The organism is Paenibacillus sp. GQ49 (genome assembly GCF_059759055.1).
The window spans coordinates 230,687-332,703 of sequence record NZ_JCAXEL010000006.1 but is presented as its reverse complement, the minus strand read 5'-3'; the positions used below and the strand labels follow the sequence as shown (position 1 = coordinate 332,703).

General features: G+C 44.7%; 89 protein-coding genes and 3 pseudogenes (1 of these 92 cut by a window edge). 25 read left to right on the top strand and 67 right to left on the bottom strand.

Translation table 11 applies throughout. The features are described 5' to 3' along the window. The 35 genes and pseudogenes from AC6CIF_RS14305 to AC6CIF_RS14135 form a co-directional block, all read right to left on the bottom strand. Positions 1-450, bottom strand: a pseudogene (locus AC6CIF_RS14305) (HNH endonuclease); the annotation flags it as partial. Between the two features lie 2,858 nt (positions 451-3,308). Then, a pseudogene (locus tag AC6CIF_RS14300) lies at positions 3,309-3,743 on the bottom strand (DUF4280 domain-containing protein). Between the two features lie 15 nt (positions 3,744-3,758). Beyond that, entirely contained in the window at positions 3,759-4,274 is a 516-nt protein-coding gene (locus tag AC6CIF_RS14295; protein WP_133385607.1) for a hypothetical protein, read from the bottom strand. Then, on the bottom strand, positions 4,274-5,380 hold the full coding sequence (locus AC6CIF_RS14290; RefSeq protein ID WP_498200131.1) for a pentapeptide repeat-containing protein: 1,107 nt from the start codon (positions 5,378-5,380) through the stop codon (positions 4,274-4,276). Before AC6CIF_RS14290 ends, AC6CIF_RS14295 begins: the two co-directional genes overlap by 1 nt. Before the next feature lie 38 nt (positions 5,381-5,418). Next, the gene (locus AC6CIF_RS14285) at positions 5,419-5,625 is read right to left on the bottom strand and encodes a hypothetical protein (RefSeq protein ID WP_498200130.1); all 207 of its coding nucleotides are present in this window, start codon (positions 5,623-5,625) and stop codon (positions 5,419-5,421) included. A gap of 38 nt (positions 5,626-5,663) precedes the next feature. After that, on the bottom strand, positions 5,664-6,392 hold the full coding sequence (locus tag AC6CIF_RS14280; protein ID WP_498200129.1) for a phage baseplate assembly protein V: 729 nt from the start codon (positions 6,390-6,392) through the stop codon (positions 5,664-5,666). Positions 6,393-6,470: 78 nt separating this feature from the next. Continuing rightward, positions 6,471-6,836 (bottom strand): hypothetical protein, encoded by a 366-nt coding sequence (locus tag AC6CIF_RS14275; RefSeq protein WP_498200128.1) that lies wholly within the window; start codon positions 6,834-6,836, stop codon positions 6,471-6,473. 151 nt (positions 6,837-6,987) lie between these two features. Then, entirely contained in the window at positions 6,988-7,467 is a 480-nt protein-coding gene (locus AC6CIF_RS14270; protein ID WP_498200127.1) for an antitoxin YezG family protein, read from the bottom strand. A gap of 7 nt (positions 7,468-7,474) precedes the next feature. Beyond that, entirely contained in the window at positions 7,475-7,702 is a 228-nt protein-coding gene (locus AC6CIF_RS14265; protein ID WP_498200143.1) for a DNA/RNA non-specific endonuclease, read from the bottom strand. A 29-nt stretch (positions 7,703-7,731) separates the two neighbouring features. Beyond that, positions 7,732-9,534 carry a hypothetical protein gene (locus tag AC6CIF_RS14260; RefSeq protein ID WP_498200126.1) on the bottom strand — a complete coding sequence of 601 codons (1,803 nt, stop codon included), beginning with the start codon at positions 9,532-9,534 and terminating at the stop codon, positions 7,732-7,734. A gap of 159 nt (positions 9,535-9,693) precedes the next feature. Continuing rightward, positions 9,694-10,377 (bottom strand): Imm3 family immunity protein, encoded by a 684-nt coding sequence (locus tag AC6CIF_RS14255; RefSeq protein ID WP_498200125.1) that lies wholly within the window; start codon positions 10,375-10,377, stop codon positions 9,694-9,696. A gap of 24 nt (positions 10,378-10,401) precedes the next feature. Next, positions 10,402-10,836 carry a deaminase domain-containing protein gene (locus AC6CIF_RS14250; protein WP_498200142.1) on the bottom strand — a complete coding sequence of 145 codons (435 nt, stop codon included), beginning with the start codon at positions 10,834-10,836 and terminating at the stop codon, positions 10,402-10,404. Between the two features lie 634 nt (positions 10,837-11,470). After that, on the bottom strand, positions 11,471-11,806 hold the full coding sequence (locus AC6CIF_RS14245) for an SMI1/KNR4 family protein (protein ID WP_498200124.1): 336 nt from the start codon (positions 11,804-11,806) through the stop codon (positions 11,471-11,473). A gap of 339 nt (positions 11,807-12,145) precedes the next feature. Beyond that, positions 12,146-12,352, bottom strand: a complete 207-nt coding sequence (locus AC6CIF_RS14240) for an HNH endonuclease (RefSeq protein ID WP_498200123.1) — start codon at positions 12,350-12,352, stop codon at positions 12,146-12,148. 122 nt (positions 12,353-12,474) lie between these two features. Next, a complete protein-coding gene (locus tag AC6CIF_RS14235; RefSeq protein ID WP_498200122.1) occupies positions 12,475-12,768 on the bottom strand; it encodes a hypothetical protein in 294 nt (97 codons plus the stop codon). Further along, complete coding sequence (locus tag AC6CIF_RS14230; protein ID WP_498200121.1) at positions 12,762-13,265, bottom strand: hypothetical protein; 504 nt, start codon at positions 13,263-13,265, stop codon at positions 12,762-12,764. Before AC6CIF_RS14230 ends, AC6CIF_RS14235 begins: the two co-directional genes overlap by 7 nt. Before the next feature lie 168 nt (positions 13,266-13,433). After that, entirely contained in the window at positions 13,434-13,889 is a 456-nt protein-coding gene (locus AC6CIF_RS14225; RefSeq protein ID WP_498200120.1) for a DUF6630 family protein, read from the bottom strand. Positions 13,890-13,906: 17 nt separating this feature from the next. Then, complete coding sequence (locus AC6CIF_RS14220; RefSeq protein WP_498200119.1) at positions 13,907-14,875, bottom strand: hypothetical protein; 969 nt, start codon at positions 14,873-14,875, stop codon at positions 13,907-13,909. 19 nt (positions 14,876-14,894) lie between these two features. Continuing rightward, positions 14,895-18,443, bottom strand: coding sequence for a hypothetical protein (locus AC6CIF_RS14215; RefSeq protein ID WP_498200118.1), 3,549 nt, complete (start codon positions 18,441-18,443; stop codon positions 14,895-14,897). 2 nt (positions 18,444-18,445) lie between these two features. Next, the gene (locus AC6CIF_RS14210) at positions 18,446-18,880 is read right to left on the bottom strand and encodes a DUF4280 domain-containing protein (RefSeq protein ID WP_339178265.1); all 435 of its coding nucleotides are present in this window, start codon (positions 18,878-18,880) and stop codon (positions 18,446-18,448) included. A 15-nt stretch (positions 18,881-18,895) separates the two neighbouring features. Further along, positions 18,896-19,411: a hypothetical protein gene (locus tag AC6CIF_RS14205; RefSeq protein ID WP_498200117.1), complete on the bottom strand. Its 516-nt coding sequence runs from the start codon at positions 19,409-19,411 to the stop codon at positions 18,896-18,898. Continuing rightward, positions 19,411-20,517: a pentapeptide repeat-containing protein gene (locus AC6CIF_RS14200; RefSeq protein WP_498200116.1), complete on the bottom strand. Its 1,107-nt coding sequence runs from the start codon at positions 20,515-20,517 to the stop codon at positions 19,411-19,413. Before AC6CIF_RS14200 ends, AC6CIF_RS14205 begins: the two co-directional genes overlap by 1 nt. Positions 20,518-20,553: 36 nt before the next feature. Next, on the bottom strand, positions 20,554-21,969 hold the full coding sequence (locus AC6CIF_RS14195; RefSeq protein WP_498200115.1) for a phage baseplate assembly protein V: 1,416 nt from the start codon (positions 21,967-21,969) through the stop codon (positions 20,554-20,556). A 15-nt stretch (positions 21,970-21,984) separates the two neighbouring features. Continuing rightward, positions 21,985-22,623: a hypothetical protein gene (locus AC6CIF_RS14190; RefSeq protein ID WP_498200114.1), complete on the bottom strand. Its 639-nt coding sequence runs from the start codon at positions 22,621-22,623 to the stop codon at positions 21,985-21,987. 35 nt (positions 22,624-22,658) lie between these two features. Further along, on the bottom strand, positions 22,659-23,432 hold the full coding sequence (locus tag AC6CIF_RS14185; RefSeq protein WP_498200113.1) for a DNA and RNA helicase: 774 nt from the start codon (positions 23,430-23,432) through the stop codon (positions 22,659-22,661). 31 nt (positions 23,433-23,463) lie between these two features. Continuing rightward, complete coding sequence (locus AC6CIF_RS14180) at positions 23,464-26,115, bottom strand: molecular chaperone (protein WP_498200112.1); 2,652 nt, start codon at positions 26,113-26,115, stop codon at positions 23,464-23,466. Between the two features lie 32 nt (positions 26,116-26,147). Beyond that, complete coding sequence (locus tag AC6CIF_RS14175; protein ID WP_498200111.1) at positions 26,148-26,837, bottom strand: iron-dependent peroxidase; 690 nt, start codon at positions 26,835-26,837, stop codon at positions 26,148-26,150. Positions 26,838-26,844: 7 nt separating this feature from the next. Further along, positions 26,845-28,137, bottom strand: coding sequence for a normocyte-binding protein (locus AC6CIF_RS14170; RefSeq protein ID WP_498200141.1), 1,293 nt, complete (start codon positions 28,135-28,137; stop codon positions 26,845-26,847). After that, on the bottom strand, positions 28,137-29,981 hold the full coding sequence (locus tag AC6CIF_RS14165) for a serine/threonine protein phosphatase (protein WP_498200110.1): 1,845 nt from the start codon (positions 29,979-29,981) through the stop codon (positions 28,137-28,139). Before AC6CIF_RS14165 ends, AC6CIF_RS14170 begins: the two co-directional genes overlap by 1 nt. 40 nt (positions 29,982-30,021) lie before the next feature. After that, positions 30,022-30,903: a PP2C family protein-serine/threonine phosphatase gene (locus tag AC6CIF_RS14160; protein ID WP_498200109.1), complete on the bottom strand. Its 882-nt coding sequence runs from the start codon at positions 30,901-30,903 to the stop codon at positions 30,022-30,024. Continuing rightward, entirely contained in the window at positions 30,888-31,421 is a 534-nt protein-coding gene (locus tag AC6CIF_RS14155) for an FHA domain-containing protein (RefSeq protein ID WP_133385623.1), read from the bottom strand. Before AC6CIF_RS14155 ends, AC6CIF_RS14160 begins: the two co-directional genes overlap by 16 nt. A gap of 42 nt (positions 31,422-31,463) precedes the next feature. Then, positions 31,464-32,015, bottom strand: coding sequence for an FHA domain-containing protein (locus tag AC6CIF_RS14150; protein ID WP_498200108.1), 552 nt, complete (start codon positions 32,013-32,015; stop codon positions 31,464-31,466). Positions 32,016-32,057: 42 nt separating this feature from the next. Further along, complete coding sequence (locus tag AC6CIF_RS14145; protein ID WP_289389943.1) at positions 32,058-32,519, bottom strand: J domain-containing protein; 462 nt, start codon at positions 32,517-32,519, stop codon at positions 32,058-32,060. A 126-nt stretch (positions 32,520-32,645) separates the two neighbouring features. After that, positions 32,646-33,071 carry a hypothetical protein gene (locus AC6CIF_RS14140; RefSeq protein WP_056695746.1) on the bottom strand — a complete coding sequence of 142 codons (426 nt, stop codon included), beginning with the start codon at positions 33,069-33,071 and terminating at the stop codon, positions 32,646-32,648. A 183-nt stretch (positions 33,072-33,254) separates the two neighbouring features. Further along, positions 33,255-35,423: a transcriptional regulator gene (locus tag AC6CIF_RS14135; RefSeq protein ID WP_091013787.1), complete on the bottom strand. Its 2,169-nt coding sequence runs from the start codon at positions 35,421-35,423 to the stop codon at positions 33,255-33,257. A gap of 576 nt (positions 35,424-35,999) precedes the next feature. Here AC6CIF_RS14135 and AC6CIF_RS14130 point away from each other — a divergent pair. Then, positions 36,000-38,054 (top strand): vWA domain-containing protein, encoded by a 2,055-nt coding sequence (locus AC6CIF_RS14130; protein WP_498200107.1) that lies wholly within the window; start codon positions 36,000-36,002, stop codon positions 38,052-38,054. 183 nt (positions 38,055-38,237) lie between these two features. On the opposite strand, the gene AC6CIF_RS14125 is transcribed toward AC6CIF_RS14130, so the two are convergent. The 3 genes from AC6CIF_RS14125 to rnhA all read right to left on the bottom strand — a co-directional run bounded on the left by AC6CIF_RS14125 (position 38,238) and on the right by rnhA (position 41,260). Beyond that, on the bottom strand, positions 38,238-39,227 hold the full coding sequence (locus AC6CIF_RS14125) for a serine/threonine protein kinase (RefSeq protein WP_498200106.1): 990 nt from the start codon (positions 39,225-39,227) through the stop codon (positions 38,238-38,240). Positions 39,228-39,526: 299 nt separating this feature from the next. Further along, positions 39,527-40,396: an alpha/beta fold hydrolase gene (locus AC6CIF_RS14120; RefSeq protein ID WP_076214204.1), complete on the bottom strand. Its 870-nt coding sequence runs from the start codon at positions 40,394-40,396 to the stop codon at positions 39,527-39,529. Between the two features lie 210 nt (positions 40,397-40,606). Next, complete coding sequence (gene rnhA / locus AC6CIF_RS14115) at positions 40,607-41,260, bottom strand: ribonuclease H (RefSeq protein ID WP_076214201.1); 654 nt, start codon at positions 41,258-41,260, stop codon at positions 40,607-40,609. A gap of 155 nt (positions 41,261-41,415) precedes the next feature. Between rnhA and AC6CIF_RS14110 the strand changes: the two genes are divergently transcribed. Further along, positions 41,416-42,048 carry a DUF421 domain-containing protein gene (locus AC6CIF_RS14110; protein WP_498200105.1) on the top strand — a complete coding sequence of 211 codons (633 nt, stop codon included), beginning with the start codon at positions 41,416-41,418 and terminating at the stop codon, positions 42,046-42,048. Positions 42,049-42,185: 137 nt separating this feature from the next. Here AC6CIF_RS14110 and AC6CIF_RS14105 read toward each other — a convergent pair whose 3' ends face one another. Beyond that, positions 42,186-42,953 (bottom strand): ABC transporter ATP-binding protein, encoded by a 768-nt coding sequence (locus tag AC6CIF_RS14105; RefSeq protein ID WP_498200104.1) that lies wholly within the window; start codon positions 42,951-42,953, stop codon positions 42,186-42,188. Between the two features lie 2 nt (positions 42,954-42,955). Then, positions 42,956-44,032: a FecCD family ABC transporter permease gene (locus AC6CIF_RS14100; RefSeq protein ID WP_218639204.1), complete on the bottom strand. Its 1,077-nt coding sequence runs from the start codon at positions 44,030-44,032 to the stop codon at positions 42,956-42,958. A gap of 166 nt (positions 44,033-44,198) precedes the next feature. Here AC6CIF_RS14100 and AC6CIF_RS14095 point away from each other — a divergent pair, with 166 nt between their 5' ends. The 4 genes from AC6CIF_RS14095 (at position 44,199) to AC6CIF_RS14080 (ending at position 48,049) form a co-directional block, all read left to right on the top strand. After that, a complete protein-coding gene (locus AC6CIF_RS14095) occupies positions 44,199-45,263 on the top strand; it encodes an ABC transporter substrate-binding protein (RefSeq protein WP_498200103.1) in 1,065 nt (354 codons plus the stop codon). Between the two features lie 92 nt (positions 45,264-45,355). Further along, positions 45,356-45,802, top strand: coding sequence for a MarR family winged helix-turn-helix transcriptional regulator (locus AC6CIF_RS14090; RefSeq protein WP_498200102.1), 447 nt, complete (start codon positions 45,356-45,358; stop codon positions 45,800-45,802). Positions 45,803-45,858: 56 nt separating this feature from the next. After that, complete coding sequence (locus AC6CIF_RS14085; RefSeq protein WP_498200101.1) at positions 45,859-46,719, top strand: alpha/beta hydrolase; 861 nt, start codon at positions 45,859-45,861, stop codon at positions 46,717-46,719. 124 nt (positions 46,720-46,843) lie between these two features. Continuing rightward, on the top strand, positions 46,844-48,049 hold the full coding sequence (locus AC6CIF_RS14080) for an MFS transporter (protein ID WP_498200100.1): 1,206 nt from the start codon (positions 46,844-46,846) through the stop codon (positions 48,047-48,049). Between the two features lie 101 nt (positions 48,050-48,150). On the opposite strand, the gene AC6CIF_RS14075 is transcribed toward AC6CIF_RS14080, so the two are convergent. Next, positions 48,151-48,603 carry an Lrp/AsnC family transcriptional regulator gene (locus AC6CIF_RS14075; protein ID WP_498200099.1) on the bottom strand — a complete coding sequence of 151 codons (453 nt, stop codon included), beginning with the start codon at positions 48,601-48,603 and terminating at the stop codon, positions 48,151-48,153. Between the two features lie 170 nt (positions 48,604-48,773). Between AC6CIF_RS14075 and AC6CIF_RS14070 the strand changes: the two genes are divergently transcribed. Continuing rightward, positions 48,774-49,958, top strand: coding sequence for a serine hydrolase domain-containing protein (locus AC6CIF_RS14070; protein ID WP_498200098.1), 1,185 nt, complete (start codon positions 48,774-48,776; stop codon positions 49,956-49,958). A 53-nt stretch (positions 49,959-50,011) separates the two neighbouring features. On the opposite strand, the gene AC6CIF_RS14065 is transcribed toward AC6CIF_RS14070, so the two are convergent. The 4 genes from AC6CIF_RS14065 to AC6CIF_RS14050 form a co-directional block, all read right to left on the bottom strand. Further along, entirely contained in the window at positions 50,012-51,373 is a 1,362-nt protein-coding gene (locus AC6CIF_RS14065; RefSeq protein ID WP_498200097.1) for an amino acid permease, read from the bottom strand. Positions 51,374-52,053: 680 nt separating this feature from the next. Further along, on the bottom strand, positions 52,054-52,752 hold the full coding sequence (gene sigK / locus AC6CIF_RS14060) for an RNA polymerase sporulation sigma factor SigK (protein ID WP_017687130.1): 699 nt from the start codon (positions 52,750-52,752) through the stop codon (positions 52,054-52,056). Positions 52,753-52,882: 130 nt separating this feature from the next. Then, positions 52,883-53,062 (bottom strand): hypothetical protein, encoded by a 180-nt coding sequence (locus AC6CIF_RS14055; RefSeq protein WP_498200096.1) that lies wholly within the window; start codon positions 53,060-53,062, stop codon positions 52,883-52,885. Positions 53,063-53,281: 219 nt separating this feature from the next. Continuing rightward, positions 53,282-54,094: an alpha/beta hydrolase gene (locus AC6CIF_RS14050; RefSeq protein WP_370511457.1), complete on the bottom strand. Its 813-nt coding sequence runs from the start codon at positions 54,092-54,094 to the stop codon at positions 53,282-53,284. Between the two features lie 659 nt (positions 54,095-54,753). Here AC6CIF_RS14050 and AC6CIF_RS14045 point away from each other — a divergent pair. Next, positions 54,754-57,063, top strand: a complete 2,310-nt coding sequence (locus AC6CIF_RS14045; RefSeq protein ID WP_498200095.1) for a galactose-binding domain-containing protein — start codon at positions 54,754-54,756, stop codon at positions 57,061-57,063. A 69-nt stretch (positions 57,064-57,132) separates the two neighbouring features. Here the strand turns inward: AC6CIF_RS14045 and AC6CIF_RS14040 are convergent, their stop codons facing one another. Continuing rightward, positions 57,133-58,380, bottom strand: a complete 1,248-nt coding sequence (locus AC6CIF_RS14040; RefSeq protein WP_498200094.1) for an MFS transporter — start codon at positions 58,378-58,380, stop codon at positions 57,133-57,135. Between the two features lie 26 nt (positions 58,381-58,406). Further along, positions 58,407-59,333 (bottom strand): ADP-ribosylglycohydrolase family protein, encoded by a 927-nt coding sequence (locus AC6CIF_RS14035; RefSeq protein WP_498200093.1) that lies wholly within the window; start codon positions 59,331-59,333, stop codon positions 58,407-58,409. Between the two features lie 503 nt (positions 59,334-59,836). Between AC6CIF_RS14035 and AC6CIF_RS14030 the strand changes: the two genes are divergently transcribed. Both AC6CIF_RS14030 and AC6CIF_RS14025 read left to right on the top strand, forming a co-directional pair. Further along, positions 59,837-60,505, top strand: a complete 669-nt coding sequence (locus tag AC6CIF_RS14030; protein ID WP_017687123.1) for an HAD family hydrolase — start codon at positions 59,837-59,839, stop codon at positions 60,503-60,505. Positions 60,506-60,552: 47 nt separating this feature from the next. Next, positions 60,553-61,725 (top strand): mannitol-1-phosphate 5-dehydrogenase, encoded by a 1,173-nt coding sequence (locus tag AC6CIF_RS14025; protein ID WP_498200092.1) that lies wholly within the window; start codon positions 60,553-60,555, stop codon positions 61,723-61,725. A 211-nt stretch (positions 61,726-61,936) separates the two neighbouring features. Here AC6CIF_RS14025 and AC6CIF_RS14020 read toward each other — a convergent pair whose 3' ends face one another. From AC6CIF_RS14020 to AC6CIF_RS14010, 3 genes are all read right to left on the bottom strand, one after another. After that, positions 61,937-62,827 carry a DUF8580 domain-containing lipoprotein gene (locus AC6CIF_RS14020; RefSeq protein ID WP_498200091.1) on the bottom strand — a complete coding sequence of 297 codons (891 nt, stop codon included), beginning with the start codon at positions 62,825-62,827 and terminating at the stop codon, positions 61,937-61,939. A gap of 138 nt (positions 62,828-62,965) precedes the next feature. Beyond that, positions 62,966-63,619 (bottom strand): YkyA family protein, encoded by a 654-nt coding sequence (locus AC6CIF_RS14015; protein WP_498200090.1) that lies wholly within the window; start codon positions 63,617-63,619, stop codon positions 62,966-62,968. 40 nt (positions 63,620-63,659) lie between these two features. After that, positions 63,660-64,562 carry a polysaccharide deacetylase family protein gene (locus tag AC6CIF_RS14010; protein WP_498200089.1) on the bottom strand — a complete coding sequence of 301 codons (903 nt, stop codon included), beginning with the start codon at positions 64,560-64,562 and terminating at the stop codon, positions 63,660-63,662. A 228-nt stretch (positions 64,563-64,790) separates the two neighbouring features. Between AC6CIF_RS14010 and AC6CIF_RS14005 the strand changes: the two genes are divergently transcribed. The 5 genes from AC6CIF_RS14005 to AC6CIF_RS13985 all read left to right on the top strand — a co-directional run bounded on the left by AC6CIF_RS14005 (position 64,791) and on the right by AC6CIF_RS13985 (position 69,698). Continuing rightward, complete coding sequence (locus AC6CIF_RS14005; RefSeq protein ID WP_498200088.1) at positions 64,791-65,735, top strand: DMT family transporter; 945 nt, start codon at positions 64,791-64,793, stop codon at positions 65,733-65,735. 100 nt (positions 65,736-65,835) lie between these two features. Further along, the gene (locus AC6CIF_RS14000) at positions 65,836-66,672 is read left to right on the top strand and encodes a sulfurtransferase (protein WP_498200087.1); all 837 of its coding nucleotides are present in this window, start codon (positions 65,836-65,838) and stop codon (positions 66,670-66,672) included. Positions 66,673-67,266: 594 nt separating this feature from the next. After that, positions 67,267-68,223 (top strand): ribonuclease H1 domain-containing protein, encoded by a 957-nt coding sequence (locus tag AC6CIF_RS13995; RefSeq protein WP_406881153.1) that lies wholly within the window; start codon positions 67,267-67,269, stop codon positions 68,221-68,223. After that, positions 68,216-69,301 carry a type II toxin-antitoxin system RnlA family toxin gene (locus AC6CIF_RS13990; RefSeq protein WP_498200086.1) on the top strand — a complete coding sequence of 362 codons (1,086 nt, stop codon included), beginning with the start codon at positions 68,216-68,218 and terminating at the stop codon, positions 69,299-69,301. The genes AC6CIF_RS13995 and AC6CIF_RS13990 overlap by 8 nt, the downstream gene beginning before the upstream one ends. Before the next feature lie 28 nt (positions 69,302-69,329). Then, positions 69,330-69,698 carry a type II toxin-antitoxin system RnlB family antitoxin gene (locus AC6CIF_RS13985; protein WP_406881155.1) on the top strand — a complete coding sequence of 123 codons (369 nt, stop codon included), beginning with the start codon at positions 69,330-69,332 and terminating at the stop codon, positions 69,696-69,698. A 944-nt stretch (positions 69,699-70,642) separates the two neighbouring features. On the opposite strand, the gene AC6CIF_RS13980 is transcribed toward AC6CIF_RS13985, so the two are convergent. Together AC6CIF_RS13980 and AC6CIF_RS13975 are read right to left on the bottom strand one after the other, a co-directional pair. Beyond that, a complete protein-coding gene (locus AC6CIF_RS13980; protein WP_498200085.1) occupies positions 70,643-71,287 on the bottom strand; it encodes a hypothetical protein in 645 nt (214 codons plus the stop codon). 89 nt (positions 71,288-71,376) lie between these two features. Beyond that, positions 71,377-73,284 carry an ATP-dependent nuclease gene (locus tag AC6CIF_RS13975; protein WP_498200084.1) on the bottom strand — a complete coding sequence of 636 codons (1,908 nt, stop codon included), beginning with the start codon at positions 73,282-73,284 and terminating at the stop codon, positions 71,377-71,379. Positions 73,285-73,386: 102 nt separating this feature from the next. Here AC6CIF_RS13975 and AC6CIF_RS13970 point away from each other — a divergent pair. Continuing rightward, positions 73,387-73,617: pseudogene (locus tag AC6CIF_RS13970) on the top strand (sulfurtransferase); the annotation flags it as partial. A gap of 132 nt (positions 73,618-73,749) precedes the next feature. On the opposite strand, the gene AC6CIF_RS13965 reads toward AC6CIF_RS13970, so the two are convergent. Together AC6CIF_RS13965 and AC6CIF_RS13960 are read right to left on the bottom strand one after the other, a co-directional pair. Then, on the bottom strand, positions 73,750-75,309 hold the full coding sequence (locus AC6CIF_RS13965; protein ID WP_498200083.1) for an acetamidase/formamidase family protein: 1,560 nt from the start codon (positions 75,307-75,309) through the stop codon (positions 73,750-73,752). Between the two features lie 556 nt (positions 75,310-75,865). Continuing rightward, positions 75,866-76,510, bottom strand: coding sequence for a CPBP family intramembrane glutamic endopeptidase (locus AC6CIF_RS13960; protein ID WP_498200140.1), 645 nt, complete (start codon positions 76,508-76,510; stop codon positions 75,866-75,868). A gap of 394 nt (positions 76,511-76,904) precedes the next feature. Between AC6CIF_RS13960 and AC6CIF_RS13955 the strand changes: the two genes are divergently transcribed. Continuing rightward, positions 76,905-77,486 carry a TetR/AcrR family transcriptional regulator gene (locus AC6CIF_RS13955; protein WP_498200082.1) on the top strand — a complete coding sequence of 194 codons (582 nt, stop codon included), beginning with the start codon at positions 76,905-76,907 and terminating at the stop codon, positions 77,484-77,486. Positions 77,487-77,847: 361 nt separating this feature from the next. Here the strand turns inward: AC6CIF_RS13955 and AC6CIF_RS13950 are convergent, their stop codons facing one another. Together AC6CIF_RS13950 and AC6CIF_RS13945 are read right to left on the bottom strand one after the other, a co-directional pair. Then, positions 77,848-78,039: an imm11 family protein gene (locus AC6CIF_RS13950; RefSeq protein WP_498200081.1), complete on the bottom strand. Its 192-nt coding sequence runs from the start codon at positions 78,037-78,039 to the stop codon at positions 77,848-77,850. An 87-nt stretch (positions 78,040-78,126) separates the two neighbouring features. Next, positions 78,127-78,954 carry a helix-turn-helix transcriptional regulator gene (locus AC6CIF_RS13945; RefSeq protein WP_498200080.1) on the bottom strand — a complete coding sequence of 276 codons (828 nt, stop codon included), beginning with the start codon at positions 78,952-78,954 and terminating at the stop codon, positions 78,127-78,129. Between the two features lie 126 nt (positions 78,955-79,080). Between AC6CIF_RS13945 and AC6CIF_RS13940 the strand changes: the two genes are divergently transcribed. From AC6CIF_RS13940 to adhP, 3 genes are all read left to right on the top strand, one after another. Beyond that, positions 79,081-79,854 carry an SDR family NAD(P)-dependent oxidoreductase gene (locus AC6CIF_RS13940; RefSeq protein WP_498200079.1) on the top strand — a complete coding sequence of 258 codons (774 nt, stop codon included), beginning with the start codon at positions 79,081-79,083 and terminating at the stop codon, positions 79,852-79,854. A 398-nt stretch (positions 79,855-80,252) separates the two neighbouring features. Next, positions 80,253-81,071: a phosphotransferase family protein gene (locus AC6CIF_RS13935; RefSeq protein WP_498200078.1), complete on the top strand. Its 819-nt coding sequence runs from the start codon at positions 80,253-80,255 to the stop codon at positions 81,069-81,071. Between the two features lie 187 nt (positions 81,072-81,258). Beyond that, the gene (gene adhP, locus AC6CIF_RS13930; RefSeq protein WP_498200077.1) at positions 81,259-82,275 is read left to right on the top strand and encodes an alcohol dehydrogenase AdhP; all 1,017 of its coding nucleotides are present in this window, start codon (positions 81,259-81,261) and stop codon (positions 82,273-82,275) included. 217 nt (positions 82,276-82,492) lie between these two features. Here the strand turns inward: adhP and AC6CIF_RS13925 are convergent, their stop codons facing one another. After that, positions 82,493-83,032, bottom strand: coding sequence for a YbhB/YbcL family Raf kinase inhibitor-like protein (locus tag AC6CIF_RS13925; protein ID WP_498200076.1), 540 nt, complete (start codon positions 83,030-83,032; stop codon positions 82,493-82,495). A gap of 139 nt (positions 83,033-83,171) precedes the next feature. Between AC6CIF_RS13925 and AC6CIF_RS13920 the strand changes: the two genes are divergently transcribed. Further along, complete coding sequence (locus AC6CIF_RS13920; RefSeq protein WP_498200075.1) at positions 83,172-84,050, top strand: LysR family transcriptional regulator; 879 nt, start codon at positions 83,172-83,174, stop codon at positions 84,048-84,050. On the opposite strand, the gene AC6CIF_RS13915 is transcribed toward AC6CIF_RS13920, so the two are convergent. The 7 genes from AC6CIF_RS13915 to AC6CIF_RS13885 form a co-directional block, all read right to left on the bottom strand. Further along, on the bottom strand, positions 84,047-85,603 hold the full coding sequence (locus tag AC6CIF_RS13915; RefSeq protein WP_498200074.1) for a glycoside hydrolase family 32 protein: 1,557 nt from the start codon (positions 85,601-85,603) through the stop codon (positions 84,047-84,049). The genes AC6CIF_RS13920 and AC6CIF_RS13915 overlap by 4 nt on opposite strands. 79 nt (positions 85,604-85,682) lie before the next feature. Then, the gene (sacB, locus tag AC6CIF_RS13910; protein WP_498200073.1) at positions 85,683-87,137 is read right to left on the bottom strand and encodes a levansucrase; all 1,455 of its coding nucleotides are present in this window, start codon (positions 87,135-87,137) and stop codon (positions 85,683-85,685) included. 238 nt (positions 87,138-87,375) lie between these two features. Then, positions 87,376-88,221 carry a PRD domain-containing protein gene (locus AC6CIF_RS13905; protein ID WP_498200072.1) on the bottom strand — a complete coding sequence of 282 codons (846 nt, stop codon included), beginning with the start codon at positions 88,219-88,221 and terminating at the stop codon, positions 87,376-87,378. A gap of 9 nt (positions 88,222-88,230) precedes the next feature. Beyond that, positions 88,231-89,778: a PTS transporter subunit EIIC gene (locus AC6CIF_RS13900; RefSeq protein WP_498200071.1), complete on the bottom strand. Its 1,548-nt coding sequence runs from the start codon at positions 89,776-89,778 to the stop codon at positions 88,231-88,233. Between the two features lie 379 nt (positions 89,779-90,157). Further along, the gene (locus AC6CIF_RS13895; RefSeq protein WP_498200070.1) at positions 90,158-90,400 is read right to left on the bottom strand and encodes a hypothetical protein; all 243 of its coding nucleotides are present in this window, start codon (positions 90,398-90,400) and stop codon (positions 90,158-90,160) included. Between the two features lie 39 nt (positions 90,401-90,439). After that, positions 90,440-90,643, bottom strand: coding sequence for a hypothetical protein (locus tag AC6CIF_RS13890; RefSeq protein WP_498200069.1), 204 nt, complete (start codon positions 90,641-90,643; stop codon positions 90,440-90,442). Between the two features lie 79 nt (positions 90,644-90,722). Next, positions 90,723-91,652 (bottom strand): DUF5050 domain-containing protein, encoded by a 930-nt coding sequence (locus AC6CIF_RS13885; protein ID WP_498200068.1) that lies wholly within the window; start codon positions 91,650-91,652, stop codon positions 90,723-90,725. A gap of 212 nt (positions 91,653-91,864) precedes the next feature. Here AC6CIF_RS13885 and AC6CIF_RS13880 point away from each other — a divergent pair, with 212 nt between their 5' ends. Next, complete coding sequence (locus tag AC6CIF_RS13880; RefSeq protein WP_498200067.1) at positions 91,865-93,826, top strand: AraC family transcriptional regulator; 1,962 nt, start codon at positions 91,865-91,867, stop codon at positions 93,824-93,826. 180 nt (positions 93,827-94,006) lie between these two features. On the opposite strand, the gene AC6CIF_RS13875 is transcribed toward AC6CIF_RS13880, so the two are convergent. Together AC6CIF_RS13875 and AC6CIF_RS13870 are read right to left on the bottom strand one after the other, a co-directional pair. After that, on the bottom strand, positions 94,007-95,512 hold the full coding sequence (locus tag AC6CIF_RS13875) for an exosporium glycoprotein BclB-related protein (protein ID WP_498200066.1): 1,506 nt from the start codon (positions 95,510-95,512) through the stop codon (positions 94,007-94,009). 34 nt (positions 95,513-95,546) lie between these two features. Further along, positions 95,547-95,906 (bottom strand): hypothetical protein, encoded by a 360-nt coding sequence (locus AC6CIF_RS13870; protein ID WP_498200065.1) that lies wholly within the window; start codon positions 95,904-95,906, stop codon positions 95,547-95,549. Positions 95,907-96,827: 921 nt separating this feature from the next. Between AC6CIF_RS13870 and AC6CIF_RS13865 the strand changes: the two genes are divergently transcribed. Together AC6CIF_RS13865 and AC6CIF_RS13860 are read left to right on the top strand one after the other, a co-directional pair. Next, positions 96,828-98,762, top strand: a complete 1,935-nt coding sequence (locus AC6CIF_RS13865; RefSeq protein WP_036617489.1) for a carbohydrate-binding protein — start codon at positions 96,828-96,830, stop codon at positions 98,760-98,762. Positions 98,763-98,795: 33 nt separating this feature from the next. Further along, positions 98,796-100,859: a beta-xylosidase family glycoside hydrolase gene (locus tag AC6CIF_RS13860; protein WP_498200064.1), complete on the top strand. Its 2,064-nt coding sequence runs from the start codon at positions 98,796-98,798 to the stop codon at positions 100,857-100,859. Positions 100,860-100,974: 115 nt separating this feature from the next. On the opposite strand, the gene AC6CIF_RS13855 is transcribed toward AC6CIF_RS13860, so the two are convergent. Continuing rightward, positions 100,975-101,511: an NAD(P)H-dependent oxidoreductase gene (locus AC6CIF_RS13855; protein ID WP_498200139.1), complete on the bottom strand. Its 537-nt coding sequence runs from the start codon at positions 101,509-101,511 to the stop codon at positions 100,975-100,977. Positions 101,512-101,714: 203 nt separating this feature from the next. On the opposite strand from AC6CIF_RS13855, the gene AC6CIF_RS13850 reads away from it, so the two are divergent. Continuing rightward, positions 101,715-102,017, top strand: partial view of a winged helix-turn-helix transcriptional regulator gene (locus AC6CIF_RS13850; protein ID WP_498200063.1) — the 5' portion only. It continues 60 nt past the right edge of the window; only the first 303 of its 363 coding nucleotides appear in the window; it begins with the start codon at positions 101,715-101,717; the stop codon falls past the right edge of the window.

Here is a 102,017-nt window from a genome sequence, read left to right as displayed (position 1 = left end):
ATCTCGATAAATCTTTATATCTTTAGCAGTAATTTTACCAGACTCCATACCAAATTGGCGTGCTATTTCAGGAGAATTATTAAGTTGTTCAGCTAACCTTTGATCTGATTGAGCAAAATTAGCTCTTCTCGCTGCTCCTCCGTATGTGCCTTTTCCACCTAACATATACTCAATTTGCACTTCTGCTTTAGCTACTGGTGAAAGATCAGGCACTGCATTTTTATATTTTATACCATCAATACCAGCTTCATTAAATATTTTTTGTACTTGAGGATCTGGCGGAGGTTTAAGCGTGCACAAGGATTCACCTCTTACCCCTTTAAAGCCAACCTTGGGATTTTCAGGTGCCGGCGTCTGATTAAGTCTTGCTTCGTATGAACTAGCAAATTCAGTTTGTTTAAAGGCAGGTGGAGTATAAGTATCTTGTCCCGTCCCCTCAGTACCTTTCGAACTCTCCTTCGGTTTGTTTGTATTCGGATTCTCCTGCGATTTCTCCGGTTCGGATGATTTAGGCGGTTTCGTATCGGCTTGCGGTTTACTTTCGTCCTTTTTCGTAGATGGAGATGGCTTCCACGTATTCACTTCATTCGGCGTTTCATTTTTTTCTGGTTTCGTCTTCGATGTCGTGCTATCTTTCGGCATTGTCGGTACATTAGGTTCTTTCGTTTTCGAAGAAGGTGAACTACCCGAACCTGTTTTCGACTTCGGCGGGTTCTCTACAGGCTTAGAGGTTGATCCTCCCCCACTGTTTGCTGTCTTTCCATTCCCCGAAGCCGTCTCACCTGTTTTGTTCGTCTTACTATTGCTCCAATGACTTCCTCCACCAGACACGATCCCCATCTTCTGACTGTCTTCCCAATACTTCCGGACAAATGTCTTCACTTTGGGCACGACGGACGAAGACGGGCTTGTGTTCACTTTGGCCGTCGTTGTTCCACTTGCCTGCGGGATGGACCGTTTCAGGCCTACAGAACCACCTGCTGAACCTCCTCTGCGATTCATTCCAAATTGCGTATCCATCCCTTTTTGCATGGCGTCTAGTTGGTTATATCCATCAAGTAGTTCAGCTAATTCTTCATTGCTCATTGTCGTACGCTTGATTCTCCAGGATAAAAACTTCTTTTCTTCGAGACTTAGCGCTTGAGTCTCCCAATAGTCATAACTGCCCAGTTCCTCTACCGTGATATGAGGCCTGCCTATGTCGAAGGTAATATTTGCAAAATAAGGATTTACGAAAAGGACATCATACTGCTCCGGGTTTTTCATCACTTTCTTGAAAAAATCCAGCGAATCTTTCAGTTCCTGATCCGTTTGTTGATATGCATATTCTTTCGCCCATTTCTCCCGAATATGACTTGGTGTCTCATAATACGCCTTGCTGTATTCCGTGCTCTGTTGATGCAACTTCTTCATGAAATCCGTCAGTGAAGTCGCGGTAGACAATTCTTTGGCAGCGGTCAACACTTTACCAAACAGTTTCCGCTTCGCTTCGTTCTCCTGCTGTTGGAGCTCGGTAAATCCGTTCGTAAATCGGTCCAGCAAACTCAGAGCCGAAGGCTTGAAGGAGCCTAACTTCGGCACGCTCGCGATGAGACCCGTTGCAACGGCAGCAATGCCTACGCCGATGGCTGTCTGGGCAGCAATACCCCCTAGAGCTCCCAGGATCGGAATCATAGCAGTGATGGCCAATGCAGCTCCAGCCAACGATCCATCTTTCGGGTTCGTCGTTGATGCCTGCGTCATTGCAGCAGCCTCTGCGGCTGCTGCGGCCTGAGCCGCTTCGTACTCCTCAATCGGCATCAGCGGTGGCTCCGGCTCCGGAGGCAGATCCGCCACATGAACAGGCGCTTTGTTGCTGCCCTCCTGTTGCAATAGACCTGCTCGTACGTTGGCCTCCCCGTCCAAAATGAAGCTACCACCCCCGCCAAGCAGCCAAATCGCTTCTGGTGCTGTGGCTTCGATCTGTCCGGCCGCAAGCAGGATATTACTGCCTTGAATAGACAGATTGCCTGGACTATTCAGTACGATCCCCTGATCATTCAAGGTAACCGTCAACCCGGATCCAGATTGCAGTGTAACCTCCTCAGGCGACATCCCGATAGAGCTTCCGGCAGGATGCCCCCAGACTTTATGCTCTGTCCCTCCGTTAGTGGAACGTTTACCCTCGGAGATAGAATGACGAATGTACGCTCCGGATTCCAGACTACTTGGAAAATATAATTCCACCTGATCCCCGATCTCCGGCATCATGTATAATCCGCTATGCCCTTCCGCAGCATAAACTGGCGCGACCGGATAGGGGCAGGCGGAACCTTGCGTCATCGGGCCCTCGTCCATTGGCAATTTGATCTGAATGTGATCATGAATCACGCGGACCACCTCGCCGTACAGCGATAACCCAATCAGGTCCGATAGGTTGCATCTAGGTACATGAATGTGGCCTTCGAGTACCATGCGGGAGGTCGTCATGAGCAACCCGGATTCCAGTCGCGAATGGGCATACACCACGGTCAGCTCTCTGCCATCCGGAAGTTCGACCTTGTCTCCCAACGCATAGGTCTCGACACTTTCCACCGTATATTGCAATACGCCTTGCGATCCCTTGGGACCCTGAATGATATATCGATCTTCCGTTCCGGAGCTTAGCCAATCAATTCCGGCCAGCTCCTTACGAACCTGATAAGGTTGGTCTTCTGGCCATTTCCACAACTTACCTGCGGGCAAACCGATATACAATTTGGGTGATGCCGCTGTGATTTCGGGGACTAGCACTGTACCGAATCGCGAGGCGAGCCTGCGTAGGAACATCCAATCGGTCTCTTTATATTGTAATACAAGTCCGCTCAATGAGGTATTTCCGGTAACCTGATCCATGACATCCGAATAGCGGTAAGAATTCATAATGAATTGAATTAGTTCTTTGAATGTCCACCCTCTGTTTTGAAAGGCTCGTTCCTCAATTCGGATATCCATTTGATAGGAGTTGGACAAGGCTTCAAGTTCGAATCGATAGACCCCTCCCGACAAATGAACCGAGAGCGAGGTCATTACGCCATGGAAGAGTCTCCTCACTGATCTACCATTTTCATCGACTTGTCTGAGCACGATAGATTCCCCTTCAGCCTGCACCTGAAGAATGCCCGGCCCATCCTCTTCCGGAATTATACCGCTGACGTAGAGTTTCGCATGCTCGTTCACTTGGCGGGTAATTTGCACGCCTTCTAACCACTGTGCACGATAAGGCCAATATAGACGAATTTGCTCATAACCGATCTGGTCGAGTTTCTTCTCCGTAATTTCATTCATCGTCAAAAGTCCAATTGCTGTCCGTCATTCTCTATGACGATATCTCCGCCGTACAGACACTTGTGCGTACAGTGACTGAGCAGTGCAGCTTTCCCTTCCACCTTGGTATCTCCCTTTCCATGAAGCTAAGGCATGGTCAGCACGGGAACGCAAGGCGCTTTCTTAACCCCATAGATGTCAACCATCGTGCTTGCCGCCACTACTGGATTAACTGGATTGGAACAGTTACCGAACGATCCAATATGAATACCTGGAACATAATCCTCAACAGTCATCTTCGCCTTCCCCTTGATATATACGCCATGACTGAATGGTATCTTCAATCGTGTACGCTGCGTCCCGCAATTGCATTTAAGTATCGCTCCTGCAACGACATAGCTTTTAGAGGCTTCTCCAGCCGTATGAATCTGGGCATCATGATCTTGACTTCGCGCCATCATAACCTCTCCTTTCTAATTCGTTTGTTCCAAGTCCAACGGAATGAATTGTACTCCTGCGACATCTCGCCGCAGAATGCTCTCCGACAACGCTAGATTGACAATGATCACGGTTTCGCGCAGCTCCATCAATTGGAACAGGGGTACCTCCGGGAAATCTCGCTTCAGTACGATCCGCTCCAGACTTCCATCCATGCGCCGACGGGTATGAGGAGATAATACGTTTGCCAGTGCAGGAGGGTGAATGGCCCAATACGTCTCTTGGGTCATTCGCTCCTTGTCCGTTAATACGGTAGCCCTTCGCTTGAGCTGAGGACAATACAAAATAAGTGTTTCAAGCAATTGATCTGAAACCAAGGGAACCGGCTGTTCCAAATAATCCGTATAATCCACATGGAATCCGCTTCGCACATAAAGGTTAATGGCTGTATGCTCACTGCCTGAATCATGAAAAGCCTGATTCCAGGTCCTGCGTTGCAGTTCACCAACAGGCTCAGTCTCTACGCGGTGTATCCATCTGGGATCGGCCATTAGACGAAAGTATCGGATAACCCTCGCCTCCTCTCGGCATCGTCAAAAATCGCACCCTCCACATCAGCACCCTCCCATAACGTATCTGTTAGATTAGCTCCACGGAATATGGCTCCACGAAGGTGTGCCCCTCGGAAGTCAGCACCTGAAAGGTTTGAATTCTCGAAGTTAAGCGCATCGTATTCTGGACCCTGAGCGAGTCCTTCCGGATGTCCTACCTCCCCTATTATCTCCCTGAAAACAGCTCTTTCCAGAGAACACCCGCTGAAATCTGCCCCATATAGAATGCTTCCGGTGAAATCGGTGTTCTCCAGACTACAATTGCGCCAACGTGTCCCTATCAAGATACAGCGTTGAAAATCGGTAGAATGCAGATCGATACGATCAAAACGGCTGTAACGAAAATCCAGATCGCTGCACTCCATTTCGCTCATATCCAGTCCCTGAAAATGCGCGTACATGACCTCCAGACCATCACTTTCTTCCAATGCTTCACCAATCTCCTCAATGCTCCTATTCCTTCGATCAAGACGAAATACGCACTCGCTGGCATCCAAGTATTCTCCTACACGTACTTCGAATATCTGTTCCAGATCCATAAGGGAGTTCCATTCGAAGTCCTCCAGCGCGCGACAGCTACGTCGTATAAAATGCACAAGATACCGATTCACCAACGCCGCTTCCTGTAGCATGATTCGGTCCAGTTCTACCGCTGTAACGGTTCCTTGATAGTGAGGAAGTTCTTCTCTTAATCCATTGAGCATCCGTTCAAGACACTCATAGGCCCAGTGGGAAGAATAGAATGAACGGATGGGTGTTCGATCCAGCAACCATGAAGCATCGTATGCTTCGACCAGGACATTCATCGCCCCTCCAAGAAGTTCTGTTCGCAACATAGAATATTGAATGTAAGCGATCGGCCCTTTCGCCCCACGCTTTTGGGCGTCGCTGACTTCCTGAATCATCAACCTGAAATGACTTAGGAACTCGGCTGTCAATTCCGTATACCTTGTATGCAACGTATGCTGCAAATCATCCATAAGTTTGGCCCGCGCAGGTTTTACCTGATGGGTATAAAAATGTAACATAGATTCCTTGCGATCCATTGGAAATTATCCCTCCTGCCCATACGTCACGTATCATGCTAGTTGGCTTTCACTTCTGATCCACTCATTTTTGCCTGTCCATCCAATTTGAATGTCCCTCCCCCGCCTTCCAGCAACAATTGTGAATCGGCAGACAACGTTATTTTCTTCCCGGCTTTGAGCGAGATATTGCCCCCAGCAGACATCCGAATCTGCTGGCTTCCGATGATCTGAATGCCCTCGTCCCCGCTGAGACGAATGAACACCTCGCCCTCTTTGCTGCTAATGGAGATGGAATCTGGGGTTATCTGATTTCTTTGCCATAAGGCGTACGGAAAATTTTATGATCCGGTTTGTTCAATTGGTTTGTTCCAGTTACCTTATTATCCAGACGGGGTGCTCCTGTCGCATAGGCCTCTTCTTCGTTTTGCGTTGGAAAATATACGGCCACCGGATCACCCACTTCAGGCATGACATACCAACCTGTCTGCCCCTCTGCGATGTATGGCGACTGATACAACAGCCACAACGCTTCCTCTTCCTCCTGTTTTTCATCACAGTCCAATTGAACTCTTACATGACCACCATGCACTGAAAGGATGCGACCAAGTAATGAGCTTCCGGCAATTATCGAATTGTAATATGTCTTTTGTCTTAGTCCTCTATGAAGGCTAAGTACATATTGGTGCTTCACTATTCCTCCCACAAGCTCGGTGTATGCCTCAGTCACATATAGGCTTCTGCCTCGGAAGGTAATATGATGTCCAAGCTCCATCACCTGATCTGTCTCGATTTCATATATAATGAAATCTGATTCGTTGACCTTTAACGTATCGTTTTCGGTAAAGTACATGAATGGTGCCATGTTTTTGCGGATTGTATAACGTGTATTGTCCAGATCGATTGAGTTTCCGTGCTTAAAGACGCCAAAATAAAATTTGGGGCTGTCAAACTGAGCGGCCGGCATTAAGCTCGTGTGAAAGCGAGAAGCAAGTCTCCTGAGAAATGCCCAATCCGTTTCTTGATATTGCACGGCAACCTTCCCGATCTTGGCCCCCCCCCCTGTTCCCTCATCAATCACGTCCAGCCCCGGATAATCCTGATCCAGTTCCTATAACAAATCGGGTAACTTCATTTTGACATTTTGAAATGTACGCGTTCGTTTTGTAATGTCCATCCGGTATGTATGTGAAATGGCCTCCACGTGGAGCGTATATACGCCTCTGACAACCTGCACTTCAACAGATAGTGGAATGCCTTTGAACAGAGGCTTCTTATTGCCATCCTCATCTTTTTGCCACACTTCAATTGGGGTATTTTGATCCGTAACATCGACATAGCGATCCTTCCATTCCTCAGACACCATGCCCTTAAACACGAGCCGAGTGTGCTCATTCATTTTTTTCCGGATCGTCAGTTCTTGCAAATGCACCAGTTCATATGGTTCAATAATCAGATTCTCATAAGTCAAACTCATGTTGCCCATCTCCTTTCAACTTCAATGGATCGCAAACATTTGCGAGTAGCTTTTGAAAATAACAAAAAAACAGGACAATTATGGTTGTATATAACCAAAGTTGACCTGTTCACATGTAATGCAATTGTTTTTCGTTAGGATAATTCTACAGCTATTTATTATGACTATTTAAATAATTCTCTACAAACTGTTTATTCTTTTCTTTTTCAGGAAGCAAACCTAAATATTTATACTCAAAAATCATTTGTCTTTGAGTTGGGGTCACCTCTGAAGCTATTACGTCTTCATAATCATAATGAATTTTTAACTTACCAGGATGCTTTAATGTTAAGGTTAAATTTGTCCACGCCTCTTGATCATTGTCTATAAAAATTTGTCTTAATTCTTTAAATTTTGTTTGTAATTCTAATAATAGGTTATCATAAGTTTTTTCACTCAGTCTATATTTTTCAGGAATATCATGAGAGTATATGAACTCCTCATTCTCATAAGTGTTGAAATAGAAGTATACCTCTCTGGATCCATCTAGTATTTCGGCGTACAAGTAAATCTCATTCCAGTTATCACTAGGTATCATACTTAGAATATGCTCTGCTATAATGGGATAAAGCTGATCCATCTGTTGCTCCATTATTCCTCTAACCTCCAATTTGATTCTCTATTGTAATTTTCTTTGTCCTACCACCATCTATCGAGTACTCTACTATAAAACTATCAGGTCTAGCAGAGTTACCAGTATATTTGGGAGTAATTTTTACTTTTACGCTTTCTTTTCTTCCTAACGCTGATGCCCATTCTTTTTCCATCTGATGCCATTTCCCACCAGCTTCATTAATTTGGGAATTCATTGGAACTAAGTTATCAATATCCCCAGAACCTTTAAATTGACTACCAATTAAATGACCACCATCATCTCTATCGGGGTAATCACCTCGAATTCTATCTGTTTCTCCACATTACTCTGAGCGTATTGATTTCTTGTTCCTTTTCCGAGTTGTAAATCAGCCTCGACACTTTCAATACGACCAAATTCATTTGTTTCATAACTATACCCTTCTTTTGTTGTATACTTTACATTTGGTTTTAATATTTTTTTGTTACCCACTTTATCAATTTGTGTTCCATAAGGGATTTCCGTCTTAGCAACATCACCCGTCCCCTCAGGACCTTCTTGATTTTCCTTCGGTTTAGCATCATTCTGATTATCTTGTTGCTTGGGCGGCTTAGTGTCTTCTTTTGGCTTAGACACATCTTTATCCTTCGTTGAAGACGGCTTCCAGGTATTCACTTCATTCGGTGTTTTATTGTTAACCGGATTCGATTTCGAACTTTCTGGCTTCGGTGTTGCATCTTTCGGCTTCGCACTTGAACCGTCTTTGTCCTTATTCGAAGAGTTTGGTTTTGAGCCTCCTGGTTTCTCAGGCCCGGCGGTTGAGCCGGGTTTTACCGTCGGCTCCGGAGTTTCGGGCGCAGTCTTGGGAGGTTTCCCGGCATTGGAACCGACTCCATCTTCACCGCTGGTTTTCCATAAGGTGCCTGAACTTGGTTTTTTCGAATCATGATTCGATAAGAAGCCCCCCGGGACAATACCAACCCTCTGACTCTCTTCCCATTTTTTCTGAATAAATGACTTCGCTGTGGCTAACCCGTTACCTACACTTGACTTCTTACTCGCTGCTTCCGCATACTGGATATTTCTCATCACTTGGCTAGTTGCGGAGTTCATTCCTGGACTCTTAGACGTACTCTTACCACTGTACACGCTGCCCACGACCATTTGCACGCCCATAATGACTTGATTCCATTTGAGCGTAGTCACCATCATCTTGGCATAGGAATCGGATACAGGCTCTCCTGTAAAGGGGTGAATTCCCAGCTCAAATGCCTTGATCTGCAGTTGGTATATATCCTGCACAGGTTCCACGGGATAGGGGTTCTGTCTCAACGTGGCAACATCCAATTTCCCTTGATCCTTCTCATACGCTTGCAGGGCCGCCTGATCGGTAACTCCATTTTCGCCCACAGGCCTCCAGATATGCCAGTACGAATCATACACCATACGGTAGCCTTTTTCCTTGGGCTCCTGATTTGCCTGCTGCAGTTGATACATCCATTTCTTCTTAATTGGTGTAGGGATTTCGTGAACGAATGTACTAATCTCCTGATGTTGCTGATGCAGTTTCTTAATAAAATCTGGAAATGATGTCGCCGTAGACAATTCGCGAGCTGCTGTCAGCACCTTGCCCAGTAAGTTGCGCTTGGCATCCTGCTCATCTTGCACGAATTGGGTGAACCCGGCTTTCAATCGATCTAGCAAGCTAAGCGCCGAAGGCTTGAATGACCCCACTTTCGGTACCCCCGAGATCACCCCCGCTGCTACCGCAGCAATACCTACACCTTGAACTATTGCACCTACAGCTCCGCCAAGGGCACCGACGATGGGAATAATAGCGGTAATGGCTAACGCTGCGCCAAATAAGGACGCTTCCTTCATACTCGTTGTGGATGCCTGCACAGCGGCTTCCGTCTCGGCAGCCAGCGCCGCAGCCTGAGCCGCTTCGTATTGCTCCAGTGGGATCAGTGGCGGCTCTGGCTCTGGAGGTAAATCAGCGACGTGCACAGGTGCCTTGTTGCTACCCTCCTGCTGATTTTGGGCTGCGCATGAATGATTCAGTCCTTGGATAAACAAAAAACTCATTTCTACTTAAGCTTCAAGTGGGAATGAGTTTTTACAAATTTATCAATTGCTTTTGAATTATTTGTTTTGATTGAATCTGCAATCTCAATGTTAAGAATACAACTCTGAAACAGCACAAAAATTTCAACAAAACAATTTTGAGTCATGCACAGACTACTTTTAGAGTTTACTTAATACTTCCTTAATGCGTGTAGATAAATCTAATTTTTCATCTTCTAACAATTGATTTCCAACTTGGTTTAAATCAAAACTCACTAATTCATTTTTTATAATTTCTATATTATTCAAAGAAATATTATGAGATAACAACAACTCAACTAAAGTTATTTTAATAGCGATATTTTCACTTAAAGTATTCATGCAATCTCGTTTAAATCGCTCCAAAATAGTATTAACAATCTCAACTTGACTAAGTACTTTAAGATTTTCACTTTTGAAATACTCTTTTACTTCATCAGTAATTTCATAATAATACCATCTCACCTCAGGACAATAATCCAAAGGTTTTTCATCTAATTCTTGTAAAACAACATCTTTACGAATAATTAAGTCATTAAATTGTTCATCTGTAATTTCCATTTTTAGCTTATTTAAATTAATAGAAGCCAAATCTTCTTTTGTTTTTTCTTTTGCAGTAATTAAAACTTTCGATTGCTTCAATAATAACTCTCCATACGAAATTTGTATAACTGCTTTTTCCATCTCTCCTTGATTCAACACTGTTTCATACTCACCAAAAGTCCTAGCTAAAGATTCCCTATCACTCATATTGTTTTTTTTATAAGAATTGTAATCTTCCATAAAAGACTCGAATAACTCGTCATATTCCCATTTCAAATCCATATTACAATTACCACCTTTTATAAATTATCCATCATTCTTTTTAGGGGAGATTTGCTTGCCACTATTATGAATAACTTCTATCTCTATTTTAGGATATTTTTCCTTGAATTGAGTAATTATATTGTTACAACTTCCGCAAGTATCTTTTTCAGTAAATAACTTCACTTTTCCCGCGGCATTAGGATTATCACCAATTTTCCCCGCTAAATCATTCAATATTTTATATTCCGTATCTGTGTCCCTTACAAAAACATCTCCTTTATTATCTGGTGCTTTTGTAGCATTGAATACTGGGTTCTCTGGCTTAAAAGAAAAACCATTTAAATTTGGATTCCCAGATGATTGGTCCACTTGACTAGAAGAATAAAATTCTTTTTGATTTACAGTAGGGATGTCAACTGTTGCATATCCAAAGTTCCCGCGCTTTTTTAATACAGTACTTGATAAACGACTTTTCAGTTCACTTACTCTTTCAAGAATGTTGACATCAGCTATTAGATCAACCTTTCTTGTTGTTGCCCACTTAAAATCTATTAATTTCCCGGTTTTAGGATCCAGAGCATACCTGTATTCATAAGGTGTTGTACCTTGTTCTATAGCACCTTTACCGTTCCCCTCAGGACCTTCTTGATTTTCCTTAGGTTTAGCATCATCCTGGTTATCCTATTGCTTGGGCAGCTTATTGTTGTCTCTAGTCTTAGACACATCTTTATCCTTCGTTAAAGTTGTCTTCCAAAAATTGACTTCATTCGGTGTTTCATTTTTTCTCAGGCCCGGCGGTAGAACCAGGTTTTTCCGTAAGTTTCGGAGGTTCAAATGCAGTCTTGGGAGGTTTCTCGGCATTGGAAACGATTTCATCCTCACTGCTTGTTTCCATAAGTTGCTAAAACTTGGTTTTCTCGAATTATGGTTCGACGAAAAGATAGGGGCAATGTATGATTCGCGGAACGTGAAACGAGCCTAAGAAGCGATTCTATAGGCTCGTTTTTTTTGAAAGAGACTTTTTCAATAGCCTCTTCTTATGCTGGGGGGGATTTTTCAATGTTCAGTTAGGTGTGTAAATGTAGTTTATACAACACGCTTGAAAAATATTTTAGTTTCCTGGTGAAATTACACTAAGAAAGACTTCAAAAGATTCACACACGAAGTCTAATGTTTCACTCTGCCAATCATTAAGTGATTTCTCTTCTAATTCTTCCTCTGTAATTTCAGATTCTAAGATAACATCCTCATGATTCTGGTAAACGATTTTAGGTATATTCTCATCTTCTCGATAATCAAATAGAAATTTATCACCAGCTCCATTAATCGCAAAAGGAAACACTCTTGGAGGCAATGCCTCATTCAAAGTACTATATGCTAGTTCGATAGGAGAAATAAATTCCCCAAGTACTTCTTTTTCTATCAGTGAAGTAATTGAATATTCCAAGCTAATTTCCTTGGTACTTCTACAATTCCAGCATCCCACTCCCCCTGTTCATTCATAACATAAGGCACTGAACCGTCATGATTAAAAACAATATCGACATATTTCTTGGGAAATTGGATATTCCATTTTCTCTCTAGTTCAATTTTTTTTGGATATCTAGATTTGTTTGATCTGACCACTTTAGGTTATAACTCATAGTTCTCCCTCCAAAGTTACATCATTAAAGACTCAATATTTTCATAGTTCAACTTATTTCATTCTGAATATCCACATTTATCCTTTATCTTGAACGAACGCTCTTGTGTAAAGCATTTGTTGAATTACCTTTACTACTAGAATTTAATCTCCCTTCTCCCATATTTTATTGCCACCTGTATGATTAACTGCACCGTGGACATTTTCATCGACAAGTTGCATTCTTCCAGTCTCTTGAGGGTGATACCTAGTAAATCCAGGTATTTTGTCATTTCCTTTTATTATTGAATTCATTTGCTTTTCGTCATACTTCAATACATTTTCCAAATATGAATTAATATCTGTATTCAAAGCTTTTGCTTCTCTCTCGATATAATTTAGTAGACGCCCTTAAATACTAAGGCCTCGACATATTCAATAATTGTATTGCTTAATATTTGTCTATTAATCTATTTCATTCTTAACTCTAAATTTCAAATCGCAACATCTTGGTATCCTACGTCAACTGCACTTGGGATGTTCCCGATTAAGCCTATGGCTGCTGCGCCAACGACAACGGCCTGTGCCGCAATGGCTGGTGCACCTCCAAGCATGCCCAAAACGGGGATCATCCCCGCCATAGCGACCGCTGCACCAAACAGGGAGGCCTCCTTCATGTTAACCACGGAAGGCTGCATAGTAGCTGCTTCGGCTGCAGCTGCTGCTTGAGCTGCCTCAGATTGTTCAAGCGGAATAAGGGGCGGCTCTGTCGGCAAATCAGCTACCACGACTGGTGCCTTATGTCTGCCTTCCTGTTGGAGCAGTCCAGCACGCAGATCAGCTTGTCTATCGAGAATGAAGCTGCTTCCTCCGCCAAGGAGCCAAATTGCTTCAGAGCGGTCGCTTTAATCTGACCTTCTTTAAGTCTGCCACCCTGAATCAAGATGTTACCTGCACTCTGCATCATTACACCCTGGTCATTCAGTGTGATGACTAATCCAGCTCCAGCCTGTACGGTCACCTCATCCGATGACATACCAATAGATGGTCCGTCAGGATGGCCCCACAGTTTGTGTTGCTTTCCACCGGAAACCGAACGCTTGCTTTCGGGCACTGCATGACGAATATAAGCCTTGGACTCGCGACTTCCAGGAATGTACAGTTCCACCGTGTCACCAATCTCTGGCATCAAGAGCAGATAGATCGTGGTTTTCGCATATGATGATCTTCTAGCATCATACGATGTGCAGTCATGAGCAACCCGGACTCCATGCTGTTTATCCAAATCTTTTGTCATTTTTCATATTTTGTTTCAGAATATAAATCTTTATGACTTTATGTATCATATGGTTGATCAAAGTTTTGACTTTTAAAACGCAAGATTAACCCTTTCTAAACCTCAAAACAAAAAGCTCCAGTCAAATAACTGGAGCCTTTCTGACTTATCTTTGAACTAAATATACAACTGGATATGACGCTCTTTTTCAGGAATATCTTCATCTTCTAGTAAATCCACTTCGGTTAGCGCACCCTCATGCTTAAGTTCAGCGATGAACAATGCATAGAAGTCTCCTGCTGTCGGATAGGAGAATAAACCATATCCTTTTCGAGAAATCAGCTTGTTTACCTCCCTAATTTTCTCAGGGAGATATTTGTAGTGAAACTCTCCCAACTCTTCTAGCTGATCTGCAGTTCCCAATTCGATATCATAGGCATACTCATAGTCTAAGATGTAATTGACGATTTCCTGATCCACTTCTCCTTTGTAATCCAGAAATAAAAACCGTTTGGTCGCTAAGCCATGATTCAGCATACTATAATACGCCAGTGATTCATCCGGATCATTCAAAATCATGTCGATATCCTCTGCATCATCGAAAATTAACGGCACCAAATCTTCATCTGCCATGCAGTCTTCCTCCTCTCCTATTCAAACAGAACTCCATGGTGGTTTGAGATATACTCTGGATAGTTTTTGCGATAAAAGTCATCAATCATTCGTAAAACGGGATCCCACTCTGGATACGGTTCAGGATCTTGAATGTTCATTTTAGCCTCCGGTGAGTTCATCAGGAAATCATCAAAATGACTTGGGTTGGGCAGACCTTGTTTTTTTCTCACATGAAGCAAATACAAAATTTCATAAGGATAAAAAGCGTAATCATAATTTCCAAACTCAAGCGATTTTCCTAACTCTGAAGCAAGCGTGGAATGATGTTCGGACATTCTTCCAATTAAATGCGTAATTTCATCCACATCAGGTGTATTCCATTGTTCCAATACTTCTCTGTAGATTCCAAGTTCTTCTGGAATCAAGCCACATGGCTGTTCCCGATCTGTTAATGCGGATTTCAAAGCCAAGTGAACATATTTATTAGTTCCTTCAATTTCTTGCTTGGTATGTTGGAGATATAACTCTAGTAAAAACCAGATATGTTGATTCCAATCATTAGCTTCCATAATATTGTCTCCAATATATTCAGCTATAAAATCATAGAATATCCTTTCCTCCTTCGCCCATCCAAATAAATTGAAGTGAATTAAAGATATGATGCTATTCTGAAAAGAATAATCAATTACTTTCATCTCAGGATAACGATCTTTATAAATATGCCTGCACATACATTGATAAAAAGTTACTATCTGTATGTGTTTCAACCCCATAGGATTTACCCCTTCTTTAATTAACACTTCATTTTTCCATACTTCCAACCAATAAGAAGATATTTTGTACATTCTATTTAACAATTTGTGATCTTGCTCTACTGCATTACTTTCTACCAAAGAAACAATCTCATGTTTAGCTTCATCATATTTAGCTCGAACATCGTTCAAACCGTCATCAAAGTTTTTGACATATCGCTTGTATGCCATTTGAATTTTTTTCAAATTCATCTTATATTCCCCCTAATTTTTAATTAATTTCCTTGCTCCAATCTTTTACTTTGACGACATCTACTCCAAAACCAACCGAAGTTTTCGAAATATCCACTTCAACTCTAATATAATCAAATTTTAATCCAGGATTATCGTCAATTAGCTTTTGAAGTTTCTCTTGAAAAACAGCAAAACTTTTATTTTTACGGCTTGACATCACTTCAAAATATTTTGGACCACCGAGTTTTTGCTCTGTTGAATAGTTGAAATTTCCCCACTCGGAAGTCTTAGCCTCAATCATGGTTAATTTAGGAGGCGGACCTTTGGACAAAAAGGCTCCATCTATTCCGTTCCTACCAACTTGAAATTGATCGGAAATATCCTTACCCAGATTGTTGTTTATTGCGATTTTTTTCGCAACTTCCTCGCCAAAGTCACCCTTATCATGATCATAATATTTTGTATTATCGATTTTTCGCTCATACCCTTCTACACTGGATAAATCAAACTTACTACTTATATCATCTGGAGTATCTAGTTGATTGGCCAGCTTACTTCGTTCTCGCTTTAACTTCTTAATTTCTTCTTCACTGGCCCCTACTTTTTCCTTAATTTTAATTTTCTGATCCAGATCATCAAGTTCTTGTTGGATTTGCTTTTGACTCTTTCCTTTTTTCTTTTTCAGATTGTCATTAGTATTTGGTTCTTTTGTATCATTTGGTTTCTTCGTTTGTTCGCTAGGGCTGCCCTCGTCCTTCTTCTTGGTTGAAGATGGCTTCCAGGTATTCACTTCATTCGGTGCTTTATTGTTAACCGGATTCGATTTCGAACTTTCTGGCTTCGCTGTTGCATCTTTCGGCTTCGCACTTGAACCGTCTGTGTCCTTATTCGAAGAGCTTGGTTTTGAGCCTGCTGGTTTGTCAGCCCCGGCGGTTGAACCGGGTTTTATCGTCGGCTTCGGAGTTTCGGGTGCAGTCTTGGGAGGTTTCCCGGCAATGGAACTGACTCCATCCTCACCGCTGGTTCTCCATAAGGTGCCTGAACTTGGTTTTTTCGAATCATGATTCGATGAGAAGCCCCCCGGCACAATACCGACCCGCTGACTCTCTTCCCATTTTTTCTGAATAAATGACTTCGCTGTGGCTAACCCGTTACCTACACTTGGCTTCTTGCTCGCCGCTTCCGCATGCTGGATATTTCTCATCACCTGGCTGGTTGCTGAGCTCATTCCTGGGCTCTTAGACATACTCTTGGCGCTGTACATGCCGTCCACTACCATTTGGACGCCCATAATGACTTGATTCCATTTGAGTGTAGTGACCATCATCTGGGCATAGGAATCTGAAACAGGCTCTCCTGTAAAAGGGTGAATCCCCAGCTCAAACGCCTTGATCTGCAGTTGGTATATATCCTGCACAGGTTCCACGGGATGTGGGTTCTGTCTCAACGTGGCATAATCCACGCTCCCTTTATCCTTCTCATACGCTTGCAGAGCCGCCTGGTCGGTAACCCCATTTTCGCCCACAGGCCTCCAGATATGCCAGAACGAATCATACACCATACGGTAGCCTTTTTCCTTGGGCTCCTGATTTGCCTGCTGCAGTTGATGCACCCATTTTTTCTTAACCGGTTCAGAAATCTGATGAACAAATGTACTAACTTCCTGATGTTCCTGATGCAGTTTCTTAATAAAGTCTGGAAACGACGTCGACGTAGACAATTCACGTGCTGCTGTCAGCACCTTGCCCAGTAAGTTACGCTTGGCATCCTGCTCATCTTGGACGAATTGGGTGAACCCGGCTTTCAATCGATCTAGCAATCGAAGCGCCGAAGGCTTGGATGATCCCACTTTCGGTACACCCGAGATCACACCCGCTGCTACGGCAGCAATACCTACGCCTTGAACTATCGCACCCACAGCTCCGCCAAGGGCACCCACGATAGGAATCATAGCGGTAATGGCTAACGCTGCTCCAAATAAGGACGCTTCCTTCATGCTCGTTGTGGATGCCTGCACGGTGGCTTCCGTCTTGGCAGCCAGCGCCGCAGCCTGAGCCGCTTCGTATTGCTCCAGTGGAATCAGTGGCGGCTCTGGCTCCGGAGGTAAATCAGCGACGTGCACAGGTGCCTTGTTGCTACCCTCCTGCTGAATCTGGGCTGCGCGTACATCGGCCTGTCCATCCAGTATGAAGCTGCTCCCTCCGCCCATCAGCCAGATCGCTTCTGGCGAAGAACCCTGAATCTGTCCAGCTTCCAGCGCAATGTTGCCTCCCTGAATCGAAAGGTTACCAGGACTGGACAATACTACACTCTGTTCGTTAAGGATGATCGTCAGACCTGATCCTGCCTGCACCTTCACCTCCTCAGGCGACATGCCGACCGAAGGCCCGGCAGGATGACCCATAACCTTATGATCCGTGCCACCTCCAACAGAACGGTTGCCTTCTGGAACGGAATGGCGAATATACGCCCCGGATTCCAGACTCTCGGGGAAATACAGTTCTACGGTATCCCCGATCTCTGGCATCATGTACAGCCCGCTATGTCCTTCCGCTGCATAGGTTGGTGCTACTGGATATGGGCAAGAGGCACCTTGCATCATTGGGCCATCGTCCATAGGCAATTGGATTTGAACGTGATCCTGTATCACCCGGACAACTTCTCCGTAAAGGGACAGACCGATCAGATCTGAAAGCTCGCATCTCGGTGTACGCATCTGCTCTTCCAACATCATACGGTAGGAGGTCATCAGAAGACCTGATTCAAGACGCGATACAGCTTCAACGACCGTTAGCTCCCTGCCGTCAGGAAATTCAACCTTGTCACCCAGCGCATAGGTTTCGGCACTGTCCATCGTGTACTGTAGAATACCCTGATTACCCTTGGGACTTCGGATCACATATTTCTCCTCAACCTCCGAACCATACCATCGCATTTCTCCCAGCTCTTTTCGGACACGATAGGATTGATCTTGTGGCCATTTCCATAACCTTCCTGTCGGTAGACCAAAAAAGATCTTGGGTGAGGCAGCCGTCACTTCGGGAACTAGGAACGTGCCAAACCGGGATGCGAGCCTTCGCAGAAACATCCAGTCGGTTTCTTTATATTGTAAAACAAGTCCGCTTAATTGGGTATTCCCCGTTACCTGATCTATGACGTCAGAATATCGGTATGGTTTCATGATGAATCGAACAAGTTCTCCAAATGTCCAACCTCTGTTTTGGAACGCGCGTTCTGCAATATGAATATCCATCTGATATGTATTAGATAACGCTTCGATCTCAAATCGATATATTCCTCCAGACAGATGAACCTTAAGAGACGTCATGACACCATGGAAGAGACGTCTTACAGACTTTCCTGCTTCATCAACTTGCCTGAGTACGATCGGTTCCCCTTCAGCCTGAATTCGAAGGATACCCGGTCCTTCTTCTTCAGGAATGACTCCACTAACGTACAACTTCGCGTGCTCGTTCACCTGACGTGTAATGCGTACCTCTTCCAACCATTGGGCTTTATAGGGCCAATACAGACGAAGTTGTTCGTATCCAATACGATCTTGTAGAACCTTTTTCAATTCGTCCATGGCTAGAAATCCAATTGCTGCCCGTCATCTTCAATCACGATATCTCCACCATACAGACACTTATGTGTACATTGGCTGAGCAGGGCTGCTTTCCCTTCTACCTCGGTATCTCCCTTGCCATGTAGCCAGGACATGGTCAAAACGGGCATACACGGTGCTTTCTTGACTCCATAAATATCGACCATTGTACTGGTCTCTACAGCAGGATTCAGGGGATTGGAGCAGTTACCGAAAGAACCGATATGTATGCCGGGAATGTAATCCTCGACCGTCATCTGTGCCTTACCTTTAATGTAAACCCCATGGCTAAATGGAATTTTCAAACGTGTTCGTTGCGTACCACAGTTGCATTTCAGTATTGCACCAGCAACGACATAGCTTTTAGGTGCATCTCCAGCACTTTGAATCTGCGTGTCTAATTCTTGTTTTTGCGCCATCCGATTATCTCCCTTCTAAGCTGTTAGCTCCTGTTCCAGCTTCACCAGTCGTACGCCTGTGATATCCCGCCGCAGAATACTCTCTGCCAATGCAAGATTCACGATCATGACCGTTTCGCGCAGGTCCACTAATTGGAACAAAGGGACCTCCACCATTTCTCGTCTAAGGACGAGCTGTTCCAAACTGCCGTCCATGCGCCGTTTTGTATGAGGTGACAGCACATTTGCAAGTTCTGGCGGATGAATCGCCCAATATGTTTCCTGGGTCATACGCTCCCTGTCCGTAAGGACAGCCGCCCTGCGCTTCAGGCGGGGCTGATATAGCGTTAACACTTCAAGTAAACGATCTGATACTAGCGGAATCGGATGTTCCATATAATCTGTATAATCCACATGAACTCCACCGCGGACATTCAAGCTGATCGCCGTAAGATCGATGTTGGAATCCTGAAAAGCCTGACTCCATGCCCTTCGCTGAAGTTCACCTACGGGCTCAGTCTCAGCGCGATGAATCCATCTCGAATCTGCCATTAAGCGAAAGTATTGGATAACCCTGTCCTCCCTTCGGCATTGTCAAAAATCGCCCCTTCAATATTGGCATTATTCCACAGTGTATCTACCAGGTTAGCTCCGCTGAAGTTGGCACCTCGAAGGTCAGCCCCTCTGAAATCCGCTCCTTTCAGGTTTGAATTCTTGAAGTTAACTGCATCATACCCAGGTCCCTGTACAAGTCCCTCTGGGTGTCCTATATCTCCAACTACACCTCTAAATACAGCCCCTTGAAGGGAGCAACCACTGAAATCCGCTCCATATATAAGACTATTTGAGAAGTTCATCCCTTCCATTTCGCAATTCCGCCAGCGTGTGCCCACAAGCATGCAACGTTGAAAATCTGTCAATTTCAAATCTATATGCTCAAACCTGCTGAAACGAAAGTCCAAGTCGCTGCACTCCATTTCCGCCATACTCAGCCCTTGAAAGTGCGCATACATGACAGCAATACCGTTGCTTTCCTCCAGTTCCTCACCAATCTCTTCAATGCTTCGCTCTCTCCGATCCAATCGGAATACGCATTCGCTCGCATCAAGATACTCCCCAACACGTACTTCGAAGTTCTGTGCAAGTTGCATTTGCAAATGCAGCTCCATGTCTTCCAGCAAATAGCCGCATCGTCGGATGAAATAGACGAGATACCGATTCACCAAAGCTACCTGCTGCAACCGAATGCGTTCCAGTTCCACAGCCGTCACGGCACCTTGATAAGAAGGTAAAGTCTGTTTCAATCTTTCGATCATCCGTTCTACACATTCGTAGGCCCATTGTGCAGAATAGAACGCTCGCACTGGCCCACGGTCCAGCAACCACGACGAATCACAAGCCTCAACCAGCACATTCATCTCCCCATCAAGTACTTCCGTTCGCAATATAGAGTACTGGATGTAGGCGATTTCCCCTTTTGTCCTAACCTCTTGAGCAAGCGTAACTTCTTTAATAAACTTTCTGAAATGTTCCATATATTTTGCCGTCAATTCGGTTGATCTGCTCTCTAATGTACGCCTTAAATCCTCCATCAGCCTGACTCGCTCTGGCTCCACCTGATCGGCATAAAAGTGCTTCAACGAATCCTTTCGGTTCATTTGCTTACACCCTCCCTCGACTACAAATACATATGTTTAGTTGGATTTCACCTCAGAACCACTCATCTGAGCCTGCCCATCCAATCGGAACGTCCCCCCTCCACCTTCAAGAAGTAACTGGGAACCGGCAGACAATATCATTTTCTTTCCTGCTTTCAGGGAAAGGCTGCCCCCTGCAGACATTGTGACTTGCTGGTTGCCCTTGATTTGAATGCCCTCATCACCACTCAACCTTATAAATACTTCTCCTTCTTTTCCAGTGATTACAATGGAGTCTGGTGTTAGCCTGATCTCCTTGCCATGGGGTGTACGAAAAATTTTGTGATCTGGATTGTTCAATTGATTCGTTCCAGTCACCTGTGTATCTAGTCTGGGCGCTGGCGTAGCATATGCCTCTTCTTCATGCTGGGTTGGAAAATAAACCGCCACCGGATCACCAATCTCTGGCATCACGTACCATCCGGTCTGCCCCTCCGCAATGTAGGGAGACTGATACAGTAGCCATAGTCCATTCTCCGCTTCCTGTTCTTTATCACAATTTAGTTGCACTCTGACATGTCCGCCATGTACCGCAAATATGCGCCCCATTAATGAGCTTCCAGCAATCAGCGGATTGTAGTACGTCTTTTGCCGCAATCCTTTGTGAAGACTTAGCACATATTTATGCTTTAGAATACCTCCGGCAAGTTCCGTATAGGCTTCCGTAAGATACAGACTTCTGCCTCGGAATGAGATATGGTGTCCCAGTTCCATAACTTGATCTGTCTCCACTTCGTATACAATGAAGTCACTTTCATTCACATTTACAGTCTCGTTCTCCGTGAAGTACATGAACGGAGTCATGTTTTTGTGGACGGTATAACGCGTATTATCCAGTTCGATCGAGTTACCATGCTCATATACGCCGAAATAAAATTTGGGGCTGTCGAATTGAGCCGCAGGCATCAGACTCGTATGAAATCGGGAAGCCAGTCTTCTGAGAAATGCCCAGTCTGTTTCCTGATATTGCACGGCAACCTTGCCAATCTTGGCTCCCCCGGTCCCCTCATCGATCACATCCAGTCCCGGATAATCCTGATCCAGCTCTTTTAACAATTCAGGGAGTGTCATCTGGATGTTTTGAAACGTACGCGTTCGCTTCTTGATATCCATCAGGTACGTATGTGAGATTGCTTCAACCTGGAGCGTATATACGCCCCTCACAACCTGCACTTCTACAGATAAAGGAATGCCTTTGAATAGCGGACTTTTGTTCCCCTCCTCGTCCTTTTGCCACACTTCAATCGGGGTACTCTGATCGGTAACATCCACATATCGATCTTTCCATTCCTCGGATACCATGCCTTTGAAAACAAGGCGGGTATGCTCATTCATCTTTTTGCGGATTGTCAATTCTTGCAGATGTACTAGCTCATAAGGTTCAATAATCAGATTTTCATACGTCAGGCTCATGGACTCAGCTCCTCTCTAATTCATTTCGACAATGAGTGTATCCAGAAGTTTACCACCGGGTTCCATCCAATTTTTCTTCTCATCGTCCGTACAGTTAAAGCCATAAACAAGGACTTTCTGATTTAAAATGGTGAACACCATATGGTTATAAATTTGATCATTCAATCCCTGAACAGCGAACTGGCAGAAACCCGTGGAAAGACCAGCATGCGTCACTCGGACGCCGTGCTTTTTCCATTCTCGTACAGGTTGAGTTGCACGAATCACGTCTGCCATCGATTCCGTAAAGGAATTCAACTCTTCCGGAGTAAGACGATGATCCAATGTCTTGAACGTAAAGTTGATCGTTCCCGAATCATTGGTATAGATCCACTCAGGACGATGGGACGACGGATATTTTAACTGAGCTTCTCTTTCTGTCACCAAACGAAATGTGCGGGGAAGAGACACCGTAACCTTGCCCTCGTATAGCTCTGTTCTTCTCAGATGTATCGTTTCCTGTTCAAGGTGTATCATCGTTATTGGCTCGAATGGTTTAACTTCCCTTGAATCAGGAGAGGCTTCAACATCTCTAGTCTCTGTTCCCTGATGAGGTTCACCGTTCAATGTTTTGCCATATAACATCGGGATGATTTTGCGATCCATATGTTCCATAAACGAATTCCATCCTCCCATATCTCTTGAAAATATCAATCCACAATCATACGATGTGGTCCGCCCACCGGCATACCCGAACGTCCCGTTCCCCGACCTGCATTCGCCAGTATGCGATCCAGATATCGATGAATCTGCGCATTATCGTATTCTCTGTACTCCAGCCCCAATCGACTGGCAATGTGATGCAAAATGACGCTACGTGCAACCGTTCCTTCATTGAGACACATCATGGCGAAGACCAGATCGTGGGGATTAGAGGTCCCCGTTCGAAGCAACCTCTCGGCATAATCCTTCATGACAACCGGGGATAAGGTGCTTGCCCCCTCGGCTGCATAAGGGACATGAATGACATGCAGCGTGTTGAACTCCGTTGCCAAGTCGGCAAAGGTCTGATAGTCCCGCCGTAGCCGGGCCCCTTCCTTCAGCTTGAATCTAGCCAGCTCCAACTCACTCGATGTGCACATTGCCTCTTCTTCCAGGAGCAGTTCCGAGTGGCTTATCGTCATGTCACTCACGGTCTCCTCCGCGGTAAACCGAAGCTTCAGCACATTGACCCGTCCCGTAGCTTGGTATGCCAGTTCCATAGGCTCTGTCAGCATATAAAGCCTTCCATTATGCAGCACCATCCCAGGGGCGACGACCAATTTGTCCGGGAACACTTCTACCTCTGCACCTGCAAGAATGCCATCTGCATAACCGCGATAGTACAGTTCGATGTAGTCTCTGGGGAAATCGCGTAGTCCCTCCAACATGGATGTTTTCAGAATTCTTCCCTTGTTAAAATGCGGATACGAATATGTGAACATGAGCGGTGTTCCCCCTTTCTGCTCGTGGTCCTCACTTCATTCCGTCAAAGAAGTCCAGTTCCGACAAGTCTGTTTCAAACGGAAGCAACTTCTGCGATCCCAGATACAGCCGTTCATTTCTGCGAGCTACAGGCAACACATGAAAGCCCCAATGACGATCATCGGGAAAGACAAAAAACTTCGTCTCTCCATTCACGATGGAATCCGTATCATCCTGCGGAATTTTATCTCCATATCGATCTCGAATGTCTTCATAAAGTACCTCTTTATAGAAGTCCGGGCGGTTGGCATATACGAACTTCTGTCTCAGCTGGCCATCACTTCCGCTAAGGTATAACTCCACTTCTGCCGTCTCGAATGGACGGGAAATACTACCCGGAATGCCATCACTTCGATCCAGACTGCTGATCAGCATTTTTTCACGTCCATTATGCGTGTATGCACTTACGGTATACGGAATTACAGCGGCATCATGCGTGATGTCAGCTTGAACGCTTCCCGTTTTGCGGGCACTCAGATAACGAATTGCCCCTCGAAGGCAGGCAAGTTTAAGATCAGGCACACGCCCTTCCGCAGGTTTTTGCCGAAACTCAATGCTTCTGCCTGGAACGAACTCTTTCAGTGCTTCCCGAAATACATCAATGCGGCAGGACTGACCTGTCAACTTGATAATCGAGTACTGGTTCATCCGTCCTTGCCGATAGAAATCATCCAAAAACTTGCGAACCACTTCATAGATATCAGCCTTAATCAGCTGGGTAATTTCCTTGATATTGAACACCACATCAGGGAACTCATATTCATCCTTCAGCTCCCCATTCCGTTCTACCGAGAGGAACCAACGCTCCATGGTGGTGATCTGCAGATCACTGTCCCCGTCGCCCTCCATCTCCGAATGGAATCGGTTACGTAAGATGCCGGTTTTGCGGAAAAATTGCTGCTTCATCTCTTCTGCGATTTCCCACAGAAAGTAGAAGTTGCCTCTTACCCGCAAATATTCGTCCCGTGAACGATTCTCTCGACGCGCAAACGCAGTAGGGATGATGTGTTCTGCCTCCTCATATCGCTGCTCCAGCTTCTGATAAACGGACTTCACACCCTCTTCGTCCACCTGACGGAACACATCCGCACCAGGTGCCTCAATCAGGCTATCAATATCCGTCACCTGACGGCGTCCGCTATAGTAGTCGGCGAATACAATTTTCATGAATTGCATAATACGATAGGTAATGTTGTGACCTCCGAAGTTCGTATCCCCATTTTCGTAGGTAGTATGGATATCCAGCTTGTACGCCATATGTCCGTCCTCGATCGTAAAGGCACATGAAGACAAATCCGTCGTTCCACCGCCACAATCAATCACGAGCGCATGATACGTCTGCCCTTCCATGAAAGCACCACGTTCCATGCCGTCAGCAAGGGTGTTATAGAGCACAGCCATTCCCTCATCCAGCGCATACGTCTGCTCAATCCGATAATCCGGAAGCATCTCTCCGAACATCTGCAAAAACTGTGTTTTCATCTTCACGGGACTGGTAAAATGCACATGCCGAAACTTGCACTTGAACTGATGCTCTGCCGTTCGGATGATGTAGTTCATGTACGCACGCAGCAGATCCATACGAGAAACCATGGCCGCATTGCCATGAACATCGACAATTTCTTCCATTTTGTTGTAATTGTTCACCCATCGCTTCATACTGCGGAAGACACTCGCCCGGCTGCTGTACCCTCCCCGACGCATACTTCGCAGCGCTTCATAGCCGAACTCGTAACGAATGTTCGCTGGATCCGAGCACTCTGCCACCCCAATGGCCGTAGGCAGGACTTCGATCCAGTCCGTATCTTTGTATGTAGGATGGGGAAAAGCAACATAGTTAATGGCATCCATACGGACTCGTCCATTCAGCAAATCCTGGCTGCTTGGCGCCTGAATATAACCGTTATGCAAATAGGCGCCTGCCGTCGTATTGGAGGTGCCAAAATCAATTGCAAGCACTGCTTCTGTCGGTTCAAGCTCCCGGATGTCCAGATCTGCCAGTGGGATTTGAGTATATTGAATATGAACCGGTGGAAGCGGTCTGCTGGAATAGTAGGTCTGATATAGATACTCCGAGTCGCGTTTACGGAAAAAGAGAAGACTGTACTGTCTGTTGCCCGATTTCTTCCAGGTCGACCCACTTCCTGCCGTCAAATAAAAGGTTCCCGATACAGAGTCGTCCTTAACCAGGTTGAAGATGCCACACAGCTCCATGCTCTCATTGACTAAAAGTACGTTGGATTCGGTTAATCCACCCGGTGCCGTGACCACATATCGATCCAGCTTGTCCACGTTCAATCCTTCGTACAGAATCAGTCGCGCAGGCACACTAATGCCTCCATCACTGCTCATGGGAGCCGTCATATGACGAGAGATAGCCTTTTGTATACGCTCGAATCCACCTTCAACAGACTGATCGATCCACAATACATCGTCCGCTCCCAGAAATTTTAAAATAATCCGAATCAGTTCTTCCCGCTCCGTCCGAGGGCCCAATCCCTCAATTAACCGTTCCTTGTAACAAATGTTCCGTAATTGGAATGTGGTCATGTCCATCAATTCTTCACGCGTATAACGCATGGTTCCTCTGGAACGTTCCCTGCTCGTGGCATCAGGATACAATCGGTATGAATAGCCGTTCATCTATACTTCCTCCTTACAACTGCTGATGCTGCTTAATATAGGGCAATCCCGTCCTGTATCATCGTATAGTCCACATCCAGAATGCCAAAATGATGCCCCCAGTATATTTCCGTGTCGAACCGAACCGGCAGAAAGAGTTCAAGAATCAGTTCCAGCTTCTCCTTCGCTTCCGTACGCTCTACCTGACCAATGTACAAAAGCAATTCATCCTTTTCCTCACAATTGGCATAAAGGGTTGAACGCGGGAACATTCGAACAAGGGTATCCCTCAGCAGATGAACCGCCTCACCCGTATCATACAAACGGAGCATATTGCAGGCGATCACTTCCTGCTCCTCCTGTCCGAACAGCTCCATTCGCCGCCGAACCCGATCCCCGTATACACCCGAATGCATATCATTCAGAATGAAGCGAATATAATACTCCCTCTTGTTCATCCCCTGCATCAAATCCATATCCGCCAGAAAATGAATAACCAGATCAAAGAGCGCTTCCCGCAACTCCACCTGCTCTTCATTATTGATATCGAAGAGGTCCCGGAAAATATCAAAAAAGCGATAATACGGATTGACTTCAACCGTGCCTTCCACGCCTGAAGCATTCAGGTTCGTTTGGCTAAGTTCCATGTAAGGCGAATATACACGTGCTGGCACAAAGGTTACGTCGCGCAGATCGGTTCCATTACGCTTGGCCCGAATAATGAGATCCCAGATGTAATTCATGCTGTACTCACACCCATTCCCCTTCGCAGCAGTATTCGGGGAAAGCCAGCTGGATTTCGGATACCAGAAAGCTCAGCAGATCATCCAGAAAAATGGCCTGTCCCGGCTGCTTCTCGTGTCTGCTGAACCTTAAAATCATTCGATGTTTATCTGTCTCAACACGGACATGGTCGCTAACAAATGCATTAAGTGGGTACGTGACTCCCAAAGCGGATCCTGGCGCCACCACTTGTACATCTTCCAGTTCCAAACCCTCTGCTGCCTGAAAAGCGTGAACCATGCGGGCAATCTCCCCTTTGGACCGCACAGAACGCCCTTCCTGACGCGCATATTTACCGGCAAACCCTTCCCGTTTGTTATTGGAAAACAGCGGATAGTCCATTCTGCCAATGCGGGTTGCGACAGGACCAGCTATTTTCAGCACCGTCCATGAATCGGATTTTTCCAGCGGAGATACGATCGTGATATCTTCTTCCGATCTTTTGATATACCGAATATGCGATTCGTCTCCATCGACCAGATATCCGTGCTCCGTTCCGGTTTTGCGGAGTGGCAACACATGTTCATAATTGATTCGGTCCGAAGCCGGAACAGGGAATCCACCCGTTTTCATATCCAGCTTCTGAATGTTCCACAGCGGAATCATATTCGTTCTTTTATAAGACTCAAACTCTTCGAGATGGATGGAAAGTTCCTTGACAGCATGTTGTTTGTCCCATGCTTCTCCATCGTCCGAACTGACCAGAACACAATCAACGAATTTGAACACATAGGGTGCATTGATCGATTTCCATGGCAGACTGTTCTTACGAAAGACCCGGTACAATTCTTCAACTTTGGAGATATACGCTGCACTTGATTTCAACCGAACCGTTATGGCATGTCTGCCTTCACTCGTTATAATCTCCCCGCGAAATGTCCGATTACTGTTCAGTAGAGATTGAAGTTCCTGTTGCCCACACTCCATGTAGAACGTAAATAATTTCATCTCTTCCTTACGCGCCAGTGCCTCTGAAGCCTCACTCAAATAGACGGTCTGTGGTTCAACATCCTCAGGAATGATCGGGTACAGAAATTCATGAATGGGGTCCAGATCTTCCCGCGCGCATAATGTGACATATACATCATGACGTTCCTCCTGCGGCAATACCTCATCGAAAACTCGTTGCTCAATCTGTTTGTTCAGCGTCTCCTGATACTCCACAAGATTAAGAAAAACGCCTGTCATGAGATCTTTGAGCATGCGGCGTTGTTCCAGATCCTCCATCTTGTTAAGACGGTCACGAATCATGTTTTTCATCATGAATCTCCTCCTTCCGATGATTCCTGTTCGTTCACGTCAGCCTCCGTAGTGTCGGTGCTTCCGTCAGCCTTGGAGGCAGAATTACTGCTAGCACTACTTGTCGTTTTTCCAAAAGAAGCACCTGAGCCAGAAGCATCCGCATTGCCATTTCCAGCCGAGGTGACATCACCAGTGGAAGAACCGTTCCCCACTGTATTGCCTGTGCCCATACTTCCGGTACTGCCGGTCATATCCGAGGTCATTCCCGATGTATTTGCTGTATCTAATCCTGCCGTATCCTGCGTAAGATCAGCCGCCGGTACCGGTGGGTTTAATTTCTCATCCAGTTTGTTTATTTTCCGCTCCATGGCCAGCACACGTTCCAGCATATCGATCTCTTGATAAATTCCCTGTGCCGAAGCATAGGCATCCATGGCTCCGCTGTAGTCTCCGGCTTCATTGAAGCGGTCACCCTTCTGTTCCAGCGTATCTGCCTGAAGCTGCCGGGATTGCCGCTTGATATCTGCACGTTTGGTCTCGGCCGTCTCCAGTTGCGTAGCAATTTCCTTCAGCGCATCCTTGTAAGCTGTCTCCGTAGCGGCTTTCCTGGCCCTTTTATACAAAATGATCGCTCCACTGTAATCTCCGTTCTGGAGTTTCAGATCGCCTTCGGTGATCCAGTCTTGTACTTGCTGGAAGGTGGTCATCTGCTCCAGGCGCTCCTGAATAACTTCCCGGTTGAACATGCTATAGGATTCAGACAATTCCAAAGCTTTGGTGTAACTCGCGGTTGCTTTGGTAATGTCGCCTTCTTTCAGGTGAGCTTCCCCATCAACCAGCGTCTGAGCAGCAGCCATCTTCGCGGTCAACAGCTTTTTATGTATCGGGTCCTTGATTTTGATGGAATTATTGCGCGCCAGGCTGTAGTCCGAGACTGCCTTGGCATACTCTTGTTCCTTGACGTACTGGTCTGCGGTCTGTTCATATTGCAGCATATCTACGGCCAATTCAGCTTTTTTGGCTGCACTTTTCACCGCGTAGAATATGCCGGCTCCACCAAAAATCAGGAGCATAACCAGCATGATGGCAATCCGCTTAATCCATTTCTTACGGTTCTTGGGCTCTTCATGAAAAATCTTGTTCACATATATGGCTGCCGCACTATAATTCTCGATACGTGCACGCTGCTTGCTAAGCATCACTTCTTCAAGTGTATCCGCTAGCGTCTGTGGGTCATTGGCACCTTCAACCGCATCGATCATCTCGGCATCCTGAACCCCCTCCCACAATCCAGGGGTGCATAGCACAAGTACATCGCCATCGGCCAGCTTGATCTTATCCGATACATACGGCCTGATCATGCCAGGTTTGCCCGCATATTCGTTCAGATTGCCGCGTTCATCATGCTGATCCACACGATCTTCTGCAATCTGGCCTTCGGCTGCCAACTGAGCAGCAACGCTATGATCTTTGCTTTTTAGTGCAAGCCGATTTCCACGAAAATGATACAAGCGGCTGTGTCCGGCAGATGCCCACACCATACGTGTATAATCTGTCACAACAATGACGAATCCCGCTTTGAGCCTGACTCGGCGGCTTTCATACTGCAACCATTCATGGGCAATCTTGATATACTCCGTTAGTCTGCGTTTGGACATGGTTGGCTTTTCCAAAAAGGATTCCAGAATGGTCTGCACTGTGATCTGTGCGCTATTCACTTCCGTATCTGTATCCAGGCCATCTGCAATGACATAACAGGCCCAATCTTCCAGCTCAACGCAGCCGTAGAAATCCCGATTTTTCAGGAAAGATCCTGCTTCCGAGACAAAAGCCGTCTTGAATTCACTGTTCTCCTTCCTCATCCGTCTCCCCATTTCCCTTCCCTGTGCGTTGCCTGATCCGTTACCATCCTTGCTCCAAAATAATAATCGTGGCATTATCCTGATGCACAAGCTGTTTTTCTTCAATCAAATCAATGATGGTCTGGGCTGCATCAAATGGCGACATGTCTTTCGCCAGTATAGTTTCCAATTCCATCTCAGTAAGGGAGTTGTATACCCCGTCACTGCATAACACAATCTTGTCCGCCGGTTGCAGTGCAAACGGCTCGTCCGCGATTTCCATTTGTTTAAAATGGTCGTATCCCAAATAGTTGACCAGCCTTTTGCGCTGCGGATTATCCAACGCCTCCTGCTCCGATATTTCTCCAGACATATACTGTTCTTCGAGTTGAGTTTCCAGCGTATGTTTATGATTGATAGCAAGTAGCTCACCTTTGCGAAATACGGCCAAAATGCTGTCCCCTACTGCGCCCCAATATAGCTCCCTGCCCTTGATCATGGCAGATACCAACGTTGTTCCTCCAGGAACGCCCAGTAAATTGCGAAGAATCGCCTGGTTTGCCGCATGGGCAGAAGCATCCCAAAACTCTCCCGGATCAGGAAACCGCTCCAACTCTTCAAACTCACGGATAAATGTTTCTACAGCAGTTGTACTGGCTACTTTCCCACCAGATAAGCCGCTAATTCCATCGGCAAGTACCGCGAGTACACCATATGGCTCCAAGGCACAGGCAAAATAATCATCCTGCTCACTGCGAGCACCAATGGTCTGTCCATTCCCGATCTGAACACCCACTGGCCTATCGTCACGTTGCCTTACCGGAATCCGGCTTCGGACGAATAACAACAACCAGATCGACAAACAGCCTGCTGCAAGAACCCAATATGGCGTTAGCTCCTTGTCGTTCCACAAGATCATGAAGGTATTCACTGTTGCTCCCATTCAAAATGCACACCACATAATGGGATGAAAATGAATTTGCTGCGTCCTAATTGAATGACGTCGTAGGCAGCCAGTTCCACCGGAGAATAGACCGCTTCATTGTTGTGATAGGCAAGGCCGGAAGCATCGCCGGGCAGCAGATAGAAATTCCGTTTTTTGGGATCATATACAATCACCGCATGATTACGCCTTGAAATCGTGTTATCCCCAAGGATTCGAACATGCATCTCTTCCGAACGTCCAATAAAGTTCTTTTCAGCCATAATTCGATAATCCTGGCCCATCTGCGGACCTTCGATACACACCATCCATCCCGTTACCGGTTCAATTCCTGTCGTTTCCCCCAGGTATGGCATCGTTCTGTCATCCTCTGCCGTGCGAGGCGCGCGTGGGATTGCTCCCGCTGCTTCACTATTGCCGGAAGCCGGTGACTCGACGGCCAGATTGCAATATGGACACGTGTTTCCGTGCCGTCTCGTACTGAACATATGTCCGTTTCCACATCTTGTCAGACTCATTTCTTTTCATTCCCCCGTAGCTTGTATAATGGTACGCCAACGTTATTTCACCAAAATTCGGGTATTGGCAATATAAATTAAGTCCCCTGCCTCAATCAGGCTGGGTTCTTCGATTTCCAATTTGGATGATCTGCTTTGATTTCCCTTACGTACACCCACGCCGCTGGCGGAGTCAATATCCTCGATAAACCATTGGCCCGAAGCTTTGTTCAGCACAGCATGTTGCGGACTGATGAGGGAAGCATATGGAGTATCGGACAAATCAATGTCCGCCTCACTATTCTTCGAACTTTTTCCGATCAATACACTTGTCTCACCCTGAATGTACCATTCCTTCACACTTGTACCGTCATCGTCCAACAGTACAAGTTTCACAACACGTGAAGACAACTTCTTCTTTTCCCCCTTGGTGGCAGGTATGTATTTAAAAAATAGGTATGCTCCCCCGGAGAGGACTACAATAATTCCAGTTATCCACTGGGCACTCATGTCCCGGTTAATGATGAATATGTAATACAGCACGGCTAACGAAATCATGGCGACGCATGCGTCAACCCCTATCGTCATTACCGACCTTCCTCGTCTCACTTCCATAACCTCCGCCTGAACCGGTACGATCCATTACAGGCCACCGGTTTACTTTTTTCGAACTCCGAAATATCGGTCAAACATGGCGGACATATCCATTCCTTTATTGGGATCGGCTTTGCCACTGTTTGAGCTTTCCTTGCCTTTGGGGCTATAGCCAAAAAATTGTTCAAACTGTTCCTGCATTCGTGATGGATCAGACCATACCTTCTCGGTATTCATAGGTCCATTTTTTGTATGTCCACTCTTTTCTCGTGCAGTATTGGATGTTGTTCCTTTTGCCCCTTCTGGATTCCCCGTAGATCGAGGTTGTTGATTGTATGTTGCCCTTAACTCGGGATTTCCGAGTGTACTGTAGGCCTCATGTACTTGCTTGAAACGCGCCTCTGCCTGCGGATCTCCCCCATTAACATCCGGGTGAAATTTCTTCGCCAATTGACGATAAGCCTTCTTGATCTGCTCCGGAGAAGCTTCACGTTCTACACCAAGTACGGCATAATAATCTTTCATGGTATTCGTCCCTGCCTCCCTGCCGTATTCGGGCGTAAATAAAGATTAAGGGGCACCAGGGCCCCTTAACATGACAGCGTTATTCTGGGCCAGTCATAACTGACCCGGAACATTAGTTGCCCCCTTTTATACCGGGAAGCCGCCTTCGATTTTAGTGAATTCAGTTTTGTCTTTTTTCTGTTTGATGAACAGGCTGAATTCACCCACGCCTTCGGTATCTCCGAAACGCTCTGTGTAATCCACAACGAACGCATTAGGCATGTAAATTTTGCGTACCACTTGATCCGCTGCAACCACTTCCAGGGTTACTTTACGGTAGCAATCTGCTTTTTCAGCTGGAACGAGGGACCACAGAGCAAGTTTCATCGTGTCATCTGCATTGTCACCGTCTGTTGCTGTAATAATTTTGCCACTGATGCGAAGTGTTGCACCTACATCTGTGGATCTAGCATTGGAATCATCTGGCGTATCCGTGTCATACACTACTGTGCGGATATTATCCATTCCCAATTCGATTGTTTCTGCGCCTTCTACTTTCAATACAAAACCCATTAATAAAAACCTCCTTAAGATTAGAAAACAATGTGCCCGGCATGCTCTCCATCTGGGGAGAGGTACCGGAATATATGTATAAGGTCAGCCATAAAGGCTGCCTCTAACACCAAAATAAATGTCTAAAACTCGTTGTTTAAAGAATTATATTCAAAATCCAAAACTTGTAACTACTCCAGTCTCTTACACTTTCATCGCGCTGGTGCCTTTAGTAATCATGACCTCCAGGTTCTTCACGTTGCCGTTGAATACCAGATCAATGTGGCACATATTGCTCTTCTCATCGATGATAAAGCTCATGTCGTCACCTTCCTGAATGATCGAATTGATCGACCCTCGGGTTCCCAGCCACCGGCTCTTCTGACTGCTCGGATTGTTGCTGAAGAATTTGACGATATTTTCATGCTTGAAATCACCCGTCTGGAAACGGAGCAAGCGCTCAATGTAAGTACTTACGAGTGTTTTATACAAGGAATCAAAGCCATCTTCGGACATCGCCATGCTTCTCGCTTTGTATACCGTGATCCGCTTGATATCGCTATCCTGGATTTGGGCATTTTCCGATGAGAAAATAAATCCAAAGTTTTTGCGGTTAATCGAATCCTTGATGGTGTTCGTGAATCCGGAGATTTCTTTGGTCATCGTAGTCACTACACGCAGACTGTTATCGCCTGCTTCAATATCAAAACGCACACCTGGATAATCCCGGTTCACGGTTTTGAATGCGCCTCGTAGATACTCGGGGCACTGATATGCAGCCACAATTCCGGCAGATACATAAGACGCACCGACATACACACCTTCAATCCACAGCTTCAGAATGTCTTCTTTCTCCTTGGAAAGCTCCACACCATTCTCCGTCTGGAGCATACGACTGTCGATAACGACACCCGATTTCTCTTTCGGAATGATGGTAAAATTCGGAGCACTTGGAATGGCGAATTCGCTGTAGTCCTTGCGAGTTAATACCGCGCATTTATCAATATATTTATCGATGCCCGCAGTAGCCATGCTGCTGAATGTAGTCTCTTCTCCAGATTCAAAGCTAAAGAATACTTGTACTTTGTAGTCTTTAACGACTTGCAGAAGCATGGACAGGGATTCCATACTGTTTCCGTCTTGTTTAACCACTTTCTCGTTACCACGGAAACGGGCTCGACTGACTTGAACTTGTCCCGTATTCTCCAGTTCAACGGAAGGAACAATTCCGAACCAAATAGTGTCGGTAAAATCATTCTTCGCATTGACTGTGTTGAGATAGGTCTCCAGCCGCGGAATGTTACTGCTCTTAACAAGCATATCCAGCTTGGCATTGGCAATCAGCATGGAAGGCAGCATGCCTTTGTTTTTGGTCGCATATTGATCAAAGAACATTTTGACACCCAAAATTTTCTCTACCAGCGGTTTTACGGTTTTCACAAAGTCATCCTTGGCGTTCTTGTAAAATTCCAGGTATGTATTGTAATTCTGTACTTCAACTGCCGTATCAACATCCGTCTGAACCGCAGGCAGTGGGCAGAATGTACGAACGACCAGATCCTGTACATACGGTGAAGGTGCCTCGGAGAGTGAATCATAATCTTCGGCAAACACCTGAGTCAAATCTGTGCTTGTCGACTCATCCAGGAGCATCAACTCATTGTTATCACTCTTTGGAGCTTCGATAATTTTCAATTCTCCGCTCTCACCAATCGTGAGTTGACCTACCTGAATCGCTTCGGAAGAAGTTTCTTCTTGAGCACGGCCCAGCAACAAGCGGGTTTTGATATCTTCGATAGCCAGTGGTAGCATCGCCATGACATTGTTATAGTTCCGGCTGGCATCTTCAAACATGACATTAAGTTTATCCCCGATATCCAACTTCTTCGGGTCCCCGTCATCCAGCTTCTCATGCTGGCCGTACATGTAATGAATTTCTTTCCGTACCTGCCGAATGTCATCCATAACCTTTTTCGGTGAGATCATATCCAGCAAATTCTCAAACTTGAAATCTACATTCGTAATCCCCTGGCTACGTTTGGTATCGATCAGGGTAAAGAGCATTCTCAGGAAGTCATTGCTATGATCAATTTTGATCTCAGAGATTGCTTCATCCGGAATCCCTTCCGGTTTTTTAAGCGTATACATGACTTTCTGGTTTACCGCATTGAAAAAGGAATACACACTGGGAGAAAACTTGTCCAAAAACTCATCGAAGCTTCGTACAAGCAGGTGTTCATTGATCTCCTTGATCTTGTCATCATTCAGACTGTCGATCCCTTTTACGTCACCGACAATCGTAATCAAATCCATTTTCTCAGGATTGATCTCTTCGAAAAGCATCGTTCGGTTCGTTTGATTAATAATATCCATTCAGGCAACATCCCCCTAATGATGGTTCATTCGGGCGAATGCTTCCCCCCCTCCATCAATTTTTGACACTCCGCACGCTCTATCAGTCTTTGGTCATGATCTAAGAGAATCATCTTCTCAGGCGATCACAAGTCCAATAGAACGAGCTGTCAACATATGACTGGAACTTATGTACCAGATTATGCCGTTTGCTTTGGAGATTTATGGAATTCATCTTAATCATCAGTGATATGTTTTGTCAATATTACCCTATATAGGTCTAAAAGCTCATTTTTGTGACTTCGATATACCTATAGAACTAATTTCCGATTTCCGCTTCACTTCCCATCGAATCATGCCGATGATAAAGAATATCCTATAATCTGGATGATGTTCAATGATTTAAAACTAGTGGAGTTTTCCCCCTAATCAAGAGGAAATCGCCTTAACGTATGCGGTGTTGCAATATTCTTCGCTTATCAAAACTACGCATAACGGGGTTTTGTCGAGTAGAAACAAAAGTTTTCCAACAAAAATCAGTTTGACCTCTAAAAACAATTGCAGTGCCCAAAACAGAAAGGAGATTCAAAGCATCGTATGATATTAACAAAATTCAAAAAAACATTTTTTTCTATCTTGGTAATCAGCTTTTTAATTCCAGCATGGGACATGGGGAGCATATACGCTGAATCATCCGTCAAGACCCAGACGTATGAAGGCCTCGATGCCATGTTTGTCCTGGATGTTAGCTACTCCATGAATGAGACCGACAAAGATCGCATTGCCGAAGAAGTTATACATATGTTTATGGATATGAGTAGTGGACCTAAGACCCGATTGGGATTCGTAGCTTATAATGACAAGATCACTTCATCCGTACCACTGATGGAGATTTCATCCTCTGGAGCTCGCAATAATCTTCGTAGCCGTGTGGATGGCTTAAAACGTTCGGGATATACAGATCTCGGACTTGGCTTACGCCGAGGGGCTAGCCTGCTCGAACAATCGCAGACGGACAAACGTAAACCATTTATGATTTTGCTCTCTGACGGAGAAACGGATTTGCGAGGATCAACGAGCAGAACACCTGCTGACTCCTCCAAAGATGTGGACAAAGTTATTGAGATGGCACAACAAGCTGGTTATCCCATCTATACTGTGGGACTAAACCGCGACGGTACGGTTAACCCGGCAGAACTGGAGCGTATCGCCAAAGAAACGGGTGGTTCTTCCTTTATCACCGGAAGTGCGGACGATCTGCCTGAAATCTTCAATCGGATTTTTGCAGATCAGATTCAATCCGTTCTTGTATCTGTAGCGGCTGTAACTGCAACAGGAGCAATGCAGGAAGTAACCGTGGATATTCCTAACTCCAGCATGGCGGATGCCAACATTATCATGCTATCTGATCATGCTGTCTCCGAAGCTCAGCTCTATTATCAGTCGAGCAATGTCAGCTTCATTCGGTCTGATAAATATGCTCTGATGAAGATCATTCGTCCGGTCAAAGGACAGTTCAAACTGAAATTCAAAGGCCGTAGCGGTGATCTGGTGAAGATTAACCTATTAGGGAACTACAACGTCTCTGCGGTCGCAAATATGGCAACGGAGCAGCCAGTCAAGGGGAAGAGCATCACATTTGAGGCATCACTCTACGATCAGGCTGTGGACCCTAAACCCATTAAGGACTTGGATGTGTACAAGGGACTGGAAGCGGAACTCATTGTAACTCCATCTGATGGAAAAACAGAACGTATCTCTTTGACCAATACAGGTAGCGGATTTACGGGAAAATACACTTTTCCCAAGTCGGATTTGTACACATGGGGACTACGAATCGACGGTCCGGACTTTTATCGGGAAATTACTCCGGTTGAAGTAGACATTACGAATCAAGCACCCGTAGCCACCGGCGAATCCATGGTGTTATCCAAAGACGACAGCAATACAGATGTCGACCTGAACAACTACTTTAAGGATGCCAATAATGATCCATTAACGTATGTCCTTGCAGACGGTGGAAGTGAGCGCAAACTCGGGGATGCCGTCATTGAAGGTAACCTGTTGCGATGGTCTTCTCTTCACACTGGAAGTTCAACGATCAAGGTGACAGCAACGGATTCTGAGGGAGCAAGTATAACTACAGACATTTCGTTGCAAATTCATTCTTTACGTGAAAAGGTACTGCTATATACAGGATTGGGCCTGCTTCTTGCTGGTGGTATTTTCGCACTGTATTGGTTCGTAATGAAGCCAAAACCCGTATTCCGGGGAAGACTGGAAGGATACTTTCTAGCGACAGCGAACGGCGAGGATATACCGGTGACCAATTGGCCTCTCACTTCATTGGAACGCCGAAAAGTAAGTCTCAGTGAACTGTTTGATCGCATGGACATCGGGGTCAAAGTACCGGAATCGGGACAAATCTGGCTGGAAGCGGGTAAGAAAGAAACCTTATTGGTACGGCACGATACGAATTGTACGGTTGTCCGAGGCCGAACGCCAGTGAAGCGCAGACACACGGAAGCTATGGAGTACAACGAAAAGTTGTATATTACGTTTGAGGATGGTGTTACGGAGATCGAAATTCGTTACAAAGCCATCAAACCAAGTACCAACATCTATGTAGGACAAAAGAGAGATCCACAGTAAACTACGTGTTAACTAAGTGGAAATGAAGCACGCTGATACATGTTTTCTCTGAAAATATAAAAGAAAACAAGCCAGTTCGCCCCATATCTAAGGGTACGAACAGGCTTGTTTATGTTTTAAACCTATTTAACGCCTATGCTTTCATTTAAAGATATCTACTTTAGTAACATAGGTCATGACTGCTTACGCCGTCTCATGTTGCTTTTTCGGCTCCACTTCATAGACCTGTGTATGTTCATTCTCGGCCAAAGACCATTCCACCGTTCCAGGTTTACGCACTTTCCACACCCAGGCTTGGACTCGCAACGAGCTTCTGACCCAGGCTAAGGAGGCACAGCGTTTCTCAGAACGAACCGTCAACCCCCAATGAATAACACGAGCAAGCCAAGGATTCACATACTCATTATGTGAGCGAACAGATGGCAATTCATCCTGGAACAACCGCTGTTTCACGTCCATAGGGGGTTGCCCGCATGTCCAATAATGGAGCAGAGCTGCCAAACTATAGATGTCGGACATCGGTCCCTGACTGGATTTCTCTGAATAGAACTCCAGCGGAGAATAACCTGCCGATGTAAATATCACCTGTTTCTCTCCGGATTGCATAGGCCAACGGGTAGCTGAGCCAAAGTCCAGAAGTTTGGGTGTACCATCTTCCATAACCATAATGTTGGAAGGTTTCACATCCCGGTGAAGAATGCCTTGCTTATGTATGTAATCCAATGTATCCACCAGTGGAAGCAGCGTCTCCGTTATGAAGGCAGCATCGAGAGCATGATTGTGTTCATTCAGATACTCGGTCAATGTGATTCCCGTGCAGTATTCCATAACCAGATACCCCGTATCATTTGCTTCAAAATGATCCAAATACGAAACAATATGAGGATGGTCCAGTTTCGATAACAGTTCACCTTCGAGCAGAAATACAGCCAGTAGCTCCTGATATTGCCCACCGTATCCTCGTGAAGAACAGAACACTCTCCGCTTGTCTGCCTGACGTTCAGCCAGTCTCTGTGGGAAAAATTCCTTAATGGCTACTTTGGCACCCGTGTTACGATCCCGCCCTGCATATACAATAGCCAACTCACTGCTGGCTAATACCTGTCTTACCTGATATGTATCATTTATAATCACATTGCGCTGCAATGCCATTTTACAATTGTCTTTTCTCATAACAGACCTCTTTTCAACCTTGTCGATCGGAAGACTTTCCGCGTAAATGCATCACTTGGTTCAACCAGTCAGCAATTCATCGCCAACTATACATATAAACCAAATGATGCAATTTGAAACAGCTTAACGCGAAATATTTAAATATTAATGATATCAAGCCTTCTACGATCTTCTGCTAATCCCTATCCACACTATTCTATAGAAGAAAAGCATTCTCTTATATAGAGTATCGACAGATGGATGTAATTACTTTATTAAACTGGAGAAAAACATTTCTCTTCCATCATTTGCAGCTTTTATTAATAATTATTCTGTAAAAAACGTCCGATTTCCTCGTTCATCTGAACCAATACGTCCTGTGAAGGAAAATGTCCTGTATCATACTTGATGGCTTGCACATTCGCAATAATCTTTTGAGCCCGTTCAATACACTTATCCGCAGGGAAAAAGACATCCTTCTCCCCTACCAACAACAAGGTTGGTGACGTATAATTCACCAGTTCTTCTCGCTCCGTGAGCTTGGGCATATCCATCTCCAAACTGACGTGTTTGAAGATTTTGCCGATAATAATTTTATCCATTTCTTTCATGCAGTTGCAAGACATGGTGTCCGTAATTTTTTGCAAAGAAGTTGGTGAAGAAGTCATGCGGTACTTCACGAGTGGAAGAACGATATCCTGAGCGGCTTTCATTTTGGAGCCGACGGCCAGACCTGCCGGAGCGACCAATACGGAGCACGCAATCCGTTCTGGAATATAGGTAGCCAGCCTAAGGATAATTCCTCCTCCAAACGAGGGACCGATAAACGCACTTTTTTCAATTTTGTAATGGTCAAGTAAATCAGAAACCCATAATGCGAAACTATCAAATCGTGCCGAGATGCGGGCTTCCTCACTATAGCCGGGATGACCAATCGTATCAGGAGCAATAATCCGGTATTCCTTAAATAAGGAAGAGAACCAGGACAACGTCATCGGATTCACACAATTACCACCTTGGAGAATAAATAACGGCTTGCCATCTAGAGGACCCGTCAGTAAAACATGCGTCTTGCCAAAACGTGTCTCTACATACTCCCGAGTAAATTTCTCACCCAACTCGTTCAAATAAATCTCATACTCTTCAAGTATGCTGCTCTTGCCTTCTTCACTTCTATAAATGGAACTCATGTCTGCCTCCTGCAATATATACTCAAATAACCCATTCTATTAAAGGGACTTGCTAATCAATGGACCAAAAAGATAAAGAGGGCCTGCAGATGACAGGCTCCTCCATATGTTTAACGAATCATATTCAGATGATTATAGAGCGGAAACTGGAAATTGTAAATATCGATTCTAATAGACAAGAAATAAAGGAGGCATCCTTTGGAAAAATACCTACTTCCGGCCGTAATCTGCCTTGATTTCTCCCCACTGCTTGGTCTGCCATTTTAGCACTTTATTGCTGTACGTATTCGTCTGGAGCCACTGCTCCGCCCGATCAATCATCAGCCAGATCTCTTCCGTGGAGTTGTCCCGTGCTAATGTCGTGGCTACTTTTTTCTGTTTTAACCATTTCATGGCATTGACCGAGTCGGTATACACCGTTTTGGTACTGCCTTCTTTCTTCAGATGTGCGAGGGCATGTACAATGGCCAAAAATTCCCCCAGATTGTTCGTGCCTTTGGAGATCGGTCCAACAGAGAAAATAATCTCACCGGTGCGGGTGTCCACCCCTTTGTATTCTACAGGTCCAGGGTTACCACGTGTACCCACATCAACAGAGATGCTGTCGTAATCCACTTCCTCCGACGTTTCCATGCCTGCACTTCTACCGCTACCAGCCGACTTCGTTTTCGACGCTCCGCCTGCACTTGAACCCCAGTTTCCTTTCCATCCCGCACGATACGCTTCTTCTGCGGCTGCTTTGGACTCATAGGATTTATATTTTGCTCCAGTATAGTGATCCGTCTGCGCTTTGCAATCTGCCCATGTGTTATACACACCAGGCTTCTTGCCTTCCCAGACAACATAGTATTTCTGTTTTGCCACTGTGACCCGCTCCTTTGTTCACTTCATCAATACCCTATTGTATACGATCCGGTGGGCGGAATGAAAGCAATGGATTCAGCCAACTGCATAATTCCTCCATCTCCAGAACAGCCTAAGAAGCAAAGAGCATACTGGAATAGAAAGGAATACACCTTATGGACTGGATATGGAAATCTGTTTTACTTGTACTTGTCGGCATGATCCTGCTGCGAATTGCAGGACGCAAGTCAATCTCCCAGATGAGTGTGGTTACAACGGTCATCATGATCTCCATCGGAACAACGATTGTGCAACCCATCGCAAATCATGAACTTGGTAAAGCAATTGGATCAGCATCGGTATTTATCGCGACATTGCTTGTAGTGGAACAACTGCAATTGAAATTTAATTTTTTTGAACGGCTCATGAGTGGCACTTCCAAAATCGTGGTAGAGGACGGGAAGGTCATTATCCCGAATCTGAAACGTATGCGTTACACGATGGATCAGCTCGAGATGCACCTGAGGAAGGAAGGTATTACGAGTGTGGACGATCTGGAGACCGCAACGGTGGAACCCAATGGTCAACTCGGTTATGTTCTGAAACGACATGCTCGTCCCGTGACGATTGGAGATCTGGAAGAGATCCTACGAAGTTATGCAATTACAGGTAGTAGCCCAGCAACGGGAGAACACCCTCAACAAGACAACAGCAACAAGTCTTCAACGCATAGTGATAACTCCTCAGATATTTTTCAAGAAGTCAGCAAAGGTGCTCATGCTCATCCCGTTGATCCTAAGCTTCAATAGATACTCCCTCCCCTCCAAAAAAAGACCGCACCTATGAGCACTTATCAACAGGGCTCAAAAAGGTACGGTCTATGTTCACTTCAATTGATTATTGCGAAGATTTCTCCACATCATCCAGACGAAAGATATAGTCCTAATCAACGTGTACTAAGATAAGCGATGCCCAAACCACCCGTAACCGGGTTCTTATAGATTTCACAATCTACATCGAATACCTCACCAATCATCTCACGAGTCAGAATATCAGCCGGTTTGCCATGGACCACAATCTGGCCCTTTTTCACCACATAGAGATAATCGCAATATTCTGCGGCGAGTTCGAGATCATGCAGCGCCGCCAATATGCCAATGCCGAGTCCACGGACAATATTTAGAATCTGAAGCTGGTATTTGATGTCCAGATGGTTCGTCGGCTCGTCCAGGATCAGGAATTGGGGTTGCTGTGCCAAGACACGTGCCAAGACCACACGCTGTTTCTCTCCACCAGACAGAGACACGTAATTGCGGTCTGCATGCCCAGTCAGATGTACTTTTTCCAAAGCCTGCTCCACGATTTCATGATCCCGTTCATTATCCGTCTCCAGCATTTTTTTGTGCGGGGTACGGCCCATCATGACCATCTCACGCACCGTAAAATCAAAACTCAATTCATTAAACTGGCCAACAACACCCATGTTTCTGGAAACAAGCTTTGGACTGGATTTGAGAATATCGGTATTGTCCAGAAAAACCTTACCTTGCTGCGGTTTGATCACTTTATAAATGCTCTTGAGCAGCGTTGACTTGCCACAACCATTGGGTCCGATCAGTCCGACGAACTGTTTACCGTTCACCTGTAATGAAATATCCTTGATGATGTCCGTGTTCAGCACAGAGATGGATACATTTTCTACGTTCAGCTTCATGTTTAATTTCCTCCAAAACCGTAGCCTTTTTTGACCAGCATATACATAAACATTGGTGCACCAATCATGGCCGTAATAATACCGATTGGCAACTCCACGCTGGATATGAGGGATCGTGCAATAACATCCGTCCAGATGAGGAAAATAGCTCCAAACAGCACGGATACAGGCATCACTTTACGATGGTCGGAACCCACGAGACCTCTGACAATATGCGGAATAATGAGGCCGACAAAACCAATCATGCCACAGCTCGCCACCATAACTCCTGTCACTAGAGCAGTTAACAGCATGTACAGTCTGCGATACACACTCAGATTAATGCCCAGCGTAACCGCTGCTTCATCCCCCAACAACATCGTATTAAGAACTCTGGACTGTAAAAGGAAGAATAGAATCGCCACCAGCACGACGATACCCACGAGTGGAAGCTTGTTCCATCCGGAAGCCGCCAGGCTGCCCATGGTCCAGAACGTCACCGTTTTGATGCCTTCAGCATTGTTAGCAAAATAAATAATAAAGTTCGAAAAAGCGCTGCATAACGCGTTAATCACCATTCCGGCAAGCACCAGCTTGACCGACGTCATTTTCCCCCGAATCCCTGCCAAAGTCAGGACCAGCAAGGACGCACCCATCGCACCGGCAAAGGCCCAGAAAGCCACCCCCGTCTGACCTAGCCACCCAATCGCACCGAAACCAATAAGAATTGCAAAGGTTGCTCCAAGAGAAGCACCTGAAGATATACCTAGTATGTAAGGATCAGCGAGCGGATTCTGCACAGCAGCCTGCATAACAGCACCGCACAAGGCCAAGCCTGCACCGATAAACATCGCCATCAGCACACGCGGGAAACGAATCTGCCAGATAATATCGGTAAAGGAACCTGCCTCAATGGGTGTTGTCCCCCACTGAAATCCCGTTAATTTGGTTAAAAGAATACGATATGACTCCGCCAGCGGAATACGAACCTGTCCAATGGAAACTGCAATACCTACGGATATAAGCGTAATCATGATTAAAGCTGCAATCAGTAAAGCAAACCCGGATTTACTATGAATCAGAGACTCTCTTTTCCCCATACGCTGTGTCTGAACCTGAACCGTCTGTGCCATCTCTTCCCCCATCAATTCGCGTAAAATGTAGAACAAATTAAATTTAGCTATTTACAATGTGTTTTCTCGGATTATAATTGAGAATGATTATCTTTGTCAATTTAAAACACATAGAAAAGGGGTTCATCATTTAATGAAATTCGCATCCAGAACCATTGGCATCGCTGCTCTAAGTCTCCTGTTACTGCTGCTTGCAGCCTGTTCGAACGCTTCAACTTCTTCCCCTGCCGAAGAAACAACTTCAACAACTAACACGACAGAAACTTCAGCTTCTGCTGAGAATACTAATAAAACGACGTACCCACTCACCATTGAGAACTTCACGATCTCGGGTGAGGGCGGAGAGTGGAAACCCAAAGTGCAAGTATTCGATAAAGCACCTGAACGTGTTGTTGCGAATACCCAATCTGCGGCTGAGATGCTCATCAAATTAGGTCTGGCCGATAAAATGGTCGGTGTTGCTGCTCTATACGGTTCCGTTACACCCGATGTGGCTGATGATTTCGCCAAAATTCCGGTATTGTCCAAGGATTATGTAGGTAAAGAGCTAGTTGTGGGTGCAAGCCCGGATCTGGTACTCGGACGGGGCGACCTGTTCGCTGATGCAGACTGGGGCGTAGGTACCGTCGATGGATTAAATGACATGAATATCCGTACGTTTCTGCAAACGACGAATCACAAAGGCTCACTCGATAGCCTGTATAGTGATATTGCACAACTTGGACAGATCTTCGATGTTCAAGAAAATGCTGCAACTTTCACGGAAAGTCTGAAGACTCGTGTTGCAGCCATTAAGGCAAGTGTAGCCGATCAGCCTGAGCATACTTTTGCCTATATCGTACCCGCTACGGAAGATACCATTACGGTAAGCAGCATGCAAAATGATACGTATCAGCTTGATGCACTTGGCCTGTTGAAGCTGAAAAATACGTTTGATGGTGTGCAAGGTGAGGTCAGTGTTGAGCAACTGATCACAGCGAATCCGGACTACCTGCTCTTGTCCGCATATGCCGGTTCACCGGATATCGATAAGCTAATTGAGAACCTATATGCCAACCCTGCCCTGCAAAGTATGAACGCAATTAAAAACAAACAAATCTATGTCACAGACTTCAGCCAGTTCTGGGGTTATGGATATCAAATTCTGGATGGTATTGAGAAAATGGGACAGGAAATGAAAGCTAATCCGATGAAGTAATGACTTGAGCCAATGAGCAGGAGAAGACATTCTCACTGCTCTTTTTTTATACCGCGCATGCAATAAACGATGGATCAAAGCTTGACATTAGTTTGATAACAAACTATATTACACGTATGAAAACAAGAGACGCTATTTCACTCATATCCAAAATTAAAGAGAAGGTCAACCGCTTTATCCTGGCCGAGATGGCTGAGCAGGGAATCCAGGATCTCGCTACGTCCCATGGGGATATTATCTATGCCCTGTACAATAATCACAGGATGACCATGGCTGAAATCGCCAAAAAAATTGGCAAGGATAAATCCACGGTGACTGCACTTGTGGACAAATTGGTGCGGACAGGATACGTCGTTAAGGAGCGTGATGCAACAGATTCACGAGTTGTTCATGTGGCGTTGACTACAAAAGGAGAAGAATTAAAGCCTGTGTTCGAAGAGATATCACAGCGCATGCTGGACGTGTTCTATGCGGACGTTACGGAAGCGGAGAAAAAAGAACTGCTGCGAATTTTAATGAAAATTCATAGCAACTTCTAATTTTTTTTGGAGAAATAGTTTTATATCAAACTAATAGTTTAGAGGAGGTTTTTGGTATGACGGACTACACACAATTTTTACCGGAACATGAGGTAAAGAAGATTGGAGAACATGATTTACACTTGGAGATATTCGCAGGAACCCCGCCTCATGACGAAAAAACAACGACCAAGAAGCCCCCACTGCTGTTCGTTCACGGTGCATACACAGGCAGCTGGATGTGGAGCAAATATATCCCCCACTTTGTCCAGCACGGCTGGACCTGTTATGTCATGAACCTAAGAAGTCACTACAAGAGTCGGGTCATGGATATGACAATGATTACGTTTGACGATTATTTGGAGGATATTCGTGAAGTGTTGGCCGAGTTCAACGAACCTCCCGTTCTCATTGGCTTTAGCATGGGTGGGATTCTCAGTCAAAAGATTGCAGAAACCGTTACTCTGGCAGGCCTGGTTGTGATTGACGCCAGTCTGAGCAAGGAAGTGCATGAGCTAATCCCCTACCCGGAAAGCAATCGTATCACACCTGGAATTATCATGCCTGCACCTGTCCGTGATGAACTAGCCAGTATAGATGAGACGGCAGAAGACATTGCTTTTCAGCGTAAATATCTGCAAACGGAGTCGGCGAAGGCATTTGCTACCTTTTCAGTTCTTTGTGGAGCCGATGGAGTATCCATTAATGGCGACCTGATCCATTGCCCCAGCTTGGTGATTAAGGCTGTTTCCTGTGAAGACGAAGATCAGAGAGGCAGATTAACTGCCAAACAGCTGGATGCTGAATATGCCGGACTGTGGGATACGACCCATACGGGTTTACTGGTAGGCCAACGGTACATGGAACCTGTCGATATCATCCTTGGATGGGTGAACAGACAGCTCCCCTTTGAATCAACGGAAAAACTCACAAAATAAAATAAATACCATGTTAAGACCTCCTTTTTACCTTTAATCCTGTATGCAAAAGTTTAATTTTTTTAGATAAGCTTATATGCATAGTTCTGGATAGGATTAAAATATAAGAAATGAGGTTTTATTCATGACCGCTCACACATCCCTCCCAAAGCAAAGGGAGCTACCTTCCATATCTTCAGAACGCCTTCCGTGGGCTGGGCTTCTTGCATTAGCCATGGCGGGATTCATATGCATCCTCACTGAAAGCCTGCCTGCGGGACTGCTGCCGCAAATTGCAAAAGACTTGGGGGTCACAGAAGCCCTCACCGGACAGTTGGTGACTCTTTATGCCATTGGATCACTTATTGCTGCGATTCCCTTGACTGCTGCGACACGTGGATGGAGACGCCGACCTCTACTGCTGGCATGCATTAGCGGCTTTCTTATCTTTAACACCGTTACCGCCATATCCTCAGATTATATCCTGACACTTGCTGCTCGTTTTATGGCCGGGGTCTCTGCGGGTGTGTTATGGGGAATGACAGCAGGTTATGCTCGTAGGATGGTCCCGGATTCGTTAAAAGGCAAGGCCATGGCTGTGGCTATGGTTGGCACTCCGGTGGCGTTAGCCCTGGGTGTCCCAATCGGTAGTTTTCTTAGTTCTTATATCGGCTGGCGCTTCATCTTCGGGATTGTATCTCTTCTGACCGTAGCTTTAATCATATGGGTTCTCTGGAAAATGCCAGATTTTGCAGGAGAGCCAGCCGGAGAACGTCTTCCCCTGCATAAGGTGTTTTTAATTCCGGGAGTTAGGCCCATTCTGTTTGTTGTTCTGGCCTGGATGCTTGCCCATAATATCCTTTACACCTATATTTCTCCCTACCTAGCCCAGACCGTATTTGCTAACAGAGTAGACTTGATTTTGCTCATTTTCGGTATCACTTCCATTGTGGGAATTTGGTTAACCGGAATGCTCATTGACCGATTTTTGAGGAGATTAGTAATCATCAGTCTGGCAGCATTCGCTCTGGCGTCTGTCGTGATGGGAATCGGTACTCATGAACCTGTGATTATTATCCTTGGCATCATGATCTGGGGACTTACGTTTGGCGGGGCTGCCACACTGTTACAAACGGCCATCGCTCAAGCCGGAGGCAAAAGCACAGATGTCGCCCAATCGATGCTGGTTACAGCATGGAATCTGGCGATTGGCGGAGGAGGCATCATCGGGGGCATCCTTCTTGAAGTATTTGGAGCAGGATACCTTTCTGGGGCGCTGTTTATCTTGCTCATTCCTGCGTTGCTCGTAGCTATGCGGGCTTATAAATATGGATTTACCAGAGCAAATTAACAGGAAGACATGTTGCATGTGTTAAACGTAAGACAAAAAGGAGTTCACTTGATGTGGACTCCTCTTCTGCGTTACATTTCAAAGTTTTATAGACTGCAGTCTTATTCTGCCTGTACCAACAGATTTGGTCCTTCCACGAGATTCTTATGTGCAATTGGAGAAGACATGGTGATTAGGGTCATGTAAGTACCGTACGGATCACACTTGTTCTGAAACTCCTCGAGTCCCTGAATGGTATCTGTGAGGATTTTCAGCAAGTAATTGTACTCTCCGCTTATCCGATAACATTCCACAACTTCAGGTGACGCACGACAGAAATCCAGGAAAGGATAACAATCCCGCGTACGAAAAAGAACATAGGCTGTGCTCTGCTTGCCCAATTTGGATGGGGAGATTACGGTTCGATATTCCTCGATAATTCCCTTTTCTTCCATTCGTTTGACTCGTTCAGTAACGGCGGGCTGAGATAACCCCACCAACTTGCCTAGTTCGGTCATGGATAATCTCGCCTGATTCTCCAAGTGATACAGAATATGCTGATCTATTTCGTCCATGTGATCCACTCCTTTAAATACATAAGATATATTCAGAAATTACCTTAAGTATATTCGCCAATTCATTATAATGCCTTTAACAAACCATGTAATACAAGATCAATCATTTATATAATAAACACAGTTATCCCGAGAAATCAAATACATCAGTTGGTGAGAGGAAGATAAGCATGGGAAAAGAAGACATGACGACATTGCATAATTATGTGGATGAAGCCATTGACCGCGCTCTAAGCGAAAAAAGAATCGTAGGAACAGTTGTACAGGTTGCATTAGGAGGGGAACTGATATATAGCCGGGCTGCTGGTTTCGCAGACAGGGAGCAAAAACGCACCATGTCGGAAAACGCTCTGTTTCGACTTGCTTCCGTAACCAAACCTATTGTCTCGACAGCAGCTATGGCATTAATCTCACAAGGAAAGCTGAGTCTGCATGATCCGGTGACACGCTGGCTTCCTGCATTCCGGCCCAAACTTGCCAATGGTCAGGACGCTTTAATATCAGTTCATCAGCTGATGACGCACACTGCAGGCTTGACATACCGTTTCTTCCAAGAAGATCAGGGAACCTATGAGCTCGCAGGAGTATCGGACGGAATGGATTGGTCTGAAATGAGTCTGGAGGAGAATTTGCAAAGGCTGGCTTCTGCTCCTCTTCTGTATGAGCCAGGAAACATGTGGAGATATTCCATTGCGACAGATGTACTTGGTGCCGTTATCGAAAAGGTAACTGGGATGTCACTACGAGAAGCTGTTCAAACGCTGGTTACTCATCCTCTCCACATGACCGACACTGACTTTGTTGCGGTGGATTCGGATCGATTGACAGCCGCATACGCTAATGGTTCTGAAGAACCGCGTCTCCTTCATCAGGAGTTGGAACTGATTCCTTTTATTGAGGGTACTGCTGGCTTCCGACTGTCACCCAATCGTGCGAATCGTACTTCTGCTTACTTGTCGGGCGGAGCGGGTATGGTTGGAAGTACCGGAGATTTTCTTACTTTACTTGAAGCCTTGCGACAAGGAGGACAGCCTCTTCTTACAGAAGCCGTTGCGGCTGAGATGTCTACCAATCAAATCGGTGATCTCGTGATGCCATACTGGCCAGGCAGAGGGTTTGGCCTTGGTTTTACCGTACTTAAAGATCCTGTCGCAGCCGGTACACCGGAATCCCCGGGTACGTGGCGAATGGGTGGAACATACGGTCATTCCTGGTTTGTTGATCCAAAAGAAGAACTTAGTGTTGCAGCATTCACCAACACGGCACTTGAAGGGATGTCGGGCCAGTATACCACCGATATCTGTGATGCCGTCTACGCAGGCATTCGTGAAGGCAAAGAGGCTGCAAGAATATAAATATGAATAACCGCCCAATATCATTGGGCGGCTATTTGGCAACGATGGTAAGGCTACTGTCTGTTATTACTCAAATTTTTCTTTTTAAAAAGGTAGATCCCCGCAACAAGAATAAACCACACTGGCGTGACAAACAGTGCCACACGCGTATCTTCGGCCAATGCCAATACCACCAACACAAATGCCAGAAACGCCAGGATCAAGTAATTCGAAAACGGATATAGTGGCAGTTTGAAGCGGCTGCGACTCGCCAGTTCCGGCTGAGTACGACGATATCTGAGATGACAGATCACCATGATACCCCAGACAAAGATGAAACACACGGTCGACACGCTCGTGATCAGCGTAAATACGCCTTCTGGCATGATATAGTTCAGAACAATCGCGATCAGAATAACAATCGTGGAGAAATACAGCGCATTGGAAGGAACTTTCCTGTTATTCAGTCGTGCAAACGACTCGGGTGCGTTGTGATCCTTTGCCATGGAGAACACCATACGGCTTGTACTGAAAATGGCACTGTTACACGCCGAAGCCGCGGATGTTAACACCACGAAATTCACAATACCAGCCGCTGCCGCAATACCTACCGCTGCAAATACCTGTACAAACGGACTTTCAGTGGGCACTATCGCGTTCCACGGGTAGATGCTCATAATAATCAGCAGTGCGCCAACATAGAAGAGCAGTACCCTGATCGGAATCTGGTTAATGGCTTTCGGAATAACCTTCTCCGGGTTCTCCGTTTCCCCCGCTGTCAGTCCCACCAGTTCCATGCCTACAAAAGCGAACACCACCATCTGGAACGATATGATGAAGCCATGCATTCCATTTGGGAACCATCCCCCATGGCTCCACAGATTGGTGAAGCTCGCTGGACCCTGATCCGTGGTAAAACCTTTGAAAATCATATATAAACCAACAACGATAAGTGCCAGAATAGCCACGACCTTAATCAGGGCAAACCAGAATTCCATCTCCCCAAACAACTTGACCGTTGCCAAGTTCATGATTAGTAAAATGACTAACGCAATTAACCCTGGCATCCACTGAGGTACATTTGGAAACCAGAACTGCGTATACAATCCAACGGCCGTAATATCAGCCATGGCAATGGAGATCCAGCAGAACCAATAGGTCCAGCCTGTAATAAATGCCGCCATATTTCCCAGGTAATCACGCACAAAATCGACAAAGGAATGATACTGCAAGTTGCTTAACAGCAGCTCCCCCAATGCACGCATGATCAGGAACAACACAACACCCGTAATAATGTAGGCCAGCAAGATGGATGGCCCAGTTAGCTGAATCGTTTTGCCTGCTCCGAGAAACAGACCTGTACCGATCGCACCTCCGATCGCCATCAACTGCACGTGCCGGTTCTTTAATCCCCTTGTTAACGTTTCTTGCTGCATGATCAACCACCACTCTCTTTCTGTACATGCTCTCTACGATGCAAAATATTATTACTCATCATATAATAATTTGCCCCGAATACCTATCCCTCATTTATATATTTTTTTGTACAGCAAATAGGCCATCTTTGTAAAAGGTGACCTATCGATATGCTCGTATTTCATGCCCTTGGCTTTTTATAATCTTGAGTTGCATCCGATCCATATTATCATCAGCCTATGTACATTGCTTTGTTATTCTCATGCCATGTCATGATGATAATACATATCTAAAAAAGTATTTTAAAATAAAAGCCAAGCATAGAGCGGCAACAACTAAAAAGGTAATTGCTAACGAACGTTCATTTTTCCAAATTCGAATAGCATTAGCAACACTAATCATCAATAACGCAATAAAGTTAATAACACTCGAATACGATTGAAACATGTTGAAAACGATCATCATAAATCCTACGATCCAGATTAACAAAAACCACAGTGGAGTTTTCTGAAAAAGCTGCTTCATTATGATTTACTCCTTATATATTTAATTGGTCTGTGTACAAGATATTCTTCAACAGGAATGATAATTCCTTTATTTAGGTCATAATCCCAAATAATTAATAATATTCAGTTCGTATTTAAGCATCTTCACAGTAAAAAGGGCTCCCGATAAAGGCGCCCTCCGGTCTATTCAGCTATTATTTTTGCTTATAGAACTCATGATACAGCTTCATTAACGCCCGCTTCTCAATTCGTGATACATAGGAGCGTGAAATGCCAAGTTCCTTGGCAATCTCGCGCTGGGTACGTTCTTCCCCCCCCGCTTCCAGTCCAAATCGACCGATTACAACTTCCTTCTCCCGATCATCCAGGATGTCTAGATTGCGATAAATTTTGCTTTTTTCAATCTTGAGCTGTACCCGATCTACAACATCATCAGCTTCTGTGCCAAGGATATCGATTAATGTAATTTCATTGCCTTCTTTGTCCGTACCAATGGGGTCGTGCAGGGACACGTCTTTGCGTGTTTTCTTCAGAGAACGCAGATGCATAAGTATCTCGTTTTCAATACATCTTGCTGCAAACGTAGCGAGTTTGGTTCCTTTACCTTGTTGAAAACTTTCGATCGCTTTGATCAAACCAATGGTTCCGATGGAAATCAGGTCTTCCTGATCTTCACCCGTGTTGTCGAACTTCTTGACGATATGCGCGACGAGGCGCAGATTGTGTTCAATGAGCAGATTGCGAGAGTGAGCATTACCTTCAGCCATAAGGCGCAAATGTTTGGCTTCATCACCCTCAGCCAATGGCTGGGGGAACGCATTATTTTTGACATACGAGACGAGTAACGTTAACTCTTTAATGAATAGAGCAATTGCGGTAAACAATCCGGGCACAGATGACACCTCCTGCAGTTTTACAACGATCTGGCCTGAGCACATGTGGGAACAGGGTCGATCTATTGTATGTAGGCAGTGGCCCAGAAGTGCACGTACACTTGAAAAAGGGGATGATCTTGCGAAGATTTCACAGACTCACAGAAACTATGGAGCCCACCCGCTGAAGCAGGAGAAATTCTTTTTCCACACTTTCGATAAAATACTTCTTCTCACCAAATAGGACAACATCATTCTGGGCTAATGAAACATCGCTTTTAAAATAGATCACATTGTCCGTTTCCCGAAACGCACCTCTGTAATAGAACATCCTATTTCTCTCCTTCATGTATCTACCTATGTAATTAACTACCCGCTCCATGTGGATCTGCTTCCTTCATGCTAACATATTCTCTCTCATTCATCATGTCATATTCGCACACTAACCAACATAAAGCCCCAGCCCTGTGCAGAACAGAACTGAGGCTACATATCGATATGAATTCCTGTTTCTCCTGTCGATTGCTTCAAGAAGCTAATTCAAATTAAATTATTTGAAGATTCGTTGTGAGAACTGATACAGGCCGCTGTTCCAGACAGATGGTTCGTGTCCACCTACATCCAGATAAAAGGTATGCGGAATATTCATGCTGCTCAAGCCGTTTTTGAAGTTCTGGCTGACCCATAACAGACCGTCACTTGATCCACAGGAGATCCACAACAATTTGAGTTGGCTAGCGACTTGTCCCGGGTTGGAAACCAACTGCGATACAGATTGCGTATTCGGTGCAGCCGAGAAGGCCCCTACCCAAGCGAAGGTATTCAGATTTTTCAATCCGAAGTTAAGCGACTGCCCACCACCCATGGACAGACCGGCCAACGCACGGCTATTCTTGTCTTTGTATACCGGATAGTTGGCCTCGATATGAGGAATCAGATCCTTGAGCAGGTCTTGCTCAAACCGTTCAAACGCAGCCACTTTGTCCGGAGCAAAAATGTCACCGACTGGACGGTCGTCCTTCATGGCACGGCCATTCGGCATGACAACGATCATCTGGGACAGTTTACCTTCCGAATACAGGTTGTCCAGAATGTTCTTTGGTTTCATTGCATTAACCCACTCATGCTCATCCCCGCCGATGCCGTGCAGGAGATACAGGACGTTATACTTTTTATTCGGAGAATATCCTGGCGGTGTATACACCGTCGCTTTCCGTGTATTGCCTACCGTTGTGGAGTAATAGGATATCAGATTGGTATTTCCGTGCGGAATATTGTTTCGATAGCCATCAAAACCCGGTGGTGCCGGCACCACCGGAGTATTAGCCAGCGCATTGTTTGCGTCATTGCCGGATACATTCATAGATTCATACGCTGTGTTCTGAGCACCAACCTCGCTGGAATCCGTAGCAAAAGCCATTGTTGGGGCAATCATGGCAACGATCATCGAAAGACTTAAAAGGATTGTAATACGTTTTTTCATCTCAATTTCTCCTCTCAATTTTGTCAAACTTAAGTATGCGTTTCTCGAAGTTTCACTGGATTACGCTTGATGCTGAAGTTCAACTTTTTTCTAACGCGGTGAAGCAAGCTTCCTCTCAACTCAAAATTGAAAGCCCTTACAATAAAAAGGTTAGATCACCTCCCTTCCCTTCAGAAAAACACTGAAACCTGTAGATTTCACTCTGTTTTTCCGACATAGAATTACTTATATAGTATATTTAAACTTATTTATCCATTTTTTGCAACAATATTTTCATTTCTAGCGATTCAATTCAATGATCTTATAGCATCAGAGTTTTTCTTCTTTCTTCTCTATTCTCGAATCATAATTAAAAATTGTAAAATACTGTTGTTAAATTGAATATTTTACCTTATTATAGCTTCCATAGGGGGGGTGTCTATGAACAATTTCAATAGATTCATAATATTTTTCTTCTGAGATAGCTTTCGCAAAAGTTTCAACGTCTCGGCCGCCAATATCTTTTGCAAACTACTTTATTTTCTGGGAGGAAAATGATGATGTTCAATGTACGCTTTTCGATCAAAAAAGCATGGGCTTCATTTCTGGTTATTACATTATTGCTGCCTTTACTTGTCGGGATATGGCCATCCAATGTCTATGCTGCATCTAACAATGAAGGAAAAATATCCATAACTGCAGATGATGAATTCACACTTTTTATAAACGGCAGACAGACGGGAAAAGGCACTGACTGGGCCAAAGCCTATACGTTCCCTGTCCCGATTCAATCTGGCATCAATGTGATTGCAGTTCAAGCGAAGGATATAGGCCTCTATGCGGGACTGCTGGCAGACCTCAGCTACGGAGATGAGAATCTGGTTACGGATTTCAACTGGAAAGTATCTGAACGATATATCGAAGGTTGGGAGCAGCCCAAATTCGATGATTCGTCATGGTCACGTGCTACTGATTTCGGACGGTATGGCAGTGATCCTTGGAAACAGATTAGTGGCATGCCTGAGGAAACCAGTGCACGCTGGATCTGGGCAGGCAAGACCAATGTGGATGCTCCAGTTTCAGAAGCATATTTTCGAATCTCATTTAACGTTTCCGAAGATGGACTGGCTATTAGCAATCCCATTTCTTCTTCAGGTCAATTCGAGCAAGTCGATTATCAGTTAAAACCGACCCAACCCATGCCTGCTTCCATGGTGAAGAGACTTCCCGTGGTAAATGCCGTCTTTGAAACGGTGGAAGAGAAAGGTTCTATAGAACTTAGCACCCAAGAGGCTGCCCAAATCGGTAATAACCTAGCTCCTGGTCAGATCTTTCTCGATCAGTCCTCTGCCCGGGCTATCAAAGTTACAAGCGTCAATAGAAGCTCTGGTGGTATGCAGGTAGATTACACCACTCCGGGTGTGGAGGAATTGTTCGATTACTATGATATTCCCGAGCAGGAGGTCTCGTTCGAAGAGCGTAACATCGTCATGCCTGATCCTGAGATGGTATTGGATAGCAAGGAATGGCTTGTTCAGGAACCCCCTTCCTTGTTAGAGACCGATATAACTGACGATGCTGAGATGCGTCAGTTCAACATAGACAACACGATTCAAAATGATTTGGATGCAAATATGGACATGGTTGCGGATGCAGAAACAATGGATATCGCTTCCACGGATATCGCACCTATGGACATGAATGATGTGATTCGTGCTGCTGGAGCAGGTGATTTTGCCAATTGCAAAAAATCCGGCAATGAGTTTGTCTGTGATTTCAAGAAGGTACTTGTAAATCAACAAAATGCAAACGGTAACAAAGTGTTCGTTGAAGCGGGTGGCAAGCTCACCTTGATTGCACCCAAAGTTACGGGGAAATACGGATTTTGGGGAAAATACGATCTGAAATTTACTGCTGGTGAGAAAGCCAACATCTATATCAAAGGTGATGCTAAGTTCAAAAAAGAGGTCAAAGTTCCAATCATGGGCTTCAACATTGGTGCCGGCAATCTCGGAGCCGTATCAGTCGGCGTTTTTCTGGTCATTGGTATTGACGGCAACGTCACCTTTGAATTTCAGGTCGATCAGGGATACACGGTTACCGCGGGAGTCAAAGGGAAAACACGTGTCTTTATTCCCGTGAAGATCCAGCCTTACAGCAGTGTGAACAGATATCTTACGGTTACTCATAAAATTGAGGGACAGATCACAGCTTGGGCAGGAGCCAAAGCGGAAGTCGGTCTGAAAATTGCAGGCAAAAAAATACTTGAGGTAAGTGTTTTTGCCGGCATTGAAGGCACAGGGAAATGGACAAGCAGCAATAATGTGCCCAGTACCATGTCTCTAAAGATTGATGCTCTCGTCAAAGGAGAAGGAGCTGTATTTAATAAGTCCTTCAAACTCTTCGAGCTGCGCTGGAATTTGGTGAATCTGGTGAAAACCCCTACCAATCCGGGAACCGGACAGAACCTGGCACGAAATGCTGCCATAACGGTAACTTCAACCTATCCCGGGTATTCAGCAGCCCGAATCAATGACGGAGATCGTAACACGGCCTTGGGGGAAAGTTATAGTTGGGCCAATAACCGTAATTCCTCACTTCCCCAATATGTCGTCATTGATTTGCCGGCATCGAGTTCAATCCAGCGAATTGATCTGTATACCACCCAGGGATACCCGCTTGCCAATTATGATCTGCAATACTGGAGTGGCTCAAATTGGGTGAATCTTGTACAGATTACAGGCAATCAAGAGTTAACGCGTTCACACACATTTTCAGCAGTCAGTACTTCCAAGATCCGTGTCGTAGCGAGTAAAGGTCCTTCCCATCAGCCAACCTATGTGCGAATCAATGAGCTTGAAATTTATTAAAGCAAGCGAAAAACAGCCTCAGATTCCTTGTGACATACAGGAAACTGAGGCTGTTTTTTTATCAGTCTTTTATTGTACCGATACCGGCTCCACAACGTTCGGAATCTCCGGCAGACGCTGTTTACGATCCATTACCAAACTTACGAATAACCCCACTAACCCCAATGCGGCAATAACTGCGGCATACAAAGGCACTGAGATAAGTCCCGTATGCGTTATTGCATACCCACCCATATAGGCACCAGCGGCATTTCCCAGGTTAAATGCCGAATGACTTGAGGTTGTCGCAAGTAGCGGTGCTTCACGAGTCATATTCATAATCCGAATCTGAAGTCCCGGCATAATACCAAAAGCGGCAACCCCCCAGAAAAATATCGTGATCACTGCCAGATACGGATTCTCCAACGTCAGCGTGAGCACTGCCAGAAGAACAGCAAGGATACCAAAGTTGACGATTAACGAAGGCATCAGCTTCCAGTCTGCCAGTCGGCCGCCAACCAAATTGCCCAAGGTTACACCGAAGCCAAACAACACCAGAATCCAGGTCACACTTTGCTCCGCAAAGCCGCTAATATCCACAAACATCGGCGTAATATAGGTGAAGACTGTGAACAAACTTCCGCACCCCAACGCCCCAATAAGCAGAACCAGCAACACTTGGGGACGAACCAGATTCCGGAATTGCTGTCCCAGGTTCGCTGGTGCTCCTTGCGGGAGGACGGGAATGAAACGAATGATACCAATCAACGAAACGATGCCCAAGATCGTAATCGCCCCGAAGGATGATCTCCACCCAAGCTGTTGCCCGATAAACGTACCAAATGGAACGCCAATGATGTTGGCAATCGTAAGCCCTGCGAGAACAACCGATACCGCTCCTGCCCTTCTCTCGGGTGCAACAAGCCGCGTCGCCATGATTGAACCTACACCCAGGAAGGTGCCATGAGCAAATGCCGTTAAGATCCGTGCTGAGATTAACAACCCATAGGTGGGAGCAATGACAGACAATGCGTTCCCGATAATGAAAATGCACATCAGCAGCACCAGCAGTTTTTTCTGCGGAATTTTGTGTGTAAATACGGTCAAAATCGGCGCACCTACCGCTACACCAAGCGCATATCCCGTAATGAGTTGTCCAGCCTGCGGAATACTTACATTCAGGTCTGTTGCCACATTAGGCAGCAAGCCCATAATAATAAACTCAGTCATACCAATCGCAAAAGCCCCTATCGTCAGGCATAACAGGGACAATGGAAATGCCCCTCGTTTACCTGACTGTGAAACCTGTTGTTGTACTGTGTGTCCAGTCGTGCTCATAGATGTTCTCTTCTCCTGTCTCTTAATCAACGATTTTCTGTCGCCTTCAACCACAAGGCATCTGTTAGTTGTTCGAACGTTTCACGCATAGCCAGCTTGTCCCGCCAGTGTGCCGGAATACCACTCAATCCATAATAAGCACCTGCGATCTGCCCATACACAGCACCTGTAGTGTCCGCATCATCACCCAGATTAACAGCTAACAATGCCCCTTCTTCAAAGCTTGACGACTTATGGAACGCCCATAGTGCTGCCTCAACTGACCGCACCACATAACCACTGCCCTTAATTTCCGGCGGTTCTTTGCTCTGATAGGAACCCATAACAACCTCTTCAAGAGCAGGCGAAAAAGTAGGTTCTTCCCTCCACTGTCTGCATGTCTCCGGCATCAGCATGACGCTCTTGTCCGCTCCGCGCAGACCGGCAACAATTATGGCGGCTAGCACTTCACACGCTTCCACGCTTTCCGTTGCAGCATGTGTTGTCCGGGAGCTCAGCCCGGCATAGCGGACCGCCTCGTTGGGTTGATTAGCATAAGCCATCGTGACAGGTGCAAGCCTCATAATAGAGCCATTGCCCGCCGTCATCGGGTCCGTTGATCCGCTGTAAGCTTCTCCAGTTATCTCAAACCTCTCCAAGGCATTTCGTGTGGCCCCGCCGATATCAAAGCAATCGCCTGTACTGCTCATATACCCGACCTTGTACCAATTGGTGTATCTACGCATCTGATCCGCAGGATCAAAGTTTTCATTGCGTACCAGACTTTCTGCCAGACACAGAGCCATGGATGTATCATCTGTCCACTGCCCTGCCTCCAGCCCGAATACACCGCCACCCACGATATCCGTTACGGGTTCAAATGTGCCCGGGCTGCTGAATTCCACGGTGGTTCCTAACGCATCACCCGCTGCAAGCCCGATGAAGCAGCCATTGAAACGGTCCTTTTGCAGCATACTTGTCTTCCTCCCTTACTCCATATACTTTCAGAATCTTTCTTCCATTCTCCCACAGGGCCTGATCTGGCGTAAAGCTAATAAAATCCAATAAATTAAGCTCCATTTCTTCTATTATAAAAGTGTCGAAAGCTGTAGAACGACTAGAATAGCAAATTTTCATAAAAAAAGTTTTATTTTTATGAGCCGTAAAAACAGTTTATTCAGTACACCGCTTACATGCAAAAGGGTTAACGGTTTGCAACGTTCATTATTTTCTGAAAACAAATCATACATGTGAAAATTTTCAATGTAAACAATCATGACGCGCTTGACCCCTAGGTTTGTCCTATGTTACGGTTTTATTAGCTTCAAACGCATATTTTTTCCCAAATTAATATTCATCTTCGGTTTATTGCGTCAACTAATATCCCGCAGGTTAATGAATAAAGGGAATGAATTTGCAGAAAATTTTCATTTTTATTTTATCCCCAAACTAATTCTGAAACAGGAGGAACAAATTTATGATTAAGGCACTGGTGTTTGATTTCGACGGAACGATTATTGATACAGAGACAGCATGGTATATTGCTTTTCGTGATGCTTACAAGGAACACGGCGTGGATCTAACCCTGGAGATGTATTCACAATGCATCGGTACCAGTCTGAAAACATTTAATCCGTATGAGTACCTCATCACAGATTTGAATCTTCCGATCGATCGGGAAGCGTTCAGGGAATCCGTTCAGTTGCAGCACGCTGCATTGATGAACAAAGAGGTGGTTCGTCCGGGCATTCAGAACTATCTTGATGAAGCGCGTAAAGCTGGGCTAAAACTCGCTGTAGCCTCCAGCTCCAAACGGGAGTGGGTTGAACAGCATCTGGAACAACTGAAACTGAAAGATTATTTTGAAGTTATCCGTACGGCAGATGATGTTGCAAATGTGAAGCCTGATCCAGAACTCTACAATCAAGCGCTTGAAGCCCTTGGAGTAACTGCAGACGAAGCCGTAGCGATTGAGGATTCACCTAACGGCGCGCGTGCAGCTGCTGCGGCTGGTATGCACTGCGTAGTCATCTCGAATACCATCACAGGAACACTGGAATTCGATATGCCTCACCAACGGCTGTCTTGCTTGACTGACCTTACATTTAACGATTTGATTTCGAAGCCACTCGTCACTACCGTCTAAGGTCTGCACGAATTTCGCGATTTAATCCTTAAAGGGGGAGTTCATACATGAAAGCTGTACATTTTGGTGCGGGCAATATAGGCCGCGGTTTTATCGGTCATATGTTGTCCGCTTCCAACTACGAAGTCTGCTTTGTCGCACGTAACCCGAAGAAAATCTCCATGCTTCAAGAGAGACAGGAATATCCGATTACACTTGCCAATAGCGATCGGGACACTACGATTGTCAACAACGTGACGGCGATCAATGTGAATGAGCAGAATCTGGTTGCTGAAGAGATTGCTTCAGCCGATGTGATCACAACCGCGGTGGGTGTATCTGCACTCGGAGATATCGCCGAACCTATCGCCAAAGGCATTCAACTTCGCATGAAAAACAATAATCAGGCTCCGCTGCATATTATCGCTTGCGAAAATGCCATCGGTGGTAGCACCAGGCTGAAGAAACGCATCTATCCTTTTCTGGATGAACAAACTCGCAAAAAAGCCGAACGTTATGTTTCTTTCCCCAATGCAGCTGTGGACCGGATTGTTCCGGCTCAAAACCACAAAGACCCGCTGCAGGTCACTGTTGAACCTTTTTACGAATGGGTCGTTCATCGTCCAGCACTTCTGGATGGATTCAAGAAAATAGATGGCGTCCACTATGTGGATTCGCTTGAACCTTATATTGAGCGTAAAATGTTTACGGTAAATACAGGTCACTGTGTCGCCGCATACTTCGGCTATCTCGAAGGATTCAAGACCATTCGACAGGTCATGAGTAACTCTACCCTTCGGGCCAAGGTCCGCCATGTTATGGAAGAGACGGGTCAGATGCTCATCCAAAAGCATGGATTCAACGCACAGAAGCATAACAAATATATCGACACCATACTGGAACGCTTCGCCAATCCCAACCTGACGGATCAGGTCACCCGGGTTGGACGTTCCCCCCTTCGCAAGCTTTCGCCTCATGATCGGCTTGTTCGCCCAGCGCTGCAGGCCAGCGAATTCGGAATTGAAATTCCTCATTTAACTTCTGCTATGGCGGCCGCAATGCTGTTTAATGACAAACACGACGAGGAAGCCATGAAGCTACAACACATGATTCGCGAAGATGGCGTCTCCGCCTTTATCCGTGAACGCATGGGAATCCCCGACGAACATCCCGTTCATCAGAATGTAATCGCCCGTTATCAAGATCTCAGAGGGCGCAAGGAATCGACTATACTAACCTGAGTAACGGATCAGGGCATGGGTTCGATCCTGCAAACTGAATAGAAGACGGCCAAGAAGCCGGGAGGAACCTATGCAGCCGCATCGCTCCTTCCGGCTATTTGTCTATGCACGGCACGGTACATTCTATCTATATTGTAGTAACGTTAATAAAACAGCGTATCTCCTCTCTCAAGGAAACACGCTGTTTAGGGAATCTTTTTAATTTAATTTTCTACTCATTCATAATGGAATTGAGGGATGCATATGCCATGGGCAGGAAACCTTCCGAAGGTTCACCAATCGGTGCTTGGATGTGGAAAATGAAACCATTGCCGTCCAGTTCTTTCACAATAAAGTACTCTGTTTTCTTATCATTCTGGGACATCATGTACAATCTTGCATCCTTCATCGGCCCGTTACTAAGTTGTTCAGCTGTTAATTGCTTCACTTCTCCGGTCTCGGATAACTCTTCCTTGGCATCCATCTTCAACATATCCAGGTTAAAATCCGCAGGCAGCTTCTCAATCTCTACCTCATAATCCGGATCAATCTTCATTGTTAATTCATGGTCTTCCGCATCAAAAGCCATCGGTTCAAACACATAAAGTGAATAACCTTTTGCTTGTGCCAGTGTCACTGGGCGTTTTTCGGTCACTCCTTCTACCGTCACTTCCAGCTCTGATGTCTTCGGACGATCGGACGTTACTGTACCGCCTGCATTGGAAGCGTTATTGTCATCACTCGATTCAATCTTTGCAATCTCTGTAAGTACCAACTGTTTCGTTGTTGCATCAATCGTTTTCTCTACATATTTGAAACGAACGGAATCTTCGTCATCGATATCATCCAGAGACTTCTGCAGATCTTCGCTCACCTGGAATGACATCGGCTTCTCATTCACTCGAATCTCAACGGTATGCGGATCAGCCCATCCGGTGAGAATACCTTCAGCTTCTATTGCAGCACTTTCATTCGGTTGTTGCTCCGGTGCTGGTGACTGTTCTTCCGTATTATTCTCTGGTGGCTGTGCAGCAGGATTACTGTTCCCACAGGCCACAAGCGAGAATCCCATAAGTAAAACCAGGAGTGATGCACTGACTTTCATTGTATTTCCTTTTCGCATATGAACACCTCCGTTAGCTTATACGCAATGATGCTTGTCCATGTTGCTTCTCATCCATTGGCTTGGCTGTATACTAGTACTTACACGGGAGACAGGCAGCTCAATCATGCAAAATGTCTGAACAGGTGCTGAGTTTCTCTAGCTGGCCTGATCCATCTGTACCAGTTTGGCATTGGCTCCGTTAAATGCTTTGGTCTGGAGGTTAAATTGCTTTCGGAATTCAGCAAGCTTCGCATATTCGCTATTCCGTACCCGAATGGCTCGCTTAATCTTTACAAGATTAGGTTCTGCGCTTTCTCTCATCAGATCATACAACTGCTCATCGGCACTCAGACTCAATTGATACGAAGTAACAAAATTTTCCAACGCACGTGCTCTTGCTTCATATTGATCCAGCACTTTTTCAGCCTGTGCCAACGTTTCTTCTTTTTCAAATGATAGTTCCTTAAGGGAGCTGCGCAGGGCCACCGTCTTCTCGTGGGTCTGTTTCATCGCCTCTTCCGCTTGTTTTAACAACGTTCTTCGTTCATGAATATGACCTGCTGCCTGATCCAGCAGTGCTTCGAGATCACTGTTTTTGTTCTTGCCTTTGTCCAAAATAGACTTGTATAACTTCATATCTTCCTGCTCATGACTGGTCAGCGTCTTCAAACTCTGATCGATCTCCTGACCACTGAGCACCAATTGGTTTACCTGATTTGCCGCAGGCTCCTGCGGATCTCCACAACCACTCACCAGCAGAATTAGCAATACACTAGCTGCCGCAAGCGCCACTTTTTTACTCGTTAGCACCCAAGTCCTTCCTCTCTTGCATCATCATCTTGTTGTTATATTACAAACGGCTATCCCCGCTAAAATTGGCTACCCAGTGTGCATCCGGATCGTATACTTCGAACTCGTAACCCCGATCCTCGAGTAGCTTCAGAATACGCGGTAAAGCCTGAACGGTCTGCTCCCGCTCGTGCATCAGAATCACTTCCTTATCCCGATGTACACTTTTGCTCACGCGGGCCACAATCTTGTCAGGCTGACCGGGAAGATTCCAATCGAGTGAATCTGTCGTCCAGTCCCACATTTTGAACCCGGCAGCAGCAATGTCACCTCTGAACTTTTCACCGATCTGTGGACTACTGCCATAAGGTGCACGAATAAGATGCGGCGTAAAACCAATCAGGTCTTGCACCATCTTCTGCTCTTTCTTGAACTCTTTCACAAAGTTTGCAGAGCTACCGCTCTTATACAGCTTTTTATAGTTATGCGTCATGCTGTGGAGTCCAGGGTAACTTCCTTCCTTCAACAGCCGTTTCACAGCTTCTGGATGCTGATTCAACTGACGTCCGATCATAAAAAAGGTAGCCTTCGCCTCATGCTGCTTCAAAATATCCAGCAGTTGTTCCGTATATTCAGTTGGGCCATCATCAAACGTTATGTATGCCAATTTGCGGACCTGACCCTGGAACCGTGCCGGCTCCTCCTTCGCATCCGGAGTAACTTGTATCATGCCAAGCTTGGCGGGCTGTTCTATTACAGTAATCGGAGGCGGCGCCACAACGCTTTTGATCCAATGCGTCATGCCAAGGAATACATATGTAATACCGGTAACGAATAGTACCAGGAGCATTAGAGCTATGCTTACCCTTCCATACCGGATTTTTCTTCGTTTATGTGTTTTCGTGCGACTTGTGCTAGGCGGAATACTGCCACGTTCTCCCGCTCTCTCTTGTTGAACTCTCACTGTCATGCCACTTCCTTACTTTCATTTTTTCCCGATTATTGGTATATTATCTCGTTTCATGTCTCTATATAGAAGATTAATAGAAAAATGGATCGGGAGAATGACAGAATAGTTACAAGCCCGGTTACAATCTACTTATCTCTTCGTTCTCTTTATCTTTCCTGCGGTTACCTTCTCCTGTATAATGAAGTGATTTACGCCATCAGACTTCAAGAAGGAGCTACACCCATGACAAGCTTGAACCGTGCCGGCAGATCCATCTATCTGTTATTCTTTGTCGGCATTATCGCCATTTCTTTTTCTTCGATCTTTGTACGCTGGTCTACCGCAGATGTTGCGGTCATTGCCATGTATCGACTATTTCTGACCAATCTGCTAATGCTGCCTTTTGTCTGGAAATACAGACACGAGATGACGCGTCTACGCATACGGCAGTGGGGCTTGCTGCTTGCATCCGGTGTGATGCTGGCCCTTCATTTCCTGCTCTGGATGGGTTCGCTACGGCTCACCAGTGTTGCCAGTTCCACAGTTATTCTCGCGCTGGAGCCTATACTGATTCTTGCCGGTTCGGTATGGCTGTTCAAAGCCAAAATTAACCGCATGATGATCATCGGCATGGGCATCGCCCTGCTTGGATCAATCGTCATTGGCGCAGGAGATTTCCAGTTGGCAGGTACTGCTCTGCAAGGTGATATCCTGTCTTTACTTGGCACAATTGCAGTTGCTGTCCATATGCTGCTGGGTCAATTTTTGCGAGCGGGACTTAGTGCATTTTCGTATAACTTCTGGGTGTTCTTCGTGGCTGCCTGCACGCTGGCGGTATATAATCTGATCATGGGCCATCCGTTCGGAGGTTACGCTGCGTCAGAGTGGGGAATCTTCCTGCTACTCGCCATTGTGCCAACGATCTTTGGACATTATCTCTTCAACTGGCTGCTTCAATATATGAATGCTACGACAGTATCCATGGGGGTACTTGGAGAACCCGTATTCTCTTCATTACTGGCCTGGATGCTGCTCGGCGAATCGCTCAGTGCATTACAGATGTCTGCCGGGGTCGTCATTATTTTCGGGGTATGGATCTTCATTCGATATGGCAAAACCAAACCTCAACCCATTCCTGCTGATGCTCCGATCGCTGGCAAAGGGCCTGTTGAACCTACAGTGGTGTAACTTGCGTTTGTATTAGGATTTTTGTAAAAAAACAACTGGGACCTGCACCACGCAGATTCCAGTTGAATTCATCCCACTACATATAAGGCGGTGTATTCTCATGAAAAACATTGTATCCATGCGCTGGCTGCTCGCCAGAATGTATGAACCGGATGTGGTCATTGCCGATTGCCGATTCTTGCTCGGTCAACCGGAGGCTGGACGACAAGCTTATGAAGCTGGACATATTCCAGGAGCTGTCTATCTCGATTTGGAAAAAGATCTGTCTTCTCCGGTGTCTGCACACGGAGGACGTCACCCGCTCCCTGACCCGGCTGTTCTCGCAAGCCGTCTATCCAAAGCGGGCATTGGCTCAAATAGTCGAATTGTTGCCTATGATGATCAAGGCGGCATGAATGCCTCACGATTGTGGTGGTTGCTTCGCTACATCGGTCATGATCAGGTGTATATCATGGACGAAGGTTTCTCCGCTTGGCAAAATGCCAAGTTCCCGGTGACTCAGGATGTATCCGTGCAGATCCCGTCTTCCTTTGAGGTGAACGTACAGCCGCAGATGCTGGCAAGTGTTGAGGATGCTCAGCAGGCTTCGGCAAGCGGCAGCGCTGTGTTGATCGATTCTCGCGATGCCCGCCGTTATGCGGGGTTGGAGGAACCGATCGATGCCAAGGCTGGGCATATTCCGGGTGCGTTGAATTATTTTTGGAAAGACGTGTTGGATTGGGATGGACGTTGGACAGGTACTGAGGTATTAGAAGAGCGTTTCAGTAAGCTGGACAAGGATGGTGCAATTATCGTGTACTGCGGTTCTGGTGTCTCCGCCTGCCCGAACGTGATTGCACTGGAAGAAGCGGGATATTCGAATGTGAAGTTGTATTCCGGAAGCTGGAGCGATTGGATCAGTTATGAGGAGAATTCAGTGGCTACCGGGGAAGAGTAGGTTCGGAGGACAAATCTACAGTATCTCAAAGACAAATACACCGCCATGCAGGCTGATGCCTGAAGCGGTGTATTTGTTTATCAAAGTCAACAAGAAATCAACATTGATTCACAGAAAGTATTTTGCTGTCACAGCAGGACTAGTGTTTTCAATGGGAGAATGAACTCTAAAATTACCCTAAGCTCTATTCAGAAAGAAGCTAGAGTTCCGTTCATTTCACTCTAGTTTTCAAGATCAACAAAGCCATTTAGCTGGTTAGCTTATTCAACGGACAGTCAACAAAATTGATACCACAAAAAATGCTGATATCAATATAACTTAAAACAAAGTCGAAAATTCTAACGAACTAACGTTCGCTCTTTTCTCTTGTATTATTTTGGAGGTTATTGTAAGATATGATTTAAATGAAGTTTCCTAAAATCCATTTTTTATTTGTGTTATCTTTAATACTATATCAACAATATTCTCTCTTCATAGCTTTTTTTTCTTTAGCTTATAATGTAATAATTAGGGAGAACACTTCTTAATAGAGAAATAATCCATCAAAAATAGCAAATATTTATTTCACGAAAATACGAAAGCGAAGGTGACTCCATGGAGAAATTTTATGCTGTAAAAAAGGGGAGGAAGGTAGGTGTATTTAGGACATGGGCCGAATGTAAGAAACAAGTTGATGGGTTTCCTGGAGCTACATACAAATCATTTACAAGTTACGAAGAAGCTAAATCCTTTGCATTTAACAATGTAGATAGTCCAAAAAAATTAAAGACTCCTTCAGAACCTAAAGCAGAAATTATTGCTTATATTGATGGTAGCTATAACGATAAACAAAAATATTATAGCTATGCTAGTATAATCTTCCACAAAAACCAAAAGCTAAAGTTTGCAGGGGCAGAAAACGACAAAGAAATTCTAGACCAAAGAAATGTGGCTGGTGAAATTAAGGCAGCTATTCAAGTGATCGAGTATGCATTGGATAAGAAGGCTAAATCAATTGAAATATTCTATGACTATGCTGGAATAGAAAAATGGGCTAAAAATGAGTGGAAAGCTAATAATCCCTTCACACAAAATTATGTAGCTTTCATAAAAAAAGTAAGTCCACAAATAGAGATATTTTTTTCAAAAGTGAAGTCCCACTCCGGTGATAAGTACAATGATGAGGTTGACTTGCTGGCCAAAGCAGCTTTACAGAATCTAAATAATAAAATAGAAGAAATTGATGAGCTAGACACAGAGAATACTTATACTAAACTTTTAGACCAATCTACGAAATACTTAGACTATGAGACTGAATTTAAATTATTAAAATCAACCAAAAAAAATATTAGTTTAGGTTTAATAATGGGAAATGAAATATTTTCTTCTGAACATTTATTTGAAGTATTTAAGACAAAGTGGAGAAATCAAAATAGAAAACTAAATGAATACTTAGAAATTAAAGCAGCCTTCGATACCGAAAAACAAATTGTTATATTAAGAATTTTAAATAACAAACAAGAATGGGAATTGATTGAATTAGATAAAGGGGACATGGAACTAAATGGCTAAGAAAAAAGGTTATTATCTTAATAGGGTTGGTCTAGAAGTAATAATAAATAATTTCTGTGCCATTAAGAGTTCAGAATGCTTGAATTCCACCAACCAACAAACTAGATATTCTTTGGAGAAAAACGGGAGTGAATTCTACATAGATGTATTTTTCAGAATAGATAATACAATTACTGTTACACCGTTACCTAAAGGAAATTCACCTGAGCTTGCTACAGAATTACATGGTTTAATTAGAGACGGTGTGGAATATAAGAACGTTGTAAGTGGTACTTTTTCCACTTTACTGCCTTCCGATAAGTTTACAGAATTAACTGATTATATGGAGAGTTTACCGGGCTTAAAATACACTAAAGAGGATAAAGGACAGAATGGACTTATACTAAAATATAGTACTGATTTCGGGGACTCAGTTACTTTAACTTATTATAATTCTACTCAAAAGTTGTTTTATCAAGGTTTGCTAATGAATTTATATGTTGTTATCAAAACCTTTCTAGCTACGTATACAGGTAATGTAATATCCACAAAAATATCAGATTCTGGTAATGAATCATCCGATGACAAGGTCACAAAACATATTAATGAAAATCTTCCAAGAGGATTTAGTCTTTTAGATCCTTTGATGGCCAATTTTATAACTGATAGTTTCACTTTAGTAGTAGCGTCTCCAACTCTACGAGACTATGCAGCTTGGGCAATGCCGACAATAAGGGTTCTTGAACATCGTATAAAACAATTGTGCTTAGATAATAATGTATATTTATCTGACAAACAAGGATTCAAATATTATGTTAATCCAGGTGTAAGCAACGAGACTGATTATGTTTTTAATTCCAATCACAGAAACACCTTTATAAATACGAACTTGCAAAGTAATTTCGACAGTGATACCATTGATATTTTAGTAAGATGTTATCAATACTTAAAGGCTAATCGCCATGAGATGTTCCATACAACTCAAATTGTAGAAGGTACCAAGCTCGTTTCCACACCTGAGGAAGCATATGCTATTATCTCTGGTTCATGTAAATTAATTGAGGAATCTTTAGTGTTGCAATTAGGATCTACTGCATAAAATATTTTTAACTTGGAGGTGCTGGCGAGTGAAGAACTATGAACTAATTGCTTTTCAGAGTGATCAGCGTAAGTTAGTTTTATCCACCTCTTACGCCAGCCCTCTGAGTAGTGTCTTGTTTATTTCGAGTGAATTAGCCAAGGAGAACTACCATGGTGAAGTATTATTCGACCTACTTTTGAGTAACGGTTTCAATCCTAATCGTTTTTTGTCAATGCAGTTTGATGGTAATAAATTATTACCACAAACAACAAAAACAATTAAAGAAGTTCCTATAAATTTGCTATCGGAGATATACAACTTTTATTTTGAACATGTTGAGTACGTTGAACAAAGTAATTTGCCTGATACGCAAAAGTATTTGTTAAAGAACAACAAAATAAGTAATTCTATATAGAAGATTAAAATACTTGACTCCGTGTTGATTGCGCGGGGTTTTTGTATTTTCATTAAAACATGAAGAAGAAATTTGTGACAATCACTTTCCATAATACAGGATTAATCTATATAACTTACTCTTACAGACACCCATGTATAGCAAAAGCCCCCCACATCTCTGTAGGGGCCTCTTCTAAATGCTTATTTGGTTACCCGAATGTCGATCACCTTACCGTCTTCTGTGTACATTAGGGTCGTTCAGATTCCGTCATATGAAGGCAAAAGTTAAAGCCCCGCAGACGGATACCTATTCGATCACTTATGGTTTGACATATATAGCTGCGTCGCACTTAATGTAAGTGTACTTAGGCACGTTTCGTTGTATAGTCTTTCAACATTCATGATTCCTTGAGGTGTATTAACATCATCCTTATCATACAGTCTGTCCCACTCTTTTTCATATTGAAGCTTTTCATTACATTTAGGACATAACCCCTTGTCATCCTTATTAAGCATTACTAATGTTTCCAATCAACTCTCTCCCTATATAAAATGATATACACGGATGTATATAAAGAGAAACATTACTCAATCCTGTGCGGGGCTGATCCAGTTGTCAATAAAACAAAGTTTTCTAGATGCCTGCCAAAACAACGATTCATTAAAGTGTGCTATGCTCATTAGTATCTATAGAAACGAAATTCTCCAAGAGCCACCATTCATCTTTGAATGCGTGGCTCTTGGAGATGTACAAACACTTTTATTGATGTTAAACAACGGTCTGAATCAAAATTTGTGCGACTTTGAAGGGATCAGTCTGCTACACCTTTGTTGGCAACTTGGTAAGAGTGATGAAGTAGCTGTACTTGTTGACTATGGTGCAATTGGATATATACATTTATTATAATTTAGTCCATTAAATTACAAAATAGATCATAAATACTTTCTTAAAAGTCCGATTTATCAACTTAACTTTACTTTTCTATAAAAACTCTCCTTACGAATTCGTTGCATTTCAATCATTTTATCAGAAACGCGCCATGCATTATTTTCGTTTAGGGATGCTATACAAATATTAAGGTTATCTTCTCTCATTGCAACATCTCTATTAAAATTCACATACAACGGCCTACCTTTTTGGAAATTGTCATCTTCTAGTTTTACTGCCCCATCTTCGCAGCTTTGTTGAACTTCACATACGATAACTTTCTTAATTGCAATCCCCACTATTACAAACAATCTCTCGGGCTTTAAATTATAATCGCCGTAAGGCGTATCCATAAGCCATATTTGACCAATCTTTGGTGACGGTTTCAAATCAGGCGTCAAGTCAATGCCAAATTTAGAAATATCAATCCAAATAGATCTTAGAACTTGTGCGTAACGTACCGGGTGCATTTTTTTCAAATGTAGATATAGATTCAACAATGAAGGAAACTCTCTAAGCTCGTCATTTATAGGACGAGAAGTTCCAAATCCTAACGCAATCTTTATTTCATTTTTAAAAAGGATATTTTCCGAGACAACCTCCAAAACTTTCCTTCTTTCATTTTTCAAAGGTGGAGTTTCATAATCCGACTTTTCTGTAAAATAAAAATTTTGCCACATGCAATCTCCCTCTATTCATAATTTCATTTAGTAAAATTAAACTGCTTTAGACCATAATTCATACTTTTATTTATTCCTTAAATTGAAGGTTACTCATCCAAAGTCGTCGCCACTTGATCAAGAATATCTGAAACATCGTCTTTAGGCATGAGACTAAACGATTCTTTAAATACATGTTCCACAATTAATCTCCACTCTCTAGAGATTGAGTCCCATTGATCCTTCCAATTTTCAGTAATAAACTTATAAGCAGTATATGGTTTTTCGCTTGCTGGTGCCGTGTACCCCAGTACATCTTCTATACAATTGTTCAGCATCATTCTGGCTTCATCATCGCCTACAGCAATCCGAATAGGTTCATTGTATTGTTCGGCTCTTGCAACTCCTCCATCCTTATCATGTATAACAATTGGGCTCAGACCCATGGCTCTCAAATATTTAACTAGTGAAATTATAACTGCCTTACCTCTAGCTTTAACTATTTGCCAGTTACATTCAATGTCCTTTCTTACCAGGTCAGGCATTCTTTTTATCGTTTCTCTTAAAACGATATCTTCCGTATCTCCCTCTATGATTAAAATATTTTTAGAAAAGAACACTCTAGAAATATGATCGTCTATTTTCAAGATCATTTTAACGTAAGTTTTGTCTACTTCATGAAGATTGATGAACTCCTTACTAGTGTTAAATGAGTTACAATTCACTTTTTCTACCTCAAACTCCGTTCCACTTAATTCTATATTGACCTTTTTAAGAGATAAACAATTCAAAATTTGTAAAGGTTTTTTACTTAAATCAATCATATATGGCGAATGAGTGGTACAGACAATTTGATTGCTTGAAGAGCTCCCTAATTCGTAAATTGTATCTCTCATTTGTTGTGCCGCATTAGGGTGTAAATAGATTTCCGGTTCTTCAAATCCAATCAAAAGAGGTCTTATCTGTCCAACTTCTTTTCTATTTTCTCTAATATTTCTGTATCTCAGTAAAGCAAAAACTGCAGAACGTATTATCCCTGTGCCCTGTAACCCAACTGATGTAGTTATGTTACTAAACATTGATATTTTAAACTGCGGTTTGATAACCTTATCAGCATCAGTTAAACTAGTAACAGCTTTCAGCCCAGTATTTGGAAAAACATCACTTACAGTCTTATTTAACTCTACCATCATTTGTCCAAATTCACTTTCTTGATCATCTGGGTTTAGCTCAGCAGCTAACAAATCCAAGTATTGTTGAGCCTGCTTGTAGTTATCTGAAGATTCTCTGACATCGTTAAATAATTGAGTTAAAGTAGAAATAAGCGTTCCAGAGGTTCCTGATAACTCATCTGCTTTATCCTGAGCAGGTATTAAAAGAAATTTTGGTAACTTCGTAAGAACATTAGCAGGAATTCCTCCCGGATTCTTAAACCATTCTTCGTCTGATTCATTATAATCGTACAGATCCTCCAACTCTTTGATTAGAGATTGTTCTTTAGCTGTTAATTTTTTTGCTGGAGCAGTAGTTGGGAGCAAACTTTCTAATAAAGAACTTTCCAATCCAGCATTGATATATTCTTGAACTGAAATACATCCTTCGAATTCCGGTTTCAAGCTTTTTAATTGTTCTCGCATTTCCACAATATAATCAGTATTTGGTTTAAACGTCTTTCTATAAACAATTCTCAATTTAGTTTCGCCATTCTCATCTAGATAGTTCAATACTCGTCCTTTAAACCCCACCCAGCTCTTAGCTTCTTGCGGAATATCGCGAAACTCCCCTGTAAGAACAATTTCATCAGATATTTGAAAATTAGAGCCAGTCTCAACATCGCGATACGAAAAAAAGTCTTCTTCAGGCAACTTTCTTGTATCGTTCAAAAGAATATTTAACGCCGCTAATACAGAACTCTTCCCAATATTGTTCTCCCCAATTAAAAAAGTAGCATCAGAAAAGTTCACTTCAGAATCAAGGTGTCTTCTAAACCCTTTTATTTTTAAACTATGTATTTTCAATTCATTCACTCCCACTTTACCAATTAGTATAAAATACCTAAATTATGTATTCGACAAATACCTATATATTCCTTCTATGAGATTATTTAATTAAAAAAACAAGGTCTTTTGTCTTACTTCTTTAAGCTGGAGGAAAGGTTCGTGAAGCTGGACAAAGATGGTGCAATTATCGTGTACTGCGGTTCTGGTGTCTCAGCTTGCCCGAACGTGATTGCGTTGGAAGAAGCGGGATATACAAATGTGAAATCGTATTCCGGAAGCTGGAGCGACTGGATCAGTTATGAGGAGAATCCGGTGGCTACCGGTAATGCGGAAGCTGACAAAAACGTATAGCCGTGTATCGATGTTGAATACATCGCCAGGTGGCATATCTGCCCCGGCGATGTATTTTTCTATGTTTGCATTCATGATAACAGGAAAAACCGTGATGGACACCCTCCCACCACGGTTGAATAATGAAATCGATTATTTCTTTTTACTTAAAGATACATTTGCTGTCAACGTCTTGTCGATCGTCGTCCAGTTTACATAAGCACCCAGTATTTCATTAATAACAGCAACCGGAACTACAGTTTCGCCATTTAAAAGCTTAGGTACTTTACGATTGAACACCAGTTTATCGTTAATTGAATACACATCTGAACCAATTTGAGCACTTATATTTTTCGTGCCTAATTTGATTTGCGTGGTACGCGTCTTATGATCCCATTCTACTGCGCCGCCCAATAGCTCCGAAATGGTTCGAATCGGTACGTAGAACTCATCGTTATGAACGACCGGTTTGATTGTCGTACCACTTACATTCATGGCAACGTCAACATACTCAAGGAAATCGGTCTTTCGAATGAGTCCATGAACCCCTTTCGTTCGGTCCACGACCTGAGATACTTCATAATCCGTTGCTGCCGATAGGTACGCATAAGCTACACTTCTATCCATATCAAGCTTATCGGATAAGAATTGAATCGATTCACGTACTGATTCTTTCATTGCTTCATCCAAATCAGGGTCCAAGCCAATGGGAATCCAATAATCCTCTGTTTCAGCAAAGGGTTGCGTGAATTCTCCGCTGTGTGGCAGTGATGGATCACCTTTCTTTAACACCGTTAACCGAACTGTGCCCCTTAAGGAAGCTTCCAATGCAGTTAACGCCACTTCTCCATCTCCTTGCGCAAAGTGCGGATCACCAGTATAGAATAGACCGCCTTTAACTTGAATCGGATAATAAATAGTTGCACCAACACCCAACTCATTAATATCCATATTGCCTCCCGTTTCAATCGGCGGGATCGAACTCACAACCTCGCTGGTATTTGGTGCAACCCCCATAACACCTAGAAACGGGTTAATGGGAAAACGTACATTTTTGCCGGCTTTTGTTGGTAATACCCCATACCAATTGCCGTTGATTTCTTCTATAGGTGTAAATATAGATACATTATTATATAATTCCGGTTTTGTTGCGCTAGCTCCCTCTTGTAGGCCTGTATTTTCTGGAAATTCGTTAGGGAGGGCCCCTTTCCCATGACGGTTAGAAATGACACCATAGGGAACTCGCGTTTGCAACGAAAGGACTTCTACTTTAAGCACATCTCCCGGCTCTGCTCCCTCAACCGCTACTGGCCCAGTGATAATATGAGGTCCGTCTTTTACAAAATCATGCTTAATCTCAGAAGCTGTAATTGCCTTCGCATCATCCAACACGCCATCGGATGAGATACCAAATTTGCCGAAGTACTCCACTGGATTTCTCCCTTGATCCTCCATCAGTCCCTCATGCGATACCGTGTCAAATGTTACAGCACTTCCTGATGGTACAGTAAGAATCGGAGAGCTGTCTCGATTGGGCAGTGATCCCCAGCGAATGTTCTCAATCGCAGATGTTACATAATAATCACCTTCTACCTTATCCAGGGTTGTTGGTTGCAGCGGCATACTAAAGCCCACTGTAGGTATAACAAATGCAAACATACTCAGAATCCCTACTGAAACTCCCAATCTCCTAATCGTTCGATTAATAAACATCTCGCTCCCCCTCTACGATATGTAACGCTATGTTATATTATCTAACACAAATAAACGATAACATATAAATGTATTTACAACAATATTTTCTTGTTAACAAAAATAACGACGAAAGCTAGATCTCAAGAGAAAAGTTATAAAAACAAAAATATATGTCAGTATACCTGACATATAAAACGTAAATACATGTCCTAAACTTGAGGAACATTCTTCAGAGACCTGAACACATAAAATGAAGTAAGTTGAGCGACTAGATCAGTTAAGAGGGAATGCGGTGGTTGGCCGTATTTTGTTTTCTGTTGAAATCCTTCAAAATCCTGAGCGGCGACTGCTTCGCTTCTGGTTTTATTCCGAAGATGTTCCTGAGGACTGAAGAGAGGGATACAGTGACCGTTTTGTCGATCTTACGGTGACAATTGACGCCGAATCACTGATTATTCAACATAAGGCGGGACCAAGCCGTTAAAACCAAAAGCCTCCGCTGGAGGAGGCTTTTGGTACTGCTGATCACTAACAATCGTAGTTCACTTTATTTCAGGGGAACCTTTATTTCCCGCTAATGAAACAAAATCTGCAAAAGAAACTGAGGAGAAGCATTCATGAGTCCATGAATCAGGATAATCACCCATATTTTACAATAGCGGGCCCATAAATAACCAAGAAACAGACCCGTAACCCCATGATTTGCAATCACTGTTGCCACATCCATATCCCACTGACCACTTCCTTGAATGGCGACATGCCAGATGGACCATAGTATTGAAACCAGTAATATGGCGGGCCATCTTCCAAGCAGCGTCTCCAATCGAGTCTGCAACCATACCCGATAAAAAACTTCCTCCAATACACTATTGATCATGAAACCAACCAACACCAAAAGAAGTAATTCTGTCGTATCGGTTGCAGTGATCGCTCCTTCTGGTTGTGCAGCTGGGGAATAGAACTTTAGATAACACCACACCACAACAACGATTAGTGGGGCGATTACGTGTCTGCGAGTGCGAGGCTTTGCAGAGATCATGTTTTGCTGCCCGCCAGTCATTTTTCGATAAATCAGCAATAAAATCAACGGGATCAACAATAATGTCGTCAACTTTAATGCCATATAATATAGCTCGAAATGTAATCCTTGCGGGTCTATCGTTATCATGGAAACCGTAAATAAAATACCTGACAGCAATAATGCAATCGATTGAACCACCAAGTGCTGTTTCTCCATTTGTTGGAAAGACGAGGGATATTGACTTTTATAAGGAATCATACGAATTAGAAAAATGCCAAGAAATGCCGGCAACATACTATGCCATATTGGGATTACTTCCTCAAGATCAGCCGTGTACCTTATATTCAAGTTTCCGGTCCACACTAACCACAATACGGCAGCAAATATAATTATCATGCATACTAGGCCGATTGCCTTTCCCCTTCCTGGAAACATTACTTTGGATTGCTGATTCATTCCAATTCCCCTCCTTTGAGTGCTATGTCGCCTTTGTCTCTTTTTTTAATTCAGTTGAGTTAAATAAACTCTAACACATCCCATCTTGAGCGTCTATTTATTTCAGTTGAGTTAAATAATATGATATTCTGTGTGTATGCCAAAAATTGTGGACCATGAGAAGATGAAAAATATTATCGCTGAAGCTACCTGGAAAATCATTAGTGAGAAAGGCATTCATCATGCAACGTCAAGAACAATTGCAAAGGAAGCCGGATTATCACAAGGCGCTTTAAGACATTATTTTTCCAAACAAGAGAGACTGCTAGCATTTGCAATGGAGTTAGTTAAAGAAAAGGTACTTACTCGGCTAAAGAATCTGAATGCAAAAGAACTGGCGCCTCAAGAAAGAATTGTTGAATACTTGCTTGAGCTAGTGCCTACGGATGAACAAACATTATTGGAAATGGAGGTTTGGTTTGCATTTGTAAGCTATGGAAAAACGCAAAAAGGGTTTGTTGATGCCAACTATGAGGACCTGCAAAACGCAATCAGGAACTGCATTACGTACTTGAAAAATGAAGGTCTTCTGCGCACTACCGATGAAGAGAAGGAACAGGAAAAACTGTATGCCTTTATGAATGGGATGGCTCTCAATTTGTATCTCGAGCCGGATAAAATAAATCGAACACGAAGCAAAGAAATGATACAAGACTACATCCATTGGATTATCCGTTGAAGAAAAGCATGACACATAGATCGGGGAGTTAAGTTAGCTTGCCAAAGCCCAGCAGAATCCAATCTGCAGCAGGAGCGGCTGAATAAGTTATGAGGAGAATCCGGGGGCTACCGGGGAAAAATAAAGATTAAGAACCCGCGTCTAACGCGGGTTTCTTTGTGCTTTCTATGCATTCATATCCATGCATTTCAGGAGCTTACCTCTCCGACTTCTGTAACGTTTAGATTCAGTTTATGCTTTCGGCATACTTCGTAAAAATCTTTTGAAACAATGGGTTTGAAGATATGGATATAATCCAGCATAAAAAATTCATGCTCACCAATTCGCTCTTCATGAAGGCAGATTCGAGATACAACTTTGACTATCTTATACGTGGAGGCTGTTGCACAGATGCAGCAATGACCGCTTTGCGCCCATATTCCGAATGTTCATAATCGAAAACATCCAGACGATCAAGCTGATGTGCAGTCCAATAGGTTTCTTCCACCATACGACCGTCGTGGTAACATACCGTTGTCGGAATAAACTGTGCGTTTGTATTGGCTTCCTCCAACAGCCGGATATTGAGATTCCAGAAAATAATAGTTCAAAGAACGATGTCTCCATTCCGAATGAAGTCTTTTCAAATTTTTACGCTTGTCTACTCGTTCGTAAAGTAATGCTGTAAACGGGATTTTGTTGCTGGATGAGGCATATAAATCATGATTCGCTGATCTGGTTCATTGGGAAATTGAAGGGTGATATGCTCAAATTCAACAACGCCAAAAGTGGGATGAAGAAGCCTCTTGTAGCCGTCAAGGGAGCTTGGCACTTCATGATACTGCCACATCCTTGTAAAATCAGCACTTGTCCTCTTCAGATCTTCGATTAACTTGTCGAACGAATCATCGTTCAGATAGCGTGCTCTTGACGTTCTAAACTCGGCAATCATTCTCTGTGAGACACTCTCCCAATCCTCCGATCCCTCTTTCCACACAGGATCCGTAAATTGCCGCCACATCAGATTATAATCATGCGGAGGTGATACCATATTAATCTTAAAAACAGCATCTGCCGCTTTATTCCAGGCGAGAAAATCCCACTTTTTCCCGATGACATAGGCCGGATTAGGATTCAATTCATTCAGCATGTCCTGAATGGACGAGCTGATGCTCTCTTCAATAATAGTCGATTGAGGAGGCAGTGATTCTCCAGCAAGCAGAAAGAGATGTCTTCGCTCATTGGGCGTCAGCTTGAGTGCCGAAACCAAGCTTTCCAGTACACCTACCGACGGACGGATATCACGACCTTGCTCAAGGCGTGTATACCATGAGAGTCCTATGTTGGCGATCCCAGCGACTTCTTCTCGCCGCAAGCCTCGTGTGCGACGACGATTGCCAGGCAAAAGGCCGACATCAAGGGGAGAAAGAGAGGCGCGTAAATCTCTTAAGAAATTACCTAGTGCTAAACGGCGCTCACTGTCGTTCAAGTAAAACCTCCTCCTTATCCTATCACTCGCAAACCCACCATGAAGCAGGTTCTCGTGACCATTTAATAGTCAAAGTATACTTAAGCCAGTTGATGAGATCAACAATTCCAGGCAAGGAGAATGAATATGACAACCATTGCAGGACAAATGTTGGCGAGCAAGGTAGTGATGATTACAGGTGCAGGGCGAGGCATTGGAGCTGAGGCAGCAAGGCTGTTTGTACAACAAGGAGCTTCTGTAATGCTCGTCGCAAGAACAGAGTCTGAGTTGCGTAAAATCAGGGATGAAATTGTGACGTCGGGCGGAGATGCAGCATATTTTACAGCCGATCTGTCAGATATAAGCAACGTTGAAGAAGCTGTTAAAGCTACAGTGGAACGATATGGTCGTCTGGATGCTGCTTTTAATAATGCAGGCGTCGGGGTCACAGTATCATCGCTGGTGGATGAAAGAGAAGAAGACTTCGATCTGATTCAGTCCGTAAATTATAAAGGAGTCTGGCTGTGCATGAAAGCCCAGATTAAAGCTATGATGGAGACTTCAGGTTCAGGTTCCATTGTTAACACCAGCAGCGTGGGTAGTTTGAAGGGGAATCCGGGATTGGGAGCGTACGGGGCATCTAAACGAGCGGTAAACAGTCTGACTCAAACGGCTGCGGTCGAATATGGGCCAGCGGGTATCCGTGTTAATGCCATTGCTCCGGGAACCACAATGACGGATATGATTCAGCAGTGGGTTTCTATTAACCCTGACATCATTGAACAAATTAGTGCTAAGACACCTCTCAGACGTCCGGCCGAACCTATTGAGATTGCTAACGCAGCCGCTTGGTTGCTTAGTGATTATTCCTCTTTTGTTACCGGAGTAGTATTGCCTGTAGACGGTGGACTTAGTGTATAGAGATTCGGTGGCTACGGTCTGAGTGTCTTAATTGATGTCGATAGAGAGTCAACTTGCATGCAAAATAGGGGCCGGGTCACTCACTAGCGTGAGTACCCTGCCCCTTGCTTTGATATACATAGGAAATATACAGACCTTAATCAACACTTTAACAGATCGAAAAGAAACAGTCTATTTTTTTGGAAAAATATTCTATATATTTAGGTAGCTGGCCGGCAAAATACAGTTGAAACGGAGCATAAATCAATGATGTCCAACAACCATCTTACTCGTAAAGAATTACAGGATTATGTACAACATGTATTTGGTGCCAGTTACCTCATAACGCAGAGTACAAGAATACATGGAGGCGCACAAAAAGTCATTTACAAAATTGACTGCACGAATGGTTCACTTGTATGCTGTACGTTTGGGATATTTCCAGCAACTATTTTCAGCAAGAGATCTTGAATGACCCCACTTTCCACAGTTCCTATGGCAGCGAACTTTTCTCTTTGAATACTCGCTTTCTCGCTCAACATGGAATTCGAACGCCGACCTTGTATGACCTAAATAGCGATAGAGATCAGCACGCTTATGATTTCGCTCTTGTTGAGTATGTGGATGGACAGAAGGCCGAGGCCTATTTCCAGCATAAAAATCACAAAGATCGGGATGCGTTATTTCAACGGATCAGGGATATGTTGTCTAATATGCATGGAATCCAAAGGAACGCTTATGGAAACGCCAACGATAAAAGCAAAAAGGCTGGGCCTTGCTACCAAGTTCAGCGGTTGGATGCCCAAACAGCTTTATCCTATGCATCCAAACACATGACAGATATCAGGAAAAATAACGAAAGGCTGCTTGAGAAACTTTACGAGTTGGAAGCAGCAATTCAACCCAGAGATCTCTATAGTTTCATTCATGGAGAGCTAGGTCCGGATCATATATGGATAGATCATGCGATGCAACCATGTCTTATTGATATTGAGGGCGCAGAATTCTTTGATCTCGAATATGAGCATAGCTTTCTGGAGTTTCGATTTGGAGACTTTTATCACGATTTAGTAAATAACGATCTCGACCCGGAGCGGATGAACTTTTATCGATTTTGCCATCATCTATCCTTGACATCAGGTGGATTGAAACTGCTTCACAGACAATTCCCCGATCAGCAATTCGCTAGAGGTCTCGCGGAGTATCATGCCAGATGTGCAGTTCAGATGCTTATGTGATAAGAACAATAAACATGAATATGGATATAAATGTGACAGGCTGCATTACCATTTCTTCGTCCGTTCAGCTTCTAGCTTATGGGCAATTTCTTGCATATTTTCAGAACCAAATTCGAATCATATGGGGAGTGTAATACTTTCGCCCAAGTACAAATCAGCAGAATTGTTAATCAAAGGAGATTTCCAGATGAAAGCTGCAGTTGTGACAAAGGACAAGAGGGTCAGTGTAGAGGAAAAACAACTTCGCCCCCTCAAACATGGCGAAGCGCTCGTTCAAACTGAATATTGCGGAGTGTGCCACACGGACTTACATGTAAAAAATGCCGATTTTGGTGACGTTACGGGCAGGGTTCTCGGTCATGAAGGCGTTGGAAAAGTCATTCAATTAGGGGAAGGGGTAACCAACCTAAGTATCGGCGATCGAGTCAGCATTGCCTGGTTGTTCGAAAGCTGCGGTCACTGCGAGTATTGCTTGACCGGGCGGGAAACGCTGTGCCGTGTGGTCAAGAATGCAGGTTACACGGTAGATGGCGCAATGGCGGAACTATGCATCGTTACGGCCGACTATGCGGTAAAGGTACCGGATAATCTCGATCCTGCTGCTGCAACCAGCGTAACTTGCGCCGGAGTTACCACCTATAAAGCGGTAAAAGTAAGCAATATCCAACCAGGGCAGTGGATCGGTATTTTCGGCATCGGTGGTTTGGGTAACCTGGCTGTGCAGTATGCAAAACATGTGTTCAATGCCAAAGTCATAGCCTTTGACATCAATGAAGAAAAACTGGAATCGGCGCTGAAGGTCGGTGCTGACCATGTGGTTAACAGCTTGAAGGACGATCCGGTCTCCAGAGCCAAAGAGTTAACAAACGGGTATGGACTGGATGCAACCGTAGTTACCGCTGTTGCGAAAACGCCTTTTAATCAAGCCATCGATGTTGTAAAAGCAGGCGCTCGGGTCGTCGCGGTAGGACTTCCGACGGACAAGATGGATCTTGATATTCCACGCCTCGTTCTCGACGGTATACAAGTCATCGGCTCCTTGGTTGGCACGCGGGAAGACTTGAAGGAGGCTTTCCAGTTTGCCGCAGAAGGCAAAGTCGTTCCCATCGTAAGCAAACGTCCGCTTGAAGACATTAACCACATCTTCAAGGAGATGGAACAAGGCAAAATCCAGGGACGCATGGTCATTGATTTTACGAAGTAATGAGACCAGAATATCAGATCCAATTGTAACCCGGGGACCAGGTGAAGCTTTAGGTAACCAATGTCCTGAACGCTGACAGGCTATGATTATAAATCATAGTCTGTTTTTTTGTCCTGTTACCCTACAGTCAGAGCCGCATACTAAGTCGCTAAAATAGCGACTTGGTATGCAACGATGTGGAGTAATACTTCTTAAATTTATTTTATGAAGACGATGATCATCTTTCTAACGTTGCCATGATCACTGCTCTTCCTAAAGTATGAGTAAGCATGTTAAAGCCTAGAAAAGCAGGTGTTGCATCAGCCGTAATACCTATATCCTCAACATCCAGAGCATGAACGATAAAAAAGTAACGATGTGGTCCATCTCCAACGGGTGGTGCAGCACCAATGAAACCTGTAAACGAGGCGTCGTTTTTCAATTGAATGGCTCCATTAGGCAAACCAGTGCCCTCCTCACTTCCTGCTCCAGTTGCCAATGCTGTCACGTTAGCGGGGATATTATAGACAGACCAGTGCCAAAATCCTGATCCCGTTGGAGCATCGGGGTCATACACCGTAATTGCGTAACTTTTTGTCCCTTCGGGAGCGCCGGACCATCTCAATTCAGGTGAAATATCTTGTCCGCCTTCTACCCCAAATTTTCCGGAAAGCTGTGGAGCAGATAATACACTATTTTCAGAGATATCCGAACTTGTCATATTAAAGCTGGCTACTTCAGGCAATCTTGCAAACGGATTATTTTGCTCGTTTTTCATTTTGAACCTCCAAGTGATATGGGCTTATATTCAGGAGACGGCCGTTCCTTGCTTCGAAGTATATCAAATATTAAATCATTGTAAAAATAGATAGTTCGAATTATAATCATTGTGATTTCGAATGATTGGAGAGACAAAAATGGAACTGAGGCACCTGGAGGCTTTTAAAGCTGTTTGCGAACAGTTACATTTCACGAAAGCAGCTGAACTGTTAAACATTGCACAGCCAACGTTAAGTCAGCAAATCAAAGCGTTAGAGGATGAGATCGGGACTCCCCTGTTGGATCGGATGGGCAAGCGAATTGCAGTAACAGAAGCAGGACAGATTCTTTATGAACAGTGCAATCAGATTTTCAGAAACCTGAACTATGCTTATGATGCGATTAACGACTTGCGCACGCTGCAACGAGGAAAATTAGTCTTGGGAGTACTACCGTGTGATGTGGATGAACTTTTGACACCAGCCATGATTGAATTCCATCAAGAGTTTCCGAATATCCAGCTCCTCATTCAGGATTCTAATCGAATTGTCGAAGAGGTGTTGGCGGGAAACATCGATATCGGCATTACCACAGTTCCTGTTATGGAAGACAGCAAGCTTGTCCATTTGCCTTTATATACGGAACAATTTTCAGTAGCCGTATCAAAAAGCAGTGAATTGGCGGGACGCTCGCAAATATACTTGAAGGAACTTAAAGATTTGAGTCTCGTGATGTTTCCTGATCATCATCATTGCCGCAAGTTGATAGATTCCTATTGCGAGAACCAAGGCTTTGATTTAAACCCCATTATCGAAACGTCAGCCATGATTTCATTGATGCGATTAGTGAAAAATAATGTTGGCGGGACCGTTTTACCCAAGCCGCTTTTGCAAACCTGGGATGACCGATTCTATCATATAATCAATCTGGTTGAGCCTACACCCACACGAGATATTGGCATCGTGTATCGGGCTGACAAGTTCCTGGGGCAAGCCGGTAGAACGTTTATTCGTAAAGTACAGGAGGCCGCCAATTAATCAAAATATTTAATCTGAAGGTTGCTAAATACTGCCGTCCCCCCTTCAGTATATAGCGTGATTCCACGGTCGTTGGAGTGGGGGAAAATGATATTGGATAACACCAATGAACCGTCATCAACAAAGACCTCGATACTGGTCTTGTCTACCAGAATCTTGAGATGAACCTTGTTCTTCTCGGGAGTATATGCCGCTTGACTCTCCAAGTCTTGGCCACTCCTGTCAGGATTCCCGGTATATGCACGGTTCACATAGACATAGCCGCCTTCTACATTGACGCCGGTATCCACATGTCGGCTCTGGTCGTTGGATTCCCGAAGCCTTAATCCAACATTGTTGACCTTTGTCCACGATATATCAGCCTCAAGCTGATAGGAATCTCCCCTCACATGAAGTGCATGAGATCCCTTCACTGTAATCGGTTTGAAGGCAGACTTCGAGACTGCCGCTTGTTCCAGTGACTCAATCGGTCTTGAGATCAGTCGATACTGGCCCGTTTTGGATACAATAAGTTTAATTTCACGAACAATGGAATCCATGCCGTTGTAACCTTCCTGCAGTGTCGGCGTATTGTTGGCATAGTTCCAGTTATTCATCCAGGCGAATGCGTAGCGGTGACTGGATTTGTCACTGCTTGCCCCATCTTCAAATGTAACTCCTCCATACCAGTCGAAGCCATAGTCCAACCATTGTGGTTCATGAAGATCCGGAACAAATTCTGTGCCATTAAAGCTTCCGGTCCAGTAAGCGTAGGTGTTGGGTTGTCCTGAGGACCTGCCATTGGCGCTTACGCCGAGCACCCATTTAGAGGTTCCGTTATCTGCCCGCATCAGAAATAGATCAGGACATTCCACCAAACCCACGTTTTCCGTGAAGAAGCCTCCGGTATATCGCCAATTTTTCAAATCAGCCGATTCGTAGAATCCAATCTTCGTTCCTTCAGCCAGAGCCATAACCCATTTTCGGGATCGGTCATCCCAGATGATTTTAGGGTCTCTGAAATCCTTTTGTCCCGGATTCTTTAACACCGGTCGATCTCCATAAGGCTTAAACGTTTTCCCTTGATTGGTGCTGTACCATAAGAATTGTTCCTGCTGTCCACTGCTCGCAGAAGGCTGTGTCATAATGGCAACAAGCGCCCCTTTTCCAAAACCAGCTGTACCTGACGCATCCACAACCAGGGAGCCTGACCATGGATCACCGTTCCGGTTCGTGTATTTGGGAATTGCCACGCCTTCATCCTTCCAATGGACCAGATCGACCGATGTTGCATGCCGCCATTCCGTACCATTGCCTGTGGGATAATCACCGTTATACAGATAATAGTAGTGGTATTTCCCGTTCAGATATATCGGCCTTTGGGGATCGTTCTTCCACTTGTCTGGCGTTGTAAAATGAAAGCTAGCTCTTAGACTCTCCCTAGGAGAGGCTATTCCCGTATCCTCGGTAGGCCATCCGCTTTGGCTCAGGATCGGAATGATAGTGAAAGCGAGCGTGATCATACCATAGACAGTAAACCATATGACCATTTTCTTTCTGGTTTTGTTATTCATCACAGATACCTCGTTTATGAAAAAGAAAATGCCAATAGATATCGACATTTTCTTTCTTCAGACTTTCTGTGGAATTTGATTATTCCACTGTCAATTGTCCTTGTGCCAGAATGCTGTTCTTCACTACGGATGTTTTGGACCCTTTGATATTCACCAAGAAACTTGGTGCGAAGGTAGAACGATGATCTTCAAACATTCCTCGGTTGGTCATATAACTGGTGATCACTACGTTATTGCCTTGAACCTGCGGAATAGCAAAATGTGCATAAGTCCAGGTTACATCCTTAGGGTCCAGATCTTGATGCAATACAAGTCCAGTACCATTCAACGGCTTGTAAGGTCCTGTCAGAGAATCAGATACATAGCCCAGCATGTAGATATCTTCGTCATCAATGCCATCCACAAACATTTTGGCTCCTCTTGTATCCGTGAACAAATACCATTTTCCATTCAACTTAAAAATATTAGCGCGTTCAATTTCATCTGTTACTGTATTCGAGGCAATCAGCGGCTTCATCACTTGTTTTAAGGTATAGTCGTCATTCAATTCAATGATCCCCAGAGCGCCATTGGCCAGGGAGGCCAGCTTCCTATTAGGGCTTTGCAGCAATTTCTCCCTCTCGGCCTGGAAGAACTTCTTGCTTCCCTCGTAGAAGGCTCTGTTATTGAATGCATCCTCGCCCTGATAGCCCATTTCTGTTCCCGTATTGGCTTCGAAAACAAGGTATTTACGACCATTATCTTCCACATAGTGAGGATCTCTCAACGTATGATTGTCGGAAAAATCCCCCCCGCTGAAAGCCTGATCGACTGTTTGATACATTTTTCCGTCACCATCAAAGATCGACTTGAAATCTTCAACACCGTCCACCTTGAGCGTGTCCTCTGGAAGTTCGGAGACATTAATCTGAGCAGTCGTCAGGGTTTGCTTGCCATAAAATCCATTGGCCGGGTCCCAGCCATGACGATTGGTGTAGAACAGACGAATATGACCATCAGCAGTCAGTGTAGAAGAGCCGGACCATTCCTCTGCTTGGTGATTCAGAATTGGATCATTCGGGACGTCCTTGTCGGTGTTTTTGAACACTCTGCCTGCATTTTTCCAGGCATCAATGGATGTGTCTCCTGCTTTTTTGTAAAACATATAGATGAATGTGTCCCATCCCCGATCCGGGTCACCCGCCAAACCAAAGACGATTTGATAACCATGATACTCTGCTACAGTACCATCCGCATTCTGCAGCGGCCAGGTATCCCACACATCCATGTCGATGACGTTACCATTTTCATCACATCCTTTTGCGGAAGGGATATTTTGGATATCAGAAGCGTCAAACTGAGGAATCTTGAATTGTTCTTTAATTTGTTTCTCAGGGATTTTCAGGGCGTCTGCACGTGTAATATGCGAGATACCATAACTCTCTTTGTAGTCAGACTTCTTTTCTTTGGCTAAAGCCGAAACACCCCCACCTGCCAATAGTGCTGTTGCAAACGTTACTGCGGTCACTCTTCTCACAAGCTTCTGGATATTCATTGATTTTTCCCTCTCTCTTGTCATTTTTTCTGAAAAACAGAAAAAGACCTAAAAATCGCTAGGGTATGGTGGATACACCGATCCCAACGGACTTTTAGGTCTTGCCTGCTTACCAGTAACAATCCCGACATATTCAACTGTCGATAACTATTCTATAGGGTCCTATCAAAACTTGGCTATAGATCGAAACTCCCGATTTAGTTCAAGGACCAGAGACTCAGTATACCAAGCAAAAGAATCAATCCATGGATGGATTAAGTCGATGATCTATCCGGCTGATCTCCATGGCGATCACAACCAGTTGGCTTTCGGTAAAAGTATATCCATAATCCTCTTCAACCATTTCACCGATCTCGAGGGCCTGTGTATATGCTTCGGTAAAATTCATCCTTGCAATCGTTACAAGCTCCGGATTCAGTTCATTGCGAAGTCTGCCTGATTCATCCGTTTGCAGCATATTCTCAATCTGGGTCAAAAGTCTCTCATAGTTCGCAGACCCCCGATCCAGCACACCGGCAACATGTCCCACACCTTCTGCGATATCCCTGATCATGGCCGTCTTTTCCGGAGCCTTGTGGCGCATACCCGCATTCTTCCAGGCAGTATGGATATGCATGGCGATATAACCTACCTCATCTTCCGGGATGGCTACTTGTAATTTCTTGTGGATCAGATGCTTGGCATGAAGCGCGAGCTGGAACTCTCTTGGATAGAGGATACGAATCTCCTCAAGAAGCGTGTTTCGTATTTCGATTCCCTTGCCAATCCGCTCCAGGGCAAACGAGAGATGGTCTGTAAGCGCGATGTGAATATGCTCATGGAACGTGACACCCAATGATTTCTCGGCGAAAGTGATGATCTGCTGGGTGACCGCAATTTCTTCTTCGGGCAGGGTTCCCAGTATTTCCTGAAGGTGGTTGTACTGTTTTGGATCCGTCATCACAAACACTTTTTCAACAAGGCTTGGGTCTACAATATCATTTTTTCCTTTTCGGAAAACAATCCCCGCCCCCATGACAATTTTCTCTTCTCCATGATCGTTAACCACAGCGGCGTTATTGTTGAGTATTTTTTTGATCTTCATGTTAGTCTCCTATGCCTGTTCGTTAAGTTTATCAGTATCTGGTCGAACAATCCGATCCACGCCGAGCAGCAAGGTAACGCTAAAAGCCGTGGCTAGAGCAAGCACAAAACCGATCAGATAATGAACAAGATTCATCAACCCGGGCTGTACGATAAAAGCGATCATCGAGATTCCGGTTAGCCCAAATGAATTGGCCACGACCTGATGAAAAGCGACATATGCCCCTCCGGCGGCTCCTCCGGCAATAGCACCCAGAAAGGGGCGCCCAAGTTTAAGATTAACACCGTAGGTGACTGGCTCAGTGATACCGAACAGCGCCGTGATCGACGCAGGCAAAGCTATTTTCCTTAATGCTCCATCCCGGGTTCTGGCATACACTGCAAGACCGGCCCCTGCTTGCGCGATATTCGCCATGGACCAGATCGGAAGCAAGAAATTGAAGCCGATATCCGGATTGGATATCAATCCAACCTCGACAGCCTGAATCCCGTGATGGAGACCGGTGATCACGATGGAGCTGTATATCCCTCCAAGCAGAAGGCCAAATAGCAAGCTCCCGTAATTGAAGACATGCTCCAGAATACTTCCCAGCGAGCGCCCCAGACCAAGAGCAAGGGGTTCAATAACCAGTACCGCAAGGCTGCCCGCGATGCTAAAGCTTAAAAAGGGAACGAGAAGAACAGCTCCGGATGACGGTATCCATCGGCGTAGTTTTTTCTCAATTATCGTCAGCATAAACGCCGCAAGAACGGTTGGGATTATGGCTCCCTGATACCCGAATTGCGGGGATATGGGCAAAGCTTGAGCAAAGGCTGGATCTCCACCGATTTCGGTGAACGCAACAATCCCCGGATGAGTCATGACAATCCCAACAGCTGCACCAAGCGCTGGGGTTCCGCCGAACCGCTTGGCCGTGTTGTATCCGAAAAGAACCGCCATCAGCTGGAACGCTGAACCCGTCAGCAGTGTCAGAAGCCGGAACCACATTTGGCCAGGATCATCCCAACCGAATGCCCCCGCAAGTCCCAAGAGACCCAACAGCAGCCCAGCCCCGACGAAGAGCGGAATAATGGGCACCACGATATCAGAAAAAAATTGGAAGGCGTCCATCAACCTGCGCAACAGCGCTTTTGAATGAAGGCCCTTATCATTGGCCCATCTGCTAGCCGTAGACACGGAAGGCATTGGATGGGAATCAGTCTGATCTACTTCGTGTAGCCGTGGTGTGATAGGTCCATTCGGATCGTCTTCTTTGGGTATGGACGAAGCAGCTGACTGAAGCATGCCGTTCACCTGGCGATTAACCTTCGAGACAAGAGCGGGACCAAGAATAACCTGCAGTTGTCCAGCACGAACGAACACCCCTTGAATCTCCTGCATACCGTCAAGCCGTTCTTGTTCCACCAGTTCACTGTTCTGCAACCGGAGTCGGAGTCGTGTCGTGCAATGGGTGCTTTCAATAATATTGTCCGTTCCTCCGGACCATTCAATAAGTTGCGCAGCCAATGCCCTTGCAGAACTACGCCACTTTGTGACACTCCGGTCATCCTGCTGCATGGATGCTCCTCCCTGTTACTTCGCATTAAACGGACATCGAAGGATCGACGATCTAATCATGGAAAGTTGATCTTCTTCAAAAATAACAATTCCGTCATTTATGGCAATATTACTATTGTGACCACTTCACTTTCCAAAATCAATGGTCAGGAAATACCACTATTCTGAGGACAATGGCTCATCTTGGCTGTTCATCCATTTCCAGCAGACCGTCCACGCCGTGTTCGAAGTATATGCCGGAAGCTGGAGCGACTGGATCAGTTATGAGGAGAATCCGGTGGCTACCGGGGAAGAGTAGAAGAAGAATTAAACAGATATACCGTATGTAAATTGAAGTACATCCTCATGTCGGGATGTACTTTTTCGTTGTGGAGTGGTCCTAAAACCGGGAGAGTCTACAAGGGTCTAATTCATTTCTTGATTTGCCATCAATAATTTCGCTTGCAGCCAGATGCGCAATCAGCGGCGCCAGCGTAATTGCAGAATGCATTACCGTCAGATAAAGTCCATTCATGTGATCATGGAAGCCCACAATCGGATAACCGTCTGCAGGCATGGGTCTCCATCCGACCTTTATGCTCTCCAGTTCCAGTTGATTTCCGTGCTTCAGACTGCGACGCAATGTGTCATACGCTCGCTTACCGACCGCCAGTGGTCCGTTTTAATCCGACTCGTCGATATAATCTTCCGCAGCCAGCAGCGTATAATCTGTCAATTGACGCACTTCAAATTGCGCATTGGAGATTAATGTGTGTATCAGTTTATTCGCAGTTTTCATCCGAATCAGAATCGAAGGTGACGAAGTTACCGGCACGTGACAACCTAACGGGTTACAAAGTTCGGGTGTACCTGTTCCTGCGGCCAATACTACAACATCCGACTCCACAAAACCTTTGGACGTATGAACGCCAAGCAGGCGGGCGAATATAACCAGATTTATTTATTCACTTTCCATCAAGCCCAATTTTATATACATCTCCTTTTGGAAAGGTTACGAATGCAAGACTGTTTCCAACTTGTCCTAAGAAGCGGTCATAATAATCTATAGAAGCAAATTTATTCTTCTTACCTGTATAGCGATTATAAACATAAATAATACTTTTAGTATTGCCTACTTTGTCTATCGTATTTTTTCGGTAATAGAACTTATTATTCAAGTATGCTAAAGGATGAATATAACCATCTGATGCAAATGTCTTTTTTCTGGCTCCATCCAACTCTGCAAAGACACCTCTGGAACTATAGCCTCCATCTATCATCTCAGAAAAAAACAACACATTACCATAAAATTTGTATACTGACACACCTTTTGAGGATAATGATTTCGTTGCGGTACCATCTTTTTTCATACGATAAAACAAATCTGTATGCCGCTCCGTATAGTATACATACTCTTTATTAATCTCAAAATTATAAAAAGGAGATACAGGCAAAATAATCTGTTTCTTCGTACCATCTGTCTTCATTGAGCCATAAGATAAATCATCGTACAAATTACCATTGTATTCACTTTTCACAAAGTAAATCGTATCTCCAGCAACATCAAAACTTGCAAAATTATCATCTTGGGATACGTAAGCGAATGCCGAACCATCTGTTTTAATCTTAGCGATAGAATAATGATCTTCTTCGTCCTCTACTAAAAAATAAATCCAATTCCCAATAATTTTTTGCTGTGAAGCTTGCTTATTATAAATAGATTTCGTTGTGCTTTTTTTGCCTGTAAACGTAGTAAAATTAATACCCACCATTCTTCCGTTGTCGTTGTAACCCTCCCATATTAAAGAATTTTCAGAAGTTCCTGCACCATATGCAGGTACGACTCCAAATAACATGATCATACTTAATAGTGCTATTAACAATCTTTTTCCCATCTTGGCTCTCCCTAAAATATGTATTTTTATACATCTATTATTATAGATCGTTTTTTACCTGCAACACAATTCATTTAGACTTCGGAATATGTATATCGCATTGCAGCGGCTGTATTTCAGTTTTTTGCAAGTAGCCACTAATATTATTATATAATAACCTCACCACATAAAAGGCTGGCTTCAACAGCTCATGGAAGGAAGACAACTCTCTATTGAAAGCAACCTTGAATGTACAAGAACACATACTCATCTGGAATTGTGCATCGCTCAAAATCATGGATGTACGACATATTGTCATACAGGCCGACGAGTGCGTACGTCCTTACCTGTTCCCTGCCAGCGCCTTTTTGTACGTAACGAATGGCAATGCAACCGTGATCTTAGACGGAAATGAGCATGCTACCAAACCATTTTATATGCTTCATGGGGGCAAAAACACCCGTCTGGACATCATCCCAACGAACGAATCCTTTCATTATTACCTGATTTTCTACAAAGCCTCCTTACCGCTACCTGGCAAGCAGCATACACTTCAACAACCGGATCAACCATTGCCATTCCACCTCCAGTACGGTTTTATTCCATATCATCCTGCCATCCTCTACGAAATCACTGAGCGAATGCTGGGCGAGTGGAATAAACCGGGACGCTTGGAGCGACTCCATACCAAAACACTATTCTATCAATTTGTATATGAATTGCTCAGACAAATGGATCAACAGCAGGTAAGCATTGTTAGGCCTAACCTTGCTTCTCAGCTTATTCGCTATATGCAGGAGCACTACGCCAAGCCGCTGACGCGGGAAACACTCGCTCATACATTCCATTACAGCGTCCCTTATCTGTCCAAGTACTTCCGACGTGAAACTGGCGCAAGTCTAATCGATTACTTAATCGGTATTAGGATGAACAAAGCAGTAACGCTGTTGCAAAAGACCGAGTTATCTCTGCAAGAAGTCGCTGCAAGCGTTGGATATGCTGATGTATCCTATTTTATAAGAATGTTCAAAAAGCATACGGGAGTCACACCAAAGCAATTCAAGGATGAGTCCGGACAAGTGACAAGAGGTTCTTATCGTCCTATCCTTAGGCTTCGATCATCCATTGCTCCGCGTAAACTCCGTCGTTATATTGATATCAGAGATGATAATCATTATCAACATAGCGAAAAAGGAGATTTACGGATGTATAGAAGCAAACTACCTGTAGGAATTACCCTCCTGTTGTGCCTAACTCTATTGGTTAGCGCATGTTCCAGACCAGCAAACACGAATGGAAGCACTGGCAGTACGCAAAGTCCAACTGTAGGTGCAGAGAGTAATATCAGTAACACCACAACCGGCAGCTCGGAGATGGTAACCTATTCTGCGGTTAACGGTGAAGTACTAATCCCCAAAAAACCTCAAAGGGTCGTAATGGTTGCAGGAGCCTTTACCGGTCATTTGCTAGCGCTTGGCCTTAAGCCTGTTGGAACGGGTGATGAGTCCTTTAACAGTTATACAGAAGGAAAGCTGGATGACGTTGTCAACATCGGTAACGATGTACCCTACGAGAAAATCATGGAGTTGCAGCCGGATTTAATTGTCGTTTGGAATGACCCTGAAACGATCGAAAAGCTGTCCAAAATTGCACCGACCGTCGCTGTTGAATATGGAGTACCTCTGCGGCAGCAATTGATGGATTTTGGTAAGATGACTGGTAGAGAAGAGCAAGCGAAGGTCTGGATCGCAGAGTGGGACGCTAAAATTGCTGAATACAAACCACTCGTGGAGCAAGCGGTAGGTGATCGCACGGTTTCGATTTTTGATACGGGAAGTGCCAAAGAATTTTATGCCTACGGGAGCTTTGGTAGAGGTGGAGATATTATTTATGGCGAGTTCGGCCTGAAGGCACCGCCGATCATTCAGAAGGAAGCTATCGATAGCGGCAAAGGTTGGGCCAAGTTATCACTTGAATTGTTACCACAATATGCAGGAGACTATATCTTTATTAGTGGATGGACAGGTGATGAGAGTGGGGATTCCGTTTTTGAAGGTCCTATCTGGGATAACCTCCCTGCTGTCCAGAATAACCACGTTTATCGCGAGGAAAGCCGTGGCTTCGTGTTTAGTGACCCAATTTCGTTGGAAGCCCAACTTAAATTTGTCGTAGACAGCCTAACCAAAACAGAGTGAAATTGAGTAGGCCACGGTATGTACGAGGCGAGGAGCAATCCTCGTCTTTTTATGTTTTTGTATAGTCCTTATCTTTCATTTGAAGAGAGTTTGAAAACAAACACACACACATAAACAGGGACCTCTCACCACGTTGGCAAGGGTCCCTGTCTTTAAACTTGTTATATAGCCCATTTTCCGTTAAGTGATGGTAAGGCCGCCGCTTGCATATCCGGCTACGGTTGTAGCCACATCAATTCCGGCTGTTACTGATGCTGAGAACACCATAAGCAGGCGGTCACCGGCAGATACCGGAATACTCAGTCCTGTAGTCACTCCGCTGGATATTGTGCCCAGTGCCAAAATGCCGGTCAGTGGAGGAGCCAAGGTTACCAATGCACCCGGTACAGCTGTAAAGGAGTTATCAGGTGTAGTGGAACGGAATAATTGTGCAGTTATGGTTACTGTAGATCCAACCAAGCTAAGTCCGGCTGTTGTGCTGAAATAAGCGGCCAGTGAAGTAATCGTTCCTGCACGCGATGCCGAGAAAGCAAAATTAAGCAATGTGCCTGCAGCGCCTGTGAGATCAATAACTCCTCCGTTAACACTTACTCCGGTAGCATTGTTGCCAAAACCTACTAAACTGGAAGTATTCAAAAGTCCACCCAAAACTGTAGTCAACGCAACTGGAAGTCCTGATGCATAAGGAATAATTGTTCCAGAACCTGTCGCCCCCGTAGCCCCGGTTGTACCCGTTGTCCCTGCTGTGCCTGTTGCTCCGGTTGCTCCCGTTGCACCTGTTGTGCCTGTCGCCCCTGTTGCTCCCGTTGTCCCTGCTGTGCCTGTCGCCCCTGTTACACCCGTTGTACCTGATGCGCCTGTTGCTCCGGTTACACCCGTTGTACCTGTTGTGCCTGTTGCTCCCGTTACTCCGGTTGTGCCCGCTGTACCTGTCGCTCCTGTTGCTCCCGTTGTCCCTGCTGTGCCTGTCGCTCCTGTTACTCCGGTTGTACCTGATGCGCCTGTCGCTCCGGTTACACCCGTTGTACCTGCTGCGCCTGTTGCTCCGGTTACACCCGTTGTACCTGGCGTGCCTGTCGCACCTGTTACACCCGTTGTACCTGCTGTGCCTGTTGCTCCGGTTACACCCGTTGTCCCTGATGCGCCTGTTGCTCCGGTTACACCCGTTGTCCCCGCTGTGCCTGTTGCTCCGGTTACTCCGGTTGTACCTGTTGCTCCTGTTGTTCCTGCTGTGCCTTGTGCGCCTGTTGCACCGGTCACTCCAGCTGTCCCTGGTGTGCCTGTCGCCCCCGTAGCCCCGGTTGCGCCTGTAGCTCCGTTGATGCTTGGGGTTTCACCCAGCAATTCGGAAGAAACCAAACGATGGGCTGTTACCAAAGCGCCTGTGCTGCTCTTACCCCATACGGATACTTGCACAGGATCATTAACCGTCGCTGTTGTTGTAAAAGTAAACTCGAAGGCATCAAGATTCGCAAAATAGTTGTTGGTTACTACTTGATTGGGTGCGATGTCAAAAGACTCACTTACATACAGGACCCTCATTCCACCACTCATGTAATATCCTTGTATTTGTATGGTTGAGGTACTCACATCACTACGGTTATCAATTCTGACAGTAACTGTCTGAGTCGGTCTTACACCGCTAACAGCATTATTTTCTATTGGCCCTGTTGATAAAAAGCTCATCGCTACATCTCCTCTTTTAGGGATTTCTGATCTGCTAGATGTTATTAACTGTTTTTTCGTGCTCCACCACTCGGTGTGCATCAACCAATTGTCCAGAGGCTTGTTTGCCCCACACTGAAATCTCTACTTCCTCCACGCCTCCCACATCTGTTCCAAAAACAAACTCAAAAGCATCTAAATCTGCAAAATAATTTCTGGTCACTGCTTCATTAGGGGCAATACTGATTACTTCACTCACATACAGCGTTCTTGTTGTGCTTAGCACATACCCCTGAATGGATACTGTTACAGAATCCACCTCAGCCCGACTTACCAATCTAATCGTTACCTGTTGGGTCGGTCTAACCCCGGAAACCAGATTGTTTTCAATCGGCCCAGTTGACAAAATAGCCATTTTCCCATCCCACCTTTTATGAACCTCTGACTCTAGCAGTATTTGGCATAAGCTCACTCGATAGTAATATTCAAACACTCAACCAACGGTGTGGACAAAACACAGGGGGCAATCCACCATTATCACTTAACAACCTTTTACGCACAGGGCTTTAGCTATACAAAAACTGGGATATGTACAACAAAGAGAAGAAATTATGCAATGCCAACGTTGGTCAGCAAGTAAGAGTAGATTTTGTTATATAACCAGGATCCATTCCAGAAAAAAAAGAAATGACCGTTCCTCTGGTAGATTCCAGGGAAACGGTCACAGCTTAAGACTTCTTTATTTGCTATCTATTTTTTGCTATCTATTTGATGGGGCGGATAAAGCTGTGCTTGAGAGTGTAGTCTTATAGAATTCGAGATCGTATTTTACCATCAAGCCCAATGTTAAACACATAGAAATAATAATGATCTTCTTCATCCTCTACTAAAAAATAGAAAAAGATTGTATTATCTTAAAATTGTGATATGATATCGTCAAGTTAATAAACATTTAAAAGAAAATATGAAAAATAATTACATTTAAATGTGACCACACCTCTTTCTTCGCCAAATTTCAGTGTTCTAACCCATTTTATTGAAAGCGATTACAAAAAGAAACCTGACAGATTATAGCTTTTCTAATCGCACACACAGATGCAGGTTTACTTCGGGTTATAGCCACTCCCCTTGCTGCCGTGACCACGTACCCGGTGCACAGGTCGTTTGGCTTAAACCATATATGACAACATGAAGACTTAACCTAACAGCCAACCTAACCATTATTTCAAGAAGGGGGTCACATGAGGAAAATCTTTTCGTTTTTTCGACATTTCATCATCTCAGTTATTCTGAATTTCAGTTCACCAACTAATCCAATCTCATGGAGGCGAAACGTATGATTCGTAAACCGCTAGTTTTGTTGTTGTCGTGTCTGCTAATCTTTGTCACCCTGCCCGTTGAATCGAGCCATGCAGCCAATGCAGCCGTTGCCAAACTTCCTGGAAACTCTAATCCCCTCATCGATCATAAACTGGGAGCCGATCCTTATGTGCTCGTCCATAACAATCGGGTCTATGTCTACATGACAGGTGATGCATATCTGTACAACAGTGACGGCTCTGTCCGAGAGAACCAGTACAGCACGATTGGGAAAATTAACGTCATCTCCTCAGCTGACATGGTGAACTGGACAGACCATGGTTCCATCCCGGTAGCGGGTGCGAATAATGCCAATAATGGACAAGGAATTGCCAAATGGGCTACTCAGTCCTGGGCTCCTGCCATGGCGAAGAAAACCATTGCTGGCAAAGAAAAGTTTTTCCTGTACTTTGCCAACTCGGGTGGAGGTATTGGCGTACTCACGGCTGATTCCCCCATTGGACCGTGGTCCGATCCAATTGGTCGTGCCCTCCTGACTCACGGTACACCGGGTATGTCCGGCGTAACCTGGCTCTTTGATCCGGCTGTACTTGTCGATGATGATGGCTCTGCTTACTTGTATGCTGGAGGCGGCATCCCGAACGATACCAACGCTGCTTCCATTGCCAACCCCAAAACAGCTCGGGTCATTCGTCTCGGTGCCGACATGACCAGTGTGGTGGGCAGTGCTGTGACTATTGATTCTCCTTATATGTTCGAAGATTCTGGTATCCACAAGTATAACGGCAAATATTATTACTCCTACTGCATCAACTTCGCGGGAACACACCCCACTGCATATCCGAAAGGTGAGATCGGATACATGGTCAGCGACAGCCCGATGGGGCCTTTCACGTATAAAGGACACTTTCTGAAAAATCCTGGCACGTTCTTCGGTGTAGGCGGCAATAACCACCATGCCGTGTTCCAATTCAACAACGAATGGTATGTGGCGTACCATGCGCAAACGGTAAGCAAGGCATTCCTCGGTGATGGTAAAGGGTACCGTTCCACACATATCAACAAACTGACACATAATGCGGATGGAACAATCCAGGAAGTTCAGGGGAATATGACAGGTGTACCTCAGACCACTAACCTCAACCCGTATGTCCGCGTGGAAGCCGAAACCATTGGCTGGCAAGCAGGAATTAACACTGAACCGAGTCAAGCGAGCGGTGGACCTGTAGCCAATCAGAATGTCACTAATATTCATAACGGGGATTGGATCGCGGTCGGCAATGTTGATTTTGGCTCAGCTGGAGCCTCCAAGTTCAAGGCCAATGTCGCTTCTACCGGAAATGGCAACATCGAGGTTCGACTGGACAGTCCGACAGGCCCACTAGTTGGAACACTTAACGTAAGTTCAACTGGCGGTTCGCAAACTTGGCGCGAGATGGAGACCAATGTTACCAATGCTACAGGGGTACATCGTTTGTATCTGGTGTTTACAGGCTCGGGCAATGGAAATCTGTTCAAACTGGACTACTGGCAGTTCACATCCGGTTCGGGCGGTAACCCAAATCCTAATCCAAATCCCAATCCAAACGTTACCCGTTACGAAGCCGAGAATATGACGCTTGGCGGCCAATACGCTGGTGTGATCAGTTCCCCTTTTAATGGAGTCGCTCTTTACGGGAACAATGATTATGCAGCATACAATCAATATTTTGCATTCCCAACCCATCAATTCTCTGTCCGCGGCGCTTCCAACAACAATAATACAGCCCGTGTTGATCTGGTCATCGGGGGTGTAACCGCTGGTTCTTTCTACTTCACGGGAACGGAGCCGACCGTTCAAACCCTCACCGGCATCACTCATGCTACAGGCAATCAGGAAATCAAGCTGGTCGTAACAACGGATAATGGCACTTGGGATGCTTACATTGATTATCTGGAGTACTCGCTTTAATTCATAGGACATGATCAATTGGGAGGATAGAATATGTGGAAAAAAATCAGTGCTCTTCTACTCGCTCTTCCTTTGCTTATAACATCATTCCCTTTGACAAGTCCGGCAGCTTCAGCCGCAACGTTCAGCAATCCAGTTATTTACGCGGATGTTCCTGACAGTGACGTCATTCGGGTGGGCAATGCATTTTATATGACAAGTACAACGATGCATATGAATCCGGGAGTCCCGGTCATGAAGTCTTATGATCTGGTCAACTGGAGCATCGTAAACTATGTATACGATACGCTTGGAAACGGGGATATACAGAACCTGAACAATGGACAAAACGAGTATGGGCGTGGTTCCTGGGCGAGCAGCTTGCGGTACAACAACGGTATATATTATGTGGCCTTTGGATCGCTTTCCACGGGCAAGACGTATATTTACCAAACCAGCAATATTGAAACAGGGCCATGGACACCTTACACATTGAACAGTTATTACCATGACCCCTCCCTTTTGTTTGACGGGAATCGAACCTTTCTTGTTCATGGCAGTGATAACATCAGTATCGTTGAGCTGACACCAGATGCCAAATCCGTCAAATCCGGCGGGCTCAATCAGGTCCTGATTCCAAACGCAAGCAGTGTAGCCGGCTCCAACATGATTGTAAAGGCAGAAGGAGCACACATTCAGAAGATCAATGGTATGTACTATGTATTCCTGATTGCCTGGCCTTCGGGTGATGGTCGCATTCAGCTTGCCTATCGTGCAAACACATTGACAGGTCCATACACAGGTAAAGTTGTACTCAGAGACTCGGGAATCGCCCAAGGAGGCATCGTGGATACCGCATCCGGCGCTTGGTACGGCTTGCTGTTTCGTGATAGCGGAGCCATTGGGCGCATCCCCTATCTTGTTCCAGTGACGTGGTCGGATAACTGGCCTGTGTTTGGGGTGAACGGCAAGGTTCCCCTTAACATGAATATGCCCGTTGAAGGTCAGCCTGCTGCCAAAATCTACGGGTCCGATGAGTTCAACGCAACCACATCAGGCACACCCTCAGTAACGCAACTGTTAGTGAACGGCGGCTTTGAGGAAAGTAGCATTCAGCCCTGGACCAGCAACAATACGGCGAACATCACCGTAACAAATGCCGAAGCGTTCAGCGGTACAAAAAGCTTGCTCGTCAGCGGCAGACAGCAGACAGCAGGCGGAGCCAAACAGATGGTTACAGGTAAGCTAGTACCAGGAGGAACGTACTCTTTTTTGGCAAAGATCAAATACACTACTGGTCCTGCAACCAAAACGTTCAATCTTAGCATCCAGAACGGTGCAAGTTATACCGGAATTACCATTATGGGCAGTGCGACGTTAACACGCGGACAGTGGGGTACCATTCAAGGTACGTATACCGTTCCGTCGAATGCAGACCTGTCCCAAAGCTTTATTTTTGTGGAAACACCGTATAACTCGAATCCGGACCCGACCAATGATTTGATGGCGTTTTATGTGGATGACGTCTCCCTGACGAGCAATTCATCTTCCGGTACATCCAGTCTCGCTACTTTCTGGCAGTGGAATCATAACCCTGATGCTGCCAACTGGTCCCTGCTCCAGCGGCCCGGTTTCATGCGGTTAACCGCAGGCAAAATCAGCAAAAACCTGTTAGAAGCCCGCAACACGCTGACACAACGAACCTTTGGTCCAAAAAGCACAGGGATGACCGCTTTGGATACAGCCGGCATGAAGGATGGTGATTATGCTGGACTCGCTGCTTTTCAGGCCAAATATGGTTTTGTCGGCGTAAAAATGACGGGCAGCACCAAATCCATCGTTATGGCTAATGCCAGCTCCGGCACCATGACTGAAGTAGCAACTGTACCATTAAACCAGAACAGAATCTATCTCCGCGTCATCTGTGATTTTACGAACCAAACCGACAAAGCCTACTTTGCTTATAGCCTGAATGGCAGCAACTGGACAACCATTGGCAATACACTTCAAATGTCTTACACCCTGCCACACTTTATGGGATACCGGTTTGCACTATTCAATTATGCAACGAAGTCTACCGGAGGATATGCAGATTTTGATTATTTCCGCGTAGAATAAATGTAGTTTTATTCGGTTATTAATGTTTCGTTTATTGATCAGGACCTGGACTTCACCATATGTGGAGTCAGGTCCTTTTCAGTACATTTTTTATGAAGAGCTTCACCTTTTAACTTCAAAAATCCCGGAACTGTTTTATATAACGCATGTATTCTTCAGCACTACGGTTAATCTCTTCATCCGTAGACTGGAACGAGGCACCATAGACTGCATAATGCGGCAGCGCCTGAACCCCTACATGATTCATGCTTGCTACGAAAGGTGCAACAAGTTCCTCTACGCTGTAACCGATGGAACCATCTTTCGCATAATTCTCCTGCTTATCCCCTATGGACATCGCCAGTCCCATCCGCTTTCCCTTCAATCGATTACCTTTCGATCCGTACGCCCATCCATGGGTAAACACGTCATCAAACCATTTTTTCAGCAGCGGTGGGTAACTGTACCAATATAACGGGAACTGCAACATCATATGATCATGTGTCTCCAACAACTCTTGTTCTCGGCAAACATCAATCTTCCAATCGGGGTAGGCCGAATATAATTCGTGAAGAACAATATCATCTGTATGCTGCAACAACTCCTCCTTCCAGCGACGATTGACTCTTGAACTTTCGATATCGGGATGTGCCAGAATAACAAGTGTTTTCATCATAAGTTCCTTTCTTCCCATCCAGGGTGCTGGTTTCTTTATTGAATATGGACCATTATCAGTCACATCCAGTCAAAAGAAAATACACACAATGAAGTAAGATGGTTACCTCAAAGTGTGTATGGACTTCGGTGTCAGAACCGTGAGAAAATAAATAGTTACACCCTATATAACACGTAAAACTTAAACTGAGGTGAATCAGGATGAAACAATACAATCTGGGCATTGAAGCGACGCTCGAAATTATAGGTGGCAAGTGGAAGGCGCTGATCATCTGTCAATTGATGTCCGGAGTAAAGAGAACGGGCGAATTAGGGCGCAGCATCCCGGGCACTTCGCAAAAAGTACTGATTCAACAATTGCGCGAGCTGGAGCGGGACGGCCTTGTCACCAGACATGTCTACCAACAGATGCCTCCCAAAGTAGAATATGGACTTACAGAATATGGCGTTACCGCCAACACCATCGTGGATGTCATGTGTGCTTGGGGGAGGGACAATATTGCT

What these genes read in the sequence shown, in the direction of transcription:
- AC6CIF_RS14295 (WP_133385607.1), bottom strand. Translation starts at nt 4,274, where the DNA reads ATGGCCGATCCCAGATGGATACACCGCGTAGAGACTGAGCCTGTTGGT.
- AC6CIF_RS14290 (WP_498200131.1), bottom strand. Translation starts at nt 5,380, where the DNA reads ATGGATCGCAAGGAATCTATGTTACATTTTTATACCCATCAGGTAAAA.
- AC6CIF_RS14275 (WP_498200128.1), bottom strand. Translation starts at nt 6,836, where the DNA reads ATGAGTTTGACTTATGAGAATCTGATTATTGAACCATATGAACTGGTG.
- AC6CIF_RS14270 (WP_498200127.1), bottom strand. Translation starts at nt 7,467, where the DNA reads ATGGAGCAACAGATGGATCAGCTTTATCCCATTATAGCAGAGCATATT.
- AC6CIF_RS14260 (WP_498200126.1), bottom strand. Translation starts at nt 9,534, where the DNA reads ATGAGTTTTTTGTTTATCCAAGGACTGAATCATTCATGCGCAGCCCAA.
- AC6CIF_RS14255 (WP_498200125.1), bottom strand. Translation starts at nt 10,377, where the DNA reads ATGGATTTGAAATGGGAATATGACGAGTTATTCGAGTCTTTTATGGAA.
- AC6CIF_RS14225 (WP_498200120.1), bottom strand. Translation starts at nt 13,889, where the DNA reads ATGGCAGATGAAGATTTGGTGCCGTTAATTTTCGATGATGCAGAGGAT.
- AC6CIF_RS14220 (WP_498200119.1), bottom strand. Translation starts at nt 14,875, where the DNA reads ATGAATTTGAAAAAAATTCAAATGGCATACAAGCGATATGTCAAAAAC.
- AC6CIF_RS14215 (WP_498200118.1), bottom strand. Translation starts at nt 18,443, where the DNA reads ATGGACGAATTGAAAAAGGTTCTACAAGATCGTATTGGATACGAACAA.
- AC6CIF_RS14210 (WP_339178265.1), bottom strand. Translation starts at nt 18,880, where the DNA reads ATGGCGCAAAAACAAGAATTAGACACGCAGATTCAAAGTGCTGGAGAT.
- AC6CIF_RS14205 (WP_498200117.1), bottom strand. Translation starts at nt 19,411, where the DNA reads ATGGCAGATTCGAGATGGATTCATCGCGCTGAGACTGAGCCCGTAGGT.
- AC6CIF_RS14200 (WP_498200116.1), bottom strand. Translation starts at nt 20,517, where the DNA reads ATGAACCGAAAGGATTCGTTGAAGCACTTTTATGCCGATCAGGTGGAG.
- AC6CIF_RS14195 (WP_498200115.1), bottom strand. Translation starts at nt 21,969, where the DNA reads ATGAGCCTGACGTATGAAAATCTGATTATTGAACCTTATGAGCTAGTA.
- AC6CIF_RS14190 (WP_498200114.1), bottom strand. Translation starts at nt 22,623, where the DNA reads ATGGAACATATGGATCGCAAAATCATCCCGATGTTATATGGCAAAACA.
- AC6CIF_RS14185 (WP_498200113.1), bottom strand. Translation starts at nt 23,432, where the DNA reads ATGTTCACATATTCGTATCCGCATTTTAACAAGGGAAGAATTCTGAAA.
- AC6CIF_RS14180 (WP_498200112.1), bottom strand. Translation starts at nt 26,115, where the DNA reads ATGAACGGCTATTCATACCGATTGTATCCTGATGCCACGAGCAGGGAA.
- AC6CIF_RS14175 (WP_498200111.1), bottom strand. Translation starts at nt 26,837, where the DNA reads ATGAATTACATCTGGGATCTCATTATTCGGGCCAAGCGTAATGGAACC.
- AC6CIF_RS14170 (WP_498200141.1), bottom strand. Translation starts at nt 28,137, where the DNA reads ATGAAAAACATGATTCGTGACCGTCTTAACAAGATGGAGGATCTGGAA.
- AC6CIF_RS14165 (WP_498200110.1), bottom strand. Translation starts at nt 29,981, where the DNA reads ATGAGGAAGGAGAACAGTGAATTCAAGACGGCTTTTGTCTCGGAAGCA.
- AC6CIF_RS14160 (WP_498200109.1), bottom strand. Translation starts at nt 30,903, where the DNA reads ATGGGAGCAACAGTGAATACCTTCATGATCTTGTGGAACGACAAGGAG.
- AC6CIF_RS14155 (WP_133385623.1), bottom strand. Translation starts at nt 31,421, where the DNA reads ATGAGTCTGACAAGATGTGGAAACGGACATATGTTCAGTACGAGACGG.
- AC6CIF_RS14150 (WP_498200108.1), bottom strand. Translation starts at nt 32,015, where the DNA reads ATGGAAGTGAGACGAGGAAGGTCGGTAATGACGATAGGGGTTGACGCA.
- AC6CIF_RS14145 (WP_289389943.1), bottom strand. Translation starts at nt 32,519, where the DNA reads ATGAAAGATTATTATGCCGTACTTGGTGTAGAACGTGAAGCTTCTCCG.
- AC6CIF_RS14140 (WP_056695746.1), bottom strand. Translation starts at nt 33,071, where the DNA reads ATGGGTTTTGTATTGAAAGTAGAAGGCGCAGAAACAATCGAATTGGGA.
- AC6CIF_RS14135 (WP_091013787.1), bottom strand. Translation starts at nt 35,423, where the DNA reads ATGGATATTATTAATCAAACGAACCGAACGATGCTTTTCGAAGAGATC.
- AC6CIF_RS14130 (WP_498200107.1), top strand. Translation starts at nt 36,000, where the DNA reads ATGATATTAACAAAATTCAAAAAAACATTTTTTTCTATCTTGGTAATC.
- AC6CIF_RS14125 (WP_498200106.1), bottom strand. Translation starts at nt 39,227, where the DNA reads ATGAGAAAAGACAATTGTAAAATGGCATTGCAGCGCAATGTGATTATA.
- AC6CIF_RS14120 (WP_076214204.1), bottom strand. Translation starts at nt 40,396, where the DNA reads ATGAGTTCCATTTATAGAAGTGAAGAAGGCAAGAGCAGCATACTTGAA.
- AC6CIF_RS14110 (WP_498200105.1), top strand. Translation starts at nt 41,416, where the DNA reads ATGGACTGGATATGGAAATCTGTTTTACTTGTACTTGTCGGCATGATC.
- AC6CIF_RS14105 (WP_498200104.1), bottom strand. Translation starts at nt 42,953, where the DNA reads ATGAAGCTGAACGTAGAAAATGTATCCATCTCTGTGCTGAACACGGAC.
- AC6CIF_RS14100 (WP_218639204.1), bottom strand. Translation starts at nt 44,032, where the DNA reads ATGGGGAAAAGAGAGTCTCTGATTCATAGTAAATCCGGGTTTGCTTTA.
- AC6CIF_RS14095 (WP_498200103.1), top strand. Translation starts at nt 44,199, where the DNA reads ATGAAATTCGCATCCAGAACCATTGGCATCGCTGCTCTAAGTCTCCTG.
- AC6CIF_RS14085 (WP_498200101.1), top strand. Translation starts at nt 45,859, where the DNA reads ATGACGGACTACACACAATTTTTACCGGAACATGAGGTAAAGAAGATT.
- AC6CIF_RS14080 (WP_498200100.1), top strand. Translation starts at nt 46,844, where the DNA reads ATGACCGCTCACACATCCCTCCCAAAGCAAAGGGAGCTACCTTCCATA.
- AC6CIF_RS14075 (WP_498200099.1), bottom strand. Translation starts at nt 48,603, where the DNA reads ATGGACGAAATAGATCAGCATATTCTGTATCACTTGGAGAATCAGGCG.
- AC6CIF_RS14070 (WP_498200098.1), top strand. Translation starts at nt 48,774, where the DNA reads ATGGGAAAAGAAGACATGACGACATTGCATAATTATGTGGATGAAGCC.
- AC6CIF_RS14065 (WP_498200097.1), bottom strand. Translation starts at nt 51,373, where the DNA reads ATGCAGCAAGAAACGTTAACAAGGGGATTAAAGAACCGGCACGTGCAG.
- AC6CIF_RS14055 (WP_498200096.1), bottom strand. Translation starts at nt 53,062, where the DNA reads ATGTTCTATTACAGAGGTGCGTTTCGGGAAACGGACAATGTGATCTAT.
- AC6CIF_RS14050 (WP_370511457.1), bottom strand. Translation starts at nt 54,094, where the DNA reads ATGAATGTATCCGGCAATGACGCAAACAATGCGCTGGCTAATACTCCG.
- AC6CIF_RS14045 (WP_498200095.1), top strand. Translation starts at nt 54,754, where the DNA reads ATGTTCAATGTACGCTTTTCGATCAAAAAAGCATGGGCTTCATTTCTG.
- AC6CIF_RS14040 (WP_498200094.1), bottom strand. Translation starts at nt 58,380, where the DNA reads ATGAGCACGACTGGACACACAGTACAACAACAGGTTTCACAGTCAGGT.
- AC6CIF_RS14035 (WP_498200093.1), bottom strand. Translation starts at nt 59,333, where the DNA reads ATGCTGCAAAAGGACCGTTTCAATGGCTGCTTCATCGGGCTTGCAGCG.
- AC6CIF_RS14030 (WP_017687123.1), top strand. Translation starts at nt 59,837, where the DNA reads ATGATTAAGGCACTGGTGTTTGATTTCGACGGAACGATTATTGATACA.
- AC6CIF_RS14025 (WP_498200092.1), top strand. Translation starts at nt 60,553, where the DNA reads ATGAAAGCTGTACATTTTGGTGCGGGCAATATAGGCCGCGGTTTTATC.
- AC6CIF_RS14020 (WP_498200091.1), bottom strand. Translation starts at nt 62,827, where the DNA reads ATGCGAAAAGGAAATACAATGAAAGTCAGTGCATCACTCCTGGTTTTA.
- AC6CIF_RS14005 (WP_498200088.1), top strand. Translation starts at nt 64,791, where the DNA reads ATGACAAGCTTGAACCGTGCCGGCAGATCCATCTATCTGTTATTCTTT.
- AC6CIF_RS14000 (WP_498200087.1), top strand. Translation starts at nt 65,836, where the DNA reads ATGAAAAACATTGTATCCATGCGCTGGCTGCTCGCCAGAATGTATGAA.
- AC6CIF_RS13995 (WP_406881153.1), top strand. Translation starts at nt 67,267, where the DNA reads ATGGAGAAATTTTATGCTGTAAAAAAGGGGAGGAAGGTAGGTGTATTT.
- AC6CIF_RS13990 (WP_498200086.1), top strand. Translation starts at nt 68,216, where the DNA reads ATGGCTAAGAAAAAAGGTTATTATCTTAATAGGGTTGGTCTAGAAGTA.
- AC6CIF_RS13980 (WP_498200085.1), bottom strand. Translation starts at nt 71,287, where the DNA reads ATGTGGCAAAATTTTTATTTTACAGAAAAGTCGGATTATGAAACTCCA.
- AC6CIF_RS13965 (WP_498200083.1), bottom strand. Translation starts at nt 75,309, where the DNA reads ATGTTTATTAATCGAACGATTAGGAGATTGGGAGTTTCAGTAGGGATT.
- AC6CIF_RS13955 (WP_498200082.1), top strand. Translation starts at nt 76,905, where the DNA reads ATGCCAAAAATTGTGGACCATGAGAAGATGAAAAATATTATCGCTGAA.
- AC6CIF_RS13940 (WP_498200079.1), top strand. Translation starts at nt 79,081, where the DNA reads ATGACAACCATTGCAGGACAAATGTTGGCGAGCAAGGTAGTGATGATT.
- AC6CIF_RS13935 (WP_498200078.1), top strand. Translation starts at nt 80,253, where the DNA reads ATGCTGTACGTTTGGGATATTTCCAGCAACTATTTTCAGCAAGAGATC.
- adhP (WP_498200077.1), top strand. Translation starts at nt 81,259, where the DNA reads ATGAAAGCTGCAGTTGTGACAAAGGACAAGAGGGTCAGTGTAGAGGAA.
- AC6CIF_RS13925 (WP_498200076.1), bottom strand. Translation starts at nt 83,032, where the DNA reads ATGAAAAACGAGCAAAATAATCCGTTTGCAAGATTGCCTGAAGTAGCC.
- AC6CIF_RS13920 (WP_498200075.1), top strand. Translation starts at nt 83,172, where the DNA reads ATGGAACTGAGGCACCTGGAGGCTTTTAAAGCTGTTTGCGAACAGTTA.
- AC6CIF_RS13915 (WP_498200074.1), bottom strand. Translation starts at nt 85,603, where the DNA reads ATGAATAACAAAACCAGAAAGAAAATGGTCATATGGTTTACTGTCTAT.
- sacB (WP_498200073.1), bottom strand. Translation starts at nt 87,137, where the DNA reads ATGAATATCCAGAAGCTTGTGAGAAGAGTGACCGCAGTAACGTTTGCA.
- AC6CIF_RS13905 (WP_498200072.1), bottom strand. Translation starts at nt 88,221, where the DNA reads ATGAAGATCAAAAAAATACTCAACAATAACGCCGCTGTGGTTAACGAT.
- AC6CIF_RS13900 (WP_498200071.1), bottom strand. Translation starts at nt 89,778, where the DNA reads ATGCAGCAGGATGACCGGAGTGTCACAAAGTGGCGTAGTTCTGCAAGG.
- AC6CIF_RS13885 (WP_498200068.1), bottom strand. Translation starts at nt 91,652, where the DNA reads ATGGGAAAAAGATTGTTAATAGCACTATTAAGTATGATCATGTTATTT.
- AC6CIF_RS13875 (WP_498200066.1), bottom strand. Translation starts at nt 95,512, where the DNA reads ATGAGCTTTTTATCAACAGGGCCAATAGAAAATAATGCTGTTAGCGGT.
- AC6CIF_RS13870 (WP_498200065.1), bottom strand. Translation starts at nt 95,906, where the DNA reads ATGGCTATTTTGTCAACTGGGCCGATTGAAAACAATCTGGTTTCCGGG.
- AC6CIF_RS13865 (WP_036617489.1), top strand. Translation starts at nt 96,828, where the DNA reads ATGATTCGTAAACCGCTAGTTTTGTTGTTGTCGTGTCTGCTAATCTTT.
- AC6CIF_RS13860 (WP_498200064.1), top strand. Translation starts at nt 98,796, where the DNA reads ATGTGGAAAAAAATCAGTGCTCTTCTACTCGCTCTTCCTTTGCTTATA.
- AC6CIF_RS13855 (WP_498200139.1), bottom strand. Translation starts at nt 101,511, where the DNA reads ATGAAAACACTTGTTATTCTGGCACATCCCGATATCGAAAGTTCAAGA.